The 115,343-nt window shown below is 71.1% G+C and carries 93 protein-coding genes and 1 riboswitch (1 of these 94 running past the window's edge); of the genes, 46 read left to right on the top strand and 47 right to left on the bottom strand.

The annotated features are described in order from the left end of the window. Nucleotides 1-104: 104 nt before the first annotated feature. The 5 genes from CG740_RS25255 to CG740_RS25235 all read right to left on the bottom strand — a co-directional run bounded on the left by CG740_RS25255 (nucleotide 105) and on the right by CG740_RS25235 (nucleotide 5,880). Nucleotides 105-1,883 (bottom strand): ABC transporter substrate-binding protein, encoded by a 1,779-nt coding sequence (locus tag CG740_RS25255; RefSeq protein ID WP_442802854.1) that lies wholly within the window; start codon nucleotides 1,881-1,883, stop codon nucleotides 105-107. 77 nt (nucleotides 1,884-1,960) lie between these two features. Then, nucleotides 1,961-2,965 carry an ABC transporter permease gene (locus tag CG740_RS25250; protein WP_100577551.1) on the bottom strand — a complete coding sequence of 335 codons (1,005 nt, stop codon included), beginning with the start codon at nucleotides 2,963-2,965 and terminating at the stop codon, nucleotides 1,961-1,963. A gap of 410 nt (nucleotides 2,966-3,375) precedes the next feature. Beyond that, a complete protein-coding gene (locus tag CG740_RS25245; RefSeq protein ID WP_100577550.1) occupies nucleotides 3,376-4,173 on the bottom strand; it encodes an enhanced serine sensitivity protein SseB C-terminal domain-containing protein in 798 nt (265 codons plus the stop codon). Between the two features lie 167 nt (nucleotides 4,174-4,340). Next, the gene (locus CG740_RS25240) at nucleotides 4,341-5,114 is read right to left on the bottom strand and encodes an enhanced serine sensitivity protein SseB (protein WP_100577549.1); all 774 of its coding nucleotides are present in this window, start codon (nucleotides 5,112-5,114) and stop codon (nucleotides 4,341-4,343) included. Nucleotides 5,115-5,220: 106 nt separating this feature from the next. After that, the gene (locus CG740_RS25235; RefSeq protein ID WP_100577548.1) at nucleotides 5,221-5,880 is read right to left on the bottom strand and encodes an AAA family ATPase; all 660 of its coding nucleotides are present in this window, start codon (nucleotides 5,878-5,880) and stop codon (nucleotides 5,221-5,223) included. A 129-nt stretch (nucleotides 5,881-6,009) separates the two neighbouring features. Further along, a riboswitch (glycine riboswitch) is annotated at nucleotides 6,010-6,107 on the top strand. Nucleotides 6,108-6,259: 152 nt separating this feature from the next. Between CG740_RS25235 and gcvT the strand changes: the two genes are divergently transcribed. The 4 genes from gcvT (at nucleotide 6,260) to CG740_RS25215 (ending at nucleotide 10,681) form a co-directional block, all read left to right on the top strand. Continuing rightward, nucleotides 6,260-7,375 carry a glycine cleavage system aminomethyltransferase GcvT gene (gene gcvT, locus CG740_RS25230; protein WP_100577547.1) on the top strand — a complete coding sequence of 372 codons (1,116 nt, stop codon included), beginning with the start codon at nucleotides 6,260-6,262 and terminating at the stop codon, nucleotides 7,373-7,375. 100 nt (nucleotides 7,376-7,475) lie between these two features. Continuing rightward, a complete protein-coding gene (gene gcvH, locus CG740_RS25225; protein ID WP_100577546.1) occupies nucleotides 7,476-7,850 on the top strand; it encodes a glycine cleavage system protein GcvH in 375 nt (124 codons plus the stop codon). Between the two features lie 31 nt (nucleotides 7,851-7,881). Beyond that, complete coding sequence (gene glyA / locus CG740_RS25220) at nucleotides 7,882-9,141, top strand: serine hydroxymethyltransferase (RefSeq protein WP_100577545.1); 1,260 nt, start codon at nucleotides 7,882-7,884, stop codon at nucleotides 9,139-9,141. Between the two features lie 157 nt (nucleotides 9,142-9,298). Next, on the top strand, nucleotides 9,299-10,681 hold the full coding sequence (locus CG740_RS25215) for an L-serine ammonia-lyase (RefSeq protein ID WP_100577544.1): 1,383 nt from the start codon (nucleotides 9,299-9,301) through the stop codon (nucleotides 10,679-10,681). Between the two features lie 69 nt (nucleotides 10,682-10,750). On the opposite strand, the gene CG740_RS25210 is transcribed toward CG740_RS25215, so the two are convergent. Both CG740_RS25210 and CG740_RS25205 read right to left on the bottom strand, forming a co-directional pair. Continuing rightward, on the bottom strand, nucleotides 10,751-11,455 hold the full coding sequence (locus tag CG740_RS25210; protein WP_267895423.1) for an NADPH-dependent F420 reductase: 705 nt from the start codon (nucleotides 11,453-11,455) through the stop codon (nucleotides 10,751-10,753). 96 nt (nucleotides 11,456-11,551) lie between these two features. Continuing rightward, nucleotides 11,552-11,764: an EF-hand domain-containing protein gene (locus CG740_RS25205; RefSeq protein ID WP_100577542.1), complete on the bottom strand. Its 213-nt coding sequence runs from the start codon at nucleotides 11,762-11,764 to the stop codon at nucleotides 11,552-11,554. A gap of 146 nt (nucleotides 11,765-11,910) precedes the next feature. Here CG740_RS25205 and CG740_RS25200 point away from each other — a divergent pair, with 146 nt between their 5' ends. From CG740_RS25200 to CG740_RS25190, 3 genes are all read left to right on the top strand, one after another. After that, a complete protein-coding gene (locus CG740_RS25200) occupies nucleotides 11,911-12,555 on the top strand; it encodes a GNAT family N-acetyltransferase (RefSeq protein WP_100577541.1) in 645 nt (214 codons plus the stop codon). A gap of 200 nt (nucleotides 12,556-12,755) precedes the next feature. Next, the gene (locus tag CG740_RS25195; protein WP_100577540.1) at nucleotides 12,756-13,451 is read left to right on the top strand and encodes a tRNA-dependent cyclodipeptide synthase; all 696 of its coding nucleotides are present in this window, start codon (nucleotides 12,756-12,758) and stop codon (nucleotides 13,449-13,451) included. Next, nucleotides 13,448-14,638, top strand: a complete 1,191-nt coding sequence (locus tag CG740_RS25190; RefSeq protein WP_100577539.1) for a cytochrome P450 — start codon at nucleotides 13,448-13,450, stop codon at nucleotides 14,636-14,638. Before CG740_RS25195 ends, CG740_RS25190 begins: the two co-directional genes overlap by 4 nt. Before the next feature lie 107 nt (nucleotides 14,639-14,745). Here the strand turns inward: CG740_RS25190 and CG740_RS25185 are convergent, their stop codons facing one another. The 6 genes from CG740_RS25185 to CG740_RS25160 all read right to left on the bottom strand — a co-directional run bounded on the left by CG740_RS25185 (nucleotide 14,746) and on the right by CG740_RS25160 (nucleotide 21,523). Then, a complete protein-coding gene (locus CG740_RS25185) occupies nucleotides 14,746-15,927 on the bottom strand; it encodes a YncE family protein (protein WP_100577538.1) in 1,182 nt (393 codons plus the stop codon). Beyond that, a complete protein-coding gene (locus tag CG740_RS25180) occupies nucleotides 15,927-16,742 on the bottom strand; it encodes a polysaccharide deacetylase family protein (RefSeq protein ID WP_442802853.1) in 816 nt (271 codons plus the stop codon). Before CG740_RS25180 ends, CG740_RS25185 begins: the two co-directional genes overlap by 1 nt. 438 nt (nucleotides 16,743-17,180) lie before the next feature. Continuing rightward, nucleotides 17,181-17,789: an ATP-binding protein gene (locus CG740_RS25175; protein WP_199846571.1), complete on the bottom strand. Its 609-nt coding sequence runs from the start codon at nucleotides 17,787-17,789 to the stop codon at nucleotides 17,181-17,183. A 181-nt stretch (nucleotides 17,790-17,970) separates the two neighbouring features. Then, nucleotides 17,971-18,738 carry an enoyl-CoA hydratase/isomerase family protein gene (locus CG740_RS25170; protein ID WP_100577536.1) on the bottom strand — a complete coding sequence of 256 codons (768 nt, stop codon included), beginning with the start codon at nucleotides 18,736-18,738 and terminating at the stop codon, nucleotides 17,971-17,973. Nucleotides 18,739-18,818: 80 nt separating this feature from the next. Beyond that, nucleotides 18,819-20,060 carry a L,D-transpeptidase gene (locus CG740_RS25165; protein WP_100577535.1) on the bottom strand — a complete coding sequence of 414 codons (1,242 nt, stop codon included), beginning with the start codon at nucleotides 20,058-20,060 and terminating at the stop codon, nucleotides 18,819-18,821. Nucleotides 20,061-20,293: 233 nt separating this feature from the next. Continuing rightward, nucleotides 20,294-21,523 (bottom strand): L,D-transpeptidase, encoded by a 1,230-nt coding sequence (locus CG740_RS25160; protein ID WP_100577635.1) that lies wholly within the window; start codon nucleotides 21,521-21,523, stop codon nucleotides 20,294-20,296. A 140-nt stretch (nucleotides 21,524-21,663) separates the two neighbouring features. Between CG740_RS25160 and glgX the strand changes: the two genes are divergently transcribed. Both glgX and CG740_RS25150 read left to right on the top strand, forming a co-directional pair. Next, a complete protein-coding gene (glgX, locus tag CG740_RS25155; RefSeq protein WP_199846564.1) occupies nucleotides 21,664-23,931 on the top strand; it encodes a glycogen debranching protein GlgX in 2,268 nt (755 codons plus the stop codon). 131 nt (nucleotides 23,932-24,062) lie between these two features. Further along, nucleotides 24,063-24,641: a methyltransferase family protein gene (locus tag CG740_RS25150; protein ID WP_100577533.1), complete on the top strand. Its 579-nt coding sequence runs from the start codon at nucleotides 24,063-24,065 to the stop codon at nucleotides 24,639-24,641. 18 nt (nucleotides 24,642-24,659) lie between these two features. Here the strand turns inward: CG740_RS25150 and CG740_RS25145 are convergent, their stop codons facing one another. The 4 genes from CG740_RS25145 to CG740_RS25130 are packed head-to-tail and all read right to left on the bottom strand — an operon-like array spanning nucleotide 24,660 to nucleotide 28,312. Beyond that, a complete protein-coding gene (locus CG740_RS25145; protein WP_100577532.1) occupies nucleotides 24,660-25,304 on the bottom strand; it encodes a response regulator in 645 nt (214 codons plus the stop codon). Next, a complete protein-coding gene (locus CG740_RS25140; protein WP_100577531.1) occupies nucleotides 25,294-26,562 on the bottom strand; it encodes a sensor histidine kinase in 1,269 nt (422 codons plus the stop codon). Before CG740_RS25140 ends, CG740_RS25145 begins: the two co-directional genes overlap by 11 nt. A 59-nt stretch (nucleotides 26,563-26,621) precedes the next feature. Further along, complete coding sequence (locus CG740_RS25135) at nucleotides 26,622-27,413, bottom strand: ABC transporter permease (RefSeq protein WP_100577530.1); 792 nt, start codon at nucleotides 27,411-27,413, stop codon at nucleotides 26,622-26,624. Continuing rightward, nucleotides 27,410-28,312: an ABC transporter ATP-binding protein gene (locus CG740_RS25130; RefSeq protein WP_199846563.1), complete on the bottom strand. Its 903-nt coding sequence runs from the start codon at nucleotides 28,310-28,312 to the stop codon at nucleotides 27,410-27,412. Before CG740_RS25130 ends, CG740_RS25135 begins: the two co-directional genes overlap by 4 nt. Before the next feature lie 186 nt (nucleotides 28,313-28,498). Here CG740_RS25130 and CG740_RS25125 point away from each other — a divergent pair, with 186 nt between their 5' ends. The 3 genes from CG740_RS25125 (at nucleotide 28,499) to CG740_RS25115 (ending at nucleotide 33,596) form a co-directional block, all read left to right on the top strand. Further along, complete coding sequence (locus CG740_RS25125) at nucleotides 28,499-30,502, top strand: ABC transporter ATP-binding protein (protein ID WP_100577528.1); 2,004 nt, start codon at nucleotides 28,499-28,501, stop codon at nucleotides 30,500-30,502. Further along, on the top strand, nucleotides 30,499-32,352 hold the full coding sequence (locus CG740_RS25120; RefSeq protein ID WP_100577527.1) for an ABC transporter ATP-binding protein: 1,854 nt from the start codon (nucleotides 30,499-30,501) through the stop codon (nucleotides 32,350-32,352). The genes CG740_RS25125 and CG740_RS25120 overlap by 4 nt, the downstream gene beginning before the upstream one ends. 92 nt (nucleotides 32,353-32,444) lie before the next feature. After that, a complete protein-coding gene (locus tag CG740_RS25115) occupies nucleotides 32,445-33,596 on the top strand; it encodes a DUF1266 domain-containing protein (protein ID WP_234376476.1) in 1,152 nt (383 codons plus the stop codon). 38 nt (nucleotides 33,597-33,634) lie between these two features. Here CG740_RS25115 and CG740_RS25110 read toward each other — a convergent pair whose 3' ends face one another. Beyond that, nucleotides 33,635-34,141: a DinB family protein gene (locus CG740_RS25110; protein WP_100577633.1), complete on the bottom strand. Its 507-nt coding sequence runs from the start codon at nucleotides 34,139-34,141 to the stop codon at nucleotides 33,635-33,637. A 491-nt stretch (nucleotides 34,142-34,632) separates the two neighbouring features. Continuing rightward, entirely contained in the window at nucleotides 34,633-36,156 is a 1,524-nt protein-coding gene (locus CG740_RS25105; protein ID WP_234376475.1) for an MFS transporter, read from the bottom strand. A 113-nt stretch (nucleotides 36,157-36,269) separates the two neighbouring features. On the opposite strand from CG740_RS25105, the gene CG740_RS25100 reads away from it, so the two are divergent. Next, nucleotides 36,270-37,181, top strand: a complete 912-nt coding sequence (locus CG740_RS25100; protein ID WP_100577526.1) for a TetR/AcrR family transcriptional regulator C-terminal domain-containing protein — start codon at nucleotides 36,270-36,272, stop codon at nucleotides 37,179-37,181. 203 nt (nucleotides 37,182-37,384) lie between these two features. Then, nucleotides 37,385-39,418, top strand: a complete 2,034-nt coding sequence (locus CG740_RS25095) for a M4 family metallopeptidase (RefSeq protein WP_100577525.1) — start codon at nucleotides 37,385-37,387, stop codon at nucleotides 39,416-39,418. Between the two features lie 84 nt (nucleotides 39,419-39,502). On the opposite strand, the gene glgP is transcribed toward CG740_RS25095, so the two are convergent. Next, on the bottom strand, nucleotides 39,503-42,133 hold the full coding sequence (gene glgP / locus CG740_RS25090; protein WP_100577524.1) for an alpha-glucan family phosphorylase: 2,631 nt from the start codon (nucleotides 42,131-42,133) through the stop codon (nucleotides 39,503-39,505). Between the two features lie 355 nt (nucleotides 42,134-42,488). Here glgP and CG740_RS25085 point away from each other — a divergent pair, with 355 nt between their 5' ends. The 4 genes from CG740_RS25085 to glgB all read left to right on the top strand — a co-directional run bounded on the left by CG740_RS25085 (nucleotide 42,489) and on the right by glgB (nucleotide 50,185). Next, nucleotides 42,489-44,588, top strand: coding sequence for an alpha-1,4-glucan--maltose-1-phosphate maltosyltransferase (locus CG740_RS25085; protein ID WP_100577523.1), 2,100 nt, complete (start codon nucleotides 42,489-42,491; stop codon nucleotides 44,586-44,588). After that, on the top strand, nucleotides 44,585-46,300 hold the full coding sequence (treS, locus tag CG740_RS25080; RefSeq protein WP_100577522.1) for a maltose alpha-D-glucosyltransferase: 1,716 nt from the start codon (nucleotides 44,585-44,587) through the stop codon (nucleotides 46,298-46,300). Before CG740_RS25085 ends, treS begins: the two co-directional genes overlap by 4 nt. Before the next feature lie 144 nt (nucleotides 46,301-46,444). Next, nucleotides 46,445-47,812 carry a maltokinase N-terminal cap-like domain-containing protein gene (locus CG740_RS25075; protein ID WP_100577521.1) on the top strand — a complete coding sequence of 456 codons (1,368 nt, stop codon included), beginning with the start codon at nucleotides 46,445-46,447 and terminating at the stop codon, nucleotides 47,810-47,812. A gap of 12 nt (nucleotides 47,813-47,824) precedes the next feature. Then, the gene (glgB, locus tag CG740_RS25070) at nucleotides 47,825-50,185 is read left to right on the top strand and encodes a 1,4-alpha-glucan branching enzyme (protein ID WP_199846562.1); all 2,361 of its coding nucleotides are present in this window, start codon (nucleotides 47,825-47,827) and stop codon (nucleotides 50,183-50,185) included. Between the two features lie 63 nt (nucleotides 50,186-50,248). Here the strand turns inward: glgB and CG740_RS25065 are convergent, their stop codons facing one another. The 5 genes from CG740_RS25065 to CG740_RS25045 form a co-directional block, all read right to left on the bottom strand. After that, nucleotides 50,249-53,257, bottom strand: a complete 3,009-nt coding sequence (locus tag CG740_RS25065; protein WP_100577520.1) for an alpha-mannosidase — start codon at nucleotides 53,255-53,257, stop codon at nucleotides 50,249-50,251. Nucleotides 53,258-53,403: 146 nt separating this feature from the next. Then, nucleotides 53,404-54,645 (bottom strand): glycoside hydrolase 5 family protein, encoded by a 1,242-nt coding sequence (locus tag CG740_RS25060; protein WP_100577519.1) that lies wholly within the window; start codon nucleotides 54,643-54,645, stop codon nucleotides 53,404-53,406. 57 nt (nucleotides 54,646-54,702) lie between these two features. Then, the gene (locus tag CG740_RS25055) at nucleotides 54,703-55,569 is read right to left on the bottom strand and encodes a carbohydrate ABC transporter permease (protein ID WP_100577518.1); all 867 of its coding nucleotides are present in this window, start codon (nucleotides 55,567-55,569) and stop codon (nucleotides 54,703-54,705) included. A gap of 25 nt (nucleotides 55,570-55,594) precedes the next feature. Beyond that, nucleotides 55,595-56,554 carry a carbohydrate ABC transporter permease gene (locus tag CG740_RS25050; protein ID WP_100577517.1) on the bottom strand — a complete coding sequence of 320 codons (960 nt, stop codon included), beginning with the start codon at nucleotides 56,552-56,554 and terminating at the stop codon, nucleotides 55,595-55,597. Between the two features lie 15 nt (nucleotides 56,555-56,569). Beyond that, complete coding sequence (locus tag CG740_RS25045) at nucleotides 56,570-57,865, bottom strand: ABC transporter substrate-binding protein (protein WP_100577516.1); 1,296 nt, start codon at nucleotides 57,863-57,865, stop codon at nucleotides 56,570-56,572. Between the two features lie 201 nt (nucleotides 57,866-58,066). On the opposite strand from CG740_RS25045, the gene CG740_RS25040 reads away from it, so the two are divergent. Continuing rightward, complete coding sequence (locus CG740_RS25040; RefSeq protein WP_234376474.1) at nucleotides 58,067-59,146, top strand: LacI family DNA-binding transcriptional regulator; 1,080 nt, start codon at nucleotides 58,067-58,069, stop codon at nucleotides 59,144-59,146. A gap of 710 nt (nucleotides 59,147-59,856) precedes the next feature. Here CG740_RS25040 and CG740_RS25035 read toward each other — a convergent pair. From CG740_RS25035 to CG740_RS25020, 4 genes are all read right to left on the bottom strand, one after another. Then, a complete protein-coding gene (locus CG740_RS25035; RefSeq protein ID WP_100577514.1) occupies nucleotides 59,857-62,091 on the bottom strand; it encodes a HelD family protein in 2,235 nt (744 codons plus the stop codon). A gap of 136 nt (nucleotides 62,092-62,227) precedes the next feature. Beyond that, on the bottom strand, nucleotides 62,228-62,560 hold the full coding sequence (gene trxA, locus CG740_RS25030; protein ID WP_100577513.1) for a thioredoxin: 333 nt from the start codon (nucleotides 62,558-62,560) through the stop codon (nucleotides 62,228-62,230). A gap of 65 nt (nucleotides 62,561-62,625) precedes the next feature. Continuing rightward, entirely contained in the window at nucleotides 62,626-63,036 is a 411-nt protein-coding gene (locus CG740_RS25025) for a MerR family transcriptional regulator (protein WP_100577512.1), read from the bottom strand. A gap of 153 nt (nucleotides 63,037-63,189) precedes the next feature. Beyond that, nucleotides 63,190-64,866, bottom strand: a complete 1,677-nt coding sequence (locus tag CG740_RS25020; protein WP_100577511.1) for an MFS transporter — start codon at nucleotides 64,864-64,866, stop codon at nucleotides 63,190-63,192. 214 nt (nucleotides 64,867-65,080) lie between these two features. Between CG740_RS25020 and CG740_RS25015 the strand changes: the two genes are divergently transcribed. The 4 genes from CG740_RS25015 (at nucleotide 65,081) to CG740_RS25000 (ending at nucleotide 68,269) form a co-directional block, all read left to right on the top strand. Then, nucleotides 65,081-65,644 (top strand): TetR/AcrR family transcriptional regulator, encoded by a 564-nt coding sequence (locus CG740_RS25015; protein WP_234376482.1) that lies wholly within the window; start codon nucleotides 65,081-65,083, stop codon nucleotides 65,642-65,644. Between the two features lie 256 nt (nucleotides 65,645-65,900). Continuing rightward, entirely contained in the window at nucleotides 65,901-66,353 is a 453-nt protein-coding gene (locus CG740_RS25010) for a phospholipase (RefSeq protein WP_100577509.1), read from the top strand. 76 nt (nucleotides 66,354-66,429) lie between these two features. Continuing rightward, a complete protein-coding gene (locus CG740_RS25005) occupies nucleotides 66,430-67,317 on the top strand; it encodes a hypothetical protein (RefSeq protein ID WP_100577508.1) in 888 nt (295 codons plus the stop codon). Between the two features lie 184 nt (nucleotides 67,318-67,501). Continuing rightward, a complete protein-coding gene (locus tag CG740_RS25000; protein ID WP_234376473.1) occupies nucleotides 67,502-68,269 on the top strand; it encodes a DUF1345 domain-containing protein in 768 nt (255 codons plus the stop codon). A gap of 41 nt (nucleotides 68,270-68,310) precedes the next feature. Here CG740_RS25000 and CG740_RS24995 read toward each other — a convergent pair whose 3' ends face one another. Beyond that, entirely contained in the window at nucleotides 68,311-69,726 is a 1,416-nt protein-coding gene (locus CG740_RS24995; protein ID WP_100577507.1) for a cation:dicarboxylate symporter family transporter, read from the bottom strand. A 105-nt stretch (nucleotides 69,727-69,831) separates the two neighbouring features. Between CG740_RS24995 and CG740_RS24990 the strand changes: the two genes are divergently transcribed. From CG740_RS24990 to CG740_RS24965, 6 genes are all read left to right on the top strand, one after another. Then, nucleotides 69,832-71,430 carry a sensor histidine kinase gene (locus tag CG740_RS24990; RefSeq protein ID WP_100577506.1) on the top strand — a complete coding sequence of 533 codons (1,599 nt, stop codon included), beginning with the start codon at nucleotides 69,832-69,834 and terminating at the stop codon, nucleotides 71,428-71,430. Next, entirely contained in the window at nucleotides 71,427-72,113 is a 687-nt protein-coding gene (locus CG740_RS24985) for a response regulator (protein WP_100577505.1), read from the top strand. Before CG740_RS24990 ends, CG740_RS24985 begins: the two co-directional genes overlap by 4 nt. Nucleotides 72,114-72,233: 120 nt before the next feature. Beyond that, nucleotides 72,234-73,625, top strand: coding sequence for an extracellular solute-binding protein (locus CG740_RS24980; protein ID WP_442802852.1), 1,392 nt, complete (start codon nucleotides 72,234-72,236; stop codon nucleotides 73,623-73,625). Continuing rightward, nucleotides 73,622-74,509, top strand: a complete 888-nt coding sequence (locus tag CG740_RS24975; protein WP_100577503.1) for a carbohydrate ABC transporter permease — start codon at nucleotides 73,622-73,624, stop codon at nucleotides 74,507-74,509. Before CG740_RS24980 ends, CG740_RS24975 begins: the two co-directional genes overlap by 4 nt. A gap of 80 nt (nucleotides 74,510-74,589) precedes the next feature. Next, the gene (locus CG740_RS24970; RefSeq protein WP_100577502.1) at nucleotides 74,590-75,414 is read left to right on the top strand and encodes a carbohydrate ABC transporter permease; all 825 of its coding nucleotides are present in this window, start codon (nucleotides 74,590-74,592) and stop codon (nucleotides 75,412-75,414) included. A 130-nt stretch (nucleotides 75,415-75,544) separates the two neighbouring features. Next, nucleotides 75,545-76,213: a helix-turn-helix domain-containing protein gene (locus CG740_RS24965; RefSeq protein ID WP_376496407.1), complete on the top strand. Its 669-nt coding sequence runs from the start codon at nucleotides 75,545-75,547 to the stop codon at nucleotides 76,211-76,213. Nucleotides 76,214-76,276: 63 nt separating this feature from the next. Here CG740_RS24965 and CG740_RS24960 read toward each other — a convergent pair whose 3' ends face one another. Beyond that, nucleotides 76,277-77,302 (bottom strand): ATP-dependent 6-phosphofructokinase, encoded by a 1,026-nt coding sequence (locus CG740_RS24960; RefSeq protein WP_100577500.1) that lies wholly within the window; start codon nucleotides 77,300-77,302, stop codon nucleotides 76,277-76,279. Nucleotides 77,303-77,558: 256 nt separating this feature from the next. Between CG740_RS24960 and pta the strand changes: the two genes are divergently transcribed. The 7 genes from pta (at nucleotide 77,559) to CG740_RS24925 (ending at nucleotide 89,437) form a co-directional block, all read left to right on the top strand. Beyond that, the gene (pta, locus tag CG740_RS24955) at nucleotides 77,559-79,646 is read left to right on the top strand and encodes a phosphate acetyltransferase (protein ID WP_100577499.1); all 2,088 of its coding nucleotides are present in this window, start codon (nucleotides 77,559-77,561) and stop codon (nucleotides 79,644-79,646) included. Beyond that, a complete protein-coding gene (locus CG740_RS24950) occupies nucleotides 79,643-80,872 on the top strand; it encodes an acetate kinase (protein WP_100577498.1) in 1,230 nt (409 codons plus the stop codon). The genes pta and CG740_RS24950 overlap by 4 nt, the downstream gene beginning before the upstream one ends. Nucleotides 80,873-80,978: 106 nt before the next feature. Further along, nucleotides 80,979-82,409 (top strand): pyruvate kinase, encoded by a 1,431-nt coding sequence (gene pyk, locus CG740_RS24945; protein ID WP_100577497.1) that lies wholly within the window; start codon nucleotides 80,979-80,981, stop codon nucleotides 82,407-82,409. 339 nt (nucleotides 82,410-82,748) lie between these two features. Further along, nucleotides 82,749-83,672: an FG-GAP-like repeat-containing protein gene (locus CG740_RS24940; RefSeq protein ID WP_234376470.1), complete on the top strand. Its 924-nt coding sequence runs from the start codon at nucleotides 82,749-82,751 to the stop codon at nucleotides 83,670-83,672. Nucleotides 83,673-83,762: 90 nt separating this feature from the next. Further along, the gene (locus CG740_RS24935) at nucleotides 83,763-87,593 is read left to right on the top strand and encodes a hypothetical protein (RefSeq protein WP_100577495.1); all 3,831 of its coding nucleotides are present in this window, start codon (nucleotides 83,763-83,765) and stop codon (nucleotides 87,591-87,593) included. Between the two features lie 14 nt (nucleotides 87,594-87,607). Continuing rightward, the gene (locus CG740_RS41110) at nucleotides 87,608-87,961 is read left to right on the top strand and encodes a hypothetical protein (protein WP_234376469.1); all 354 of its coding nucleotides are present in this window, start codon (nucleotides 87,608-87,610) and stop codon (nucleotides 87,959-87,961) included. Between the two features lie 231 nt (nucleotides 87,962-88,192). Next, nucleotides 88,193-89,437 carry a D-alanyl-D-alanine carboxypeptidase family protein gene (locus CG740_RS24925; protein ID WP_100577494.1) on the top strand — a complete coding sequence of 415 codons (1,245 nt, stop codon included), beginning with the start codon at nucleotides 88,193-88,195 and terminating at the stop codon, nucleotides 89,435-89,437. Here the strand turns inward: CG740_RS24925 and CG740_RS24920 are convergent. The 5 genes from CG740_RS24920 to CG740_RS24895 form a co-directional block, all read right to left on the bottom strand. Beyond that, nucleotides 89,416-90,930 carry a nitronate monooxygenase gene (locus tag CG740_RS24920; protein ID WP_107488373.1) on the bottom strand — a complete coding sequence of 505 codons (1,515 nt, stop codon included), beginning with the start codon at nucleotides 90,928-90,930 and terminating at the stop codon, nucleotides 89,416-89,418. The two genes, CG740_RS24925 and CG740_RS24920, sit on opposite strands and share 22 nt — an antisense overlap. Nucleotides 90,931-91,213: 283 nt before the next feature. Beyond that, nucleotides 91,214-92,569 (bottom strand): hypothetical protein, encoded by a 1,356-nt coding sequence (locus tag CG740_RS24915; RefSeq protein ID WP_100577493.1) that lies wholly within the window; start codon nucleotides 92,567-92,569, stop codon nucleotides 91,214-91,216. Beyond that, nucleotides 92,559-93,089, bottom strand: coding sequence for a DUF6114 domain-containing protein (locus CG740_RS24910; RefSeq protein WP_100577492.1), 531 nt, complete (start codon nucleotides 93,087-93,089; stop codon nucleotides 92,559-92,561). Before CG740_RS24910 ends, CG740_RS24915 begins: the two co-directional genes overlap by 11 nt. A 98-nt stretch (nucleotides 93,090-93,187) precedes the next feature. Then, nucleotides 93,188-93,886 carry a DUF6230 family protein gene (locus tag CG740_RS24905; protein ID WP_100577491.1) on the bottom strand — a complete coding sequence of 233 codons (699 nt, stop codon included), beginning with the start codon at nucleotides 93,884-93,886 and terminating at the stop codon, nucleotides 93,188-93,190. 645 nt (nucleotides 93,887-94,531) lie between these two features. Further along, nucleotides 94,532-95,503, bottom strand: a complete 972-nt coding sequence (locus CG740_RS24895) for a tetratricopeptide repeat protein (protein WP_100577490.1) — start codon at nucleotides 95,501-95,503, stop codon at nucleotides 94,532-94,534. A 297-nt stretch (nucleotides 95,504-95,800) separates the two neighbouring features. On the opposite strand from CG740_RS24895, the gene CG740_RS24890 reads away from it, so the two are divergent. Further along, on the top strand, nucleotides 95,801-96,436 hold the full coding sequence (locus tag CG740_RS24890) for a TetR/AcrR family transcriptional regulator (protein WP_376212686.1): 636 nt from the start codon (nucleotides 95,801-95,803) through the stop codon (nucleotides 96,434-96,436). A 122-nt stretch (nucleotides 96,437-96,558) separates the two neighbouring features. Beyond that, nucleotides 96,559-96,723 carry a hypothetical protein gene (locus CG740_RS39865; RefSeq protein WP_159030402.1) on the top strand — a complete coding sequence of 55 codons (165 nt, stop codon included), beginning with the start codon at nucleotides 96,559-96,561 and terminating at the stop codon, nucleotides 96,721-96,723. 86 nt (nucleotides 96,724-96,809) lie between these two features. Here CG740_RS39865 and CG740_RS24885 read toward each other — a convergent pair whose 3' ends face one another. Together CG740_RS24885 and CG740_RS24880 are read right to left on the bottom strand one after the other, a co-directional pair. Then, entirely contained in the window at nucleotides 96,810-97,838 is a 1,029-nt protein-coding gene (locus tag CG740_RS24885) for an SDR family NAD(P)-dependent oxidoreductase (RefSeq protein ID WP_199846561.1), read from the bottom strand. Then, nucleotides 97,835-98,980 carry a UDP-N-acetylglucosamine--N-acetylmuramyl-(pentapeptide) pyrophosphoryl-undecaprenol N-acetylglucosamine transferase gene (locus CG740_RS24880; RefSeq protein WP_100577488.1) on the bottom strand — a complete coding sequence of 382 codons (1,146 nt, stop codon included), beginning with the start codon at nucleotides 98,978-98,980 and terminating at the stop codon, nucleotides 97,835-97,837. Before CG740_RS24880 ends, CG740_RS24885 begins: the two co-directional genes overlap by 4 nt. 63 nt (nucleotides 98,981-99,043) lie before the next feature. Between CG740_RS24880 and CG740_RS24875 the strand changes: the two genes are divergently transcribed. From CG740_RS24875 to CG740_RS24865, 3 genes are read left to right on the top strand one after another with little or no spacing between them, the layout of a single operon-like run. After that, nucleotides 99,044-99,739, top strand: a complete 696-nt coding sequence (locus CG740_RS24875; protein WP_100577487.1) for a response regulator transcription factor — start codon at nucleotides 99,044-99,046, stop codon at nucleotides 99,737-99,739. Continuing rightward, a complete protein-coding gene (locus CG740_RS24870) occupies nucleotides 99,736-101,145 on the top strand; it encodes a HAMP domain-containing sensor histidine kinase (protein WP_100577486.1) in 1,410 nt (469 codons plus the stop codon). The genes CG740_RS24875 and CG740_RS24870 overlap by 4 nt, the downstream gene beginning before the upstream one ends. 35 nt (nucleotides 101,146-101,180) lie before the next feature. Beyond that, entirely contained in the window at nucleotides 101,181-102,008 is an 828-nt protein-coding gene (locus tag CG740_RS24865) for a serine hydrolase domain-containing protein (protein ID WP_100577485.1), read from the top strand. A 93-nt stretch (nucleotides 102,009-102,101) separates the two neighbouring features. On the opposite strand, the gene CG740_RS24860 is transcribed toward CG740_RS24865, so the two are convergent. The 3 genes from CG740_RS24860 to CG740_RS24850 all read right to left on the bottom strand — a co-directional run bounded on the left by CG740_RS24860 (nucleotide 102,102) and on the right by CG740_RS24850 (nucleotide 105,184). Beyond that, the gene (locus CG740_RS24860; RefSeq protein ID WP_100577484.1) at nucleotides 102,102-103,802 is read right to left on the bottom strand and encodes an acyl-CoA mutase large subunit family protein; all 1,701 of its coding nucleotides are present in this window, start codon (nucleotides 103,800-103,802) and stop codon (nucleotides 102,102-102,104) included. A gap of 164 nt (nucleotides 103,803-103,966) precedes the next feature. Beyond that, entirely contained in the window at nucleotides 103,967-104,305 is a 339-nt protein-coding gene (locus CG740_RS24855; protein ID WP_100577483.1) for a DUF3817 domain-containing protein, read from the bottom strand. 372 nt (nucleotides 104,306-104,677) lie between these two features. After that, on the bottom strand, nucleotides 104,678-105,184 hold the full coding sequence (locus tag CG740_RS24850) for a MarR family winged helix-turn-helix transcriptional regulator (protein WP_100577482.1): 507 nt from the start codon (nucleotides 105,182-105,184) through the stop codon (nucleotides 104,678-104,680). Nucleotides 105,185-105,408: 224 nt separating this feature from the next. Between CG740_RS24850 and CG740_RS24845 the strand changes: the two genes are divergently transcribed. Further along, a complete protein-coding gene (locus tag CG740_RS24845; RefSeq protein ID WP_100577481.1) occupies nucleotides 105,409-106,422 on the top strand; it encodes a glycoside hydrolase family 6 protein in 1,014 nt (337 codons plus the stop codon). Between the two features lie 49 nt (nucleotides 106,423-106,471). On the opposite strand, the gene CG740_RS24840 is transcribed toward CG740_RS24845, so the two are convergent. The 4 genes from CG740_RS24840 to CG740_RS24825 form a co-directional block, all read right to left on the bottom strand. Continuing rightward, nucleotides 106,472-108,427, bottom strand: a complete 1,956-nt coding sequence (locus CG740_RS24840; RefSeq protein WP_100577480.1) for a kelch motif-containing protein — start codon at nucleotides 108,425-108,427, stop codon at nucleotides 106,472-106,474. Between the two features lie 3 nt (nucleotides 108,428-108,430). After that, on the bottom strand, nucleotides 108,431-110,197 hold the full coding sequence (locus tag CG740_RS24835) for a glycosyltransferase family 2 protein (RefSeq protein ID WP_100577479.1): 1,767 nt from the start codon (nucleotides 110,195-110,197) through the stop codon (nucleotides 108,431-108,433). Nucleotides 110,198-110,405: 208 nt separating this feature from the next. Then, on the bottom strand, nucleotides 110,406-110,702 hold the full coding sequence (locus CG740_RS24830) for an MTH1187 family thiamine-binding protein (RefSeq protein WP_100577478.1): 297 nt from the start codon (nucleotides 110,700-110,702) through the stop codon (nucleotides 110,406-110,408). Next, a complete protein-coding gene (locus tag CG740_RS24825) occupies nucleotides 110,699-111,043 on the bottom strand; it encodes a DUF3817 domain-containing protein (protein ID WP_100577477.1) in 345 nt (114 codons plus the stop codon). Before CG740_RS24825 ends, CG740_RS24830 begins: the two co-directional genes overlap by 4 nt. 162 nt (nucleotides 111,044-111,205) lie before the next feature. Between CG740_RS24825 and CG740_RS24820 the strand changes: the two genes are divergently transcribed. The 4 genes from CG740_RS24820 to CG740_RS24805 all read left to right on the top strand — a co-directional run bounded on the left by CG740_RS24820 (nucleotide 111,206) and on the right by CG740_RS24805 (nucleotide 113,885). Continuing rightward, the gene (locus CG740_RS24820) at nucleotides 111,206-111,838 is read left to right on the top strand and encodes an AIM24 family protein (protein ID WP_100577476.1); all 633 of its coding nucleotides are present in this window, start codon (nucleotides 111,206-111,208) and stop codon (nucleotides 111,836-111,838) included. Then, nucleotides 111,838-112,488 carry an AIM24 family protein gene (locus CG740_RS24815; RefSeq protein ID WP_100577475.1) on the top strand — a complete coding sequence of 217 codons (651 nt, stop codon included), beginning with the start codon at nucleotides 111,838-111,840 and terminating at the stop codon, nucleotides 112,486-112,488. Before CG740_RS24820 ends, CG740_RS24815 begins: the two co-directional genes overlap by 1 nt. Continuing rightward, nucleotides 112,485-113,261 carry an AIM24 family protein gene (locus tag CG740_RS24810; protein WP_100577474.1) on the top strand — a complete coding sequence of 259 codons (777 nt, stop codon included), beginning with the start codon at nucleotides 112,485-112,487 and terminating at the stop codon, nucleotides 113,259-113,261. The genes CG740_RS24815 and CG740_RS24810 overlap by 4 nt, the downstream gene beginning before the upstream one ends. A gap of 147 nt (nucleotides 113,262-113,408) precedes the next feature. After that, nucleotides 113,409-113,885: a MarR family winged helix-turn-helix transcriptional regulator gene (locus CG740_RS24805; RefSeq protein WP_100577473.1), complete on the top strand. Its 477-nt coding sequence runs from the start codon at nucleotides 113,409-113,411 to the stop codon at nucleotides 113,883-113,885. Between the two features lie 96 nt (nucleotides 113,886-113,981). Here CG740_RS24805 and meaB read toward each other — a convergent pair whose 3' ends face one another. Both meaB and CG740_RS24795 read right to left on the bottom strand, forming a co-directional pair. Continuing rightward, a complete protein-coding gene (gene meaB, locus CG740_RS24800; RefSeq protein WP_100577472.1) occupies nucleotides 113,982-114,938 on the bottom strand; it encodes a methylmalonyl Co-A mutase-associated GTPase MeaB in 957 nt (318 codons plus the stop codon). 91 nt (nucleotides 114,939-115,029) lie between these two features. Continuing rightward, nucleotides 115,030-115,343, bottom strand: the end of a protein-coding gene (locus CG740_RS24795) for an acetyl-CoA C-acetyltransferase (RefSeq protein WP_100577471.1). 889 nt of this gene lie beyond the right edge of the window; the window shows 314 of its 1,203 coding nt (coding positions 890-1,203); its start codon lies beyond the right edge, outside the window; it ends in the stop codon at nucleotides 115,030-115,032.

The following is a 115,343-nucleotide window of genomic DNA, read 5'->3' as shown; positions in this document are numbered from 1 at the left end:
GGCCGGGGGCACCGGATTGCGGTACCCCCGACCCGTCACGCGACGGCCTTCACCTGCCCTTCGTGCCTAGCGGCGGGTGCGCCGGCGGAGCGATTGGACGACGGTCACTTCTCGACGCCGAGCGAGGCGTAGTCGTAGAAACCGTTGTTGTTGGTCGTCGTGTAGACGTTCGTGAGCCGGGAGCTGCGCCACTTGACGTTCTTCTCGAAGACGAACGGCAGGTAGACGGCGTGCTCGGAGACCTTCTGGTTGATCTGCTTGTAGAGCCCGGCCGCCTCTTCGGGGGTACCGGCCGCGATGGCCTGGTCGAAGAGCGTGTCGATCGCCGGGTCCTTCAGCATCGAGTAGTTGTTGTTGCCGTTCGGCAGGATGAACTTGGAGTCGACCAGCGGGAGCAGGAAGCCCTGGCCGGACGCGAAGTCCGGGCCCCAGCCCATGATGATGATTCCGTAGTTCTTCTTCTTGACGACCTCGGGGTTGCCGATGATGCCGGTCGTCTGCGAACCGTCGTACTGGTCGATGTCGACCTTGATGTTGACCTTGGCGAGCGCGGCCTGCATCGACTGCGCCGTGGCGACCTCGACCGGCTTGTTGTTGCGCACCGCGATGGTGGTCGAGAAGCCGCCGGGCTTGCCGCAGGCAGCCAGCTCTTCCTTCGCCTTGTCGAGGTTCGGCGCACCGCTGTTCTGGGTCACGCCGTACGGGTCGTACGCCGGGTCCGAACCGCTGATGATCGGGGGCAGCATGTTGGTGGCGATGTCACCGCCGGCCTGCGGGCCGCCGCGGGCGGTCTGGAGCGACTTGTGGTCGGCCGCGTAGATGACGGCCTTGCGGCAGTGCTCGTTGTCGAACGGGGCCACCGTCTGCGGGAAGACCGCGTAGCGGATGTAGCCGGTGTCCGGGTTGTCGACGTTGCCCTTGTGCTGCTGGAGGGCCTTGGTGCGGCCGGCGGCGCCGAGGCCGGTGCCGTTCAGGTCGACGTCGTAGTCACCGTTGATCAGACGGTTGTCCATGTCGTCGGCGCTGCTCAGCAGGGTGAGGCTGATCTTGTCCGGCAGGGCCTTGCGGACGTCGTCCGTCTTCGGGTCCCACTGGTCGTTGCGGACCAGGACCATGGACTTGTTGGGCGAGTAGGACTCCCACTTGTACGGGCCGAGCGAGAACGGCTTCAGGCCGTACTTCGACTGGGTGTCCTTGTCCTGGCGGACCGGAGTGCCCGACGGCATGGCCAGCATCTGCTGGAAGTCCACGTTGGGCTTCGGCAGCTTGAAGACGATGGTCTTGTCGTCCGGCGTCTCGATCGCCTTCAGACCCAGCTTGTCGGCGGAGGTGTCCTTGTAGGGACCCTTGTACTCGCCGGTGGGGTCGAGGACGTCCTTCAGGTAGACGGGGCCGCCGGAGATGACGTCCTGCGCCCAGATGCGCTCGATGCCGTACTTGACGTCCTTGGAGGTGACGGGCTTGCCGTCCTCCCACTTGACGCCGTCCTTCAGGTGGTACGTGTACGTCTTCTTGTCCGCCGAGACGTCCGCGAGGCCGGTCGCGATGTCCGGGACCAGCGTCTCGCTGTCCTTGCCCGGGGCGGGCTTGTAGGTGATCAGCGTGCGGGTGTAGTAGCGCGCGTAGTCCCACATGAAGCCGTAGTAACCACGCTGCGGGTCCCAGGAGTCGGCGTCCTGGGTGCCAACGAACTTGAGCTCGCCGCCCTTCTTCGTCGACGCGTTCGCCAGCTTGCTGTTGGCGGCGTTGAACCCCGGGGCCTTGTCGCCCTTGGAGTCGTTGCTGCCGCCCCCGCCGCAAGCCGCGGTGGACAGCAGAGCCGCAACGACGATGGCGGCGCCGGCGACCGACTTTCGCCTTGATGAACCTAGGGTTGTCACGATCTCGCTTCCTCCGTTGTGGGCGTCTTGGGTGTCGCGGCCCGTGCGGTGCGCCGGGCCGGAGTCTGTGAAGTCCCGCATCAGCGGGAGCCCTTCGGGTCGAAGGCGTCGCGGACGCCGTCGCCGAAGAGGTTGAACGCCATCACGGTGATGAAGATCGCCACACCCGGGATGATCATGAACATCGGATCCGACTGATAGATCGAGGTCGCGGACGAGAGCATCTGCCCCCAGGAGGCCGTGGGCGGCTTGACGCCCGCTCCCAGGAAGCTGAGCGCCGCCTCGGTGAGGATGTTCGTCGGGATCATCAGCGTCATGTAGACGGTGATCGGCGCGATCAGGTTGGGCAGCAGCTCGCGGAACAGGATGTAGCCCCGGCCGGCCCCGAGGCTGCGCGCGGCCTCGACGTACTCGCGCTCCCGCAGCGACAGCGTCTGGCCGCGCACGATGCGTCCGACGTAGGGCCAGCCGAAGAAGCCGATCACCACGATCATCACGAGCAGCCGGACGCCGGTGCCGCTGAGCCCGAAGAGCTGGGAGGGGACCACGGAGATCAGCGCGATGATGAAGAGCAGCTGCGGGAAGGAGAGCAGCATGTCCATCACGCGGCTGATGAGGGCGTCGATCCAGCCGCCGAAGTAGCCGGCGACCACGCCGAGGACGGTGCCGACCACGACCGCGAAGACGGCCGCGAGGAAGCCCACGAGCAGCGAGATCCGGGCGCCGTAGACGATGCGGCTGAACACGTCGCGGCCGTTGACCGGCTCAACTCCCAGCAGGAAGTGCGAGTTGATGCCGCCCCAGCTGCCGATCGGGGTCGAGAGCAGCGGGTCGATCTGGTCCTCGTGGAACTCCTCCGGCGGATGGCCGAACGCGTCGACGATCAGCGGCGCGAAGATCGCGACGAGGACGAGGAACACGACAACGATGCCACCGGTGAGGGCGAGCTTGTCCTTCTTCAGCCGGTTCCAGGCGATACGGCCCAGCGAACGTCCCTCGACCGCTCTGGTCTCGCCGCTCGGCGTGACACTGATGTCCGCGGTCGGGTCCGCGTCGGCGGGTGTGTCGTGCAATGGTGCCGTCATCGTGGCAAGGACCCCTCTCAACCGGCGGTGACCGGCCCGCGCTTGCCGCTGTAGCGGCGCGTTCCCATCAGCAGTGCGAGCGGGGGGCGACACCGGGCAGCGGGTCGAGCTGCTCGCACAAGGGCCCGAACGGCCCTGCATGCCGGGAGTCTTCAATGGCGTCGCGATCACCCGCCAGCCCTGGCGGCGAATGTATGCGTAAACGTGATGCGGAAAGAGGGTTTCCGTTATGCGGACGCAGGTGAACCAGGGGCGGACATACGGAAGTTGGGGCGCAAGCGACGCCCTGGACCATTGCGGCGTTCGCCCCATCAGAACGGACATTCCCCTTACGCGTGAGGGGAGTTGGCGGGGTCTGTCCCGGTTGGGGCGCCGGGCGGAGCGGAGCCCGGTAGGCGGATCAGTACGTGTCAGTACGTGCGCGGGGCGGCCGGCGGATAGCCGTAACCGGGCCCGCCGGGCGCCGGAGCGGCGTGCGCCTCACGGTCGTAGAAGGGCCGGGTGGCGGCTTTCAGCCACATACCGACCGGGTCGTACTCGTCCGACATCGCGACGGTGGAGACCGCGAGGCCGTCCGGTACCGCGGGGATGGACTGCTGCATCATCGCCCGCACCGCGTCCACCGACTGCGGGCTGGTGTCGTAGAGGTCGAGCCCGATCGCCAGGTACGGCGTGCCGAGCGCGGGCTGCACCCAGGCGCGGCGCAACGAGCGCACGGCCGGGGTGCGGTGCGCGTGCTGCGCGAGCAGGGCGTAGAACTGCGGGATCTCCACGGCCGGTTCGGACAGCCGCAGGGGGCCGGCCGGCATCCGGTCGAGGCCGGTGGCGATCCGGCGAAGGTCCGTCCAGGGGATGCCGACGCCGCCGCCGGGGGCATGGGGATTGAGCCAGATCCCGTAGCGGTCGGGGTAAAGCGTGCGGGCTACGTCGAGGACGCCGGTCACTTCGTGCGCCCGGTTCCAGCCGCTGGCGGAGAGCTCCTGCGCGGAGGTCACGCAGGGCGCGTAGGAGACGCCGTCGACCTCCATGTTTCCGTACTGCGCGTCCGGCGAGCCCGGCCGGCCGTGCCACAACAGCATCAGGATCCGGCCGGAGGCGGGCTCCGCGAGGGCGTGGAGCAGTGCCTCGTACACGTCGTAGCGCCCGGGGGTCACCTGGCGCAGCATGTGCTCGACCTGCCCGGCCGCCGCGGTGCCTGACGCGCTCACCCTGGGTCCCGCCCCTCTTCGATCCACCGTGCCGACGTCTGCGCCGCCCCGCAGCCCCGGGCACACGCGTGCGGCTGCGGGGGTGCAAGGGTCATGAAACCAGGTTAAGCCGCCGTACAGACACCGCCATGACCCGGCGGGACCTGCCGCGACGCACCCGATGGTTGCTACTGGGCCCGTGCGTAGAAGGGCCGCACCCGCTCGCGCATCCACGTGGCGACCGGGTCCTGGGTCACGTCCAGCAGGACCAGATTGACCGGCCAGCCGACCGGGACCCGGCCGAGCGCCCGGCCGAGCGCCTCCATGGGGGCGCCCCGGCCCGCCCCGTCCCAGGTCGCGAACTCCACGCCGATGAAGAGCGTGGGCGACTCCCCCTCGATGGAGGCGAGCGCGCGACGGGCGCTGAGCACCACGCCGATCGCCTCGAACTCCTCGGCCGCCGCGGCCAGGAAGTCGACCGGCTCCTCCTGCCAGTCCGGCTCGAAGAGCCGTACCCGCGCGCCCGACGCGGGCCCGTCGAGCGCGGTGAGCCCGGTGCGGCACAGCTCGGCGACGGCGGGCGGGGGCAGCGGCATGCCCACCGCGCCCTCGGGGTTGACCACGATGCCGAGCCGCGGCGGCAGCCCGCGCGCGAACTCGACGGCGGGGGCGACGGCGAACGACATGTGGGAGCCGACGCAGTGCAGGAACTGCTGCTCGGAGCTGTACACCGGGACATAGGGGGCGCCGTCGAGCTCCATGGTGGGGAGGTCGAGGTCCCTGCTGTCCTGGCCGCCGCCGTTGGGCAGCGGCACCCATACGGGATTGCGGCCGAGCACCTCTATGAGGCGGGGGCCCGCGTCGGGCTGCCCGACGGCCGCGGCGAGGACCTCTTCGAGCTCGTTGCCCGGCCAGCCTCCGCCGCCGTGCGGATGCGCGAACGTCTGCTCCGGAAAGTTCATGTGCCGTCCTTCTCCCCCGACTGCTGTCGTGCCCCTCGACCCTAACGTCGAGGGCACGACGCGGGGAAAGGGTGCCGGGAAATGGCCCGGCGCGCGCCACCGGGCGCTACTTCGTGAAGCCGATGCGGTGCAGTACCGCTGCCGACTCGCGGTCGAGCAGCACCGCGCTCGCGCAGCCGGTCGGCAGGCGTCCGGCCTCCACTCGCGCTATGAGGCGGCGGGCCGCGCCGCGGTGCCGGGCGAAGGCGTACCTGGACACCCAGCGGCCCCGGTCGGCCTGGCCCTCCAGGGCGGTGCCGGGCGCCACGTCGAGCACGACCAGGCGCAGCGCGCGTCCCCGGCGCCGGGCGCCCCGGCCCAGCCAGTGCCGCACCCAGGCCTGGGTCCCGCAGTCGTGCACGACCAGGCTGTCGCCGGAGCGCAGCGCCCACCAGGTCCTGGCGAAGTGCGCGGTACGGGTGAGCGGGCGGTAGAGGGCGTACGGGATGCCGGGGAGCCGGCGCTGCCAGGCGAGGCGGGTGTCCTGCGAGTCGATGCGGCGGTCGGTGACGGTCCGGCGCATCAGGGTCGTCTTGCCGCTGCCCGGCAGGCCCGACACCACCACGACGTCCCCCGCGTCGAAGAGCAGCTCCGGCGGCGTGCGCGCGGGCCGGCCGCGCAGATCCCGTACCGCCTCGCTCATCACCGGCCGCGACGGCGGCGCCGGGGCGGGCCCGTCCGCCGCGGGCGCCTCCCGCACCTGGCCCGTCTCGTGTCCAACCGTCATGGCACTCCCCCCTGTTCGGATCCCGGGACCCCTGCCCTGGAAGTGTAAAGAGACGGTAATAGAGCTCAAGCGATTTGCCGCTTCCGGGATGCGTGCAATGATGTGCGCGCCAACTGCATACCGGCCGTTCGAATCCGCGCGGGAGAGTCCTCAGCAGCTGTGAGCTGGGGCGCCGAAGGAGCAAGTTCCTCCCTTGAATCTCTCAGGCCCCGTACCGCGCGGGTGAGGCAGATCTGAAAAGCGGGCCGTCCCCTGCCGGGCGGTCCCACCCAAGGTGCAAGCCGTGCCGCGCGTGCGCGACGGTGAACCTCTCAGGTTCCGATGACAGATGGGGAGGATGTCCTCGACCGTCATGCCCCGGGACCTTGGAGCAACATCCATGAGCAACGCCCCCCGTCTGACCTCCCTCGATGCCCTGCATCGTGCGCTGGGCGCCACGATGACCGACTTCGCGGGCTGGGACATGCCGCTGCGGTACGGGAGCGAGCGCGACGAGCACAACGCCGTGCGCACCCGCGCCGGGCTCTTCGACCTGTCCCACATGGGCGAGATCACCGTCACCGGCCCCGAGGCGATGAAGGCCCTCAACTACGCGCTGGTCGGCAACATCGCGACCATCGGGCTCGGCCGCGCCCGGTACACGATGATCTGCCAGGAGGACGGCGGGATCGTGGACGACCTGATCGTCTACCGCCTGGGCGAGAGCGAGTACATGGTCGTCGCCAACGCCGGCAACGCGCAGATCGTGCTCGACGCGATCACCGAGCGCGCGGCCGGCTTCGACGCCGAGGTCCGCGACGACCGCGACGCCTACGCGCTGATCGCGGTGCAGGGCCCGGAGTCCCCCGGCATCCTGAAGTCCGTGACGGACGCCGACCTCGACGGCCTGAAGTACTACGCGGGCCTGCCCGGCACCGTCGCCGGTGTCCCTGCGCTGATCGCCCGCACCGGCTACACCGGCGAGGACGGCTTCGAGCTGTTCGTGGCGCCCGAGCACGCCGAGGGGCTGTGGCGGGCGCTGACCGAGGCCGGCCAGGACGCAGGCCTCGTGCCCTGCGGTCTGTCCTGCCGCGACACGCTGCGCCTTGAGGCGGGCATGCCGCTGTACGGGCATGAGCTGACCACCGCGCTGACCCCGTTCGACGCGGGGCTCGGCCGGGTCGTGAAGTTCGAGAAGGACGGCGACTTCGTGGGCCGCGAGGCGCTGGCGGCGGCCGCCGAGAAGGCCGAGGCCACCCCGCCGCGCAAGCTGGTCGGCCTGATCGCCGAGGGCCGCCGGGTGCCGCGCGCCGGGTTCTCGGTGGTGGCCGGCGGCGAGGTCGTCGGCGAGGTCACCTCGGGCGCCCCGTCCCCGACGCTCGGCAAGCCGATCGCGATCGCGTACGTGGACGCCGCGCACGCCGCGCCCGGCACCGAAGGGGTCGGCATCGACATCCGCGGGACGCACGAGGCGTACGAGGTCGTCGCGCTCCCCTTCTACAAGCGCCAGAAGTGACGCGCGCCTCCCTCCGGCCGCCCCTTTCCCGTCTCGCCGTCCGAGACACTCGTCCGTACCCCGTCACCAGCACTCCCCCGCGTACAGGAGAATTCACGTCATGAGCAACCCGCAGCAGCTTCGCTACAGCAAGGAGCACGAGTGGCTGTCGAGCGCCGAGGACGGCGTCTCGACGGTCGGCATCACGGAGCACGCGGCCAACGCGCTCGGTGACGTGGTGTACGTACAGCTTCCGGAGGTGGGTGACACGGTGACCGCGGGCGAGACCTGCGGCGAGCTGGAGTCCACCAAGTCGGTCAGCGACCTGTACTCCCCGGTCACCGGCGAGGTCGTCGCGGCCAACCAGGACGTGGTGGACGACCCGTCGCTCGTCAACTCGGCCCCGTTCGAGGACGGTTGGCTGTTCAAGGTGAAGGTCACGGACGAGCCGGGCGACCTGCTCTCCGCCGACGAGTACACCGACTTCGCCAGCTGACCTCAACCACAGGGATACAGGGATTCGTCTGATGTCGCTTCTGAACCAGCCCCTCCACGAGCTGGACCCGGACGTCGCCGCCGCCGTCGACGCCGAGCTCCTCCGTCAGCAGTCCACCCTCGAAATGATCGCCTCGGAGAACTTCGCTCCGGTCGCGGTCATGGAGGCCCAGGGCTCGGTCCTCACCAACAAGTACGCCGAGGGCTACCCGGGCCGCCGCTACTACGGCGGCTGCGAGCACGTCGACGTGGTCGAGCAGATCGCGATCGACCGCATCAAGGCGCTGTTCGGCGCCGAGGCCGCCAACGTGCAGCCCCACTCGGGCGCCCAGGCCAACGCGGCCGCGATGTTCGCGCTGCTCAAGCCGGGCGACACGATCATGGGTCTGAACCTGGCCCACGGCGGTCACCTGACCCACGGCATGAAGATCAACTTCTCCGGCAAGCTCTACAACGTGGTCCCGTACCACGTCGACGAGACCGGCGAGGTCGACATGGCCGAGGTCGAGCGCCTGGCCAAGGAGTCGAAGCCGCAGCTGATCGTGGCCGGCTGGTCCGCGTACCCGCGTCAGCTGGACTTCGCCGCCTTCCGCCGGATCGCGGACGAGGTCGGCGCGTACCTGATGGTCGACATGGCCCACTTCGCGGGCCTGGTCGCCGCGGGTCTGCACCCCAACCCGGTGCCGCACGCCCACGTCGTGACCACCACCACGCACAAGACCCTGGGCGGTCCGCGCGGCGGTGTCATCCTGTCGACGCAGGAGCTGGCCAAGAAGATCAACTCGGCGGTCTTCCCGGGTCAGCAGGGCGGTCCCCTGGAGCACGTCATCGCGGCGAAGGCGGTGTCCTTCAAGGTCGCGGCCTCGCCCGAGTTCAAGGAGCGCCAGCAGCGCACCCTGGACGGCGCCCGGATCCTGGCCGAGCGCCTGGTCCAGGACGACGTGAAGGCCGTCGGCGTCGACGTCCTGACCGGCGGCACCGACGTGCACCTGGTCCTGGTGGACCTGCGCAACTCGGAGCTGGACGGCCAGCAGGCCGAGGACCGCCTCCACGAGGTCGGCATCACGGTCAACCGGAACGCCGTCCCGAACGACCCGCGGCCGCCGATGGTGACCTCGGGCCTGCGGATCGGCACCCCGGCCCTTGCCACCCGCGGCTTCGGCGACGACGACTTCCGCGAGGTCGCCGACATCATCGCCGAGGCCCTGAAGCCGGACTTCGACAAGGACGCCCTGTCCGACCGGGTGTCCGCTCTGGCCGCCAAGCACCCGCTGTACCCCGGCCTGAAGTAGTTTCGTACGCTTTCGTTCTCGGTTCATTCCGTACGAAGCCCCGGGGCACCGCGCACACTGGGTAGTGAGCGCGGTGCCCCATCCCATGCTGTGCCAGCTTTGCTCTGCGATACCCCGGCAGACAACGGCGTCTTCCAACCCCCACAAGGAGTCTCCCGTGGCCATCTCGGTCTTCGACCTGTTCTCGATCGGCATCGGCCCGTCCAGCTCCCACACCGTCGGCCCGATGCGGGCGGCGCGGATGTTCGCCGCGCGGCTCAAGAACGAGGGCCTGATCGCCCACACCGCGCGGATACGGTCCGAGCTGTACGGCTCGCTCGGCGCGACCGGCCACGGCCACGGCACCCCGAAGGCGGTGCTGCTCGGCCTGGAGGGCGCCTCCCCGCGCACGGTCGACGTGGAGAACGCCGACGAGCGGGTTGAGCGGATCAAGGACTCCGGACGCCTGAACGTCCTCGGCATGCACGAGATCGGCTTCGCCTACGACGACGACCTGATCCTGCACCGACGCAAGGCGCTGCCGTACCACGCCAACGGCATGACGATCTTCGCCTACGACGTCGACGGCACGCTCATCCTGGAGAAGACGTACTACTCGGTCGGCGGCGGCTTCGTGGTCGACGAGGACGCTGTCGCGGGCGAGAACCCGATCGTGCCGGACGACACCGTCCTCAAGCACCCCTTCCGCACCGGCGACGAGCTGCTCCGGCTCGCCAAGGACACCGGCCTCTCGATCTCCGCGCTGATGCTGGAGAACGAGAAGGCGTGGCGCACCGAGGACGAGATCCGCTCCGGGCTCCTCGACATCTGGCGGGTCATGCAGGCCTGTGTCTCGCGCGGCATGTCCCGCGAGGGCATCCTGCCCGGCGGCCTCAAGGTCCGCCGCCGCGCCGCCAACACCGCCCGCCTGCTGCGTGCCGAGGGCAACCCCGAGGCGCACGCCATGGAGTGGGCGACGCTGTACGCGATGGCGGTCAACGAGGAGAACGCGGCGGGCGGCCGGGTCGTGACGGCGCCCACCAACGGCGCCGCGGGCATCATTCCGGCGGTCCTGCACTACTACATGAACTTCGTGCCCGGCGGGTCCGCCCAGGAGAAGGAGGACGGCATCGTCCGCTTCCTGCTCGCGGCCGGCGCGATCGGCATGCTGTTCAAGGAGAACGCCTCGATCTCCGGCGCCGAGGTCGGCTGCCAGGGCGAGGTCGGCTCCGCCTGCTCGATGGCGGCGGGCGCGCTCGCCGAGGTGCTCGGCGGCACCCCCGAGCAGGTCGAGAACGCGGCCGAGATCGGCATGGAGCACAACCTGGGTCTGACCTGCGACCCGGTCGGCGGTCTGGTCCAGATCCCGTGCATCGAGCGCAACGGCATGGCCGCGGTGAAGGCCGTCACCGCCGCCAAGATGGCGATGCGCGGTGACGGCAGCCACAAGGTGTCCCTGGACAAGGTCATCAAGACGATGAAGGAGACGGGGGCCGACATGAGCGTCAAGTACAAGGAGACGGCCCGCGGCGGCCTCGCCGTCAACATCATCGAGTGCTAGCAGCTCCGCGGGAGACGGAACGCCTCGACCGCGGACCGGCCTTGGCCGGTAGCGCGGCTCCTCGTACCCCTAGGGAGCGCTGTGCGCCGCCGGCCGCTCCCGCGGTGCGGCGGCCAGCGCCTCGGTGACCTCCGCCTTGTTGCCGCGCAGACCGTAGACGGGGGTCGCGGGCTGCTGGCGCCAGGAGTCGTCGATGCCGCCCGCGTCCACGGTGTCGAAGCCCAGCTCGTCGACGAGTTCGCGGACCAGCTGCTTGGCGGCCGCGTCGTCGCCCGCGATGGGCACGGCCACCCGGTCGGGAGCGCCCTCGGGGCGCGGCCGGTCCAGGAGGTCCTGGGCGTATGTGCCGTTCAGGACCTTGATCACCGGGTGGCCGAGGTGCTGCTCGGTCCAGCGGCTCTCGGTCAGGCCCTCCTCGATCGCGTCGATCCGGCCGTCGCGCTCCTTGGGGTAGTAGTTCCCGGTGTCGATGACGGCGAGGCCGTCGGCGGCCTTGCCGAACAGGCCCTTGGGCAGGTCGGGCACGTTCTTCAGCGGGATGGTGACCACGACGACCTGGGCGCCGTCGGCCGCCTCCTCGACGGTGACCGGCGTCGCGCCGGTCTCCTCCGCGAGGGCGGAAAGGGTGTGCGGGCCACGGGAGTTGGCGATGGAAACCTGGTGGCCGAGCGCGGTGAGGCGACGGGTCAGGTTGCCGCCGATGTTGCCCGCGCCGATGATGCCAATCTTCATGAGCCGGCCTTCCGGAGTCGGTACGTTGTCACGCTCCGGCAACTTGCGGACACTGCGGGTTATTCCGGCTCGGCACCGGCGGCGCTCCGCAGGAGCGGTTTCGCGCCACCGGTACCGATCGGGGTCAGCTGTTCGGGGTCACTTGTTCAGGGACGCCCAGAACTCCTCGAAGGAGAGCTTGCCGTCGCCGTTGGCGTCCTTGGCCTTGATGATGGCCTGCGCCACGGTCTCGGTGACGTGGAAGTCGCCCAGCTGCGCCATGACCGCCTTGTACTCGCTCGCGGTGACGCGTCCGTCGCCGTCGACGTCGAGCTTCGCGAACGCCTTGCGCGCCTCTTCGATGTCCGCCACTGGGTCCACCCCTTTGTTGGTGCTACTGCTTGGTGCTTTTCTGACGCCGGTCAGATTAGCCGCCGATGTGCGCGCACCGTGCGGCGGCCGGGGCTTTGCGGGGCGCCGCGGGTGGAGACTCGGGGCCGGGAACGGGAGAGACGGGGATGACGGTGGATCAGACGCTCGGGGACATTCTGGCGGCCGCGGCCGATGGCCGGTTCCCGCCGGTGGACGGCGGTACGACGCTGGTGGCGCAGCCCGGGCCGCGGGACGCCGGCGTGCTGGCGTTCACGGCCCATTCGGTGATCTTCCTGGACGAGGACCCGGACTGGCTGCGGGCCACCCTCGCCGCGACCGACGCGGACCCCCTCGGCGCCGCCATGAACCCCGCGTTCCTGGCGGCCTTGATGGCCCGTACCGGCCGCTCGATGAACTGCGTCGACCTGCTGACCTGCGCCCCCGCCCTGCCGGGCGAACCGCCTCTGGCGCTGCGGGAGATCGAGGATCCGGCGCATCCGAGGGTGGCCCGAGCGCTGAAGTTCCGGGACGACGTGCGGGTATGGGCGGCGGACGGCGGCGTACTCGTGCTCGGGCGGGGCGTCGCGGGCCGCTGGGAGGCCGCCATCGAGCTCGACGAGTCCGCGCGCGGCCAGGGCCTCGGCGCTCAACTCGCCATCACTGCACGGCACTTGGTACCGGACGGGGTGATCTGGGCCCAGCAGTCGCCGGGCAACGCGCGCAGCGTACGCACCTTCCAGGCCGCCGGTTTCCGGCCGGTCGGCGCGGAGGCGCTGCTCCTGGCGCACTGACCGGGGACCCGCCCATCGAACCCCCACCCTGACTGTTCGCCATACACGGAGGACCGTTTTCCGCCCGACAAAGAGGAGTTCACGCCAACTTCACGGCGCCACTTCCTTACGCTCCGCCACTGATGGATAACTTCGTGCTGTCGCCGCCACACCGGGAGCACAGGGCACCCAGGGACTAGCGGCGCTGGGGCGTTACAGCTGTGGCCATCACAACTGAAGCATTCACCGTGCAGCCCTTCACACGAAGTTGCCACCACATATGGGACGAGGGCGATCACGTCCTCATCGGTGTGAGTCCGGGGAACAGCTACTTCAGCGCCGGGCGCATCACCGAACTCGTCCGCTGGGCTTCGGCACGGTTCTCCCGCATCGACATCGTGTACGCCGACCTCCACGTGGCCGAGCTGTTCGGCGCGCTCGGCTACGAGCCCGGCCACGCGGCCCGCCGGGCCGGCAAGGAGCTGAAGGCGGTGCGCCGCAGGATCCTGCGCGGCGTCGAGGAGGCGGACCCGCAGGGTACGCCGGTCGGCGTGCACGCCCTCTCGGAGTTCGCCGGGAACCCCGTGTACGAGCTGCTGCACCGCCGGGTGCGGCACTTCCTCGCCACCGACCCGCACTTCCGCGCCGGCTGCGAACACATGGCGGCGCACTTCCTCTCCACGAAGGTCGGCGAGCCCGCCGTAAGCGCCCGGCAGCTCTCCGCCTGCCTCGACTACATCGCCGCCGAACTCCCCTTCTTCCTGGACACCCCGGGCATCCTCGGCGTCCCCTCATCGGTGTCGTGCTACCACGCGCCGATCCCGCTGACCGAACTCCTCTACGCCAAGGGCGGCGGGCTGCGCGCCTCCCGCAACCAGGCCTACGCCGTGGTGCGCCCGGAAGGAATCGCCGCATGACCGCCGAGCCCGTACTCGACTTCCCGCTCTCGCGCCGCGGGGACGTACTGCCCGAGGAGTGCACCTGGCTGCGCGAGAAGCAGCCCGTGGCCCGGGTGCGTACGCTCACCGGCGACCAGGCCTGGCTGGTGAGCAGTCACGCCCTGGCCAAACAGGTCCTGGAGGACGAGCGGTTCAGCCTCAAGGACACCGCCGCGCCGGGCGTCCCGCGCCAGTACGCACTGACGATCCCGCCCGAGGTCGTCAACAACATGGGCAACATCAACAGCGCCGGACTGCGCTCCGCCGTGATGAAGTCGCTGAGCCCGCGCGCCGACGGCCTGGCCGGGCGGCTGCGCGAGCGGGCCGGCGAGTTCGTCGACGCGCTGCTCGCCGAGGGCCCGCCCGCCGACCTCCGGGCGGGGTTCGCCGACCCGTTCTCGGCGGCCCTGCACTGCCAGGTGATCGGGGTCCCCTTCACGGACTGGCGCCGGCTCATGTCGGGCCTGGACACCGCGTTCATGACGAGCACCCACACCTTCGAGGGCGCCGGGCTCAACTGGTACAAGGACCTCGGGTACATGGTGGAGCGCCTGAACGCGCCCGATGTGCCGCCGGACAGTCTGCTCGGCCGACTCGGGGCGCTGCGCGAGGACCGCGAGTCCGCGCATCTGACGGACGAGATGCTGGCCACGGTCGCCGTCTCCATGTTCGGCGCGGGCGCGGTATCGACCTCCGCGTTCCTGATCCTGGCGATCCTGGCCCTGCTCCAGCACCCGGAGCTGATCGGCCATCTGCGCGAGCACCCCGAGCGCATGGGCCGGGCCGTGGACGAGCTGCTGCGCTGGAACCTGTCCATCGGCGACGGGCTGCCGAGGCTCGCCCTTGAGGACGTACGGCTGGGCGAAGTCCTGGTCAGAAAGGGCGAGTTGGTGCTCGTACTGGTCGAGGGCGCCAACTTCGACCCGGCGGTCTTCAGCGACCCCGAGCGCCTGGATCTCGACCGGGGGCACAACCCGCACCTCTCGTTCGGGGCCGGCCGGCACTTCTGCCCGGCCACGGGCCTTGGCCGGCTGCACGCGGAGACCGCGCTCGCGGTCCTGGTGGACCGGATGCCGGGTCTGCGCCTCGCGGTCCCGGCCGAGCAGCTGGTGTGGCGCACCGGCTTCATCAAGCGCCTGCCGGAGCGGCTGCCGGTGCTGTGGTGACCCAGGGGTGCCCCGGGGCCGGCGGGCCCCGGGGCACTTGCTGGCCGGACGTTCGCGGACCGCACGTTCGCGGACCGTACGCGCGCGGACCGTACGCGCGGGCCGGTTCAGCGGAAGATGCCGGTGTGGCCGAGCGAGTACCGGCCGGGCTGGGGGTAGACGGCGAGTCCGTGCGGGCCCGAGCCGACGGGGATGCGGGCCAGCTCCTTGCCGGTGGTGGTGTCGATGGCGTACACCTCGGCGTTGTAACGCCCGGACAGCCAGAGCACCTTGCCGTCGGCGGAGACGCCGCCCATGTCGGGGCTGCCGCCGTCGGGCAGCTCCCACTTCTTGGTCAGCTTGTTCTGGGTGAAGTCGAAGATGGAGATGGTGCCCTCGCCGCGGTTGGAGATGTACATCTCCTTGGAGTCGCGGCTGATGTAGAGCCCGTGGCAGCCCTTGCCGGTGGGCAGCAGGACCGGCTTGTCGAACTTGTCGCCGTTCAGGACCCACATGCCGTGGGCCATCATGTCGGCCACGTAGAACGTCTTGCCGTCCGGGGACATCTTCACGTCCTGCGGCATCGCCCCGTCGAACGGCAGCTTCTGCTGGCCGACGATGGCCATTTTCTCGGTGTCGACCTTGAGCAGCTCGCCGGAGAACTCGCAGGAGACGATGAAGTACCGGCCGTCCATGGAGAAGTCCGCGTGGTTGACGCCCGCGCAGGTCACCGGGACGGTCTTGACCCGGTTCATGGTGACGGGGTCGCGGAAGACGAGTTCGCGGTCCATCGAGGCCATGACCACGGCGTACTTGCCGTTGGGCGTGAAGTAGAGGTTGTACGGGTCGGAGACCTGCACGGTGCGGCCGGTCTTGCCGGTCGCCGGGTCGATGGCGGTGAGCGAGTCGCCCAGGTCGTTGTTGACCCAGAGCGTCTTCATGTCCCACGACGGGACCACGTGCTGCGGCTGGTGGCCGACCGGGATCGTCTCGATGACCTTGTAGGTCGCCGGGTCGATCACGGACACCGTGTTGGAGTTGGTGTTGGGCACGTACACGCGCGGCAGGAAGTTCTTCACGGCGGGCTGGAGCGCGTTCGGCCGGTCCGCCGCGTAGGCGTCCTTGGGGTCGAGGACGGGCGGCATCCCGGGCAGCCCCTGCGGCACGGGCTTCTTGACGACGGCGGGCGGGGGCGCCGCCTTGGTGCTGAGCGCCTCGTTCTCGTGGTCGGCACCCGAGCCGCAGCCGGCGAGCGCCGCGAGCAGGGCGGCCGCGAGCAGCGCGGTGGTCGTCTTCGTTACGGTCGGCATCAGATCAGCAGCTCCGTGGTCGTGACCGCGCGCAGTCGGCGGCGTTCCAGTTCGGCGAGTAGAACGGGCAGCGCGGCGACCGTGTCCGCATAGCCGAAGTGCAGGCTCACCACCGATCCGTTGCGGATCTGCTCGGTGACGTTGCGGGTGACGGCCGAGGCGCCGGGCGAGGTGAAGTCGAGCGAGTCGACGTCGTACGACAGGACGTGCGGGTATCCCGCCTGCCGGGCCAGTTTCTGAACGAGCGGCGTCGCGTACTGGGCACGGGAGGGCCGGAACCACGTCCCGATGGAGCCGGTGAGCCGGCGCAGGCGGTCCGCGCAGCCGGTGATCTCGGCGTAGGCCTCCGACTCGTCCATGGCGGAGATGTCGATGTGGTGCTGGGTGTGGTTGCCCAGTTCATGGCCGCCGTCCAGGATGCGGCGGGCCATCGCGGGCTGCTCGTCGAGCCAGCTGCCGACGGCGAGGACGGTGACGCGGGCACCGGCCTTCTCGGCCTCGCTGAGCAGGGTGGTGGCGATCTTCGGATCGCCCTGGCCGTGGAAGGTGAGCGCGACCTGCGGGCGGGCCCGGGGTCCGCTCTCGATCTGGACCGGCTGCCCGGGAAAGGCGCGGGGGGCCGGTGCGGGGCGGGGCTTGCCGGGGCGGGCGGCGGCCGCGGCGGAGGCGGACGGCGGCGGTGTCGAAGATCCGGCCGGCCGTGCGCCGCCCTCGTCGTCCGAGCAGCCCGTCGTGAATGCCCCCACGATGGCCGCGCCCGCCCCGGCCCGCAGGGCGCTGCGGCGGTCTACCGCACGGGGTGATGGATTCAGCACATGGACATTTAAGTGCGCCGAGGCGCGCTTGGTAACGATTGACCCACTTCAGGACCTTTGCGGGTCGCGCCCGGCCGGGGCGCGCCCCGGGCGTCAAGCTCGCTGATTCACTCAGCACCCTCGATACTTATTCACAGTTTGAAAGGTGAGTGCTCTAGCTCACCTACGATTCACAGCTAAACTGTGATGGTTCATGGCGTTATGTCCGAGTAGGGACTTTTGAGGATGGGCCGCCCATCTGTCATAGTCGGAGCCACGACCCCCATTGACCCGGGCCAGGTCGTCCTCAGTCGCCGTGGATCACACCCCCCACAGATCCGCGGCGCTCCACAGAAGCCCCCGCAGGCGCCGCACCCGGCAGCCCAGGGGGCTTCTGTGATTCCCGGCCCCCCGACCCCCCGGCGCTTCGACGCATCGGCGCGACGGCGCGACGGCGCCTCAGCGGTCGGCGACCCGCATCTCGAACCAGGTGGTCTTGCCGCGCGGCAGCAGATCCACGCCCCAGCGGTCCGAGAGCTTGTCGACGAGGAAGAGGCCGCGCCCGCTCACGTCCATCTCGTGCACCGGCATCAGACAGGGCAGCCCGCGCGAGGGGTCCCGGACCTCGATCCGGATCCAGCCCCGGCGCCGCAGCATCCGCAGGCCGAAGACCCGGGCCCCGGTGTGCCGGACCGCGTTGCCGACCAGCTCGGAGACGAGGAGCACCGCGTGTTCGGCCAGGGTCGGCGAGAGCACCCACTGGCGCAGTACCACGGACTGGGTGATCCGCCGAGCCGTCGCCGCGGACTCCGGACGCGACGGCAGCCGCACTTCGCCCTCCGTCGGATTACCGAACAACTCCAGCGCCTTCAGCGCCAGTTCGTCGTCGGCGGACGGCATCCAGCGCGCCGCGGTCGCACTCACACGCTGCGCCGGTTGTTCCACACCCTCCAGCCCCGCCATGCCCCCATCATGGCCGCCCGGAGCGGCCTCCGGGGCGGTTCCGAAGGAATAGCGCCTCCGGAAGCTGACGTTCCGGAGGCGCCTTTTGGCATATGACGGAGGCAGTCGAGGACCTTTCACGCCCCCTCCGACCTGCGATGACCTGCCGCGTTCGCTTGATCACCAAGCGTTCCGGAGAGGTTTTCCTTAAGGTGCCCTTAAGGCTGCGCTAATCCCCCCACAGGGTGTACACATCGTCATCACATGTACAGCCGCCGTTGACGCGACGCCCTCAACTGCCCTGCGCTCAGAGGAACTTGGCCTTGCCCGGGCCCTCCTCCACGAAGCTGCGCATGCCCCGCTCGCGGTCCTCGGTGGCGAACAGGCCCGCGAACCAGTTGCGTTCGACGGCGAGGCCGGTGTCGATGTCCGCCTCCAGACCGGTGTCGATGGACTCCTTGGCGGCGCGCAGCGCGATCGCCGGGCCCTGCGCGAGCCGGGCGGCCCAGGCGTGGGCCCGCTCGTACACCTCGGCGGCCGGGACCACCTGGTCGACCAGGCCCATGGCGAGCGCCTCGTCCGCCTTCACCTGGCGGCCGGTGAAGATGAGGTCCTTCGCCTTGGACGGGCCCACCAGACGCGCCAGGCGCTGGGTGCCGCCCGCGCCGGGGATCAGGCCCAGCAGGATCTCGGGCTGGCCGAGCTTCGCGTTGTCGCCGGCGATGCGGAAGTCGGCGCAGAGCGCCAACTCGCAGCCGCCACCGAGCGCATAGCCGGTGACGGCCGCCACGACGGGCTTGGGGATCCTGGCGACGGCGGTGAAGGACTCCTGCAACGCCCTGCCGCGCACGACCATCGCCGCGTGGTCCATCGCCTGCATTTCCTTGATGTCCGCGCCCGCCGCGAACAGCTTCTCGCCGCCGTACAGGACCACCGCCCGCACGTCGTCGCGCCGGGCCGCCTCCTCGGCCAGCTCGCGCAGCCGGTCCTGCGTCGCGACGTCGAGCGCGTTCATCGGGGGGCGGTTCAGACGGAGGGTGCCGACGCCCTCGGAGACTTCCAGGTTCACAGTCATGAAGGCAGGTTAACGGCCACTAACGACAAGGGACCCGGTGCTGTCGCTCACAGCACCGGGTCCCTCATGGCCGGTCGGGGTTACTTGGTCCACTCCGCCCAGGAGAGGTTCCAGCCGTTGAGGCCGTTGTCGGGCTGGATGACCTTGTCCTTGGAGTTCTTCACGACGACCACGTCGCCGATCAGGGAGCTGTTGTAGAACCAGGCGGCCGGCGTGGACGGGTCGCCCGCGCCGCGTGCGTCGCGCAGACCGACACAGCCGTGGCTGGTGTTGGCCGAGCCGAACACCGAGGGGTCGCCCCAGTAGTTGCCGTGGATGAAGGTGCCCGAGCTGGACAGGCGCATCGCGTGCGGCACGTCCTTGATGTCGTACTCGCCGCCGAAGCCGACGGTGGCGCCGTTCATGCGCGTCACCTCGTACTTCTCGCTGATGACCATCTGCCCGTTGTACGTGGTGTTCTGCGGGGAGCCCGCGCTGATCGGGATGGTCTTCAGGAGCTTGCCGTCGCGCTCCACCTTCATGGTGTGGGCGCTCGCGTCGACGGTGGAGACCTGGGAGCGGCCGATGGTGAAGTGGACGGTGCGGGTCTGCTTGCCGTAGACGCCGGGCCGGCCCTCGACGCCGTCCAGGTTCAGCTTGACGGTGACCTTGGTGCCGGGGGCCCAGTAGTTCTCGGGGCGGAAGTCGAGGCGGTCGTTGCCGAACCAGTGGCCCTCGACCGGGACGGACGGCTCGGCCGTCACGGTGATCGCCTTCTTGACCGCGTCCGGGTTGGTGATGCCCCGGCTGAAGTTGATGGAGACCGGCATCCCGACACCGACGGTGGACCCGTCCTCGGGCACGTACTGGCCGATGAACGTGTTGGTCGGGACGAGCGTGGTGAAGGTGGTGTCCTTGGCGGACTCGCGGCCCTTGGCGTCCTTGGCGACCGCGTGCACCTTGTACTGCGTGGCGGAGGCGAGGTGCTGGTCCGGGGCCCAGCCGAGGCCGTCCGCGGATATCTTTCCGGCGACCGTGTTGCCCTTGCTGTCGGCGACCGCGACGGCGGTCAGCCTGCCCTTGTCGGCGGATATCTTCAGCGCGCCGTTGGTGGCCACGTCCTTGGCGTTGTCCGCAGGGACGATGGTGACCACGGCCTCGGACGCCTTGGTGTCCTCGGTGGCGCCCGCGCTGCCGGCCTTCGACTTGGATCCGCCGTCGCCCCCGCCGCACGCGGTGACGAGCAGCAGCAGCGCTCCGCATATGAGGGCCGGCAGTGTGCCGCCCCGACGGCCGCGGCGTCCGGCCGCGGCCGGAGCCCCCGAAATAGGCTGCCCGTTCAAGACTGATCTCCCCTCGCACGGCGTGGCCCCGCCACCGCCCGCACTCACTCACCCCCGCGCGCGTCCTCGCGCGCGCACGGCGCTAGATAATCACACCGAACAGGCCGCGATCTCCCCTCCCATGTCACTGTTCAGTCCCAAGTTTTCCTGGAACTCTCAGGTGAAACACAGGAACCGTTCCCGGTTGGTTAACCGGGAACGGTCATGGGGCCGTGCGTTCGAGAGCGGGGACCTCAGGAGACCGCGGAGCCCGCCTTCCACTTCGCCCAGTCCAGGTTCCAGCCACTGAGCCCGTTGTCCGGAGCGACCTCGCGGTCATGGGAGTTGACGACCTCGACCACGTCTCCGATGAGGGTGCGGTCGAAGAACCAGCCCGCCGGGGTGTCCGAACTGCCGCCCTTCACGTCCCGCAGACCGACACAGCCGTGGCTGGTGTTGGTGTTGCCGAAGGTGCTGGAGGGGGCCCAGTAGTTGCCGTGCAGGAAGGTGCCGGTGTTGGTGAGCCGGATGGCGTGCGGCACGTCCGGGATGTCGTACTCCCCGCCGAAGCCGACGGTCTGGCTGTTCATCCGCGTCACGTCGTACATCTCGGTGACGACCATCTTCCCGTTGTACGTGGTGTTCTTCGGCGACCCCGCGGAGATGGGCAGCGTCGACACCAGCTCGCCGCCCCGCCGCACCTCCATGGTGTGCGCCTCGGCGTCCACCAGGGACTCCTGGTCGCGCCCCACGGTGAAGCCGATCGTCTTGTCCTGGATGCCGTAGACGTCGGGGGCCGCGAGCACGTCGCGCAGCCGCATGTCGACGGTGACCTTGGTGCCGGGCACCCAGTACTTCTCGGGCCGGAAGTCGAGCCGGTCCTTGCCGAACCAGTGGCCCCGCACCGCCACCGGGGGCTGCGAGGTGATCCTGATGGCGCGCTCGACGGCCGCCTTGTCCTTGATCGCCTGGTTGAAGTTGAACGACACGATCATGCCGACGCCCACCGTGGAGCGGTTCTCCGGCTTGAAGTACCCGATGAAGCGGTGCTCGGGCACGAGCGTGGCGAAGCTGGTGTGCCGGGCCTGGCGGCGGCCGTGGCCGTCGAGCGCCACGGTGTCCACCGTGTAGAGGGCGGCCAGTTGCAGCGCGCCGCCGGTCGGCGTCCAGGTCAGTCCGTCCGCGGAGATCTTGCCCGGCACCTCCTCGGGCTGCGCGTCCTCCGTCTTCATGACCTTGACCCGCTCCAGGCGCCCGCCCGGCACCCGCACCTCCACCTTCTGGTCGGCCTTGACTCCCTTGGCCCCGTCGTCCGGGGTCACCAGGATGGCCTCCTGCGGCGTCAACGGCTTGCCGCCGATGTCGCCGATGTCCAGGGTGCCCCCCGAGCACCCGGTCAGCGCGGTCACCAGGACCGCCGTCAGTCCTGCCCATGCCAGGGCGGCGGCCGTGCCCGCCCCTGCCCGCTTCAGTACGTCTCTCACGACCGGCCCAACGACCGCCCCCCGCCGGGGGAAACGTGAGTACGAGGGCTGTTGCGGGAAGAACAGGTGCAGAGACGCGCAGGGAAGCCGCGGCCGGGACGCCGCTGCCGCCCCCGCGCCGAGCCGCGGGAGGCCGTCAGGTGTCGAGCGCAGCCGAACAGAAGGCAGTGCGGAGTGCCGCGGGCGGCGCGCCCGGTACGGAGGGGCAGCGCCCCCGTCAGACCGCCGTGGACGGCCATCGGGGTGAACCCGGGGCCTTGCGCCCCCCTGTCTGGCCGGGCGCCCCCACCCCGCTCGGCGCCCGCTTCCGGGTCGGCCCGGACGGGGTCGCCGGCACCAACTTCGCGCTGTGGGCGGGAGGCGCCGAATCGGTCGAGCTGTGCCTGTTCGACCCGGCGGGCATCGAGACCCGGCTCGTCCTCACCGAGCTGACCCACGAGATCTGGCACGGCTTCGTCCCCGGGGTGTGCCCCGGGCAGCGGTACGGATTTCGGGTGCACGGGCGCTGGGACCCGTGGACGGGCGCCCGCTGGAACCCGGCGAAACTGCTCCTGGACCCGTACGCGCGGGCCGTGGACGGCGACTTCGCGTTGCCGCCCGAGGTGTACGGGCACGTACGGGACTGGCCGCAGCAGCAGGTCGCCGACACCGTGCGGGACGACCGCGACTCGGCACCGCACGTGCCCAAGGGCGTCGTCGTGCAGGACGACGACGACTGGGCGGACGACCGCCGGCCCAAGACGCCCTGGTCCGACTCCGTCATCTACGAGCTGCACGTACGCGGCTTCACCCGGCTCCACCCGGACATCCCCGAACCGCTGCGCGGCACCTACGCCGGGCTCGCCCATCCGGCCGCGATCGACCACCTGGTGCGGCTCGGGGTCACCGCGGTCGAGCTGCTTCCGGTGCACCAGTTCGCGCACGAGGACCATCTGCTGCGGCGGGGCCTGAAGAACTACTGGGGCTACAACTCGATCGGCTACTTCGCGCCGCACGCCGGCTACTCGGCGAGCGGCACCGCGGGCCAGCAGGTCGGCGAGTTCAAGCGGATGGTGCGGGCGCTGCACGAGGCGGGCATCGAGGTGATCCTCGACGTGGTCTACAACCACACCGCCGAGGCGGGCGAGATGGGCCCGACGCTGTCCCTGCGCGGCATCGACAACCGCGGCTACTACCGCCTCCAGGCGGACGCCCGGCGCTACGCCGACTACACCGGCTGCGGCAACACCCTGCACGTGGTCCAGCCCCATGTGCTGCGTCTGATCACCGACTCGCTGCGCTACTGGGTCACCGAGATGGGGGTGGACGGCTTCCGGTTCGACCTCGCGGCGGCGCTGGCCCGCTCGATGCACGACGTCGACATGCTGTCGCCCTTCCTCGCGGTGATCGCGCAGGACCCGGTGCTGCGCCGCGTGAAGCTGATCGCCGAGCCCTGGGACGTGGGCAACGGCGGCTACCAGGTGGGCGCCTTCCCACCGCTGTGGACCGAGTGGAACGACCGCTACCGGGACGCGGTCCGGGACTTCTGGCGGGGCTCGCTGCCGGACATGCGCGACCTCGGCTACCGCCTTTCGGGCTCCAGCGACCTGTACGCCTGGGGCGGCCGGCGCCCGTACGCGTCCATCAACTTCATCACCGCGCACGACGGCTTCACGCTGCGGGACCTGGTGTCGTACGAGCGCAAGCACAACGAGGCCAACGGCGAGGGCAACCGGGACGGCACCAACGACAACCGGGCCTGGAACTGCGGGGTGGAGGGCGAGACCGACGATGCGGGGATCAACGCGTTGCGGCGGCGCCAGCTGCGGAACCTGCTCACCACCCTCCTCGTGTCGACGGGCGTGCCGATGCTGGTCGCGGGCGACGAGATGGGCCGCACCCAGGGCGGCAACAACAACGCCTACTGCCAGGACGGCGAGGTCAGCTGGCTCGACTGGTCGCTCCTGGACCAGCCGGGAGCGCGCGGTCTGTTCGAACTGGCCGCGCGGCTCATGGAGTTGAGGCACCGCCACCCCGTGCTGCGGCGCCGCGCCTTCTTCTCGGGCCGGGCGCAGGGCGCGGACGGCCTGCGGGACCTGGCCTGGTTCACCGCACGCGGCGAGGAGATGACCGAGCGGGACTGGTACGCGCCCGCCGCGACGCTCGGCCTGTACCTGTCGGGGCGCGACATCCCGGGGGGCGACGCCCGGGGCGCGCCGGTGACCGACGACAGCTTCCTGATCCTGCTGCACTCGGCGGACCGCCCGGCGGACTGCGTCCTGCCGGGCCCGCCGTGGGCCGGCTCCTACGATCTGGTCGTGGACACCTCGCGCGAGGACCAGGCCGAGCCGCCGGGAGTGGCCTACCGGGGCGGCGAGATGGTGACGCTCCCGGCCCGCTCGGTGCTGGTCCTGAAGGTGGCGGGGTAGGGGGCGGGACTCGTCGGCTCGCGGAGATCTCCACCCACCCGTCCACCCACGGGCCGATCCGCTCCACCCGCCCCGCCTGGGATCGTCGTATGTGCCGGAGCCAGCGACGCGCGACGAAGGAGTGGTGCGGCATGAGCGGCGACCTCGGTCTGGCGATCCAGATCACCCTGTATGCCTGGCTGGTCTGCGAACTGGGCCTCCAGATCCGCCAGTTGCGGATCAGCGGGCCCACCGAGCGGACCGAGTGGGGCAGCCTGCTCGTCCTGGTCGCGGCGGCCGTCGCGATCTCCCTCGCGGCCCACCCGGTCGCGCGCGCGACGCCCGCCCTGGACTACTCGACCTCCTCGGCCGCGGCCCGGCTGGCGGTGCTGCTGTTCGCCTGGGCGGGGATAGGCCTGCGGCTGTGGGCCATCGTCACGCTCGGCCGGTTCTTCCGCGGCACGGTCCACATCCAGCGGGACCACGAGGTGGTGCGCTCGGGGCCCTACCGCCGGGTGCGCCACCCCGCGTACAGCGGCATCCTGCTGGCGGGCGTGGCGCTGGGGGTGACCTTCGACAACGCGGCGGCGTTCGCGGTGTTCCTGGCCGGAGCACTGGCCGCGCTGGGCTACCGCATCCACGTGGAGGAGAAGCTCCTGACCAGAGCCCTCGGCACCGCCTACACCCAGTACGCGGCCGCCACTGCCCGGCTGATACCCGGAGTCTGGTGAGCGGGCGCCCCGTTCCCGCTAGCCGAGGATCTTGCGGTCGTACGCCACCGCCACCGCGGCCGCCCGGTCCTTGACGCCCAACTTGCCGTAGAGATGGGTGAGATGGGTCTTCACCGTGGCCTCGCTGATGAACAGGGCACGGGCGATCTCCCGGTTGGAGGTGCCCTTGGCGACCAGTTCGAGGACTTCGCGCTCGCGGCCGGAGAGCGGTTCGCCCGCGGGGACGGCCGGTGTGCGCACCGCCGACACGAGCCGCGAGGCGACCGCCGGGGAGAGCACCGTACGGCCCGCGGCGGCGGCGCGGACCGCGGTGAACAGCTCCTCGCGCGGCGCGTCCTTGAGGAGGTAGCCGGTGGCGCCCGCCTCGATCGCGGGGAGGGTGTCGGAGTCGGTGTCGTAGGTGGTGAGGACGAGGACCTTGGAGCGCAGTCCGCGCCGGGTGAGCTCGGCGATCGCGGCCACTCCCCCGCCGCCGGGCATCCGCAGGTCCATCAGGACGACGTCCGGGTCGAGCCGCTCGGCGAGGTCGACGCCCTCGACGCCGTTGGAGGCCTCGCCGAGGACCGCGAAGCCGTCGGCGGAGGCGAACATACCGCGCAGACCGTCCCGCACTACGGGGTGGTCGTCGCAGATCAGGAGGGTGATGGTGGCGTCAGTGGTCATGGGGCACCAACGGTACGCGGGCCGAGACCGCGGTGCCATGGCCGGGCTCCGACTCGACGGTGAGAGTGCCCGCGATGCGTTCGGCTCGGGCCCGCATCCCGTCCAGGCCGAAGCCCCCGCTGCCCGAGCGGGCCGGCAGGTCCACCGGGTCGAAGCCGCGGCCGTCGTCGCGGACGTCCAGGGAGACCTCGTCGCCCATGAAGGAGAGGGTCACGCCGATGCGCGAGGCCCCGGCGTGGCGGCTCGCGTTGGCGAGGGCCTCCTGGGCGATGCGCAGCAGAGTGGCCTCGATCTCGTCGTGGAGCTGGACGGCGGTGCCGGTCACGGTGAAGTCGGCGCGCACCCCGTGCCGGGTTCCCCATTCGGCGACGGTCTTCTTCAACGCCTCGTGCAGCAGGTCGTGTTCGAGGTCGAGCGGGCTGAGGTTCTGCACCGAGCGGCGGGCCTCGCCGAGGCTGTGGCGGGCCAACGCCTGGGCGCTGGCGAGGTGTTCGCGTACCAGGGCGGGGTCCTTGCTGCTCGTGACCACCTGGAGCTGGGCGATGATGCCGGCCAGGCCCTGGGCGATGGTGTCGTGGATCTCGGCGGCGAGGCGCCGCCGCTCGTCTGCGACGCCGGCTTCCCTTGCCTGGAGCAGGAGTTGGGCGTGCAGGGCGGCGTTCTCGTCGAGGGCCTGCTGGAGCCGGGCGTTGGCGGTCTCCAGGGCGGCGATCGTCTCGACCTGCACCCGGGAGCGCTCGTCCTCCTGGGCGGCGAGATGGCTGAACACCGTCAGCAGGACGCAGTTGATGACGAGCACCGCGCCGAACACCACCCAGCCCATGGTCCCCTTGGGCGGAAGCCCGCCGGACTGCGAACCGGCCATGGTGACGGCGGTGGCGAACAGACCGATCCGCACCAGGCGCCGGGGCAGCACCGCCTGGGCGCCGAAGTAGCCGCAGACGGCGAAGAAGGCGAAGAACGGGTTGAGCCAGGTGAGCGCGAAGGCGATGCCCCAGCGCACGAAGTAGTAGACGGCCCCCGCGGCGCTCGGTCCCGGCCGGGTGCGGCGCCACCGGTCCCAGCCGATCTGGACCAGCAGGGCGCCGCCGACCAGACAGAGCGCGGCCCAGCGGGCGTCCGGGCTCATCAGGAGGTCGGCGGTGGCGGCCGCGGCGAGGCAGCCGATGAACAGCAGGCCGAAGGGGCCCCAGCGGTGGAACACCTCCCAGCGTTCCTCCACCAGGTCCCGCTTCACCTCGTTCACCCCGTCGCTCATGGCACCAGTGTCATCCACGTCGCAGGGCCCGCCGGTACCGCCCCAGCGGGCGATCGCCGTCATTCCCACCGGAACCAGCGGGTCGCGGCGGCCGAGAGCAGCACGGTCCACAGGGCGAGGACGCCGATGTGGTCCCAGCCGGGCCAGCTGCCGGCCGCGGCCTCGGTGAGGGCCTGGGCCGCGGCGCCGAAGGGCAGCAGCTCCACGATGCGGCCGAGCGTGTCGGGCATGGCCTGGACGGGCAGCCACACACCGGCGCTGAACATCATCGGGAAGAACACCGCGGAGCCGATGGCGTTCGCGATCTTGGAGGTGCGCGACACCGCGGAGACCAGGGCGCCGAGGGCGAGCGCGCTCAGCACGGCGAGCAGCAGCGCGAAGGCGTATCCGAACAGCTGGTGCGGCAACGCCACCCGGAAGGCGAGCCGGCCCACCGTGAGGGAGAGGACCGCGGAGATCACCGCGGCCACCCCGTGCAGCCCCATCTGGGCACCGAGCAGGGCCGAGGGGCGGACGGGAGTGACCGACATCCGGCGCAGGATGCCGCGCTCGCGGTATCCGGTGATGACCGGCGGCATCGCCTGGAGCCCGGCCATGATCATGGAGAGGAGCACGGCGACGGGAACGTACGCGTCGACGAAGCGGATGCCGCCGAGCGCCTTGTCGGGGTCGCGGAAGCCCGGGATCGAGCCGAGTACGACCAGCAGGACGGTCGGGAAGACCATGATCCAGAACAGCCCCGCGGGCTCGCGCCGGAAGAGGGTCGCCTCGGTCTTCAGCACGGCCCCGGCGGCCCGGCGGGAGGGACGGGCGGCGCGGGCGGGGCGGGCCGGGGTGAGGGTGGTGGTCATGCCGAGGCCTCCGTCAGGTCCAGGAACGCGTCGTCGAGGGTGGCCTCGGAGACGCGGAGTTGGTGGGCGGTGATGTGGTGCCGGGCGAGCAGGGTGATCACGGCGTTGACGGTCTCGTCGGTGCCGTGGATGGTCACCCGGCCCTGCTTCTCCTCGACGGCGGCGGCCTTCGGCAGCTCGGCGAGCGCGAAGTCGTCGAGCGGGGCCGAGGGGGTGAAGGAGATGACGGTGGAGCCGGCCGCGCGCCGGATGAGGCCCGAGGGGGTGTCCAGGGCGGCGATCCGCCCCTTGTCGATCACGGCGATCCGGTCGCAGAGGCGCTGGGCCTCCTCCATGAAGTGGGTGACCAGAAGGACCGTGACCCCGCCGCGGCGTACGTCCTCGATCAGTTCCCAGGTGTCGCGGCGGGCCCGGGGGTCGAGTCCGGTGGTCAGCTCGTCCAGCACCACCACGCGCGGATTGCCGATGAGGGCCAGCGCGATGAACAGACGCTGTTTCTGGCCACCGGACAGCTTGGCGAAGCGGGTGTCGAGCTTCTCGGCGAGGCCGAGGCGTTCGGCGAGCGGGCGCCAGTCGGCCGGGTCCGGGTAGAAGGAGGCGTACAGCTCAAGGGATTCGCGCACGGTGAGCTTGGGCTGGAGCTCGCTCTCCTGGAGCTGGGCGCCGAGGATGCGGGTCACCTGGTCGTGGTCGGCGACCGGGTCGTACCCGGCCACCCGGATCGTCCCGGCGTCCGGGACGCGCAACCCCTCGATGCACTCGACGGTGGTGGTCTTGCCCGCGCCGTTGGGGCCGAGGATCCCGAAGATCTCCCCTTCCTCGACGGCAAAGCTGACGTCGTCGACAGCGGGCCTGCGGCCGTATGCCTTGCGCACTGCGTTGACTTCGATGATTGCCATGCCCTGAGAATCCCGGCCGGCGGGGGTCCGCCACATCGCCCATCGCGCTCGACCCCGCATCAACCGATCGGTTGATGGGCGGGTACGACCCCCATTGCCTCCGAGCGGTCCTAGGACCAGCGGACCAGCCGGGCCCGGCCGAAACTCGGTGGGCACTGTCGGTGCCCGTCCGTAGGCTCGGCCCTGATGTCCGAAACACATGCAGCTATCAAGGACCAGTCGGCCACGCGCTCACTCCTGAGGCTCTGGCCGTATGTACGCCCCATACGAACTCGCCTGTTCAGCGCGGCATTTGTGGCCATTGTCGCCTCCTGTCTCGGTCTGGTGATCCCGCTCGTCCTGAAGTGGATCGTGGACGGCCCGGTGGCCGACCGCGATCCCGGCGGCGTGTGGCTCGGCGCGCTGTACCTGCTGCTGCTCGGCCTGGCGGAGGCGGCGCTCTTCGGGTACCGGCGATGGCTGGTGGCGCGGCCGCTCGCGAGCGTCGAGGCGGAGATGCGGGCCGATCTGTACCGGCATGTGCAGCGCCTTCCGGTCTCCTTCCACGACCGCTGGGCCTCGGGCCAGCTCCTGTCGCGCGGCACCACGGACCTCATGCTGCTCCGGATGTTCCTGGCGTTCCCGCTGACCTTCCTGGTCGTCAACGCGGTCACCATTCTGGCCGGGTTCGCGATCCTGCTGTCCCAGCAGTGGAGCCTCGGCCTGGTGCTGCTGGTGCCGGTGATTCCGCTGGTCGTCCTCTGCTCGCTCTTCGAGACGCGTTACTCCCTGGTCGCCCGGCAGGCGCAGGACCAGGTGGGCGATCTGACGACGGTTGTCGAGGAGAGCGTGCTCGGCATCCGCATCATCAAGGGGTTCGGGCAGCACCGCAGCCAGGCGCTGGCCTTCCGTGAACTCTCCGAGCGGCTGCGCGGCACCGAGCTGGCGAAGGCCCGGCTGCTCGCGGGGCTGTGGGGCCTGATCACCACGATCCCCGAACTCGCCATCGGCGCGGCCCTGGTGCTCGGCACGGTGCAGGTGGCCGACGGCGACCTCTCGGCCGGGACGCTCGTGGCGTTCCTCTCCACGGCCCTCGCGTTGCGCTGGCCGGTCGAGTCGATCGGGTTCCTGCTCGCGATGAGCCAGGAGTCGGCGACGGCTACGGCCCGCTTCTTCGAGGCGATGGACGCGCAGGAGGAAGCGGAGGCGCCGGGCGCCTCCACGAGTCACCCCCCGGGGAAGTTGCCCCCGGGCACCCATCAAGGGCCTTTTTCCCTGGAACCGCTGGAACCCCTGGAAGCCCCTCGGGGCTCCGCCCCGGGACCCGCCTCCGCCGCTGCTTCGCCTGCGGACCTTGCACCGGGGGCGCTGCCTCCGGACCCCCGCTCCTCAAACGCCGGAGGGGCCGAATTGGGGTCGTCCAGCGCCGAGTTGGAACCCCGCGCCGCCGGTCGGACGGCCGGTATCCGGTTCGAAGGGGTCGCCTTTCGCTACCCCGACGCCGCCGACGGCAGTGCCCCTGTCCTCGCGCGCATCGATCTGCACATACGGCCGGGCGAGACCATGGCCCTGGTCGGCGGGACCGGGTCGGGCAAGACCACGCTCACCGCGCTCGTGCCGCGACTGCACGAGGTCAGCGGCGGGCGGATCACGCTCGACGGCGAGGACATCGCGCACATGACGCGGGACCGGCTGCGCGGTCTCGTCTCCGTGGCGTTCGAGGAACCCACCCTGTTCTCCGCCACCGTCGGCGAGAACGTCGCGATGGGCGGCGGGAGTCCGGACGATCTGGAGCGGGCGCTCGACATCGCGCAGGCCCAGTTCGTCCGGCGGCTGCCGCAGGGCGTGGACACCCAGGTCGGCGAGCAGGGGCTCAGCCTGTCCGGCGGCCAGCGCCAGCGGCTCGCGCTGGCCCGGGCGGTCGTGGGGCGGCCGAGGTTCCTGATCCTCGACGACCCCCTGTCGGCCCTGGACGTCCACACCGAGGCACTGGTCGAGGCGGCGCTGCGCCGGGTGCTCCAGGACACCACCGCGCTGGTCGTCGCGCACCGCCCTTCCACCGTGCTGCTCGCCGACCGGGTGGCACTGCTCTCGGAGGGCCGCATCAGCGCCGTCGGCACCCATCAGGAACTGCTGCGCGGCAGCGCCGAATACGCCTGGCTGATGTCCGGCGCAGATGTCCGGCACGACGAGGGGGAGGACCGGCGATGACCACGACCGTCGGGGAGCAGAAGACCACGGGCGACGAGGAGTTGAGGCCCGCCGGGGACGGCGATCCCTTCGACCGGGACGAGCTGCCCGCGCCGCCCGGAGCGACCAGGGCCCTGCTCGGCTCACTGCTGCGCCCGCTGCGCCGGGGCGTGGTGATCGCGACCCTGATGCTGGTGGTGCAGCAGGCGGCGGCCCAGGCGGGCCCCCTGCTCGTGGCGTACGCCATCGACCGGGGCGTCCCCGCCTTCCGGGCCCACGACCACGGCCCGCTGATCGCCGTCGGCGTCGGATATGTGCTGTGCGCGCTGGCCTCCGGTTTCTTCCAGTACGCGTTCGTACGGGCCTCGGCGGTCGTCAACCAGGGCGTGCTGCTCGATCTGCGCGGCCGGATCTTCCGGCACGCTCAGGCGCTGAGCGTGGACTTCCACGAGCGCTACACCTCGGGCCGGCTGATCTCGCGCTCCACCACCGACGTCGAGTCGTTGCGCGAACTGCTCAGCGAGGGCCTTCAGGAGCTGATCGGGGTGATCCTCTCCTCGGTCTACATCTGCGCGATGCTGCTCTGGCTGGACTGGGGCATCGGCGCACTCGCCGTCGCCTCCTACCTGCCGCTGCATTTCCTGATCCGCCGCTACCAGCGCCGCGCCGGGGTCGTGTACGCGGCCCGGTCCACGGCGACCGCCGCGGTGATCGTCAAGTTCGCCGAAACGCTCAACGGCATCCGGCCGGTGCAGGCGTTCCGTCGTGAGCGGGCCAACGACGCCGAGTTCAAGGTGCTGAACCAGCGCCACGAGCGGACCAACGGCGACGCGCTCCTGGAGATGGCCCGGTATGTGGTGGGTTCCCGGCTCACCGCCAACATCGCGGTCGCCGCGATGGTCCTGTGGGGCGCGACGCGGGTCGCGGACGGGGATCTCGAACTGGGCGTGCTCGCGGCCGCGGTCCTGTACCTGCGCCGCCTGTACGACCCCATCGACCGGCTCGGCATGTTCCTCAACTCCTACCAGTCGGCGGCCGCGTCCCTGGAGAAGGTCGCCGGGCTGCTCGCCCAGACGCCGTCGGTCCCCGAGGCGGCCCGGCCGGTCCCGCTGCCCGGGGCGGCGGGTGAACTCCCGGGCCGCCGGGTCGACTTCGAGGGCGTCGGCTTCGGCTACCGCACCGGCGGCGAGGTGCTGCCCCGCTTCGACCTGACCATTCCGGGCGGCCAGACCGTCGCCGTGGTCGGCTCGACGGGCGCGGGCAAGTCCACCCTCGCCAAGCTCCTGGCCCGCTTCTACGATCCGACGGCCGGCCACGTCCTGCTCGACGGGACGGATCTGCGCGAGCTGTCCGTACGGGACCTGCGGCGCGGGGTCGTCATGGTCACCCAGGAGGCTTTCCTGTTCTCCGGCACGGTCGCCGAGAACATCGCGATCGGCCGCCCGGACGCCACCCGGGCCGAGATCGAGCAGGCGGCGAAGGCGATCGGCGCACACGACTTCATCGCGAGCCTGCCGGACGGCTACGACACCGACGTCCGCAAGCGGGGCGGTCGCATCTCGGCGGGCCAGCGCCAACTGGTCGCGTTCGCACGGGCGTTGCTCGCCGACCCGGCCGTCCTGATCCTCGACGAGGCGACCAGCTCGCTGGACATCCCGGGTGAGCGGGCGGTGCAGCGCGCCATGCACACCGTCCTCAACGGCCGCACGGCGGTGGTGATCGCGCACCGGCTCTCCACGGTCGAGATCGCGGACCGGGTCCTGGTGATGGAACAGGGCCGGATCGTCGAGGACGGCTCCCCCGGGGACCTGATCGCCGGCACCGGCCGCTTCGCATCCCTGCACCGCGCCTGGCGCGACAGCCTGGCCTGAGCGTGCCGAAAGGACCGGGAGCCCACCCCCACCTGCGGGTTTCCGGTACCTGCCGGGCGGCAACCGGGACCGGGTTCCGTAGGATCGGGGGCGTGGCAACGGGGACGAGTACCAACTGGGCGGCGCCGACGGAGACCGAGTGGCTGCTGCACACGGCGGGGCTGCGCGGCGATGTGGCGGCGCAGCTGCGGGTGCTCGCCCGCGAGGAGCTGTACATCGCGGCGCCGAAGGCCGAGGTCGACGCCCGGCCCGACCGGATCCACTGGCCCGCCTACCGGGACGCGTCAGGCCGGCGGATCAAGCCGGTGCTCACCCGGGGGATGCTGCCGCCCTGGCATCCGGACTGGGTGTTCCACGGGGTGTCCCTGCGCTGGATCGCCGACTCCGGCCTCCTGGACGGGCGGGCCCTGCTCGCGGTCAACGCCGGCACTCCGGCCCAGGCCGTCCTGCCCACCGGGCCCGACCACCTCGCCCACTGGCGCCGGCTCCACGTGGAGGTGGACCGCCCGGCCCGCCTGATCGGCCTGCGCCACGGCGCGTTGCGCGGCCCGCTGGCGTACGGGCTGGCCTGCGGCGCGCATCTGGCGCTCAGCAACGACGTCCCGTGGAACGAGGTGGGCTCCGTCTACCGGGAATACACCGAACAACTCCGCATGCTGCGCGATTCGTGGGGCATCACCGAACGGGCGCACTGGCAGCAGCAGTTGGACGCGCTGCTCGACGCGCGCAACAGCCCAGCCGAGCCCGACTTCGTCCTGCGCGTACGCGAGGAGCTGCGGGCTGGCCTGGACGAGGCGCCGCCCGCGGAGCTGTGGCGCGAGACGGCGGCCGGGCACGCCCAGGACATCGGGGTGGGCCATGACGCCGTCCGGGAGATCGAGGAGCTGGTGCGGCGCATCATCCGCTACGAGGCCCGGTTCCGGGCGGACGGCCTGCTGCCGCCGGACGGCCGGGTCACCACCGCCGTCGCCTACGACTACGGGCGGGCCGTGAACCTGGCGCGCTGGGGGCTCGCGGCCCGGTTCTGCACCCCGCACGAGGCGGAGCAGGCGATCGTGCACGCGGGGGCCCTGAGCCGGTCGGCGTACCGCTCCTGGGAGGGCTTCTCGGCGGCGTACGCGCTCGGGCGGGTGCTGCGCTTCGACGGGGAATCGTACGGGAGTTACTACCAGGGGAACCTGACCGCGCACCGGATCCTCACCGAGCACGAGGCCAGCCCCTGGCGCAACATCGCCTGGCGCTGAGGCGCGGGTGGCGGGCCGCGGCCTGCCGGTGCGCGGGCTCAGGCGCCCACGGTGCCGTCGATGCCCTCGCGCAGGAGGTCGGCGTGGCCGTTGTGGCGCCCGTACTCCAGGATCATGTGCAGCATCACCATGCGCAGCGACACGTCCTCGCCCCAGCGCGGCTGGACGGCCACGAGGTCGAGGGACTCGGCCTCCCGCTCGACCTTGCGGGAGTGCTCGACCTCGGCCTCCCAGGCGGCGAACGCCTCGGCGCGGGTGGAGCGGCTCGCGTCATAGGCGGCCTGGAAGTCCACCTTGTCGGACCACACCATGGGTGCGTCCTGATCCTCGAACACCCGGCGGAACCAGGCCCGTTCGACCTCCGCCATGTGCCGGACGAGGCCGAGCAGGGAGAGGGTGGACGGGGGCATCGACTGCCGCCGCAGGGCGTCGTCGTCCAGCCCCGCGCACTTCATGGCCAGGGTGGCCCGGTGGTAGTCGAGGAACGCGCGCAGGGTTTCCCGTTCGTCGCCGCAGTGGGGCGGGCCCGTGCGGGGGTCGTTCATGAAGTGCTCCTCGTACGCTTCGGTTCCGGCCGCCGAACAGTACCCGCGCGCCATCCCCGGGGCGACCCAATTCCCCCGGGCCCCTTGGCCCGCAGACCGCGGGGCCGCCCACCCCTGGAACGCCGTTCCACCCAGCACCCCGGGGGCAGGCCCCCAGCTCCGCCCCTTCACCCGCGGACCGCGTCGGCCGTTCGCGCAGTTCCCCGCGCCCCTGAACACGCCGCCCCGCTCAGCACGGAGAAGCGGAGCCCACCGCCCCAAACCCTTCGACTGCGGACCAGTGGGGGCCGTTCGCGCAGTTCCCCGCGCCCCCGAAGGCATCCTTCCCGGACCAGCACGAGGACATCACGCTCCCAGGGGCGCGAGGAACCGCGCGACCAGCCACGGACAGCCCGCACCAAACCGACCACCCCCACCCCCTGAGGGGCGCGGGGAACTGCGCAAAGCACCACCAACCCCCCGCACCCCAAACCCCCCGAGGCCGGGACGCCTCACCTCCCCGGGGGCGAGGGCACCCCCTCAAGTCGAGGCCCCCGCAGCCGGGCGAGCGCAACCCCCGCCGCCCCGGCCATCAGCACCGCCGCACCCAGTGCCGCGCAGTCGAGGCCGCGGGTGAAGGACGCCAGGGCGGGGGCCAAGTCGGGGCCCCGTAGGGACGACAGCGCCCCGCCCAGCGTTTCGCGTGCCGCGCTCGGCGCGCCGGCCATGCCGTGGCGGTAGACCGCCGCGCCTATCGAGCCGAGCACCGCCATCCCGAGCGCGCCGCCCAGCTCCTGCCCGGACTCCATGACCGCCGCCGCGGCCCCGGCCCGGTCGGGCGGCGCCGCCCCGAGGGCCAGTTCGTTCGCGAGGGCCATCGCGGCCACGAGCCCCGAGGTGTAGACCGCGCACGCCGTGAGCGTGAACCACAGTGCCGAGTCCGTACGCACCCGCGTGAGCGCGAGGAAGCCGCACGCCGAGACGGCGAAGCCGGTCGCCATGACCCACCCCCGGTCGAAGCGCCGCGCGAGCACCGCCCCGGCCGGCGCCCCCACGCACGCCCCGAGGGCCGGCACCAGGCTCCACAGGGCCGCCTGGAACGGGCTCTGGCCCAGCACGGACTGGAGGTACTGGGTGAGGAACACCGCCATCCCCACGGTCGCCGCGATGGCGAAGAGGTTGGCGAGCACCGCCCCGCCGTACGTGCGCCGGCGCAGCAGCTCCAGGTCCACCAGGGGGTGGGCGAGCCTCGACTGGCGGCGGACGAACACGTACAGCAGCGCCAGTCCGGCGACGACGGACAGGAGGGGCGGCAACCCGACTCCGTTCCGGGCCAGTTGCTTGACGCCCTGGATCAGCGGGAGCAGCCCCGCGAGGGAGAGGACCGCGCTCACCCAGTCGAAGCGGCCGGCCGGGGGCTGTTTGACCTCGGGCAGCAGCAGGGGTGCCAGGACCAGCAGCAGGACCATGGCCGGCAGGTTGATCAGGAACACCGACCCCCACCAGAAGCGTTCGAGCAGCGCGCCGCTGACGACCGGCCCGAAGGAGATGCCGAGCGTCATGACGCCGGTCCAGGCGGTGACCGCCCGCGCGCGCTGCCCGGCGTCGTGGAAGAGGTTGCGGATCAGGGCCAGCGTGGAGGGCATCAGGGCGGCCCCGCCCACTCCGAGCAACGCCCGCACCGCGATGAGGAGTTGGGGCGAGTCGGCATAGGCCGCGGCCACCGAGGCCAGGCCGAACACGGCCGCCCCCGCGAGCACGAGCCGCCGGCGGCCGACGCGGTCGCCGAGGGCGCCCATGGTGATGAGGAGGCCGGCGAGCACGAAGCCGTACATGTCGAGAATCCACAGCTGCTGGGTGGAGCTGGGCGCGAGGTCCTCGCTGATGAAGGGGATGGCGAAGTAGAGGACGGAGACGTCCATGGAGACGAGCAGCAGGGGCAGCATGAGGACGGCGAGCGCGGTCCATTCCCTGCGTCCGGCACGCGGCGGCGCCGGGTCGGTGCGGCCCGCGAGGGGGCCGGTCGTGGTGTCCATGCGGGGAGCGAACAGCGCGGCCGCGTACATCGCAACGACAGGGCTGGTGCACCCCTGAAGCACCCGTGTATCAGCTGGCAGGACGCCGTCCGGCGCACTAGTACACTCCGGCCGTGACCGAGCTGCCGCCCTACCTCGCCATCGCCGACGGCATCCGGCGCCGCATCGCCTCGGGCGAGCTGGCGCCGGGTGACCGGGTGCCGTCCACGCGGGCCATCGTGCGCGAGTCGGGGGTGGCGATGGCGACCGCGACCAAGGCGCTGGCCGCTCTCGCCCGGGAGGGCCTGGTGCGGGCGGTGCCCGGAGTGGGCACGGTCGTCGCCGAGGTGACGTCGGCGCGTGCCGCGCACGAGGGCGCGGCGCCCTTGAGCCGCGAGGCGCTGGTGCGCGTCGCCGTGCGCATCGCGGACTCCGAGGGGCTGGCCGGGGTGTCGATGCGCCGGATCGCGAGTGATCTCGGCACGTCGACGATGGCCCTGTACCGGCACGTCGCGAGCAAGGGCGAGCTCGTCCGCCTGATGACGGACGCGGGGTTCGGGGAGATGTCGCTCGGGCACCCGGCCGCCGACTGGCGGGCCCAACTGGAGCGCGCGACAGGGCAGTTGTGGTCTGCCTACCGCAGGCACCCCTGGATGGCCCGGGCGATGGCCTCCTTCAACCGGCCGCACCCGATGCCCCGGGCGATGAAGTACACCGAGTGGGTGCTGCAGGCACTGCGCGGCACCGGACTGCGTGTGCACGAGGTGATGCATGTGCACCTGTCGCTCATCGCCTTCGTCCAGGGACTGGGCGTGGCGCTGGAGTTGGAGGGCGAGGCCGTCCAGGACACCGGAGTCTCCGGTGACCAGTGGATGGACCGCCACGAGGGGCGCTTTGCGGCCATCGTGTCAGGAGGCGGCTTCCCCGTCCTGACCACCATCTTCGAACACGAGCCGTTCGAGCTGGACTTGGACTCGCTCTTCGGGTTCGGGCTGGCCCGACTCCTCGACGGCGTCGAAGCACACATCCGTGAAACGTCCGCTTAACGAACGACGACCTTCGGACAACGGACGGTTTTCGGCCAACTTCTTGACGCGCTCCTGACACCGGTTCTCCACTGCTGGCACTCTTCCCCCGTTCCACGCACGAAGTTTTCACGCACCACATCTCGTTGCCGTACTCGCTCCGCTTTGCTCTGCCCGGCCGGCCCCACCCAGTCGACCGGAACCCCCTCGCAGAAGGAGTTCGCGTGAGATCCACGCATCGTCGTCGTGCCACCGCCACCGGCGCCCTGATCGCCGCAGCCGCCATGCTCAGTGTCGGCGTCCAGGCAGGTAGCGCCAGCGCACGCCCCGACGACTCCGCGGCCGCCGCGGCCGTGAAGGCCCAGGCAGTACGCAACACGGGCGCCCTGCCCGTGAGTCTGACCCCCTCCCAGCGTGCCGAGCTCATACGCCAGGCCACGGCCACCACGGCGGCCACGGCCAAGGACCTCGGTCTCAGCGCGCAGGAGAAGCTCGTCGTCCACGACGTGTCCAAGGACCAGGACGGCACCGTCCACACCCGCTACGAGCGCACCTACCAGGGTCTGCCCGTGCTCGGCGGCGACCTGATGGTCGACACCGCGGCCGGCAAGACCAAGGATGTGCTCAAGGCGAACAGCGCGCAGCTCCAGGGCGTCTCCACTGCCGCCCCCGCGAGCGCCCCGGCCACCGCCCAGGGCCAGGCCCTCAAGGCCGCCAAGGCCGCGGGCTCGAAGGCCGACAAGGCCGACAGCGCCCGCAAGGTCATCTGGATGGTCAAGGGCGCGCCGACCCTCGCGTACGAGACGGTCGTGGGCGGAGTGCAGGACGACGGCACCCCGAACCAGCTGCACGTCATCACGGACGCCAAGACGGGCGCCAAGCTGCACCAGTGGCAGGGCATCGAGACCGGTGTCGGCAACACCCGCTACAGCGGCCAGGTCACCCTCAACACCTCGCAGTCCGGGTCGAACTACACCCTGACCGACACCACGCGCGGCAACCACAAGACGTACAACCTGAACCACGGTACGTCCGGCACCGGTTCGCTGTTCACCCAGACCAACGACACCTGGGGTGACGGCACCAACTCCAACGCCGCGACCGCGGGTGCGGACGCGGCCTACGGCGCGGGCGTGACCTGGGACTTCTACAAGAACGTCTTCGGCCGCAGCGGCATCCGGGGCGACGGCGTCGGCGCCTACTCCCGCGTCCACTACGGCAACGCGTACGTCAACGCGTTCTGGGACGACAGCTGCTTCTGCATGACGTACGGCGACGGCACGGGCAACAACGACCCGCTGACCGCGCTCGACGTGGCCGGCCACGAGATGTCGCACGGCGTCACCGCCGCGACCGCGGGCCTGAACTACGCGGACGAGTCGGGCGGTCTGAACGAGGCCACCTCCGACATCTTCGGCACCTCGGTGGAGTTCTACGCGAACAACGCGTCGGACCCGGGTGACTACCTCATCGGCGAGAAGATCAACATCAACGGTGACGGCACCCCGCTGCGCTACATGGACAAGCCGAGCAAGGACGGCGGCTCCGCGGACAGCTGGTACTCCGGCGTCGGCAACCTGGACGTCCACTACTCCTCGGGCCCGGCGAACCACTGGTTCTACCTGGCCTCCGAGGGCAGCGGCACCAAGGTCATCAACGGCGTCACCTACAACTCGCCGACCTCGGACGGCCTTCCGGTCACCGGCATCGGCCGGGACAAGGCGCAGCTGATCTGGTACAAGGCGCTCACCACCAAGTTCAACTCCAGCACGGACTACGCGGGTGCCCGCGCGGGCACCATCGCCGCGGCGACCGAGCTGTACGGCGCCAACAGCGCCGAGGTCACCAACATCACCAACGCCTGGGCGGCCATCAACGTCGGCGCCCGCGCCGGCGGCGGCAACCCCGGCGGCAAGGTCTTCGAGAACACCGCCAGTGTGGCCATCCCGGACTACCCGGGTGCCGCGGTGACCTCGCCGGTCACCGTCTCGGGGATCACCGGCAACGCGCCGGCCGCCCTCCAGGTCGGCGTGAAGATCACGCACACCTACATCGGTGACCTCCAGATCGACCTGGTGGCCCCGAACGGCACCTCGTACCGTCTCCAGAGCTCTTCCTCGGACTCGACGAAGAACCTCAACAAGACGTACACCGTCAACGCCTCCGCGGTCGCCGCCAACGGCGTGTGGAAGCTGAAGGTCCAGGACAAGGCGCGGCAGGACGTCGGCACCATCACCGACTTCAAGCTCACCTTCTGACCAGGCGGCTGGCCGGAAAGTGAAGGTGCCCGGAGCCCACGAGGCTCCGGGCACCGCCCATGTCCGGGTGCAGCAGGACCGGGCTCAGCGCATGAGCACGCCCGCGCCCTCCCCGGTCGTCCCGGTCGGGCCGGCCACCAGGCCCAGCTCCGCGTGGGTCGCGAGGTGGCGGTGGGCCGGAAGCACCCGGACCGTGTAGCCGAACGGGCCCGTGCGGTCGAGCGCCAGAGGCCCCTCGTACATCCAGCGGCCCTCCAGATCGGGGCCGCCCGTCGGCTTCAGCGGGAAGGTCTCGGCGTCCGCGATGGCGTCGGCCGCGTCCACCCGGCCCGCCACGGCCTGCACCTCCACGTCGTCGGGCCCGAGCTCGCCGAGCGCGACCCGGACCTTGAGCGCGAGGGTGGAGCCGAGTTCCGCGGTGCCGTTCGGGGCCGCGACCGGGGCCAGTGCCTCGACGTGGTCGACCGCGACCCGCGGCCAGGCACCGCGCACCCGCGCCTTCCACTGCGCCAACTCCCCGGCGGTGGAGGGGTCCAGGACCCGATGGGCCGCGGCGGCGGGCGCGTAGAGGCGGGTCACGTACTCCCGCACCATCCGGCCCGCGAGCACCTTCGGGCCGAGCGTGGTGAGGGTCTGGCGGACCATCTCGATCCAGCGGTCCGGCAGGCCGGCCGCGCCCCGGTCGTAGAAGCGCGGGGCGACCCGGTCCTCGATGAGGTCGTACAGCGCGTTGGCCTCCAGTTCGTCGCGCCGGTCCTCGTCGGTGGCCGCGCCGTCGGCGGTCGGGATGGCCCAGCCGAAGTCGGGCTCGAACCATTCGTCCCACCAGCCGTCCAGGACGGACAGGTTGAGGCAGCCGTTCAGGGCCGCCTTCATGCCGCTCGTCCCACAGGCCTCCAAGGGGCGCAGCGGATTGTTGAGCCAGACGTCGCAGCCCGGGTAGAGCTTCTGCGCCATTGCCATGCCGTAGTCGGGCAGGAACACGATCCGGTGGCGCACCCTCGGGTCGTCGGCGAACCGCACCAGTTCCTGGACCAGGCGCTTGCCGCCGTCGTCGGCCGGGTGCGCCTTGCCCGCGACGACGATCTGCACCGGCCGGGTCGGATGCAGGAGCAGCTCCATCAGCCGGTCCCGGTCGCGCAGCATCAGCGTGAGCCGCTTGTACGAGGGGACCCGCCGGGCGAAGCCGATGGTGAGCACGTCGGGGCTCAACACCCCGTCGATCCAGCCCAGTTCGGCCGATCCGGCGCCGCGCTGGCGCCAGGAGGCGCGCAGCCGCTCGCGGGCCTCGACGACGAGCTGCTCGCGCAGCTCCCGGCGCAGCTCCCAGATCTCGGCGTCCGGGATGTCGGCGACCGCGTCCCAGCGCTCCGAGCCGCCCACGCTCAGCGCGTCCTCGGTGCGGCCCGCGCCGATCTGGCGGGCGCCGAGCCGCATGACCTCGGGCGCCACCCAGGTCGGGGCGTGCACCCCGTTGGTGACGGAGGTGATCGGCACCTCCTGCGCGTCGAAGCCCGGCCAGAGCCCCGCGAACATCTCCCGGCTGACGGCGCCGTGCAGGGTCGAGACCCCGTTGGCGCGCTGGGCGAGCCGCAGTCCCATGACCGCCATGTTGAAGAGGTTCGGCTCGCCGCCGGGGTAGGTCTCCATGCCGAGCCGGAGGATCCGCTCCACGTCGACACCCGGCAGCTCGCCGTCGTCGCCGAGGTGGCGGGCGACCAGCTCGCGGTCGAAGCGGTCGATCCCGGCCGGCACCGGGGTGTGCGTGGTGAACACGGTCCCGGCCCGCACCGATTCGAGCGCGGCGTCGAACTCCATCCCCTCGCCCGCGAGTTCACGGATGCGTTCGAGCCCGAGGAACCCGGCATGGCCCTCGTTGGTGTGGAACACCTCGGGCGCCGGGTGGCCGGTGAGACGGCAGTACGTGCGCACCGCGCGCACCCCGCCGATGCCGAGCAGCATCTCCTGGAGCAGCCGGTGCTCGCTGCCGCCGCCGTACAGCCGGTCGGTGACGTCGCGCTCGCCGGGCGCGTTGTCCTCGACGTCCGAGTCGAGCATCAGAAGCGGCACCCGGCCGACCCGGGCCAGCCAGACGTTGGCGTGCAGCGCGCGCCCGCCGGGCAGCGCGAGCGAGACCCTGGCCGGGCTGCCGTCCTCCTCCCGAAGGAGCGAGACGGGCAGCTCATTGGGGTCGAGCAGCGGGTAGTGCTCCTGCTGCCAGCCCTCGCGCGAGAGCGACTGGCGGAAGTAGCCGTGCCGGTAGAGGAGGCCGACCCCGATCAGCGGTACGCCGAGGTCGCTGGCGGATTTGAGGTGGTCCCCGGCGAGGATGCCGAGGCCGCCGGAGTATTGGGGCAGGGCCGCGGTGATGCCGAACTCGGGCGAGAAGTAGCCGATGGCACAAGGGAGTTCGCCGCTCTGTTCCTGGTACCAGCGGCGGCCGTGCAGATAGTCGTCGAGGTCGTCGGCGGCGGCGGTGAGCCGGCGCAGGAAGCGACGGTCCTGGGCGAGCGAGTCGAGCCGGGCGGCACCGACGGAGCCGAGCAGCCGCACCGGGTCCCCGCCGGCCGCCCGCCAGCCGTCGGGGTCCACGGACTGGAAGAGTTCTCTGGTCTCGGTGTGCCAGGACCAGCGCAGATTGCGCGCGAGATCGCTGAGCGGCCTCAGGGCGTCGGGCAGGACAGGGCGCACGGTGAATCGACGGATTGCCTTCACGCTTCCACCTTTGCAGGGGACGTACGTATCGGGGTGGGCACACCGCGATGTGCGCCCCTCCTTCACCCCCGAAGGTAGTGCCGACGCGCCCCGCCAACCACAGCGCCTCGCGGCCGGTCCCCCGGATTCCGCTTTTCGCCCCGCCACTCTGATGGACCGTCACGTATCGGCCGTACAGGCGGAGTTCGGCCACGGGTCACGGATGTCCGGTGCGCTCATCTGTCCGAAATCATTACGGGCAGGTAGTTAACAAGCTGCCGGAATGCCCACCCGTACACCGTGGAAGGCTCATCCGGTAACGCATTCCCGCAGTCTCTCCCGCACGCCATTCGAGTGAACGCGGACAGGAGCGGCCATGCCCGCAGCCGGTCAGCCGTCAACGGAGCAGTTAAAAAGGACAGATTCCCGCAAACGCGGCAAACCCTACCAATCACCCGCAGGTGAGCCCGTGAACCCGAACCCGTCAATCGGCCGCATTCCCGTCCTCGACGTACGCCCCGCCGTCGAGTGCGGCACCAGGCCCGCCAAGGCGGTGACCGGGGAGAGCTTCCAGGTCACCGCCACCGTCTTCCGCGAGGGCCACGACGCCGTCGCCGCCAATGTCGTGCTCAGAGATCCCGGTGGGCGCCCGGGCCCCTTCACGCCCATGCGCGAACTCGCCCCCGGCACCGACCGCTGGGGCGCCGAGATCGTCGCCGGTGCCGAGGGCCGCTGGACGTACACGGTCGAGGCCTGGAGCGATCCGGTCGCGACCTGGCGCCACCACGCCGGCATCAAGATCCCGGCCCGCCAGGACACCGACCTGGTCCTGGCCGAGGGCGCCGCGCTCTACGAGCGGGCCGCCGCCGGGGTACCCAAGACCAAGGGCCGGCGCGAGACGGTGCTCGCCGCGGTGGACGCCCTGCGCGACACCCGCCGCACCCCCGCGGCCCGCCTCGCGGCCGCCCTCGCGCCGGAGGTCGACGCGGCCCTCGCCACGCACCCGCTGCGCGACCTGGTCACCGCCTCGGCCCCGATGCCGCTGCTCGTCGAGCGCGAGCGCGCCCTGTTCGGCTCCTGGTACGAGCTGTTCCCGCGCTCGGAGGGAGCCGTGGTCAAGGCGCGCGGCAAGCCGGTCTCCGGCACCTTCCGCACCGCGGCCGAGCGCCTTCCGGCGGTCGCCGCGATGGGCTTCGACGTGGTCTACCTGCCGCCGATCCACCCCATCGGCACCACCCACCGCAAGGGCGCCAACAATTCCCTGACGGCCAGGAAGTGGGACGTCGGCGTGCCGTGGGCGATCGGCTCGGCGGACGGCGGCCACGACGCGGTCCACCCCGACCTCGGCACCCTGGACGACTTCGACGCCTTCGTGGCCGCCGCCCGCGATCTGCGTCTGGAGGTGGCCCTCGACTTCGCGCTCCAGTGCTCCCCCGACCACCCCTGGGTCCAGAAGCACCCCGAGTGGTTCCACCACCGGGCGGACGGGACGATCGCGTACGCCGAGAACCCGCCGAAGAAGTACCAGGACATCTATCCGATCGCCTTCGACGAGGACATGCCGGGCCTGATCGAGGAGACCGTCCGGCTGCTGGGGTTCTGGATGGGGCACGGCGTGCGGATCTTCCGCGTCGACAACCCGCACACCAAGCCGGTGGTCTTCTGGGACAGGGTCATCGCCGAGATCAACGGCTCCGACCCGGACGTGATCTTCCTGGCCGAGGCCTTCACCCGGCCCGCGATGATGCACACGCTCGGCAAGATCGGGTTCCAGCAGTCGTACACGTACTTCACCTGGCGCAACAGCAAGCACGAGCTCACCGAATACGTCACCGAACTGGCGGGCGAGAGTGCGCCCTACATGCGGCCCAACTTCTTCGTGAACACGCCGGACATCCTGCACGGCTACCTCCAGGACGGCGGCCGCCCGGCCTTCGAGGTGCGGGCCGTGCTCGCCGCGACGCTCTCCCCCACCTGGGGCGTCTACGCCGGGTACGAGCTGTGCGAGAACACCCCGGCCAAGCCGGGCAGCGAGGAGTACCTGGACTCGGAGAAGTACCAACTCCGGCCCCGCGACTGGGAGTCGGCCGAGCGCTCGGGCCGCTCCATCGCGCCCTTGATCACCACCCTCAACCGCATCAGGCGTCGCCATCCGGCGCTGCGGCAGCTGCGCTCGGTCCACTTTCACGAGACGGACAACGAGGCGCTGATCGCCTACAGCAAGCGCTCGGGATCGAACACCGTTGTGGTGGTCGCCAACCTCGACCCCCACCACACCCAGGAGGCCACGGTCTCGTTGGACATGCCGGCGCTCGGCCTCGCATGGGACGAGACCGTCCCGGTGCGCGACGAGCTCACCGGAGAGACCTACCACTGGGGCAGGGCCAACTACGTGCGCCTAGAGCCGGGCCGAGCGCCCGCGCACATCCTGGTCCTGCGACCGTCCCCGCCGATCGGAGGGTCACCCACACCATGATCGTCAACGAGCCCGTCCACGACACCTTCGAGGACACCCCAGCCAAGGACCGCGACCCCGAGTGGTTCAAGCGAGCGGTGTTCTACGAGGTGCTCGTGCGGTCCTTCCAGGACAGCAACGGCGACGGCGTCGGGGATCTCAAGGGCATCACCGCCAAGCTGGACTACCTGCAATGGCTGGGTGTCGACTGTCTCTGGCTGCCGCCGTTCTTCAAATCCCCGCTGCGCGACGGCGGTTACGACGTCTCGGACTACACCGCCGTGCTGCCGGAGTTCGGCGACCTCGCCGACTTCGTCGAGTTCGTCGACGCCGCCCACCAGCGCGGCATGCGCGTGATCATCGACTTCGTGATGAACCACACCAGCGACCAGCACGAGTGGTTCCAGGAGTCCCGCCGGGACCCGGAGGGCCCCTACGGCGACTACTACGTCTGGGCCGACGACGACAAGCAGTTCCAGGACGCGCGGATCATCTTCGTCGACACCGAGACGTCCAACTGGACCTTCGACCCGGTCCGCAAGCAGTACTACTGGCACCGCTTCTTCTCGCACCAGCCCGATCTCAACTACGAGAACCCGGCCGTGCAGGAGGAGATCGTCTCCGCGCTGCGCTTCTGGCTCGACCTCGGCATCGACGGCTTCCGCCTGGACGCCGTGCCGTACCTGTACCAGGAGGAGGGAACCAACTGCGAAAACCTTCCGGCAACGCATGAGTTCCTCAAGCGGGTACGGGCCGAGATCGACGCGAGCTACCCGGACACCGTGCTGCTCGCCGAGGCCAACCAGTGGCCCGAGGACGTCGTCGACTACTTCGGCGACTACGCCAAGGGCGGCGACGAGTGCCACATGGCGTTCCACTTCCCGGTGATGCCGCGCATCTTCATGGCGGTGCGCCGCGAGTCGCGCTATCCGGTCTCGGAAATCCTCGCCAAGACCCCGGCGATCCCGAGGAACGCCCAGTGGGGCATCTTCCTGCGCAACCACGACGAGCTCACGCTTGAGATGGTCACGGACGAAGAGCGCGACTACATGTACGCCGAGTACGCCAAGGACCCGCGGATGCGGGCCAACATCGGCATCCGGCGCCGGCTCGCCCCGCTGCTCGACAACGACCGCAACCAGATCGAGCTGTTCACCGCGCTGCTGCTCTCGCTGCCCGGCTCGCCGATCCTGTACTACGGCGACGAGATCGGGATGGGCGACAACATCTGGCTCGGCGACCGCGACGCGGTGCGCACCCCGATGCAGTGGACGCCCGACCGCAACGCGGGCTTCTCCTCCTGCGACCCGGGCCGGCTCTATCTGCCCACGATCATGGACCCGGTCTACGGCTACCAGGTGACCAACGTCGAGGCGGCCATGGCCTCGCCGTCCTCGCTCCTGCACTGGACCCGGCGGATGATCGAGATCCGCAAGCAGAACCCGGCCTTCGGGCTCGGCTCGTACACCGAGCTGATGTCGTCGAACCCGGCCGTGCTCGCCTTCCTGCGCGAGCGCGGCGACGACCTGGTGCTGTGCGTGCACAACTTCTCGCGCTTCCCGCAGCCCACCGAGCTGGATCTGAGGGCGTTCAACGGGATGCACCCGGTGGAGCTGATCGGCGGAGTGCGCTTCCCCGCCATCGGCGAATGGCCGTATCTGCTCACCCTGGCCGGCCACGGTTTCTACTGGTTCCGGCTGCGGAAGGACCCCGTTCCACCCGCCATCGGCTGACCGTCGCCCGGGGCGGGGCGGGTTTCCACCGCTCCGCCCGGGGCACTCTGAAACCCGAACCCCGCGCGCCGCCGGACAGCTTCTGTTGCAATCCGGGACACTCTGCGCAAATCGATTGTGTGCCCGGGGAAAGGATGCGCCGCCATGCCGAAGGCCGCACCGCCCCGTACCACCGGCCTCCCACCCACCCGGCTGCTGACCTCGCTCGCCCCGCTCCTGCACGAATGGCTGCCCCGGCAGCGCTGGTTCGCGGGCAAGGGGCGGCCCGTGACCGATTTCGTGCTGCTCACCGCGACCGAGCTGCTGCCCGGCTTCCTGCATCTGCTCGTCCGCGCCGAGCACGCACCCCTGGCGCTGCCCGCCGACGCGGCGCCGGTGCCGGCCGACTGCTACCAGCTCCTGATCGGCGTACGCGACCAGCTCCCGCCACGGCTCGCCCCCGCCCTCATCGGCCACGCGAGCCAGGGCCCGCTGGCCGGGCGGACGGTCTACGACGCCCTCCAGGACCCGCAGTCCGCGGCCCTGCTCCTGGAGCGGCTGCGCACCCCGGGCACGGTCGGCCCGCTCAGCTTCGAGCACGACCCCGAGGTGACGATCCCGCCGGGGCTCGCGCCGCGCCTGCTCGGCGTGGAGCAGTCCAACTCCTCACTGGTGTACGGAGATACGTTCATTCTCAAGGTCTTCCGGCGGGTGCAGCCGGGCGTCAATCCGGATCTGGAGCTGCCGTGGGCGCTGGCCCGCCAGGGCTGCGACCGGGTGCCGGCTCCCGTCGCCTGGTTCCGCACCTCCGAGCCGGAGGAGGCGACCCTCGGCGTGCTCCAGCCGTTCCTGCGCGGCGCCGACGACGGCTGGACCCTGGCGCTCGCCTCGCTCGCCCAGGGCCGGCCCTTCGCCCGGCAGGCGTTCGAGCTCGGGCAGGCCACCGCCGAGGTGCACCTGGCTCTGGCCGACGCCTTCCCGCCGATCACCCTCGGCCGTCCGCAGACGGCCGCCATCGCCGCCGCGATGACCGAGCGGCTGGACGCCACCGCCCAGGCGGTGCCCGCGCTCGCGCCCCACGTACCCGGCCTGCGGGCCGCGTTCGAGGCGGTCGCGGCCCTCGATTCGGCGGGCACGGCCCAGCGCGTGCACGGCGATCTGCACCTGGGTCAGGCGCTGCGGCCCGCCGACGGGTCCTGGTCGGTGATCGACTTCGAGGGCGAGCCGGCCCGGCCGCTCGCCGAGCGCCGCCGCCCCCAGCCGCCGGTCCGCGATGTCGCGGGCATGCTCCGCTCCTTCGACTACGCCTCCTGCACCGCGCGGCCCCCCGACCCGCAGTGGGCCAAGGAGTGCCGGGCCGCGTACTGCGACGGATACGCGGCCCGGTCGGGCGCCGACCCACGCGACACCCCCGAGCTGCTGCGCGCGTACGAGACCGACAAGGCGGTGTACGAGGTGCTCTACGAGGCCCGGCACCGACCCGACTGGCTGGCCGTGCCGATGGCGGCGGTCCGCCGTCTGGCCGGATCCTGAACCCGCCCCGGAATGAAGCCACTTGAGGAGGCCGACCCCGTGACCCCCCGCCCCGCCCGCAACTCCTCCGAGCCCGCTCCCGGCACCGCCGAACCCGTGGCGGCGGCGAAGCCCGCCAAGGCCGCGGCGAAGCCGGCCAAGGCGCCGGCCAAGGCCGCCAAGAAGCCGCCCGCGCCCCGCCGGGCCGCGAGCCGCGGCGTACGGCCCGCCCCCGCCCTCGACGCGGCGGAGCGGGGCCGTCTGCTCGCGGGCGGGCACCACGACCCGCACTCCCTGCTCGGCGCGCATCCGACGCGCGGCGGAGTGGTGTTCCGGGCGCTGCGCCCGTTCGCCGAGGCCGTGACCGTGCTCGGCAAGGGGCTGCGCGCGGAGCTCCACAACGACGGCGACGGGCTCTTCTCCGGGGTGCTGCCGCTGAGCGAGATCCCCGAGTACACCCTGCTCGTCAGCTACGCGGACGCCGAGATCGAGGTGCAGGACCCGTACCGCTTCCTGCCCTCGCTCGGCGACCTCGACCTGTATCTGATCGGCGAGGGCCGGCACGAGGAGCTGTGGACGGCGCTCGGCGCCCGCCCGATGACCCACCAGGGCGTGACCGGCACCCGCTTCACCGTCTGGGCGCCCAACGCCCAAGGGGTTCGCGTCACCGGGGACTTCAGCTACTGGAACGGCACCGCGCACCCCATGCGCTCGCTCGGCTCGACCGGGGTGTGGGAGCTGTTCCTGCCGGGGGTGGGCGACGGGGCCCTGTACAAGTTCGAGATCATGCGCCCCGACGGCAGCCACACCCTGCGGGCCGACCCGATGGCCCAGCGCACGGAGGTGCCGCCCGCCAACGCCTCGATCGTCACCGAGTCGCACCACGTCTGGCGCGACCAGGAGTGGATGGCACGGCGGGCCGCACGGCCGGTGCACGAGTCTCCGTTCTCCGTGTACGAGGTCCATCTGGCGTCCTGGCGGCCCCGTCTGACGTACCGCCAGCTCGCCGACCAGCTTCCGGCCTACGTCAAGGACCTGGGATTCACGCATGTGGAATTCCTGCCGGTGGCGGAGCATCCCTACGGCGGATCGTGGGGCTACCAGGTCACCGGCTTCTACGCCCCGACGTCCCGGATGGGCACGCCCGACGACTTCCGCTTCCTGGTGGACGCGCTGCACGAGGCGGGCATCGGGGTGCTCGTGGACTGGGTGCCGGCGCACTTCCCGAAGGACGACTGGGCGCTGGCCGAGTTCGACGGGCGCACGCTGTACGAGCACGAGGACCCGCTGCGTGCCGAGCACCCCGACTGGGGCACCCTGGAGTTCGACTACGGCCGCAAGGAGGTGCGCAACTTCCTTGTCGCGAACGCCACTTACTGGTGCGAGGAGTTCCACGTCGACGGGCTGCGGGTGGACGCGGTGGCCTCCATGCTCTACCTGGACTACTCGCGCGAGCACGGCGAGTGGACCCCGAACGAGCACGGCGGCCGGGAGAACCTGGACGCGGTGGCCTTCCTCCAGGAGATGAACGCGACGGTCTACCGGCGCTGCCCCGGCGTCGTGACCGTCGCCGAGGAGTCCACGGCCTGGGACGGGGTGACCCGGCGCACCGACCACGGCGGCCTGGGCTTCGGCCTGAAGTGGAACATGGGCTGGATGCACGACTCGCTGGGCTACGTCCAGCACGAACCGGTGCACCGCAAGTACCACCACAGCGAGATGACGTTCTCGATGGTGTACGCGTACAGCGAGAACTACGTGCTGCCGATCTCGCACGACGAGGTGGTCCACGGCAAGCGGGCGCTGGTGTCGAAGATGCCCGGCGACTGGTGGCAGCAGCGCGCCACCCACCGCGCCTATCTGGGCTTCATGTGGGCCCACCCCGGCAAGCAACTCCTGTTCATGGGACAGGAGTTCGCGCAGGGGGCCGAGTGGTCGGAGGGCCACGGCCCGGACTGGTGGCTGCTCGACCCCTCCTACAGCGCCGAGTCGGACCACCGGGGCGTGCGCGACCTGGTCCGCGATCTGAACACGGTGTACGCGGCACAGCCCGCCCTGTGGGAGCGCGACACCGACCCGTCGGGCTTCTCGTGGATCGCGGGCGACGCGGCCGAGGACAACGTGTTCGCGTTCCTGCGCCACGACGCGGCGGGCGCCCCGCTCCTGTCGGTGTCCAACTTCTCGCCGGTGGTGCGCGCCGAGTACCGCCTGGGCGTGCCGGAAGGGGCGGCCGCCTGGCAGGAGGTCCTCAACACGGACGAGTCCCGCTACGGCGGAGGCGGCGTCGGCAACCCGGACCCCCTGAAGCCGGAGGCGATCGAGTCCCACGGGCGGCCCGTGTCCCTCAGCCTGACGCTGCCGCCGCTGGGGACGGTCTGGTTCCGGCCGGTGTGAGCGTGCGCCGCGCGCCCGGGCCGACGCGTGGTCGGCCCGGGCGCGGCGGCCTGCCCTGCGTGCCTACGCGCGGGTGAACCGCAGGGTGCGCAGTTCGAAGGGGCGCAGGGACAGCTCCACCGGGCCGGAGGTCGCCTCCGGCTCCCCGAGCGGGCGTTCCAGGAGGTCGGTCGTGGTGACCGACGCCGTCGGGAAGCCCGGGGTCAAGGTGGCTCGCGCCCGGCCCCCGCACGCCTCGTGGAAGCGGACGACCACATCACCGCTGCCGTCGTCCGCCAGCTTCACCGCCGTCACCACCACCGCGTCGTTGTCGACCTCGGCCAGCGGCGCGACCGGCCCCGCGCCGGGCAGCGTGCGCTCGGGCAGGTTCACGACGTACCCCTCGCGCACCGCGTCCCCGATCGTCGCGCCCGGCACCAGGGCGTGCCGGAAGCGGTGCGGACCCTGGTCGGTCTCCGGGTCCGGGAAGCGCGGAGCGCGGAGCAGCGAGACCCGCAGGGTCGTCGTGGTACCCGAGTCCTCCGGCCGTACCGTACGCGTCACGTCGTGGCCGTACGTCGAGTCGGTGACCAGGGCCACGCCCCAGCCGGGCTCCTCCAGGTGGACGAAGCGGTGGTTGCAGGCCTCGAACTTGGCCGCCTCCCAGCTGGTGTTGGTGTGCGTGGCCCGGTAGAAGTGCCCGAACTGGGTCTCCGACGCGTACCGCTCGGCGTGCACGTCCAGCGGGAAGGCGAGCTTGAGGAACTTCTCCGTCTCGTGCCAGTCCACCTCGGTGAGGATGTCCAGCCGGGCCGCCCCCGGGGCCAGTGTCAGGGTCTGGGTCGCCTTCGACGATCCGAACGAGCGCACCACCCGGACCGAAGGGCCGTCGCCCGCCGTCACCTCGTCCGTCTCGACCAGGTCGGTCACCGTGTTGCGGTAGAAGGCGTCCACGTCCCACGCGTCCCACATGTTCGGGAAGTCGGGGTGCATCTGGAGCAGGTTCGCGGGGTGCCCCGGCGCGATCGACTCCCGGCCGGCGATCAGGTCGTACGCCGACACGACCAGGCCGCGCCCGTCGATCTCCACCCGCAGGCGGCCGTTGGCCAGGACGAAGCCGCCGCCCGGACGGTCGGACAGCTCGGCCGGTCCCTCGTCCGTCGCCACCTCGGCTCCGCCGGCCGCGACCCCGTGCCGGGTGTGCGGGGTCGCGTTGAAGACCAGGGTCCGGGTGCCCTCGCCCGCGAGCGCGCGCTGGGCCTGTTCGATGAGGCCGGTCAGCTCGGCCGCGACCGCCGCGTACGTCTTCTCCGCCTCGCGGTGCACCCAGGCGATCGAGGAGCCCGGCAGGATGTCGTGGAACTGGTGGAGCAGGACCGTCTTCCAGATGCGGTCCAACTCGTCGTAGGGGTAGGCGAATTCGGGCACGCGAACCGCCGCCGTCGCGGACCACAGCTCCGCCTCGCGCAGCAGGTGCTCGCTCCTGCGGTTGCCCTGCTTCGTCTTCGCCTGGCTGGTCAGGGTGGCCCGGTGCAGCTCCAGATACAGCTCGCCCACCCACACCGGCGGGTTCTGGTACTCCGCCTCCGCCTTCGCGAAGAACTCGGCCGGGGTCTCCCACACGACCTGCGCACTGCCCTCCAGGTCGCGCAGCCGGGCCGCCTTCGCGATCATCTCGCGGGTGGTGCCGCCGCCTCCGTCGCCCCAGCCGGTGGGGGCGAGCGAGTGCCGGGCGACGCCCTTGTCCTTGAAGTTCTTCGCCGCGTGGGCGATTTCGCTGCCCTTCATGGCGCAGTTGTAGGTGTCGACCGGCGGGAAGTGGGTGAAGATCCGGGTGCCGTCGATGCCCTCCCACTGGAAGGTGTGGTGCGGGAACTTGTTGGTCTGCGACCAGGAGATCTTCTGGGTGAGCAGCCACTTGGAGCCCGCCGCCTTGATGATCTGCGGCAGGCCCGCGGCGAAGCCGAACGTGTCGGGCAGCCACGCCTCGTCGTTCTCCACGTCGAACTCGTCGATGAAGAACCTTTTCCCGTGCACGAACTGACGGGCCATCGCCTCCGAGCCCGGCATGTTGGTGTCGGCCTCGACCCACATGCCGCCGGCCGGCACGAACCGGCCGTCGGACACCGCCTTGACCACCTTCGCCCACACCTCGGGCCGGTGCTCCTTGATCCAGGCCCACTGCTGGGCCTGCGACATCGAGAAGATGAACTCGGGCTCGTCCTCCAGGAGCGCCGTCATGTTGGATGTCGTGCGCGCCACCTTGCGCACCGTCTCGCGCAGCGGCCACAGCCACGCCGAGTCGATGTGGGCATGGCCCACCGCGCTGATGCGGTGCGCGGAGGGTTCCGCGGGCGAGGAGAGGACCTCGGTCAGCTCCGAACGGGCCGCCTGCGCGGTCCCGTTGACGTCCTGGAGGTCGAGGGCGTCCAGGGCCCGGTCCACCGCGCGCAGGATGTCCCAGCGCCGGCCGGAGTCGACGGGCAGCTCCGCCATCAGCTCGCCGAGCACCTCCAGGTCGATGACCAGGCGCCACACGGTCTCGTCGAACACCGCGAGGTCCATGCGGGTCAGCCGGTACAGCGGGTCGCGGTGCGAGGTCTCGATGTCGCCGAGCCGCGTCGGCACGAAGGGGTGGTAGTCGAGCAGCACCGGGTTGGACGCGGCCTCGATGTGCAGGAGGACCTCTTCGCCGCCGTCGACCGGGGCCCCGATACGCACCCACTGGTTGCGCGGGTTGAGGCCCTTCACCGGGGTGCCGTCGGGCCGGTAGACCAGGCCCTCGCACTGGAAGCCCGGCATGTTCTCGTCGAAGCCGAGGTCGAGCAGGGCCTCCACCGACTTCCCGGCCCACTCCTCGGGCACGGTCCCGCTCACCCGGAACCAGCTGGTGCCCCAGGGCGGACCCCACATCTCGCCGACCGCGACCGGCGTCACGGGCGCGGCGAGCCCCTCCTCCACCGGCACGGGCTCACCCGGCGCGTTCCAGACGGCGACCTCCAGCGGTACCGACTCCGGGTACACGGCGGGGCGTACGCGCTCGTCCAGAACGCGCTTGAGGCGGGCTTCGACCAGGCCGCGGTCGTCATGCATGAGGGTGCTCCGTTCGGATGGGTGGATCTACCGGGTGGGGACGGCGGGGGCCGGATGGGGCGCGGTGTGAGGATCCCCCGCCGTCCGTACGCCGAACCGGCCCGGCGGCCGGGCGCGGCTGGTACCGGCCCGGCGCGGGTCAGGCGTCACCGGACCTGGTCGGGGGTGACGACGTCGGTGATGCCGCGTGCGGTGAGGTGGGCGCGGTCGTCGGCGCGGGTCGCGAGGACGGTGGTGGGCCGGGCGCCGTCGGCGGTGAGCCGGAAGAACGCCTCGAAGACGGCGCCGCCGGGTGCGCAGGCGGAGCGGGCGGCCGGGTCCGCGGGCACGGCGAGCGCGGTCGTGCGGGGAGCGGGGGCGTAGGTGCGGGCTCCGTCGCGGAACGCGGCGGCGGTCCGGGCGAGCACCCGGGCGGTGTCCTTGGGCCGGCCGTCGTTGGTCAACAGGCCCAGTCCGTATTCGAGTTCGGGGAAGTCGGCGAGTTCGCGCGAGACGTCGTGGGAGCACCACCAGGTGATGCCCCACAGCTCGGGGCAGTCCAGCGCGTTCTCGACGGTCGCCTCGGTGAACGCGGCGGCGTGCGCGGGCGGCACGAGGGGGGCCGGGGCGCCGACCTCCTGGAGCCAGACCGGGCGGTGCGGGTCCTCGGCCCACGCCTTGGACAGCTCGACGAGGTAGGCGGCGTGGTGTTCGCTCGGCACCGACGTACGGCCGTGGCGTTGCGCGGTGCCGTTGAAGACCCAGGAGTGCACGGCGGTCACGGCGCCGCGCCGGGCGGCCTGGGCCGGGGTGAACGGCATGTCGTCCTGGTACCAGCACGCGTCGTACTCGGCGTGCAGATGCAGCTTGCCCGGGGCGCCCTCCGCGCAGGCCGCCAGCATCCGCTCCAGCCAGCGGTCGACCTCGGCCTCGGTGGCCCGGTCGGGATCGGGGTGGGGTCCGGCGGAGAACTGGTTGACCTCGTTGCCGAGCGTCATGCCGATGAAGTTGGGCCGGTCGGCCAGCGCCGCCGCCAGGGTGCGCAGATAGGCGGCCTGCCCGTCGACGACCTCGGGGTCGGTGAACAGGTTGCGGCGGTGCCAGGTCCTGGTCCAGGCGGGCAGGAAGTCGAAGCTCGACAGATGCCCCTGGAGGCCGTCGACGTTGACGTCGAGGCCGCGCTCGGCGGCGGCGTCCGCGAGGTCGACGAGCTGCTCGACGGCGCGGGGCCGGATCAGGGTGCGGTTGGGCTGGAAGTACGGCCAGAGCGGGAAGACGCGCACGTGGTCGAGGCCGAGGGCCGCGATCGCGTCGAGGTCTGCCCGTACGGCGTCCGGGTCGTAGTCGAGCCAGTGGTGGAACCAGCCTTGGCTGGGCGTGTAGTTGACGCCGAAGCGCGGGGCTGCCATCGGATGGACTCCAAGGTAGTTCTGTGGAAGGGGAGTTGAGGGCCCGCTGGTGCCGGGTCAGCCCTTGACCGCGCCCTCGCCGACGCCGCGGAAGAAGAACCGCTGGAGGCAGGCGAACATCACGATCAGGGGGGCGACGGCGATGATGGTGCCCGCCGCGACGACGCGCTGGTTGTTGGAGAACGTCCCGTGCAGGAAGTTCAGGCCGACGGTCAGCGTGAAGTGGTCCGAGTCCGAGAGGACGATCAGGGGCCACAGGAAGTCGTCCCAGGCGCCCATGAAGGAGAAGATCGCGACGACCGCGAGGGTGCCCTTCACGGCGGGCAGCGCGATCCGGGTGAAGCGCTGCCAGACGTTGGCGCCGTCGACGATGGCGGCCTCTTCGATCTCGTACGGGATGTTGTCGAAGGCGTTGCGCATCAGGAGCACGTTCATCGCTCCGATGCAGCCCGGCAGCACCACGGCGACCAGGGTGTTGTTGAGTTCCAGGGACCGCATGGTGGCGAACTGGGCCAGCATGGTCGCCTCCATCGGCACCAGCAGCGCGAGCACGAAGACGATTCCGGCGACGCCCCGGCCCTTGAAGCGGAGCCGGGAGAGCGCGTAGCCGGCCATCGCCGCGCCGATCACATTCGTCAGGACGTTGCTGACGGCCACCTTCACGGAGTTCAGGATGAAGTCCCAGACGGGGATGATGTCCGCGACGCCCCGGTAGTTGGCGAAGGTGGGGTGCTCGGGCAGCAGCCGGGGCGGCGAGGTGTAGATGTCCTCGGTGGTTCCCTTGAGCGAGGTGGACAGCTGCCACAGGAACGGCCCGATCATGATGAGCAGCACGACGACGAGGGCCGCGTAGCGCAGGGCCTTGAGCCGGCGGGGGGCGCGGGTGCGGCGGGGCCCGGCCGGGTGGTGGGTGACGGCGGCCATCAGTGGGTGTCCTTCCGGTCGGCCATCAGTCCTTGTCCTTCCGGTCGGCGCGCAGCACGAGGAGCATCAGCACGAGGGTCAGCAGGAACAGCACGATCGACATGGCCGAGGCGTAGCCGGTGCGGCCCTGGAGACCGGTGCCGGTCCGCTGGATGAGCATGACGAGGGTGGTGTCGTCGCCGCCGGGTCCCCCGGTCGGGCCGGCGATCATGAAGACCTCGGTGAAGACCTTGAAGGCGGAGACCGAGGAGAGCGCGCCGACCAGCACCATGGTGGAGCGCACGGACGGCATGGTGATGGAGACGAAGCGCCGGATCGGCCCGGCTCCGTCCACCTCGGCGGCCTCGTGCAGTTCCCTGGGTACGTTCGCGAGCGCGGCCAGATAAATGATCATGTAGTAGCCGAGCCCCTTCCACACCGTCAGGGCCATCGAACTGAGCAGCAGCAGCCACTGGTTGGACAGGAACGGCACCGGGTCGACGCCCACCATGTGCAGGACGCCGTTGATGAAGCCGCGGTCGTCCAGCATCCACACCCACATCAGGGCCACGACGACCACGGACGCCACGACGGGCGTGTAGTAGGCGGACCTGAAGAAGGCGATGCCGGGGATGTGGCGCTGCACCAGGAGGGCGAGCAGCAGCGGCAGCAGGACCAGGCACGGCACGACCAGGACCACGTACAGGGCGCTGTTGCGCAGGGCGACCCAGAACTGGTCGTCGTGCACGAGGGCCGTGAAGTTGTCGAAGCCGACGAATTCGCCGGTGGTCAGGGTGCGGGCGTCGGTGAACGACTTCCACACCGTGGCGAGGAACGGGTAGAGGTTGAAGGCGAGGGTGATCAGGAGTCCGGGGGCCAGGAACAGCCAGGGGCTGAACGCCTTGTGCGTACGGCCGGCGGGGCGGCCCGCGCGCCGGCCGGGGGCGGCGGCGCGCGGGCGGCCCGCGACCCCCTTCGCGGCGACGGTCGTGGTCGACGTGCTCATCGCTCGGTCACCGGGTCACTTCTGCTGGATCAGCTTGGTCATCTGGTTCGCCGCGCTGTCCAGGGCCTGCTTCGGGGACTCCTTGCCCTGGAGACACTTGGCTATCTCGTTGCGCAGGATCGTCTTCATCTCGTCGCTGAACAGCACCGGCGTGTAGTTGACGGCGGTCGGCAGCATCTTGGCCGAGGCGACCCGGATCTTGCCCTCCTCGGTACCGTCGGACTTCGTCCAGTACTCCTTGTCGAGCGAGCCCTTGGTGCTGGGGAAGACGGCGACCTTGTGGCCGAAGTCCTCCTGGTTCTTCTGGTCGGTGACGAAGTGCGCGAAGGCGAGGGCGGTCGCGGCGTTCTTGCTCTGCGAGTTGACCGACAGGCCCTGCAAGTACATGTTCTGCTTGCCGGTGTTGGTCGGTACGTCGGTGATGCCGAGGCTGTTGTAGAGCGACGGGGCGTTCTTCTTGAAGGTGTCCAGATCGTGGGCGCTGCCCGGGTTCATGGCCACCTCCTGCTGGAGGAACTTCTGCCCGGCCGTCTCGGCGGTGAGCGTGAGTGCCTGCTTGTGCAGACCGCCCTCCTTGAACATCGCCTGATACTTCGTCAGGAAATCGACACCCTTGGCGTCGTTGAAGGTGAACTTCGTCCCGTCCTCGCTCATGATCTGCACCCCGTAGCGCCCGAAGTCCTCGACGGTCGGCGGCTGCGCGAGGGTGGCCTTGCCCTTCTGCGCCAACTGGGCCGCGTCCGCGAAGAGTTCGTCGAAGGTCTTGGGCGCCTTGTCGGGGTCGAGCCCGGCGTCCTTGAACATGGACTTGTTGTAGAAGAGCGGTCCGGTGTTCAGGTACCAGGGGAAGGCGTACGAGCCGTCGAGCCCCGGCATGTCGAAGCCCTGCCAGGCGCCGTCCAGGTACTCGGGCTTGAACTTGGCGGCGACCTTGTCCTTGTCCAGGTTGAGCAGCGTCCCGGCCTTGGCGAGCGGATAGGCGAGGTCCGGCGAGAGGTTCACGACATCGGGGAGGGTGCCGGCGGTGGCGTCCGCGCTCAGCTTGTCGGCGTAGTTGTCGGCGGGCTGGTCGACCCACTTCACCGTGGTGCCGGGGTTGGCCTTCTCGAAGTCCTTGATGACGCCTTCGAAGTAGTCCTTGAAATTGGCGCGGAGGTTCCAGGTCTGGAACTTGATCTCGCCCTCGACCTTCCCGTCGGTGGCCGACCCCTTGCCGCTCCCGCCGCCACCGCACGCGGTGAGCAGGGTGAGCGAGAGGGCGGTGCCGAGACCTACGGCCGTCCGGATCGCGACACTGCGATGAATGGACATGAGTGGCTGACTCCTTCGCCTCGTCCCGATGACGTTGCCGCACACCATGCAGCGCGAATTAATTGGCCGTCAATAGCGAATAAGTAGACAGATTCACTAAACATGCAGGTCAGCGCGGCTAAAAAGGACTAAAGTCCTGAATCTTGCGAGACTACTAAGGCGGTTTAGTGCGATTCAACTAAACCGCGTTACCATCAGCGGATGAGCGAGATCGAAAGCGATGCGCCGCCGCCCCGCCGTCCGACGATGAAGGACGTGGCCAGAGAGGCCGGGGTCTCCACCAGCGCGGTGTCCTTCGCGCTCAACAACCGCCCCGGGGTGTCGGATTCGACCCGGCGCCGGGTCATCCGGGTCGCGGACCGGCTCGGCTGGCGCCCCAGCTCGGCGGCGCGTGCGCTCTCCGGCGAGAGCGCGGGCGCCGTGGGCATGGTCCTGGCCCGCCCGGCGGACAGCCTGGGCGGGGAGTCGTTCTTCCTCCAGCTCGTCTCGGGCATCCAGGCGAGCCTCGCGCCGCGGGACCAGGCGCTGGTGTTCCAGATGGTCGACGACGTCCAGGCGGAGTGCGAGCTGTACCGGCGGTGGTGGGCGGAGGGGCGGGTCGACGGAGTGATCGTGGTCGACCCCCGGGTCTCGGACCCGCGCCCCGAGACCCTCGCGGTCCTCGGCCTGCCGGCCGTGATCATCGGCGGGATGGAGGCGCCGGGCAGTCCTGACGCGCCCCAACTCCCGCGCCGGGCGCGGCTCTCCAACATCTGGGCCGACGACTCCGGGGCGATGGACCTGATCGTCCGTCATCTGTACGGGCTCGGCCACCGGCGCATCGGCCACATCGCGGGGACGCCGGGCTTCGCCCACACGGCTCGCCGGATCGCGTCGCTGCGGGCGGCCGCGCGGCGGCTCGGCCTGGAGCACGCGGTGTCCGTGACGACGGACTTCACGGACCGTCAGGGAGCCAAGGCGGCCCGGCGGTTGTTCTCGGCGCCGGTGCCGCCCACGGCCCTCATCTGCGACAACGAGGTGATGGCGGTGGCGGCGGTCAGTGTCGCGGCGGAGCGGGGGCTGTTGATCCCGCGGGACGTGTCGGTGGTGTCCTGGGAGGACTCCGTCATCTGCCATACGCTGCATCCCCAGCTCACGGCGCTGGTGCGGAAGGCCGACGAGTTCGGGGGCCGGGCGGCGGCCCAGCTCCTTGCCCTCCTGGACGGCGGCGCGCCGCGCCAACTCCAGGATCCGCTGCCGCGGTTGGAGTCGCGCGAAAGCACGGGGGCGCCTCCGGCTTAGGGTTCGGGTCCGGGGGGTTTGCCCACCCTCCCGCCCGTTGCCCCGGGTTGGTAGGTTCCGGGTCCCCCTGGGGCTCCGCCCCAGACCCCGTTCGCGCCTGAACGGCGCTCGTCCTCAAACGCCGGACGGGCTGAGGGTGCCTGCGCCGGCCAGCACCGAGGCATTCGGGTCCCCCTACAAGGGCGCGGGACGGTGACCTTCGCGCGGCTCCACCGCGGCGGCCGCGACCGGGGAGACGCCGGCCACCTACAGGGGCGCGAGACTGTGACATGCGCGCGGCTCCGCCGCAGTGAGCGCGACCAGGGAGACGCCGGCCACCTACAGGGGCGCGAGGAACTGCGCGACCAGCCACACACGGCCCGCAGCCAAACCGAACGCGACCCGAGGGCGCAGCCCCGGAAAGCCATCCCCCACCCCCGCACCGCCACGCCCAGGGGCGCGAGGAACTGCGCGACCAGCCACGCACAGCCCGCAGCCGAAGCGAGCGGGGCCCGGAGGCGCAGCCCCGGAAAACCGCCCCCCACCCCCGCACCGGCACGCCCAGGGGCGCGAGGAACTGCGCGACCAGCCACGCACGGTCCGCAGCCGAAACGAGCGGGGCCCCGGGGGGGCAGCCCCCGGAAGCCCACCCATCCCCGCACCACCCCCGGAGGGTTTAGGGAAGGGGCGGGGAGGGGCAAAGGCAAGGCCCCAGGGGGCGCGGCGGCCGGCTAGGCGGTCGGCAAGTCGCCCAGGGGCGGGGGCAGCGGCCCCGAGGCCAGCACCCCCAGCCTCTGCGTGGCCCGCGTCAGCGCGACGTACAGGTCGCTCACCCCGTACTCCCCCGGCTCCACCACCAGCACCGCATCGAACTCCAGCCCCTTCGCCTGACGCGGGTCGAGGAGGACCACCTCGCTCGTCAGGTCGGGGACGGGGCCCGACGACGCGTCGGGCAGGGCCGCCAGGAGCGCGGCATGCAGCGCGGCCGGAGCGATGACCGCGAGGCGCCCCGCGCCCTGGTCGGCCGCGACGGCGTCCGCCACCGCCGACGCGAGCGCGCCGGGTGCGACCCGCCGGGCCCAGGGCCGCACCCCGGTGGAGCGGACGGAGCTCGGCGGCACGAAGGAGGGATCGGCGTCCCGCAGGACCCCGGCCGCCACCTCCATGATCTCGGCCGGCGTGCGGTAGTTGACGCCGAGCCGGACGTGCTCCCAGTGCCCGGCGGCTGCGTACGGGGAGAGGATCCCCTCCCAGGAGCCCACCCCCGCCGCGTCCGCGGTCTGCGCGGGGTCGCCGACGAGCGTCATCGAGCGGGTCGGGCAGCGCCGCATCAGCAGCCGCCACGCCATCGCCGAGAGCTCCTGCGCCTCGTCGACGATGATGTGCCCGAACGCCCAGGTCCGATCGGCGGCGGCGCGCTCGGCCGCACTGCGGTGGTCGGCCTCCTCGTGCCGCTCCGCCATCCGCTCGGCGTCGATGATGTTGTGCGCCGCGAGCACCTCGGACTCCTCGTCCTCGAACTCGTACGACTCCGAGCCCGCGGAGAGGTCGAGCACACCCTGCGCGTAGGCGATGCGGTCCTGGCGCTCGGCCTCGGCGGCGGCCCGCGCCGCGCTGTCGTCCGCACCGAGGATTTCGGCCGCCTCGTCGAGCAGGGGCACATCGCCGGGCGTCCAGTCGCCGCCGGTCCGCCGGATCAACTTGGCCTCGGCGTCCGGGAGATGGGAGGGCTCGGCCAGGAAGTCCGCCACGAACTCCTGCGGTGTCAGCATCGGCCACAGCTCGTCGATCGCCGCGTGCACCTCACGGCTCGTCGCGATCTCCTTGCCCATCTGGGCGGCGTCGTCCGGGCCGAGCAGGTTGGGTCCGCCGAAGGGGTCGGCGCCGATGCGCTCCACCAGCTGTGCGGTGAGCGCGTCGATGATGTGGAAGGCGAAGTGCGGCCGGGCCAGGTTGTGCGGCAGGCCGCTCTCGCGCGCCCGCCACCGCGCGTCCTCGGCCATCGCCCGGTCCAGCTGGAGCGTCCCGTATCCGTCGTGCGGGATCTCCGTGGCCCACTCGGGCACGGTCTGGCGGTCGCGCACGGCCGCGGCCAGCACCTCGGCCATGACGGCCCGGCCCTTGACCTCGGCGGCCTCGGGGGTGTCGGAACCGGTGGCGTGCACGCCGGGGAACAGCTCGGACATCGTCGACAGAAGCACGCCCGTCTCGCCGAGCGAGGGCAGCACATCGCCGATGTAGCCGAGGAACGCCGGGTTGGGGCCGACCACGAGTACGGCCCTGCGGGCCAGCAACTCCCGGTATTCGTAGAGGAGATACGCCGCGCGGTGCAGCGCGACGACCGTCTTTCCGGTGCCGGGCCCGCCCTCCACGACGAGCACACCGCGGTGCGGGGCGCGGATGATGCGGTCCTGCTCGGCCTGGATGGTCTGCACGATGTCGTGCATCCGGCCGGTGCGGGCGGCATCCAGCGCGGCGAGGAGCACCTCGTCGGCGTTGGCGCCCTCGTGCCCGGTGCGCTCCGGATCCGTCAGGTCGAGCAGCTCGTCGTGCAGCGCGGTGACGGTGCGGCCCTGGGTGGTGATGTGGCGCCTGCGCCGCAGTCCCATCGGGGAATACCCGGTGGCGAGATAGAACGGGCGTGCCTTTTCGGCCCGCCAGTCGATCACGAGGGGAGTGCGTTCCCGGTCATTTCTGCGGATTCCGATGCGCCCCACATGGTGCGTTGCGCCGTCCTGGAAATCGAGCCGCCCGAAGCACAGCCCGTTCTCACCCGCGTCGAGCGCGCCGAGCAGCCCGGACTGTTCGGCGACCGTCACATCCCGTTCGAGCCGGGCCTGGAGACCCGTGCCGACCTGGGACAACGCCGACCGCACCGCGCTCTCGGCCTGCTCCCGCAGCTGGTCGAGCCGGATGTAGAGGTCGGTGATGAATTGTTGTTCCTTCCGAAATTCCTCGGTTGACAATTCCACTCCTGACGCGATACAGTGCTTCCATAAAGCTTATTCGTGACTTCTTATCGGAAGGCGCGAAACACTTAATATACGCAGGAGAACGCCCCGGATGTCAATTCATCCGGGGCATTTTTGTGGGCTCGCCCGCTCAGATCACATCGGCCAGTTCCTGTTGCAGCCGCCGCTTGGGGCGCGAGCCCACCATCGACTTCACCGGTTCGCCGTCGACGAAGACCACGAGGGTGGGCGCCGACAGGATGCCGTACTTGGCGGTCGTCTCCGGGTTCCGGTCCACGTCCAACACGACGATCTTCAGCCGGCCCGCCTCCTCCTTCGCCAGCGCGCCCAGGACGGGCGCGAGTTGGCGGCACGGCCCGCACCAGTCGGCCGTGAACTCCACCAGGACCGGAAGGCTCGACCCCGTCACCTCCTCGGCGAACGTCTCGTCCGTGACCTCGTCCACGCCTGCTGCCTCGATCAACGCGTCATCCCCTCGGATCCAAGTGCCCGTTGTCGTCCGGTCACCGCGCGCATGCGGTGCGCCGGTCATGTCTTCGGGCTCAACTCGCAGCGCGGCTCGGGCCCGCCCGGCACCTCCGCCGTCGCCAGCACCTCGGCCCGCGCCAGCTCCGCCCGCACCCGGGTGCGCACGGCACCGAGCTCGTCGATCAACGCGTCGAGCTCGGCCAGCTTGCGGCGGTACACCGCGAGCGACGCGGGACAGCTGTCACCGGCCGGGTGGCCCGCCCGCAGGCACTCCACGAACGGCCGGGTCTCCTCCAGATCGAACCCGAAGTCCTGGAGGGTCCGGATCTGCTGGAGCAGCCGCAGGTCGTCCTCGTCGTACGTGCGGTAGCCGTTGTCGGTGCGCCGCGCGGCGAGCAGGCCGCGCGACTCGTAGTACCTGAGCGCGCGAGTGGTGGTGCCCGCCCGCGCCGCGAGTTCGCCGATGCGCATGACAAGGACGGTAAGCGTTCACGTCGACGTCAAGGCAAGGCCGCCGTCGCAGGAGCCGGGCGATCGACGCGCACGCCGACCGCCCGACCAACCGACCAACCCGACCAACCGACCAAACCGACCGCCCGGCCGCCCGCGCGGTCTCCGGGCCGCTCAGACCGACAGGGGCTCGCGCTCCGAGTCGTCCGACGGCTGCTCCGGCTGCGCGGCGCTCTTGTCGCGGCGCGGCAGGAGGACGGCGACCAGGACGGTGCCCACACCCAGGATGACCGCCCCGATGAGGCTGGTGCGGGCGACCGCGTCGGAGAACGCGGAGCCGACCGCGTGGCTCATCTGCTGCGCGCCCGCCGCGAGTTGCTCGGCCTGCGCCTTGAGCTGGGCCGCCTGCTGCGGGGAGCCGGCGTGCAGCGCCTGGGCACCGAGCTGCTTGGCCTGGTCCCCGATGCCCTGGGCGACGGCGTAACCGGCGCCGACGGAGTCCTGCGCGGTGGCGAGGGCGGATGCGGGCAGCTTCGTGCCGGCGGTGGCGTCCGCGAGGTGCGAGGAGTACGACTTGGCGAGCACCGAGCCGAGGATGGCGATGCCGAGGGAGCCGCCGAGTTCGAGCGAGGTGTCGTTGACCGCGCCGCCGACGCCGAGTTCGGCCTCCGGGAACGCGCCCATGATCGCGTCCGTGCAGGGCGAGAGGGCGAGCCCGATGGCGACGCCCAGGATGATCAGCGGGGCGAGGAAGTCGCCGTACCCGGAGCCGGAGTCGACCCGGGTGAGCAGGGCGAGCGCGACGGTACCGGCGACCATGCCGGCCGTGACGGTGACCTTCATGCCGAGCCGCGGGGTCAGGAACCCGGTGAGCGCGGAGCCCACGAAGACCGCGCCGGCCAGCGGCAGCATGCGGATGCCGGTCTCCAGCGGGGTGTAGCCGAGCACGAACTGGAGGTGCTGGGTGAGGTAGTAGAACGCGCCGAAGACCGCGAGGAAGAACAGCGCGACGGCGAGCAGCGAGCCGGAGAACATGCGGTGCGCGAAGCGGCGTACGTCCAGGACGGGGCGCGGGTGGCGCAGCTCCCACAGGACGAAGACGAGGAAGCCGAGCCCGGCGACGACGGCGGCGCCGATCGCCTTGATGTCCCAGCCGAAGTGCGGGCCCTGGATGATCATGTAGACGAGCGCGCCGACGGAGACGACCGACAGCAGACCGCCGACGTAGTCGATGCGGTCGTGGTGGGCGGCCTTCGACGGCGGTACGAGGACGAACGCGCCGACGACCGCGAGCAGTGCGATCGGCACGTTGATCAGGAACGTCGAGGCCCAGCCGTGGTTCTCCAGGAGCGCGCCCGCGACCAACGGCCCGGCGGCGATGGCGATTCCGGCGGTCGCGGTCCACAGCAGGATCGCCTTGGCGCGCTCGGCGCGCGGGAAGGTGGAGGCGAGCAGCGACAGGGTCGCGGGCATGATCAGCGCGGCGCCGACGCCCATGACGGCGCGGGACGCGATGACACCGGTCGAGCTGTCGACGAGCGAGCCGGCCACGGAGGCGCCCGCGAAGACGAGCAGACCGAGCACGAGTGCGCCGCGCCGGCTGTACTTGTCGCCGATCGCGCCGAGCAGCAGCATCAGGGCGGCGTACGGGACGGTGTAGCCGTCGATGACCCATTGCAGGTCGGAGCTGCTGAGCCCCAGGTCCTTGGTCATGTCGGGGGCGGCCACCGTCAGGGCGGTGTTGGCCATCACGATGATCAGCAGGCTGAGGCAGAGCACGAGCAGCGCCCACCAGCGTCGCCGGTAGGGCGCCCCCATCTTCTCGACGGGCTGGTTGATGACGAGACCCACGGTGTCTCACCCTTCCTCGGTCTTGCTTCCCCGAGGCCTGTCGCCCCCGGGGCCCCCAGCGGGGAAGATCCACATCGACTACTTGCACAACACTGTGCAATTACACAGCGCTGTGCAATTTACGCCCCTGCACGGCGCTGTGCAAAATGGGGGCGTGACAGCAACCCCTGCCGCCCCCTCGGGGGGCCGCGCCGACGCGAACCGCCGCCGCATCATGGAGGTGGCCTTCGCCGAGCTGCTCCGCGACCCGGACGCGTCGATGGACCAGATCGCCCGCGCGGCGGGGGTCGTGCGGCGCACGGTGTACGGGCACTTCCCGAGCCGGGACGCGCTGATCGCGGCGCTGGTGGACGAGGCGGCGGAGACCGTCGCGGACGCGCACCGCGAGGGTCGCGCGGGCATCACCGACCCGGCCGAGGCACTGGCCCGGGCCACCCTCGCGGTCTGGGAGATCGCCGACCGCTACCGTCTCCTGGTCGCCCTGGCCCAGCGCAGCGTCACCATGGCCGGCATCAAGCTGCGTCTCGCCCCGGTCCGCAAGGAGTGCGTGGACCTGCTCCAACTCGGCCTGCGGGCAGGGGTGTTCACCTCTCCCCTGCCGCCCGCCGCCCTCGCCTATGTGCACGAGCAGTCCCTGTTCGGCCTGATGGAGGCGGTCAACGAGGGCGCCCTGCCCGCATCCGAGGCGGGCCGCTCGGCCGCGACGACCCTCCTCCTCTCGGCCGGCGTCCCGGCGGACCGCACGGCCGAGATCGTGGCGGCGGCGCTGAGCCGGTAGCCGGTGGGCGACCCGTGGGGGGCGGAAGCCGGTGGGCGACCGGGGGGGGAAGCCGGTGCCAGGCAGTCGGCCACAAGCAGCCGGCCAGAGGCAGTCGAACCGATGGACAACCGGACGGTCGGCGCTCGACCGGTGACCGGCAGTCGACAACCCCGGAAATCTTTCGGGGCTTCTTCAGCAAGCCCGTAGCCCGCACACGGCCCGTGGGGCGAGAGTGACGGCACGTCACCTACCGCTCCCCCCACGGAGGTTCAGGATGCGCCGTCGTACCACCCTGAGCATGACCGCGACCGCGGCACTCGCCCTCGCCGCGTTCGCCACCGCCCCGGCCCAGGCCACCCCGGCCGACAAGGCGCAGGTGCTCGCCTCCTTCACGCAGACCAGCGCGAGCAGCTCCAGCGCGTGGCAGGCCGCCCACAACGACCAGGGCCGCTGGGCCGCGTACGGCTTCGACTGGTCGACGGACTACTGCTCTAAGTCCCCCGACAACCCCTTCGGCTTCCCCTTCAAACTGTCCTGCGCCCGCCACGACTTCGGCTACCGCAACTACAAGGCGGCGGGCCAGTTCCCCGCGAACAAGGCCCGCGTGGACAGCGCCCTGTACGAGGACCTCAAGCGCGTCTGCACCGCGTACGGCACCGCGAAGAAGGCCTCGTGCGACGCGACGGCGTGGACGTACTACCAGGCGGTGAAGGCCCTGGGCAGCTGAGCCCCGGCCCCGTTCTCCGGCCTCGGTCCACCCCGCGGGGAGCCGAGGCCGGTGCGTCCGCTTAGGATCCCTGGCCATGGGGGAATCGAACACGGCGCCCGCGCTCGGAGTCGTCCTGGCGCGCGGCCGTACCCGCGCCTGGGTGGAGCAGGGCGCGTTGCACTGGACTCGGGGGCGCAGGACCGTCGTGGTGCCCGGGACGCGGATCCGCCGGGTCGAGGCCGCCGGGAAGTCGCTGACCGTGCACCTCGTCGAGGACGCGCGGGACCCTCAGGACGCCCGAGCCGCTCCGGCCTCGCGGGACGCACGGGGCAGCTCGGCCGTCAGGGTCCGGCACCGCAACGCGGACATCGTCACCGCGCTCGCCTCGGAGATCGAAGCGATCATCGGTGACGCCGGTCCCTCGGGCAACCGGCAGCCCGTACAGCGGCATTCGCGCCGCATATGGCCCCTGCGCCTGGCGGCAGGCCTTCGCGATCGGGTGCTGCACGGCAACCACTGGTGGCGTCGGGGACTCTCGTACGCGGTCGTGGGGTTGCCCCTGGCCGTCGCGCTGCCCGTCGATCCGGTCGGGGGCTTCTTCGCCTGGCTGCTGCTCCCGGCCGGATTCGCCCTGCTGTGGCTATGGGTGTGGATGACCCAGTTGAACACGCGGTGGGTGATGTGGCGCCGGGGCGTCACCGTACGTGCGAGGTTCGAAACGGTCTTGAGGGCCGAAAACGACGATCCGCTCGCCCACTTCCGCACGCTCGACGGCCGGGAGGTGGCCGCGCATTGCGCCCGGGAGGAACGCGACGAGATCACGTACGACCCCCGGGACCCCTCACGCGTGCTCGCGCCGGCCCGCGTGAACTCCTGGCTGGGCTACACCCTGGGCGCCTTCTTTCTGACCGGCTGCTGGGGCGTCCTTCTCTGCGTCCCGGCTGTCATCTGGCTGACCCGGCTGCTGACCTTGCCGTTCTAGGCGGCGTCTTCGAATGATCGTGGGTGGTGGGTCATGGTCGGTGACAGGTCGCCTTGAACGGCCTTGAACCGAACGGGAGTCGTCCGACCTTTGCTGCTGCCACCCGAAGGTACGAGTACGCGCCCGAGCCGGACGGCTGACCCCCGGTTCGCTCCCGCCCGGCCGGGGCGGCAGCATGGGCCCCGTGACACACGTACCGCACGACGAGCCCGAGCACGACCCGGCGCACGGCTCCGCGCACGACCCGGCGCACGGACCCGAGCAGGGCACCCCGCACCACCCCGCGCACCCGCCGGTGCCCGCATGGCAGCGGGCCACCCGGGGGGAGTCGCGGTGGGCATCCGCCGTGGCCGTGCTGGTCGCCGTCGCCCTGCAATGGACGCTGCCCGAGCGGCTGACCATTCACCCGGGGTGGCTGCTGCCCGCGCTGGAGGTCGCGCTCGTCGCGGCGCTCATCGCGGCCAACCCCCTGCGCATCGAACGGGCCTCGCGGCTGTACCGGGTTGCGGGGCTCGTGCTCATCGCCTGCATCAGCGCGGCCAACGGCTGGTCGGCGGTACGGCTCGTGGTCGGGCTCGTGCGGGGGCAGGAGGGCCATGACGCCACCGCCCTGCTGGTGACGGGCGGCGGCATCTGGCTGACCAACGTGATCGTGTTCGCGCTCTGGTACTGGGAGTGGGACCGGGGCGGACCGGTCGCCCGGATGCAGGCGACCCGGATCTATCCCGACTTCCTCTTCCCGCAGATGCAGAGCCCCGAACTGGCCCCGCCGCACTGGGAACCGGCCTTCCCGGACTATCTCTATCTGTCGTTCACCAACGCCACCGCGTTCAGTCCGACCGATGTGATGCCGCTGAACCGGTGGGCGAAGATGCTGATGATGGTGCAGTCCGCCGTTTCCCTGCTGACCGTCGTGCTCGTGGTCGCCCGCGCGGTCAACATCCTCAATTAGGCATCCTTGAGCGGGAATGGGGCATTCCCGATCGGACTTCCTCAGTTGGGCACCGGGGAACTGGCCGCGGGGGAAGCCGGCTTCGGGTCCTCGCGCTGTTCCGGCACCTCGGGTTCGCCCGCCGTCAGCATCCGCTCGTCGAACGGCAGGCGGCCCGCCAGGACCTCCGCGACCCTGGCCTTGTCGATCTCCTTGGTCCAGGTGCCGACCAGGACACAGGCCACCGCGTTGCCCGCGAAGTTGGTCAGCGCCCGCGCCTCGCTCATGAAGCGGTCGATGCCGACGATCAGGCCGACGCCGTCGACCAGTTCGGGGCGGTGGGACTGGAGACCGCCGGCCAGGGTGGCCAGGCCCGCGCCCGTGACGCCGGCCGCGCCCTTCGAGGCGATGATCATGAAGAGCAGCAGCGAGATCTGCTCGCTCGCGCCCAGCGGCTTGCCCATCGCGTTGGCGATGAACAGCGAGGACATCGTCAGATAGATCGCGGTGCCGTCGAGGTTGAACGAGTAGCCGGTCGGCACCGTGATGCCGGCCACCGAGCGGCTCACGCCCAGGTGCTCCATCTTCGCGATGAGCCGCGGCAGCGCGGACTCCGACGAGGACGTGGACAGGATCAGCAGGAACTCCCTGGCCAGGTACTTCAGGAGGCCGAAGATGTTCACACCGGTCATCAGCTTCAGGATCGCGCCGAGCACCACGAACACGAAGAGGGCGCAGGTGACGTAGAAGCCGATCATGATGACGGCCAGCGCCTTCAGGGCGTCCACACCGGTCTCCCCGACCACCCCCGCGATCGCGCCGAACGCGCCGATGGGCGCCGCCCACATCACCATCGCCAGGATGCGGAAGACCAGCCGCTGGATGTGCTCGATGCCGCGCAGCACCGGCTGCCCCGCCGAGCCGAGCGCCTGGAGCGCGAAGCCGGCGAGCAGGGCGATCAGGAGGGTCTGGAGGACCTGGCCCTCGGTGAAGGCGGACACCATCGTCCTGGGGATGATCGAGAGCAGGAAGTCCGCGGTCGACTCGCTGGCCCCGGCGGCCTGCTTGGCGCCGGCGTGCCGGGCCGCCTCCGTCAGATGGAGGCCGGAGCCGGGCTCCAGGATGTTGCCGACCACCAGGCCGATGGCGAGGGCCACGGTCGACATGACGAGGAAGTAGCCGAGCGCGAGGCCGCCCACGGCACCGACCTTGGCGGCCTTGCGCACCGAGCCGACGCCGAGCACGATCGTGCAGAAGATGATGGGCGAGATCATCATCTTGATCAGGTTCACGAACCCGGTGCCGATCGGCTTCAGCTGGACGGCGACCCCCGGCGCCGCGAAGCCCACGACGATGCCGAGGATCACCGCGCCGATCACGGCGAGGTAGAGATAGCGGGTGCGTTCCCGGCGGGCGGTGGCGGCTGGCTCTGCCACTGGGGTTCTCCTTCGTTGCGGCTCTGCTGCGGCTGCGGCCATGTCCCGATGGCCCTTGAGCGATCCCCGCGACTATCCAGCAGACTGTGACGCCGGTCACCGTTACGTGCATTTCGTTCATGCGGATCCAGCCAGCACACTGACCGGATGCGTCTTCCCCGACCCCGTTCGCTCGCCGGCCAGCTCTTCGCCATGCAGGTGGTCCTGGTCGCCGCGATCGTGGCGGGGTGCGCGCTCTTCTCCTACCTGGCCGACCGCCGCCAGGCCGAGGAGACCGCGCGGCGCCAGGCGATCGCGACCGCGACCTCGGTCGCCGCCTCGCCCTCGGTGATCGAGGCGGCCCGCACCAAGGACCCCACGGCTGCCCTCCAGCCGTACGCAGGGACCCTGGTCGCCACGACGGGCGTCGACTTCGTCGTGGTCATGGCGCCGGACGGCACCCGCTGGACGCACCCCGTGCCGGGCGAGATCGGCCGGACCTACCTCGGCGACACCGCCCCGGCGCTCCGCGGCGAGACGTTCACCGAGACGCACATGGGCGTGCTCGGCCCGTCCGTACGGGTCGTGACGCCGGTGCGCGACCCCGATGATCATGGCCGGATCACCGCGCTCGTCAGCGCGGGCATCACCATCGACCGGATCAGCGAGCAGGTGCGCAAGCAGCTGGCGGCACTTGCCGGCATGGCGGGTGGCGCGCTGGTGCTCGGCGGCCTCGGCACCTACGTGATCAACGCGCGCCTGCGGCGGCACACGCACGGCATGAACGCGGCCGAGCTGAGCCGTATGCACGACTACCACCAGGCCACCCTGCACGCCGTGCGCGAGGGACTCCTGATGCTGGACGGGCGGCGGCGGATCGCCCTGATCAACGACGGCGGGCGCGAGCTGCTCGGGCTCGGCGAGGACGCGGTGGGCCGCCCGGTCGCCGAACTGGGCCTGCCCGCCGCCCTCGCCGGGGCGCTGCTCGCCTCCGAACCGAGGGTGGACGAGGTGCACATGACGGCCGACCGGATCGTGGTCCTGAACACCCGGCCGGTCTCCTCCGGCGGGCAGCGCGGCACCGTGGTGACCCTGCGCGACCACACCGAACTCCAGGCACTCTCCGGCGAGTTGGACTCCGAGCGCGGATTCACCCAGGCGCTGCGGGCCCAGGCGCACGAGGCCGCGAACCGGCTGCACACCGTGGTCTCGCTGATCGAGCTGGACCGCGTCGAGGACGCCGTCGAGTTCGCGACCGCCGAGCTGGAGCTGGCCCAGGCACTCACCGACCAGGTGGTCACCGCGGTCGGCGAACCGGTGCTCGCCGCGCTGCTCCTCGGCAAGGCGGCGCAGGCCAACGAGCACGGGGTGGAGCTGGTCCTCACCGAGGGCAGCGCGATCGGGGACGGCCTCCTGCCGGACTCGCTGCCCGCCCGCGACCTGGTGACCGTCCTCGGCAACCTCGTGGACAACGCGGTGGACGCGGCACAGGGCAGCGCCGCCGCCGAGGTCGCCGTCACGCTCACCACCGAGGACGGCTCCCTCGTGGTGCGGGTCGCGGACAGCGGGCCCGGCGTCGACCCGGCCGCCGCCGAGGCCGTGTTCGAGCGGGGATGGTCGACGAAGAGCCCGGGGCGCGGCCTCGGTCTCGCCCTGGTCCGGCTCACCGCGGCCCGGCACGGCGGCACCATCGCACTCGACCGAAGTCCTTACGGCGGGGCCGAGTTCACCGTGCGGCTGCCCATACAGCAGGGAGTGCGCGCATGATCAGGGTCCTGGTCGTCGAGGACGATCCCGTCGCGGCCGAGGCGCATCGGCTCTATGTCGGCCGGGTGCCCGGCTTCACCCCGGTCGCGGTCGCGCACTCGCGGGCGGAGGCGCTGCGCGCCCTGGAGCGGACCGAGGTGGACCTGCTGCTGCTCGACCTGTATCTGCCGGACGGCCACGGCCTCCAGCTCGTACGGTCGCTGCGGGCGGCCGGGCACAGCGCCGATGTGGTGGCGGTGACCTCGGCACGGGACCTGACGATGGTGCGCGAGGGCGTCTCGCTCGGCGTCGTGCAGTACGTACTGAAGCCGTTCACGTTCCCCACCCTGCGCGACCGGCTCGTGCGGTACGCCGAGTTCCGGGCGGCGGCCGGGGAGGCGAGCGGGCAGGAGGAGGTGGACCGGGCGCTGGCCGCGCTGCGCGCCCCGCAGCCGTCCGCGCTCCCCAAGGGGCTGAGCGCGCCCACGTTGCAGGCGGTCACCCGCACCCTGCGCGAGGCACCGCAGGGCGTGACGGCGGCGGAGGCCGGCCTGGCGGTCGGCATCTCGCGGATCACCGCCCGCCGCTATCTGGAACATCTGGTCACCACCGGCCGCGCCGAGCGCACGCCCCAGTACGGCCAGATCGGCCGCCCCGAGTTGCAGTACCGCTGGCTCAACTCCGCGCGGCGGCACGGCGGTTGACAAGGTTGTCAGCCGGGCCGGGGGCGGGGTTGACCTTGTCCGCGGGCACCCTTACGTTCACCGGGCAGCCAAGTGCGGCCGTGGCCATGGCCGCACGCCTGGCCCGAGGAGGTCGTGCCCGTGCGCCCCACCGCCCCCGCCGCAGCCCCCGTGTCCCGCCCGCGCCGAGCGGCCAGGGGACACCGGCTCTCCCTGGCCCTCGCCGCCGCCCTCGCCGCCGGAGCGCTCGCCGGCTGCGGCGGCTCCGGCAGCGACGCCAACACCGTGAAGATCGCGTACAACCGCTCCACCGACAACAAGATCCGCTTCAAGGACGCGTTCCTGGCGGACGTCAAGGAGCAGTTCGAGCAGGCCCATCCCGGCAAGAAGGCCGAGCTCGTGCCGATCCAGGCCGCCGACAACGACTACGCGGCCAAGGTCCAGCAGATGATGCGCTCCCCGAAGACCGCCCCCGACCTGGTGTACGAGGACACGTTCCGCATCAACGCCGACATCGGGGCGGGCTATCTGCGCCCGCTGGACGACTACCTGTCCTCCTGGGACCAGTGGGGCCGCTTCGTCGACACCGCGAAGGCGGCGGCGAAGGCCGAGGACGGCAAGACGTACGGGGTCCCGGACGGCACGGACACCCGGGGCCTGTGGTTCAACAAGCAGATCTTCGCGAAGGCGGGCCTGCCGGCGAACTGGCAGCCGAAGAACTGGGCGGAACTCCTGGACGCCGCCCGCACGGTCAAGGAGAAGGTCCCCGGCGTCATCCCGCTCAACGTCTACACCGGCAAGGCGGGCGGCGAGGCCTCCGCCATGCAGGGCCTGGAGATGCTCCTGTACGGGACCGGCACGAACCCGCTGTACGACCCGGCGGCCAAGAAGTGGGTCTCGGGCACCCAGGGCTTCAAGGACGCCCTCGCCTTCGTACGGACGGTGTACGCGGAGAAGCTCGGGCCCGACCCCTCCGACGCCCTCGACCCCAATGTGGGCACGCATCTGGCCACCGACTGGATGCCGAACGGCAAGCTGGCCATCGCCCTCGACGGTTCCTGGCTCGGCCAGAACTGGATCAACAAGGGTCCCAAGGAGTGGCCCGCCTGGTCCACCACGCTGGGCCAGGCGGCGATGCCGACCCAGTACGGCCAGGCGCCGGGCAAGGTCTCGATGTCGGGCGGCTGGACGTGGGCGATCCCCGCGAAGGCGGCCAACCCCGCCCTCGCCTTCGACTTCGTCAAGACCCTGCAGACGACACAGAACGCGGTGAAGTGGGACGTGGCGGACGCCCAGATCGCGGTCCGCACGGACGTGGCCGCCGACCCGACGTATCTGCACTCCATGCCGGGCATCACCTTCTTCACCGGCCTCGTCCCCGTCACCCACTACCGGCCCGCGCTCGCGGTGTATCCGCAGGTGTCGACGGCGATCGGCGAGGCGATGGAGTCGGTCACCACCGGCGGCTCGGCGGCCGCTGCCGCCAAGAACTACGACGAACAGCTCAAGTCCCTCGCGCAGGAAGCGAGTTGAGCATCTTCGTACCGGCGCGGGGCGGGGCGCGTTCCCGTGCGGTGCGCTGGCTGCCGATCGCGCCCGCGACGCTGCTCCTGCTGCTCTTCCTCGCCGGTCCGATCGGCTACTGCGTCTACATCGCCTTCACCGACATGCAGTTGACCGGATCGTCGACGGTCGACTTCGTCGGCCTCGCCAACTTCCGGCGGGCTTTCGCCGACCCGGCATTCCGCAACGCGGTCCGGCTCACCCTCGTCTTCACCGTCCTGTCGTCGCTGATCGGCCAGAACACGCTCGGCCTGGCGCTCGCGGCCCTGATGCGGCGGGCCTCGCGCCCGGTGCGGACGGTGACGGGGGCGCTGGTGATCACGGCCTGGGTGCTGCCGGAGATCGTGGCGGCCTTCCTGCTCTACGCCTTCTTCCGGCGCGAGGGAACGCTCAACGCGATCCTCGGCTGGCTCCATCTCCCCACCCAGAACTGGCTGTTCACGCTGCCGATCCTCGCGGTGTCGTTCGCCAACGTGTGGCGCGGCACCGCGTTCTCGATGCTGATCTACTCGGCCGCGCTCGCCGAGATCCCGCGCGACATCGAGGAGGCGGCGGAGGTCGACGGGGCGGGCGGGGCGCGCCGGTTCTGGCACATCACCCTGCCGATGATCCGGCGCTCCATCGGCACCAACCTGATGCTCAACACCCTCCAGACGCTCTCCGTCTTCGGCCTCATCTGGGCGATGACCCGGGGCGGGCCGGGCGACCGCAGCCAGACGCTGCCGGTGTTCATGTACGACCAGGCGTTCCTGAAGAGCCTGATCGGCTACGGCACGGCGGTCGCACTCCTGCTGCTCCTGGTCGGCTCGCTGTTCTCGGTGGTCTATCTGCGGCTGATGAAGGTGGACGTGTGACGGCCCGCGGGGGACGCGGGCCGACGCCCCGCGGAAGCGGGCCGGCCACCCCTGGCCGCGGGCCGGCCCGCACGGGCCGGGTGCGCCGCCGCACCCGGCAGCGGCTCGCCGCCGACCTGGCCCTGCTCGCGGTCGCGGCGGCCTTCGCGGTGCCGCTGCTCTGGCTGCTGCTGGCCTCCGTGGACACCCAGGCCGATCTGCGGGTGCGGCTCCCCGGCTCGGTGACCCCGGACAACTTCTCGGCCGTCCTGACCCCCGACATCACCTTCACGCCGATGCTCAACAGCCTCGTCCTGTGCGGGAGTTCCACGCTGCTGACGGTGGTGTGCGCGGCGCTCGCGGCCTACCCGCTCTCCCGCTACCGCTCCCGCCTGACCCGCCCGTACCTGCTCACGGTCCTGTTCACGACGTGCCTGCCGATCACGGCGGTGATGGTTCCGGTGTACGGGCTCTTCGTACAGGTGAACCTCGTGGACACGACGTACGGCACGGCACTGTTCCTCGCCACCTCCCAACTCCCGTTCGCCATCTGGCTGATGAAGAATTTCATGGACGGGGTGCCGCTCGCCCTGGAGGAGGCCGCCTGGACGGACGGGGCGTCCATGCCGCAGACCCTGGTGCGGGTGGTGCTGCCGCTGATGGGCCCGGGAGTGACCGTGGTGACGGTCTACACCTTCATCATGCTGTGGGGGAACTTCTTCGTCCCCTTCATGCTGCTGCTCTCCCCCGACCGGCTGCCCGCCTCGGTCTCGATCTTCACGTTCTTCGGGAACTACGGCTCGGTGGTCTACGGCCAGCTCGCCGCCTTCTCGATCCTGTACTCCACGCCGGTGCTGCTGCTGTACGTCCTGATCGCCCGGCGGCTCGGCGGAGGTTTCGCACTGGCCGGCGGAGTGAAGGGTTAGCGTGGGCGAGCACACGCTTATCGAACCCTTAGGTAACCCGGACGCCACCAAAACCGTACTTTCCTCCAATTCACGTTCTTTGGTGGAACACACCGTAGGCAGATGTCACTTACCGTCCTACGGTGTGCGCGTGCACCCCACCCCACCCTTCAATGCCCTCGCGGCCCGCCGACTGCGAGAGGCCCTGGGCATGGCCCCCGGCCACGTCGCCTACGGCATGCGCGCCCAGTACGGCCTGCTGGTGTCACCGGACACCGTGATGGCGTGGGAGCGGGGGCTCGCGGCGCCCGAGGCACGGGAGCTGACCGCACTGGCCGGAGTCCTGTGGTGCTCCCCCGGCGATCTGATGGCGGCCGCCTCCACCCTGCGCGAGCACCGGCTCGCGCGCGGCCTGACCCTGGAGGACATGGCCCGCCGGGTCGGGCTCGACGTCGGGGCGTACCGGCGGATGGAGGACGCGGGGCGCTGGCGCGGCAACGAACGCCAGTCGGCGGCCCTGGCCGATCTGCTCCAGCTGTCGCTGCGCGACTATGTGACGGCCACCGGCCAGAACGAGGACCTGGCCGAGCTGTTGCGCGGCGCGGTGACCACGCGCTGGCAGGCGTACGTCAAGCCGACGGCGAAGCTGCTCCCGCTCTCCAGGCAGCATGTGGAGGGAGTGCTCGACCAGCTCCACGGCGAGTACCAGTCGCACATGGTCGCCACGCTCAACTGGGGCTCGGACAACGACACGGGGGACGCGGGGCGGGACTTCCTCGACCGCATCGTCGACCGGTTCTGGGAGCTGGCCCATGGGTAGCGCGCCCGCCGACAGGTGACCTCCGGCCCCCGGAATTAGGGACTCAGGTCCCGTGTCGCCCGGCTAGAACACCGACTCCGCCTCGTACATCCGGTTGTCCGGGACCGTCTTCAGGGTGGTCACCGCGTGGGCCAGCGGGGCCATCACGATGTCCGTGCCGCGCAGCGCGGTCATGTTGCCGAACTCGCCGCGGTGCACGGCCTCCACCGCGTGCCAGCCGAACCGGGTCGCGAGGACGCGGTCGTAGGCGGTCGGGACGCCGCCGCGCTGGACGTGGCCGAGGATGACCGGGCGGGCCTCCTTGCCCAGGCGCCGCTCCAGTTCGACCGCGAGCCGGTTGCCGATGCCGGCGAAGCGCTCGTGGCCGTACTGGTCGATGGCGCCCTTCTCGTACGGCATCGAGCCGTCGGCGGGGTGCGCCCCCTCGGCGACGCAGACGACAGCGAACTTCTTGCCGCGCGCGAAGCGCTCTTCCACCATCTTGACCAGGTCGTCGACCTGGAAGGGCCGCTCGGGCAGGCAGATGCCGTGGGCGCCGCCGGCCATGCCGGACTCCAGGGCGATCCAGCCCGCGTGCCGGCCCATGACCTCGACGACCATCACGCGCTGGTGCGACTCCGCGGTCGTCTTGAGGCGGTCGATGGCCTCGGTGGCGACGCCCACCGCGGTGTCGAAGCCGAAGGTGCGGTCGGTGGCGGAGATGTCGTTGTCGATGGTCTTGGGCACGCCGACCACGGGCATGCCCGCGTCGGACAGCATGCGGGCCGCGGTGAGCGTGCCCTCGCCGCCGATCGGGATGAGCGCGTCGATGCCGTAGCGCCTGGTCAACTCGGCGCAGTTCTCGGACGCTTCGCGCAGCCGGTCGCGTTCCAGGCGGGCCGAGCCGAGGATGGTGCCGCCGCGGGCCAGGATGCCGCTCACCGCGTTCAGGTCGAGCGGGCGGTAGTGGCCGTCGAGCAGGCCCTTGAACCCGTCCTCGAATCCGATGACTTCATCGCCGTGACCGACCACGGCTCGGTGCACGACCGACCGGATCACTGCGTTCAGGCCGGGGCAGTCGCCGCCTGCGGTGAGAACTCCGATGCGCATCGTGGTCAATCTCCTGCTTCGCTGGTCCTGGGAGGTCACGCCCTAATCCCCCGTAACGTGAGCAATTCAGATTGTCCCACGCACCCCGGGCCACCCGCCCGTCCTGCTACTCCGACCATCATGGGGGGCGGGTCTTCCGACCCTGCCGCCGGGCCTTTCGTCCGGCGGGCGTCCTATCCATTGGCAGAGGTATTGTCAAGGGGGCAAGACCGCCCTATATGGACAATTTCCTGCGATGCAGAACGGGAGAGCACGCGTGACGCGCAGCGTGTACGTGACCGGGATCGACCGGGGAGACGGCCGCCAGGTCATCGAGCTGGGAGTCATGGAGCTCCTGACCCGCCAGGTGGACCGGGTGGGCGTCTTCCGCCCGCTGGTGCACGACGGACCTGACCGCCTGTTCGATCTGCTCCGCGCCCGTTACCGGCTGGCCCAGGACGCCGCCACGGTGTACGGGATGGACTACCACGAGGCGTCCGCGCTCCAGGCGGAGCAGGGTACCGACGAACTGGTCTCACGGCTCGTCGACCGCTTCCACCGGGTGGCCCGCGACTACGAGGTCGTCCTGGTCCTCGGCACCGACTTCGCCGACACCCAGCTCCCCGACGAGCTGGCGCTCAACGCCCGGCTCGCCAACGAGTTCGGCGCCTCGGTGATACCGGTGGTCGGCGGCAAGGGCCAGACCGCCGAGTCCGTACGGGCCGAGGCCCGCAACGCCTACCGGGCCTACGACGGGCTCGGCTGCGATGTGCTGGCCATGGTGGTCAACCGGGTCGCCCCCGTCGACCGGCACGAGATCGAGGAGCGCCTGGCAGCGCGCCTGCCCGTGCCCTGCTACGTCCTGCCGGACGAGCCCGCGCTCTCGGCGCCCACGGTCGCCCAGATCACCGCGGCCCTGGGCGGCACGGTGCTGCTCGGCGACGACGCCGGGCTCGCGCGCGACGCCCTCGACTTCGTCTTCGGCGGCGCGATGCTGCCGAACTTCCTGAACGCGCTGACCCCGGGCTGCCTGGTCGTGACCCCGGGCGACCGCGCCGACCTGGTGGTCGGCTCGCTCGCCGCGCACAGCGCCGGCACCCCGCCGATCGCGGGCGTGCTGCTCACCCTCGACGAGCGGCCCGGCGAGGCGATCCTGACCCTGGCCGACCGGCTCGCGCCGGGCACCCCGGTGGTCGCGGTCAGCCACGGCTCCTTCCCCACCGCGCAGGAACTCTTCGCCCTGGAAGGGAAGTTGAACGCGGCGACCCCCCGCAAGGCGGAGACCGCGCTCGGCCTCTTCGAGCGGCACGTGGACACCGCCGACCTGCTGCGCCGGGTCTCGGTGGCCCGCAGCGGCCGGGTCACCCCGATGATGTTCGAGCACGTGCTCCTGGAGCAGGCCCGCGCCCACCGGCGCCGGGTCGTGCTGCCCGAGGGCAACGAGGACCGGGTGCTGCGCGCCGCCGATGTCCTGCTGCGCCGGAACGTGTGCGAGCTGACCCTGCTCGGTGATGTGGAGGCGATCCGCAAGAAGGCCGCGGACCTCGGCATCGACGTCACCAAGTGCCAGATCATCGACCCGGCGACCTCCGAGCTGCGCCAGCAGTTCGCCGAGCGCTACGCGCAGCTGCGCGCCCACAAGGGCGTCACCGTGGAGCTGGCGTACGACGTGGTCGCCGACGTGAACTACTTCGGCACGCTGATGGTCCAGGAGGGCCTGGCCGACGGCATGGTGTCGGGTTCGGTGCACTCCACCGCCGCCACCATCCGGCCCGCCTTCGAGATCATCAAGACGAAGCCGGACGCCTCGATCGTCTCCTCGGTCTTCTTCATGTGCCTCGCCGACAAGGTGCTCGTGTACGGCGACTGCGCGGTCAACCCCGACCCCAACGCCGAGCAGCTCGCGGACATCGCGGTCCAGGCGGCCGCCACCGCCCAGCAGTTCGGCGTGGACCCGCGGATCGCGATGCTGTCGTACTCGACGGGCACCTCCGGTTCGGGCGCGGACGTCGACAAGGTGCGCGAGGCCACCAAGCTGGTGCGCGAGGCCAGGCCCGACCTGAGGATCGAGGGCCCGATCCAGTACGACGCGGCCGTGGAGCCCTCGGTGGCCGCGACCAAGCTGCCGGACTCGGAGGTCGCCGGGCAGGCGACCGTGCTGATCTTCCCGGACCTCAACACCGGCAACAACACCTACAAGGCCGTGCAGCGCTCGGCCGGCGCCGTGGCCGTGGGCCCGGTGCTCCAGGGTCTGCGCAAGCCGGTCAACGACCTGTCGCGCGGCGCCCTCGTCCAGGACATCGTCAACACCGTCGCCATCACGGCCATCCAGGCCCAGGCGCAGGGGCAGGAGGCCTCCGCATGACCACCGCCAACCAGGGCACCCGCGTCCTCGTGCTCAACTCCGGGTCCTCGTCGGTGAAGTACCAGCTCCTCGACATGCGCGACGCCTCCCGGCTGGCCGTGGGCCTGGTCGAGCGGATCGGCGAGGAGACCTCCCGGCTCAAGCACACCCCGCTGGCGACCGGCAGCGGTTCCCGTGAGCAGAACGGCCCGATCGCCGACCACGCGGCCGCCCTCAAGGCGGTCGCCGCGGAGCTCGCGCTGGACGGACTCGGCCTGGATTCCCCGGAGTTGGCGGCCATCGGCCACCGGGTGGTGCACGGCGGGCTCAAGTTCAGCGCGCCGACCGTGATCACCGACGAGGTGCTCGCGGAGATCGAGCGCCTGGTGCCGGTCGCCCCGCTGCACAACCCGGCGAACATCACGGGCATCCTCACCGCCCGGGCGCTGCGCCCCGATCTGCCGCAGGTCGCGGTGTTCGACACCGCGTTCCACACGACGATGCCGGAGTCCGCGGCCCGGTACGCGATCGACGTGGCGACGGCCGACGAGTACCGCATCCGGCGCTACGGCTTCCACGGCACCTCGCACGCGTACGTGTCGCGCGAGACGGCGCGGCTGCTCGGCAAGGCGCCCGAGGACGTCAACGTGATCGTGCTGCACCTGGGCAACGGCGCCTCCGCCTCGGCGGTCCGCGGCGGCCGGTGCGTCGACACCTCGATGGGGCTCACGCCGCTGGAGGGCCTGGTCATGGGCACCCGTTCCGGTGACATCGACCCGGCGGTCACCTTCCACCTCAAGCGGGTCGCGGGAATGTCGGCGGACGACATCGACGCGCTGCTCAACAAGAAGAGCGGTCTGGTGGGTCTGTGCGGCGACAATGACATGCGGGAGATCCGCCGCCGCTGCGACGAGGGCGACGAGAAGGCACAACTCGCCTTCGACATCTACATTCACCGTCTGAAGAAGTACATCGGCGCCTATTACGCCGTGCTCGGCAAGGTCGACGCGATCGCGTTCACGGCGGGCGTCGGCGAGAACGCCGCCCCCGTCCGCGAGGCCGCGATCGCGGGTCTTGAGGAGCTGGGTCTCGCGGTGGACGGCGAGCTCAACGCCGTACGGGCCGACACGGCGCGGCTGATCTCCCCGGAGTACGCCAGGGTCGCGGTGGCCGTGGTACCGACGGACGAGGAGCTGGAAATCGCGTCGCAGGCGTATGAGCTGGTGACACCGGGGGCGAATTCCTGACCGAATTTCCGGTTTGCCTGGACGACACCTGAGCGTCATCCCGCCCATTTGTACATTCCACCAGACGGAATATTCCGTAGCGAAACAAACCGATAGGATCCGCCTTATGCGCCGTTCCAAAATCGTCTGCACCCTGGGCCCCGCCGTCGACTCTCATGAGCAGCTCGTAGCTCTGATCGAGGCCGGCATGAGCGTGGCCCGCTTCAACTTCAGCCACGGCTCCCAGGCCGAGCACCAGGCCCGGTACGACCGGGTCCGCAAGGCCGCCGAGGAGACGGGCCGCGCGGTGGGCGTGCTCGCCGACCTCCAGGGCCCCAAGATCCGCCTCGCCAAGTTCGCCGAGGGCCCGGTCGAGCTGGTCCGGGGTGACGAGTTCACCATCACCGCCGAGGACGTCCCCGGTGACAAGTCGATCTGCGGCACGACCTACAAGGGTCTGCCGGGCGACGTCACCAAGGGCGACCCGATCCTGATCAACGACGGCAACGTCGAGCTCAAGGTCGTCTCGGTGGACGGCCCCCGGGTGAAGACCATCGTCATCGAGGGCGGTGTCATCTCCGACCACAAGGGCATCAACCTGCCCGGCGCGGCGGTGAACGTCCCGGCGCTGTCCGAGAAGGACATCGAGGACCTGCGGTTCGCCCTGAACATGGGCTGCGACCTGGTCGCGCTCTCCTTCGTCCGGGACGCCGACGACGTCAAGGACGTCCACAAGGTCATGGACGAGGTCGGCCGCCGCGTGCCGGTCATCGCCAAGGTGGAGAAGCCGCAGGCGGTCGCCAACATGGAGGGCGTCGTCGCCGCCTTCGACGGTGTCATGGTGGCCCGTGGCGACCTCGCGGTCGAGTACCCCCTGGAGAAGGTCCCGATGGTGCAGAAGCGCCTCGTGGAGCTGTGCCGCCGCAACGCCAAGCCGGTGATCGTCGCGACCCAGATGATGGAGTCGATGATCACCAACTCGCGGCCGACGCGCGCCGAGGCGTCCGACGTCGCCAACGCGATCCTGGACGGTGCGGACGCGGTCATGCTCTCCGCCGAGTCCTCGGTGGGCGCGTACCCGATCGAGACGGTCAAGACGATGTCGAAGATCGTCGAGGCGGCCGAGGAGGAGCTCCTGTCCAAGGGCCTCCAGCCGCTGGTCCCGGGCAAGAAGCCGCGTACGCAGGGTGGTTCGGTGGCCCGTGCCGCCTGCGAGATCGCGGACTTCCTCAACGGCAAGGCGCTGGTCGCCTTCACCCAGTCCGGCGACACGGCCCGCCGCCTCTCGCGCTACCGCACGTGCCAGCCGATCCTCGCGTTCACCACGGACCCGAGCACCCGCAACCAGCTCGCGCTGAGCTGGGGCGTCGAGACGTACGTCGTCCCGCACGTGGACTCCACGGACGCGATGGTCGACCTGGTCGACGCCGAGCTGCTCAAGCTCAACCGCTACAACGAGGGCGACACCATGGTCATCACGGCCGGTTCGCCTCCCGGCATCCCCGGCACCACCAACATGGTCCGGGTGCACCAGCTCGGCGGCTCCGAGCAGAAGTAGTCCCGGCCCCACCGCACCGGAGGGCGGCACCCGTCCAAGACGTGGTGCCGCCCTCCGGTGCGTCCGGGCCCACCCGCGCCCGGCCAAGATTTTTCCGGGCGAAAAGCGGAACTTTGCCCGCCATTTTCCTTGTCAACTCCCAAACCGTTACTTCCAGTTGTGGGGGTGAGGTGTAAGGATCGTGTCAGCCCTGGGGGGGGCGACAGGGCTTTCAGACATCGCGTTCGGGCGCAGTTGCCCGACGGCGCTTCCGCCGTCTCGTACGGAACAACCCGTCAGCCGGCACCGCACCATCCGCTTCCTCCTGGGCCGAACCATCACCCAGAGGCAGGAAGACACGTGCGAAGAGGATTCCTTTCCGCGGCCGGATTCGCCCGGCGGCCCTTGCGCAGGGCGCTGGTCGCGGCCGTGGCGCTGGCCGCCGTCGGCGCGGTGGGCGCGGCCGCCGCCACCCAGACCGGGCAGGCACCGGCCCAGAACGCGGCCGCCGGTCAGCAGACGGCACTGGCCGCGCCCGGCGCCGCCAGGACGTTCCCGCTGCTCGCGCGCAAGAGCACCGGGCACCTCTACGACTACGAGGCCAAGGGCACCGGCGGCTTCCAGGCCCAGGCGGACCTGGGCGGCGGGTTCGGCGACGCGAGCGCCCTGGTCCAGGCGAACGTCTCGGCCGGCGGCACCGGCAACGACCTGTACTACCGGGTGGGCGGCACGCTCTACTACACCGCCGAGGAAGGCACCGACACCAAGGTCATCGGCGGCGGCTGGGACGCGTACAACCTGCTCGTGTCGGCCGGGAACATGGGCGGCAGCGCCGACCCCGACCTCGTCGCGCGGGACGCGGCCGGCGCCCTGTGGCTCTACCAGGGCAAGCCGGACGGCAGCTTCCAGACGAAGATCCGGATCGGCAGCGCCGGCTGGAACGGCATGAACCAGATCGTGGGGCGCGGGGACTTCACCGGCGACGGCAAGAGCGATCTGATCGCCCGGGGCACCGACGGAACGCTCTACGTCTATCCCGGCACCGGCACCGCGACGGCGGACGCCGCGCTCGGCACCCGGATCACGGTGGGCAAGGGCTGGGAGGCGTACAAGCAGCTGGTGTCGACCGGCGACAACAACGGCGACGGCAAGGCCGATCTGATCGGCAGCGACGCGGCCGGAGCGCTCTGGCTGTTCAAGGGAACCGGTGACCCGAAGGCGCCGTTCGCGGCCCGGGTGCAGATCGGCACCAGCGGCTGGGCCGGCTTCGACACCCTCTTCTGATCCTCCCGCCGAGCCCGCACGGCGGATCTCCGCCGATCCGCGCCCGGCCTCCCACTCCCCCAACTGCCCCATCAGAACGGCTACTTCGTGATGCGTACACACGCGCCCGGGGCCAGACGCCGCCGACACCTCGGCAACTGGTCGAAGCTCCTGGCCTCCACGGCCCTCGCCACCGCGCTGGCCACCACCGTCTCCGGCAGCGGTCTGCAGCCGCCGCTCGCCATCCAGAACGCCGCGGCGGTCACCGGCCCCCCGGCCGGCTTCGACCTCGACGCCGCCGCCAAGGTCCGCCAGGACCAGTGCCGGCTCGACTTCGTCCTGCGCAAGGGCGGGGCCGAGATGAAGTCGGTCGCCCGCACCGGCCTGAGCGGCACCGACGCCGAGCTGGCCACCGCCGCCAACCCGCAGTACTGGGAGGGCACTCCGCTCTCCGCCGCGTTCAAGAAGGACCACGACGCGGGCCTGGCCAAGATGGACGAGCTGTACGGGCGCAACAACGTCTGGTCGCAGTCCCTCAACCAGGAGCCGCCACCCGGCTACGCCTCGGTCGCCGCCTTCCAGGACCCGCCCGGCATGCCCGGCGACTCCACGCCCTCGATCTTCGAGCAGACCGGGTTCTCGGGCTGGATAGCCGACCAGTTCTGGACGGGCGAGAGCGACTTCTACAACGACCTCACGCCGCTGGCCAACAAGGCGTCCGCGGACGCGGTCACCGCGCTCGCCAAGTCCCGGTACTACCCGGAGACCAACGACAACTACTACGACCGCCGCGCGTTCGAGGACATGACGTTCATGCACGGGATGTACGCGGACGACGCGCGCATCTTCCTGCAGAACGGCGGCTTCCCCACCAGCACGCCCGACCCGGACTCCATGGAGTTCCGGATCGACGTGGAGAACCTCAAGGCGCGCTTCGCGTCGTGTGCCAGCCAGAACCCGCCGGACCCGCACCACGTGCTCGGCCAGGAGCTGGCCACCGCCGCCCTGGAGTGGCAGGCCGAACTCGCCGGGCAGAAGGACCAGCGCAGCGCCGTCCTGACCGCCGAGGCGCAGGCCAACAAGGACCTCCAGATCGCGACGCAGGCGATGGGCGAATCCCTCGGCCAGTCCCTGATCGCGAGCCGGCTCGCCGACTGGGAGGCCTACTGGCTGAAGGCCGACCCGGCCAAGGCGGGGCTCTCGTACCCGTCGAAGGCCGACTTCGCGAAGGTCAAGGTCGACATCGCCAACGCCAAGGCGCGGGCCACCGGGCGGCTCTACGTCGCCTCGCGGGCCGCCCTCGACGCCAAGGCGCAGGCCGACGCCGTGGACAGGGCCCAGCAGGCGGCGTACGCGATCGCGGACGCGGCGGGCGTGCCGCGCGGGCGCGGTCTGCTGTACGGGCAGCAGGCCGCCCAGATCACCAAGGCGTCGGCCGCGGCCGCCCTCGCCGCGGCCAAGGCCACCGAGACGGCGTCGAACGCGACGCGTGCCTCGGCCGCCGACAGCAAGACGCTCAACGCCCTGGCGATGACACAGGCGCACGCCTCGAAGGCGGAGTTCCGCCGCAAGGCCGCCGAGGAGGCCGCGGCGCAGGCCAAGGCCGCCGCCGACGGCGCGGCCCTGCAGGCCAAGGCCGCCGCCGACAACGCCACCAAGGCGAAGGCCGCCCAGACCAAGGCCGAGGCCGCCGAGTCGACCGCCAAGACCGCGGCCGCAGACGCCCACGCCAAGCGGGCCACCGCAGAGGCCGAGCGGGACAGGGCGGCGGCCGAGCGCGCCACCGCCGACAGCGAGCGGGCCAAGGCAGCCGACGCGGAGGCCCGGGCGCAGACCCAGCAGGCCGCGGCGAGCGCCGCGCGGCAGAACGCGGAGACGGCGGGCGCGACCGCCGCCAGCAAGCGGGCGGATGCCGAGACCGCCGAGCTGAAGGCGTTCAACGCCCGCAACGACGCGGCGGACGCCGACCGCAACAAGGACGCCACCACCGCCCGGGCCAAGGCTCTGGAGGCGGCTGCCGCGGCGGCCGAGGGGACGGCGGCCGCGGGCGAGACCCGGCAGGCCGCCACGGACGCGCGCAACGCCGCCAACGCGGCCACCGGCGCGGCCACTTCGGCCCGTTCGGCGGCCAATGACGCGGGCGCCGCGTCGCAGGCCGCGGACGCGGCCGCCACCCGCGCGGAGGGCGCGGCCGCACGCTCGCAGGCGGCCGCGGACGGAGCGGCGGCCGACGCCGCGACCACGCACGCCGCGGTGCTCAAGGCGCATGCGGCGGCGGCCGACGCGATCGAGGCCTCGGAGGCCGCGGCGCAGAACGTGAAGAACGCCCAGGCGCTCGCGGCGGAGTCCGCCAAGCAGGCCGTCGTGGCGCGGCAGAACGCGACGGCGGCCCGGACCGAGGCAACCGCCGCCGCGGCGACGGCCGTTCAGACCGCGGGCTTCGCCTTCGCCACCGCGCAGGCGGCCACCGCCGCCCGTGACTCGGCGCTCCAGGTCGTCAAGCCGGCCAACGACGCCATCGAGCTCGGCTCCCCGTACAAGGAAACCGACTCCTCGGCGGGCCTGGCCGTACTGACCGGGCAGGCCGCCAAGTCGGCCGCCGACCAGCAGGCGGCCGTCGCCCAGGCCAAGGCCGACCAGGCGGCGAAGGCCGCCGCCGAGGCCAAGGCGCTCGCCGCCAAGGCCGACGCCGACGCCAAGGCCGCGGCCACCGCCGCGTCGCAGGCCGCCGACTCCGCTGCGGCCGCCACCGTGTCGGTGCGGCAGGCCCGGGCCTCCGCGTCCGAGGCCGCAGCGGCGGCCAAGGCGGCGAAGACGGCCGAGGCCCACACGGTCGAGTACGACCGGCAGGCCAACGAGGACGCGATGTTCGCGCAGCAGGCGGCCACCACCGCCGGCACCTCCGCTACCGCGGCGCGCGCCTCGGCGACCGACGCGGAGCAGAGCGCGAGCGGCGCCCGCTCGGCGGCCTCGGCCGCCGAGGGCGACGCGTCGAGCGCCCGTGCCACGGCGACCACCGCCGAGTCGGACGCCACCGCCGCCGAGGAGGCCGCCTCCAACGCGGACGGCTACGCCAAGGACGCGGACGCCTCGGCCGATCACGCCGAGGAGGAGCTCCGCGAGTTCCAGGCCGAGCAGCGCGCGGCGGCACTCGCCGCGAGCAAGGGCGACGGCGGCAGTGGGAACGCGGGTCCCGATCTGACGTCCGACGAAGAGGCGGCGCTGCGCCAGGAGTGCGGGCAGGCCTGTGTGGACGAGTTCCGCAAGGCGCTCGCCGACTCCAACAAGAGCGTCATCGACTGGGTGATCGAGAACGGCGGCCAGGTGCTCCTGGACGTCGTCGGCGTCACCGACGCGAAGCGCTGCTTCTCGTCGGGCGATGTCGAGAGCTGCCTGTGGACGCTGGTGAACGTGGCCAGCCTGGTGGCGGTCATCGGGAAGATCCCGGCGGTCAGCAAGGCGATCGTCGCCATCTCCTCCGGCCTCTCCGACTTCTTCCGCTCGCTGCGGATCGCCGAGCGGACGGTGGAGCGGCTGCGGTCGCTGGTGCGGGCGAAGGTCGTGGCCAGCGCGCACATGGAGATCGGCGAGTTCAAGGAGATCTCCAAGGCGGGCGAGGCCCTCGTCAACATGCGGCGGGCGGTCCAGGCCGGCGGCTACACCTGGCGGTTCAAGACCGGCCACTCCTTCTACCGCGCCCACCCCGGTCCGGGCACCCTGAAGGACTTCCGGCTCACGGACCTCACGCCGGACCAGGTAGAGAAGGCGATCATCAACGACGTCGTGACCTATCTCGGCCAGGGCGGCAAGCTGCCGAAGGCGGGCCCCGGTGTCCAGGCCCTGACCAGGACCTTCAAGATCGGCAAGGTGGAGGTCGGGTACCGCATCATGCAGATCACCGATGACATCATCGACAGCAGCACCTACTGGCCCGGCCCCTGAGAGGAGCTGACCCCGTGACCGACCTGATCTCCCTGGCGCGTGCCGTCATGGCCGGCGGCCGCCCGGCGGACGCCGAGCCCGGATTCGCGCTGCCCGAGCACGAGTTCATCGAGGCGGTGAGCTACGCCGACGCGGACGCCATCCGCGAGATGCTGCGGGTGGTCATCGCGGAGGACTGGTCCGGGCTGCCCGTGTGGGCCCGCAACCTGTCCTACCGGATCGCCTGCCTGCAACGTCCCGACGATGCCGGCCTGCTCCGGGAGGCCGCGGCGGACCTGTACAACTTCGGCCCCGACTGGGACGACATCGCGGCGGACCTCCAGGCGAGGGCCGACCGCATCGACGCAGGCCCGAAGCCGGGGGCGTAGCGCGCGGCCGGGGGTCTAGCGCGCGGCCGGGGGTCTAGCGCGCGGCCCGCGCGAACACCGGCCCGTACGGTGTGGCCCGTACTCCCTCCGGGGGTGCGGGCCACACCCGTGTCCAGGGCCCGCAGGCTGGTGGACGGGCTGCGGCGCTTGGCCGTTCCATGAACAAGACGTGGCAAATTCCACGGTCGGACGGATCAGAACCGTGACACCTCCTGAGGTACGTTCGCGTGCATGCGTCCTCCCATATCGCCACAGGTCCGACGCGCACTCGTGGCGCTCACCGCCACCGCGATCACCGCCGCCACCGCCGTCGCCCCGGCCGTCGCGAGCGGTCATCCCGCGAAGCCGGTCAAGGCGGTGAAGTCGGCGACGCCCGGGGCGCCCGGCGGCGAGCCGAAGAAGGAGCCGCCGGCGAACATGTCGCAGCTGGGCGGCGCCCAGTTGGGCCGGGCGGGCGATCAAGTCGGCGCGGGCGCACCGGCGTTGCCGCCGGGACTGTCCGCGCTGTCCTGGGTGGTGGCGGACGCCGACACCGGCCAGGTGCTCGGCGCGCGGAACGCACACTGGCCGCTCCCCCCGGCCAGCACCCTGAAGATGCTCTTCGCGGACACCGTGCTGCCCGGGGTGGCGCACGACGCGAGCCGCAAGGTCAGCGACGAGGACCTCAAGGGCATGGGCGACGGCAGCAGCGCGGTGGGCATCGTGCCCGGCCAGACGTACCAGGCGCCCGATCTGTGGCGCGGCGTCTTCCTGCGCTCGGGCAACGACGCCGTGCACGTACTCGCGGCGATGAACGGCGGCGTCCCCAAGACGGTCGCCGACATGCAGAAGAAGGCGCAGGCGCTCGGCGCCAGGGACACCCACGTCCTGAGCCCGGACGGCTATGACGCGCCGGGCCAGGTGTCGTCCGCGTACGACCTGGCGCTGTTCCTGCGCTCCGGTCTGAAGAACCAGGACTTCAAGACGTACTGCGGTACGGCGTCGGCCGACTTCCCCGGCGGCCCCAACACCAAGGGCAAGCCCTTCGGGATCTCCAACACCAACCGCATGCTGTCCGGCATCGACGGGGTGGCCAAGTACCCCGGCCTGATCGGCGGCAAGAACGGCTACACCACGAACGCCGGCAACACCCTGGCCGAGGCGGCCCGGCGCGACGGGCACACCCTCGTGGTGACGGTGATGAACCCGCAGGAGAACAAGCACGACAAGGTGTACACCGAGATGCGCCAGCTCCTGGACTGGGGCTTCGCGGCGGCCGGCAAGGCCAAGCCGGTCGGCACCCTCGACCCGCCGAAGCAGGCCACCGGGTACCAGGCCGCCACCTCCGGCACGGCGGCCGGCTCGGCGGACTCCTCCGGGATCGGCGCGCTCGGCTGGACCGGGATCGGCGCCGCCGTGGTCGTGGCGGCCGGCGCGGGCGTACTGGTCCTGACCCGGGGCAAGCGGAACAGGCCTCAGACCGACACGGTGGGCTGAGCGGGAACCGGGACCCCGGCCGCCGGGACGGCGGCCACCTGCTCCGCGGTCGTCCGGACCCCGGTCATCCAGTCGATGACCTCGGCGGCCGTGTAGGGGCGGCCGTCCGGGCTGATGTCGTCGAGGAAGCCGAGGTCCTGCCCGATGGTCACGACGGGCGGCTCGACCGCGCCGCCGGGCCTGCGCTGGCCGAGCCCCACCGTCGCGAGCAGCCCGTTGCACAGACACACCCGCCCGGCGGTGTCCACGGCCTCGCCGCCCTTGCGCACGTACGCGGTGATCGGCTCGGCGGCGCAGCGATAGACGAGGGCGCCACTCGCGGAGCGGGCGGGGGTGCGCAGGTAGCCGAGGTCGCACACGGGCCGGCGGGCCGCGCGTACGGCCTCCTCGGAGAGGGTGCCGGGGAGTTCGGCGACCTTGAACGGGAAGGCGGTCGGCGAGGCCCGGGGGTCGTTGCGCACCCGCAGGGTCCCGGCGCGGGCCCGGGTCCTCAGCTCCGCGCGCAGATCGTCCCGCAGCCCTGACTCCTCGCAGAGCGCGAACACGCTGCCGAGCTGCACCCCGACGGCCCCCAACGCCCTTGCGGCGGCGAGCCGTTCGGGGTGGGCGGCGCCGCCCGCCAGCCAGAACGGGATGCCGAGGGCGGCGACCTTGGCGAGGTCCGGGTGGTCCCGGGGCCCGTACACGGGCTCCCCCGCCCCGTCCAGGACGAGCTTCCCGCGCGGCGGCGCGCTGTGCCCGCCGGCCCGGTGCGTCTCGATGACGAATCCGTCGGGCCGGGTGGCGGGATCGCGCACGAGGTACGAGGCGAGCACCGGCAGCGAGACGATGGCGAGCACGTCCGGACGCCGCAAAGGCGTTGTCCGATGCGGGAGTTGACCCATGAGAGCCCGTCCCGGATCGAACGTATACGGAATCGGCGCGTCGTCCCCCTCCACGTCGACCAGGGTGGTGACGGGCTCGGCGCGGGCGAGCCGGGAGGCGAGGGCGGGAATCTGCCCGGGTATCCCGGCGCCGACCAGTACATGATCGACACCCGCGAGGATCGCGCCGAACAGGGCTGGTGCGGTGGCGAGTTGAATCTTGGCGAGGTAGTTGACCCCGACGGGCCCGTCGTGGCCCTCCTTCGCGAGCCACACCTCGACGAAGTTACCGAGCACGGTGAGGAGTTCGGCGCTCTCGCCCCGATCCATCCGCAGCCGCGCCATGGCCCGCATCCGCTCCCCGGGCGCGACCCCGCCCTCGACGAAGTACCGGTCGAGCACGTACGCGGCGGCCTCCGGCACGGGGAAGGCGGCGAGCGCCCGCCGCATGTGCCCGCCGGGGTCACCGAGCTGAAGCCGCCGCGCGAGCACCGCGTCGAGCGCGGTCCCCGACACCACCCCGAGCTGCCCCCGCCCCGCCACGGCCCGGGCCAGCCGCCACCCGGACACGGCGACACCCATGCCGCCCTGAATGATCTGCGGCCGGGCTGCTGGACGGGCTGTCGCCATGGGGTGTGGTCCGTTCGTCGGGGCGGTGCGGCGGGAGCCCGAGAGCTCCCGGCGGGAGCCCGAGAGCTCGAACCTACGGAACCGTAGGTTGCTACTCCCGAGTCTCGACCACCCCGCCCCGCCGGACGCCCGCCGAAGGTCCCCATTCGGGGTGCCGTCGGCCCCCGGACGCGCGGGGAATTGGACCCGGAACCGGCCAGGACCACGACATGGCCGTGGACCGCACCCCCTGGAGGGGGATGCGGTCCACGGATCAACTGCGGCTCCCGGATGGGTACTTGGGTTACGTCGTCGGATTGCCCTCGGTGACGTAGTTGTGCAGGCCGGGGACTGTCAGCGTGCCGCCGAACTGACCGGCCTGACGGACCGTCACATTGGTGAAGATGGCGAGCGGGACGTTCAGCGGTGGCGGGGTCGCCGGGCTGAAGGTGACCGGGATGAGGCCGAAGAGGTTGCCTTTCAGCTCCTCCGTGTACATCGTCACGGTGCCGTTGGTGATGGTCGAGGTCGAGCCGGAGCGCGCCACGACGTGGGCGGTCGTGGGCTTGCCGTTCACCTCGGGTCCGTACACCTGCTGGTCCAGGTTGTCGATCTTCACGGACGAGGCCGTGAACTTGAGGACCTTCTTCGTCGTGTCGCCCGCCTTCACCTCGACGATGCCCTCGTAGTTCAGGCCCACCAGGGTGAGCTTCGAGCTCTTGAGGATCCATGGCTGGGTCGGCAGCGTCGGCACGCCGCCGTCCAGCTTGGCCGCCGCGAGCGCCTTCGGGTCGGCGGTCGGGCACGGGAAGGGGGGCTTGGCGCCATCGGGGATGGCCGCGTCCTTCTTCGGGTCCAACCCCTTTGCCGCGTCCGGGAGTTCGGAGACCTTCTGGCCCGTCTCCTCGGCCGCCTTCTTGATCTCCTCCGCCGTCTTGTCCAGCGCGCTGCCGCCCGGCTTCGCCGCGGGAGTGCTCGGCTTGGCCGACTTCGTCGACGGCTTGGCCGAGGACTTGGGCGTGGCCGTGCTCGCCGACGGCTTCGGCGCGGGCGGTGTCGAGTCGCTCGGCGTGGGCGTCGGAGACGGCGTGTCGTGAATGCCGAACAGATCCTTGAGCGCGTCCCCCAGACCCAGCGGGTCCAGCGGGTTCTTCGTCTTGGCAGCCGGCGGCGTCGCAGGCGCGGACTTGCTCGCCGGCGGCTGGGCCGTCGACGGCTTGCCCGAGGGCTGGGTCGCGGGCTTCAGGAGCTTGTCCACGGCGTCCCCGGCCGAACCGGAGGCGGTGGGCGTGGGCGTCTTGGAGTCGGCGGCCTTGTCGTCCGCCTTCTTGTCCGCCGACGCCGACGCCGACGGGCTCGGCGACGCCTTGCCGGACGCGCTGCTCGACGGGCTCGGCGAGGCCGAGGGACTGTCCGAGCGGGTCACACACGGGCCGGGAGCGAACGGAATGTCCGTCTTCTCGTCGGCCATCGCGAGCTTGGGCGTGAGGCTCATTCCGACCAGCACGGCCGTGGGCATGGCGGCGAGTGCCATCGCCTTGCCTGCGGGCATGTGCCACTTGGTCAGCAGCGACTTCCTCGGGGCCGCGTGCCGCGGCCCCTTTCTTCCCCGCGGGTCGCCGCCTCCGGTCGAGTCCAGCTGCGTCTCGTCACCCCGCACTGTTCCTCCCGCCGTTGGCGTCAACTGTCGTTTCGTTAGCGGCGGTTGCCGACGGCTCCGACTCGCCCTCCGGCGCGGGACCGGCGGGCGTTACGTCCGTCGACTCCGTCTGCTTGTCCCCTCGACGCGGCTTGGCCGGCACCCAGGCACAGGCGAGCGCACCGCCGAAGAGGGCGAGCAGGAAGCCGATGACGAAGCCGCCGATGTTGGCGATGGGGATGGAGATCAGCGCCAGCAGGATCGCCGCGATGCCCGCGAACGTCCGCACCACGCTGTGGAACCACATGGTGAGACCGAGCGTGACCAACAGGACGCCGATGATGAGAGAGCCCGCACCGGCCGTCGTCGACATCGCCAGCGTGACGTTGCCGAGGTGCATGTTGGCGTACGGGAAGTACATGATGGGCACGCCGCCGGCCATGGTGAAAAGCCCGGCCCAGAAAGGCCGCTGGCCCCTCCACGCCCGGAACCGAAGCCGCCAGTATCGGAAGTCGCGGGAACCCGTGGTCTCGGCGCTCATGGAAACAGCTCCCTGGTACCGCAATTGCTGTGAGAAAGATGGAGAGGTTCCAGTGGCCGCTGAACTCCGAAGCGGTCAGCGGCCACTGGACGGAGTGCTTACTGGTTGCGCCACTCCGTGGCCCAGGGCTGGCACTCGTTCTTCTTCGGATCCTTGTCCACGGCCAGACTGAGCTTGAGACCGGGAAGCTTGAAGGACCCGGCCGTGGTGGCCCACGCCCGCTGCTCCACGTCGCTCAGCACCGCCTTGTCGGCGCGCTGGGCGAAGCCGTACTGCGAACCCTTCGGGATGTTCCCGTCCTTGTCCCGCTGCATCTGCGTGACGAGGTTGCCGTCCTTGTCCCTCTTGCCCTCGCCGGCCGCGACACCGATGTCGATGTGGGTGAACTGGGCGTTGGTCGAGAGCTCGGAAACATCCAAGTAGATGTTGTCCGCCTGGATCTGCTGCGACCCACCCGCCTTCAGCTTCATCGTCACGTAGCCGAGCAACGGCACCGGCTGAACGACCGACTGACACATCTTGTCGATGCCGGCGTGGCTGAAGCCCGAGACCACCACCGGGTGGTTCTCGTCTCCACCCGCGAGGTTCTTGCCGGTGGCAACGCTTCCGTACTGCAACAGATTGTCGCCGTCCAGCTTCTCGGCCGTCACCTTGAAGTCGACACCCGACACACTGAACGACGCCGCAAGCGCGCCCTGTGCCAGGCCGACGCCGATCGCGGCCGTCGCGGCCACGCTCGGCACCATGACCAGCGCGAACCGCTTCCATCTGGTCCCGCCACGTACTTGGGACTCCATGACTTTCCTCCTTCTCGGACGTACATCTCCGGGACGGACCCTCAAGGGCTGTCACGGGATGGGAGAAGTGCTACGTCCTCGGGAAGGGGAGCGCACGGGAGGTCGACCGCGTACGACTCGCGCACCTCGTCCGACACCGGCGATCACCCCCGAGCGACAACCACTGGCCACGCATTCGCGCAACCTCTGGACAGGCCCTGCCGGAGAGCAGAGACCCCCCTGTCCACGGCCGGTGCCACTGGTCACCGGCCGGCCCGGTGGGGACCCAAGTGGGCGGCAGCGCCGAGTGGCTGTCGGGCTGGTGCGTTATTGGACCGAGCGTGGCCGATCGTGGTCCATTCGGAGCCGTGGCACAAGGGGGTTCGTTACTAGCCAGTAACGGCCTGATAACCGAGGCGCGACCGGCGGGTATCGACCGGGCACGCAGGGTGCCGTCGAGGTGCCGGACAGAAGGTGAAATCGCCGCAGAAAAGCGGACGTAAGATGCGGCTCAACTTACTGGAAGTAACAGCGGCCGCGTTTACCAAGTTTTGGTAAAACGCGGCCGCCTCTTGTCTCTCTGTCGCCAAATCGTCCGCCGCATACCGCGTTTCGGGACTCACTCGGTGACAGGTTCATGAACGTCCGAGGACGTTCAGAGGTGGGTCAGAAGAGCACCCTCGCCAGCGCGGTTCGGGCCGCCGAGACGCGCGGGTCGTCCCCGCCGATCACGTCGAAGAGCTCCAGGAGCCGGACCCGGGCGGCATCGCGGTCGTCACCGAACGTGCGCCGCACGGTCTCGACGAGCCGGCCGAAGGCGTCCTCGACATGACCGCCGACCAGATCGAGGTCGGCCGCGGCGATCTGGGCCGCCACATCGGCCGGCTTGTCGGCGGCGTCCTTGCGGACCTGGACGGGGTCGAGCGACTGGACGCGCTGGAGCAGTTCGGCCTGCGCCAGGCCCAGCTTGGCCTCGGGGTTGCCGGGGTCGTCGCTCAGCACGTTCCTGTACGCCTGGACCGCACCGGCCAGATCGCCCGAGTCGAGGGCGACGACGGCCGCTTCGAGCAGGGCGTCGTAGGGACCCACCGGGGCCGGCGCCTCGGCCGCGGGCACGGCGGCCGCGTTCGGGTCGACCGCGATGCCGGTCAGGCCGAAGCGCTCCTCGGCGACCTGCACCAGCTGGTCCAGGGTCTCGCGGATCTGCGCCTCCGGGGCCGCGCCCTGGAAGAGGGGCAGCGCCTGGCCGGCGACGACCGCGAAGACGGCCGGGATCCCCTGGATCCCGAACTGCTGCATCAACATCTGGTTCGCGTCGACGTCGATCTTGGCAAGGAGGAAACGGCCGTTGTACTCGACGGCGAGGCGTTCGAGCAGCGGGCCGAGCTGCTTGCAGGGCTCGCACCACTCGGCCCAGAAGTCGATGACTACGGGCACCTCGGCGGAGCGGGTCAGTACGTCGCGCTCGAAGGACGCCTCGTCGACATCGATGACGAGGGCGGACGGCGCGACCGCCGGGACCCCGCCCTGCCGGGCGGCCTCGGCTCGCGCCTGCTCCGCCTTGCTCTTGGCCTCACCGGCCGCCTTCACCGCGGCGAGGTCGACGACGCCGCTCATGGACATGTTCCTAGGCTGCATGCGTACATCCTCCCCCTTCCGCGACGGTGCGTGGTGATCCGGTGGCAGGATCCGGGTCCGCCCGATGCCTCCCGCCGAATTGCGAGACATCGAAGCGCCCGGATCGAGCCAGGCGTACTTTTCTTGTGGCACCCGGGTCCCCACCCGGTGCCCTCACATGTGGTTGTCGCGGAAGGCCGCTCAAAGTCTTTCGCTACGAGCCGTAGCGTAACTGGTGCGAGCACTCGCGCGCAGGGTGATCTCGCGCACACCGCACGCCCCCTGGCGCGATTGCTACCGGCCGGTATGGTCGCCGTCATGCCTTCCTCATCCCGCGCCGCGAGCCCGTCCTGTACGGGTCGTACGGGCCGCCCCCGCAGCCCCGAGGCCGATGCCGCGATCCTGCTGGCGACCCGGGAGGCGCTGGTGGACCTGGGCTGGTCGAAGCTGACGATGGGGGACGTGGCGACCCGGGCCGGCGTCGCCAAGACGACCCTCTACCGACGCTGGGCGGGCAAGAACGAGCTCGTCGTGGACGCGGTCGCGGTCCTCTTCGACGAGCTCGAACTCCCGGACCTGGGCAGCCTGATGGCCGATGTGGAGGGCGTCGTCCTCCAGTTCGCGGCGCTGCTCGAACGCCCCGAGACGAAGACCGCGCTGATGGCGGTGGTGGCCGAATCCACCCGGGACGACGCACTGCGCGGACGGATCCGCTCGGCCATCGTCGACCGCCAGAAGCGACTGGTGCTGGTCGGCCGCGAGCGCGCCCAGGCCCGGGGCGAACTCCCCTACGAGCCCGACCCGACGGCCTCCGCCCGCCACACCGACCTCATCTTCGACGTGGTGGCCGGAGCGGTCGTGCACCGGGCGCTGGTCAGCGCGGAGCCGGTGGACGAGGCATGGGCCCGCGACTTCACCCTGCTGATCTGCACGGGGCTCGCCGCGACGGCCTGACGCCAGATCGGAAGGTGGCCCCGGTATCGGACGGGGGCCTGTACCAGAGCGTGGCCCAGGTGTGGCCGGACCGTGATCCTCCCCGGTGCCGCGCCGCGACCCCGGCCTGCCACGCTCGCGGAATGGGACGAACACCGGGGTGGCCCGACGAACCCGACGGCGTCTACCAGGAGGGCGAGCCGGGCAACGAGGTCAACTGCTGCCTGGCCTCCTGCTGCCTGTTCTTCATCGGCGCCTGGATCCTCCTGCTGTGGACGGTCGCCCACGCGCGCCACATGTTCGTCTGACGGCTGAGACCTGATGGCGGATCAGGCCTGACGGCTGAGACCTGATGGTGAGTCAGGCCTGATGGTGAGTCAGGCCCGACAGCAGCTCAGACCTGATAGCGGCCCGGCGCGAACAGGGCGAGGTTCTCCTCCACCCACGCCGAGGTCTGCTTCAGGCCTTCCTCCAAGGTGACTTCCGGGCTCCAGCCCGCCCACTCGCGGGCCCGGGTGTTGTCCGAGAGCAGGCGTTCCACCTCGCTGCCCGAGGGACGCAGGCGGGTCGGGTCGACCACGACGGAGGCTTCGCGGCCGGACGCGGCGATCAGGGCCTCGGCGAGGTCGCCGATCGCTGTCTCGCGGCCCGTGCCGAGGTTCACCGCATGGCCGAGCGCGCGGTCGCACTCGGCGACCGCGAGGAAGCCCCGCGCGGTGTCGGTGACATACGTGAAGTCGCGCGTCGGGGTCACCGAGCCCAGCTTGATCTCCCTTGCGCCCGAGTGCAGTTGGGCCAGGATCGTGGGGATCACGGCGCGGGCCGACTGGCGCGGGCCGTAGGTGTTGAAGGGGCGCACCACGGTGACCGGGAGCTCGAAGGCGTGCCAGTGCGAGAGCGCCATCATGTCGGCGCCGATCTTGGAGGCGGAGTACGGCGACTGCGGCTGGAGCGGGTGCTCCTCGCCGATCGGCGCGGTCAGGGCGGTCCCGTACACCTCGCTGGTGGAGGTGTGCACGAGGCGGCGGACGGAGTGGCGCCGGCAGGCCTCGGCCACGTTCTCGGTGCCGACCACGTTCGTCTGGACGTAGGCGCCCGGGGAGTCGTAGCTGTACGGGATGCCGATGAGGGCGGCGAGGTGGAAGACGGTGTCGCAGCCGGCCACCGCGTCCGAGACCCGGCCGGCGTCCCGGACGTCCCCGGCGATCATCTCCACCGCGGGGTGGTTCAGCAGATGGGCCAGGAAGCCCTTCTCGGCGTACGGCTTGTAGTGCACGAACGCCCGGACGTTCGCGCCGAGTTCGACCAGCAGGTCGACGAGGGTCGAGCCGATGAAGCCCTCGGCTCCGGTGACGAGGACGGTGCGGTTGTGCCATGCGGTGGCGGTGTTCACGCTGGCGGTGTTCATGCCGACGGTGCTCATGCTGCGTACTCCCTGGTGTGCGAGGTGGGGTAGGAGGCGAGTTCGAGGACCCGGGCGGCCAGCAGATCGGCGGCGCGGGCGTGGTTGCCGGGGTCGGCGGCGCCGCTCATCGCGGCGAGCCGGGCCGGGTCGGCCAGGAGCGGCTCGACGAGTCCGGCCAGGCGGAACGCGGTGGTCTCGGCGTCCGGCACGAGCAGGCCCGCGCCCGCGTCGGACAGGACCCGCGCGTTGTGGGTCTGGTGGTCGCCGGGCGCGTGCGGATAGGGCACGAGGACGGCGGGCACACCGGTCGCGGCGAGTTCGGCGACGGTCGCGGAGCCGGCTCGGCACACGACGAGGTCGGCGGCGGCGTACGCGAGGTCCATCCGGTCGAGGTAGGGAACCGCACGTGCGCCGGGCAGGCCCGACAACTGCCGCTCGGTGTCGGCAAGTTGGGCCGGTCCGGTCTTGATGAGGAGGTGGACGTCGGGCCGGTCGCGCCACCGCTCGGCCAGGCCGACGGCCGCCGCGGTGAGCCGGGCCGCGCCCAGGCTGCCGCCGTTGACCAGCACGAGCCGCGCCCCCGGCGGCACGCCGAGCGCCCGCCGGGCCTCGGTGCGCAGCGCCGGGCGGTCCAGCGCGGCGAGCGAGGCGGCGATGGGCATGCCGGTGGTGAGGGCGTCCTGGCCGCCCGCGAGGTGGGCGCGGCTGCGGTCGAAGGCGACCGCGATGTGGGGGGTGAGCCGGGCCGCGAACTGGTTGGCGCGGCCCGGCACCGCGTTGGACTCGTGGATGAGGCTGGGCAGCCCGGCCATCCTGGCGCCGACGATCACGGGAGCGCTCGGATAGCCGCCCATACCGACGGCGACCTGGGCGCCCTGCGCCTTGAGGATGGCCCGGCACTGCGCGCCCGACCTCAGCAGTGCGGCGGGCAGCAGATACCGCTTGGCGCCGAGCGAAGGGTCGAAGGGGATCATGTCGACGGTGTGCAGCCGGTACCCGGCGCGGGGTATCAGCTCGCCCTCCAGGCCCCGGGTCGTGCCGACGAAGGAGATCACCGCGTCGGGGACGGCCCGCCGCAGTGCCTCGGCGAGCGCGAGCCCGGGGTAGATGTGCCCGCCGGTACCGCCCGCCCCGATCACTACTGACAATGGTGTGCGCATGGCACCGAGGTTCACGGGGCGGTTTAAGAGGGTTCTAAGAGCGGCGTTTGGCAGGCTTTGCCCATGAGCACCACGCGCGCGGTCAGAATTCTCGTCGTCGACGACGAGCCGGAGGTACGGGCGGCCGTCGAGGACGGCCTGGCGGTGGAGGGGTACGAGGTCCACGGCGCCCCGGACGGACTCGCGGCGCTCTCCGAGGTGGCCGCCTGGCGCCCTGACGCGATCGTCCTGGACGTGATGATGCCGGTCCTCGACGGCCTCGGCGTCTGCCGCCAGCTGCGGGCCGTGGGCGACCGCACACCGGTCCTGGTCCTGACCGCCCTGGACTCGGTGAGCGAGCGCGTGGACGGCCTGGAGGCGGGCGCCGACGACTATCTGGTCAAGCCCTTCGCCCTGGACGAACTCATCGCCCGGGTGCGGGCGTTGCTGCGTCGGGCGGCCCCCGATCCGGCCGAGCCACGGGAACTGCGGTACGCGGACCTCGTCCTCGACCCGGTCGCGCACACGGCCCGGCGGGGCGAGCGGCCGATCGACTTCACCCGGACCGAGTTCGCGCTCCTCGAACTGCTCCTGCGCAACCCGGGACAGGTGCTGCCGAGGGAGCTGATCCACGAGCTGGTGTGGGGACGCGACTTCGGGCCCGACTCCAATTCCCTTGCCGTGTACGTGGGTTACCTGCGGCGCAAGCTGGAGGCGGCGGGCGAGTCGCGTCTGGTGCACACCGTGCACGGGGTGGGCTACCGGCTGGACGCCTCATGAGCGCCCGGCGCCGCCTCGGCGCCCGCTGGCGCCGGCACCGTCCGCTGCGCACCCGGCTCGCGCTGGCCGCGTCCGCCGCGGTGGCCCTGGTCGCGGTCGGCGTGTGCACGGCCGCGTTCTTCGTGATCCGCTTCGAGCTCTACCACCAGCTGGACCTGAACCTGACGCAGTCCGCGACGCTGGCCACCCAGCAGAACCGCGGCGCGGCGCCGGGGGTGCTGGCGGGCGAGTGCCGCTTCCTGTCCGCGCCGGCGTGTTCGCAGGTGGTCCCCGCCGACCCGGCCAGGGATCCCGCGCAGCCGTATCTGCTGCCGGTGAGCCCGCCGGTGCGCCAGGTCGCATCGGGTGCGCGCAACGCGTACTACACCAACATCGCGCTGCCCGGCGGACAGCCCGCCCGGATGCTCACGCAGCGCTTCGGCGAGGGCAAGTCCCTTCAGGTGGCGCTGCGTTCGGACGGCGTACGCAAGGGAGTGGGCCAGGCGGCCGGGCTGCTCAGCGGGGTCGGGGCGGCGGGGGTGCTGCTCGCCGCCGCGCTCGGCTACTGGGTCTCGCGCACCGGTCTCGCGCCCGTGGCCCGGCTCACCGCGACGGCCGAGCGCATCGCAGCCACCCGCGACCCGAGCCACCGCATCGAGCTGCCGCCGGGCCCGCCGGACAAGGAGGACGAGGTGACGCGGCTCGCGGCCTCGTTCAACACGATGCTGGGTGAGCTGGAGCAGTCGGTGACGGCCCAGCGGCGGCTGGTCGCGGACGCGTCCCACGAGTTGCGCACGCCGCTGACGGCGCTGCGCACGAACGCCGAACTCCTGGCACGGGCCGACCGATTGACCGACGCCCAGCGCGATCGGGCCTCGGCGGCGCTCGGCCGCCAGATCCGGGAGGTGTCGGTGCTGGTCAACGATCTCATCGACCTGGCGAGGGACGAGGAGCCGACGCCCCTCCTGGAGGAGGTCCGGCTCGCTCCGCTGCTCGCCCACACCGTGGACACGGCGCGGGCCCACTGGCCGGCCACACCGTTCCAGCTGGACCTCGCCGACGCCTCGGTGACCCTGCCCGGCGTACCGGCCCGGCTCGCCCGGCTGGTCGCCAACCTCCTGGACAACGCGGCGAAGTTCAGCCCGCCCGGGGCGCCCGTCGAAGTCGCCCTGTCGTCGGCCGAGTTGACGGTACGGGATCACGGCCCCGGCATCGCGGAGGCCGACCTCCCCCATGTTTTCGACCGCTTCTACCGTGCGGAGCAGGCGCGGGCACTGCCCGGTTCTGGGCTGGGCCTGGCCATGGCCCGCCAGATCGCCCGCGCACATGGTGCCGAGCTGACGGCCCATCAAGCGCCGGGCGGAGGAGCGTTGTTCCGCCTCGCGCTGCCCGGCGGACCCCTGGTCAGGTCCAGCAGAATGTCCTGACAAGATCCGTCGGCCGACCGAGCAGGAAGAACGCGATGCCCTCCACACCCACCTGCATACTCACCGGCTCCCGGGAGCCCGTGGCCCGCGACGGTCACGCCCTCGACGCGTATGTCCAGATCGGCTCGCTCACCAAGCCGCTCACCGGCACCGCGATGATGCGCCTCGCCGCCGAGGACACGCTCCAACTGGACACCGCCGTGGAGGAGTTACTGCCCGGCGTGCCACCGGGCACCGGCATCACCCTGCGCCACCTGGCCGAGCACACCTCGGGGCTGCCGCGGCTGCCCCCGGGCCTGGGTGGGCGCGACCCGTACGCCCGCTTCGACGCGGCCGCGCTGGCTGCCGTCCTGCGCGGTCTCGACGGGCTCGCCGTCCGGGCGCCGGGGGCGGCGCAGGAGTACTCGAACTTCGGCTACGCGGTACTGGGGGCGGCGCTCTCGTCGGCGGCGGGACTGCCGTACGAGGAACTTCTGCGCCGGTACGTTCTCGCGCCGCTCGGCGTCGACGAGGTCACCGCGCGCCCGCCCGCGGACCGGCGGCTGGTCGCCCGGGGCCCGTTCGGCCGCCCGCGCCGGCCCTGGACCATGGACGGGGCGATCCTGCCGGCCGGCGGGCTGTGGGCCACCCCGCGGGCGGCCGCGCGGCTGGTGGAACGGCGGCTGGGCGAGCCCGCGCCGTCGTGGCAGCGGGCGGGATCCATGTACTGGCACAACGGGGCGACCCGGGACGCGTCGGTCTTCGCGGGGGCGCTGCCGGACGGGCGCTGGGTGCTGGTCCATCGGCTCGACGGGCGCGCGGAGTTGACGGACGAGCTGGGCGTGGGGGTGCTTCGGGGGCCGTCCGGGGGTGCGGGTGGGTGAGGGCGCAGGGCGTGCCCGGGCCGTGCGCGCGATCGCCGCACCCCTCTGCCCCTGCGGCGTCGGAGACGCCGGAGGGGCAGAGGGAGCAGTCGGTCAGAAGCCGGGCGGCTCCGTGTAGGTGCCCCACTCCTCGCGGAGCACCCCGCAGATCTCGCCCAGCGTCGCCTCCGCCCGCACCGCGTCCAGCATGGGTGAGATCATGTTCGAGCCGTCCCGCGCCGCGGCCAGCATCGCGTCCAGCGCGGCTTCGACCGCCGCGTCGTCGCGGTGGGACTTGCGGTCGGCCAGGGCGCGCACCTGCTCCCGCTCCACTTCGTGGCTGACCCGCAGGATCTCCAGGTCGCCCGTCACCGAGCCGTGGTGGCAGTTGACGCCCACCACCCGCTTGTCGCCCTTCTCCAGGGACTGCTGGTAGCGGAACGCCGACTCGGCGATCTCCCCGGTGAACCAGCCGTCCTCGATGCCGCGCAGGATGCCCGAGGTGATCGGGCCGATCGGGTGCTGCCCGTCGGGGTGGGCCCGGGTGCCGCGCTCCCGGATCTGGTCGAAGATCTTCTCCGCGTCCGCCTCGATGCGGTCGGTGAGCTGCTCGATGTACCAGGAACCGCCGAGCGGGTCGGCGACGTTGGCGACGCCGGTCTCCTCCATCAGCACCTGCTGGGTGCGCAGCGCGATCTCCGCCGCCTGCTCGCTCGGCAGCGCGAGGGTCTCGTCCAGCGCGTTGGTGTGCAGCGAGTTGGTGCCGCCGAGGACGGCGGCGAGCGCCTCGACCGCGGTGCGCACGACGTTGTTGTACGGCTGCTGCGCGGTCAGCGACACCCCGGCGGTCTGGGTGTGGAAGCGCAGCCACTGCGCCTTGTCCGACCGCGCCCCGTACTCCTCCTTCATCCAGCGGGCCCAGATCCGGCGCGCGGCACGGAACTTGGCGATCTCCTCGAAGAAGTCGACGTGTGCGTCGAAGAAGAAGGACAGGCCGGGCGCGAAGACGTCCACGTCCAGGCCCCGGCTGAGGCCCAGCTCCACATAGCCGAATCCGTCGGCGAGGGTGTACGCCAGCTCCTGCGCGGCCGTCGCCCCGGCCTCGCGGATGTGGTAGCCGGAGACGGAGAGCGGCTTGTACGCGGGGATGCCCTGCGCGCAGTGCTCCATCAGGTCGCCGATGAGACGCAGATGGGGCTCGGGCTGGAAGAGCCACTCCTTCTGCGCGATGTACTCCTTGAAGATGTCGGTCTGGAGCGTGCCGTTGAGCACGCCCGGGTCGACGCCCTGGCGCTCCGCGGCGACGAGGTACATGCAGAACACCGGCACGGCCGGCCCGCTGATGGTCATGGACGTGGTGACGTCACCGAGCGGGATGTCCTGGAACAGGACCTCCATGTCGGCGGCCGAGTCGATGGCGACTCCGCAGTGGCCGACCTCGCCGAGGGAGCGGGGATCGTCGGAGTCGCGGCCCATGAGCGTCGGCATGTCGAAGGCGACGCTCAGGCCGCCGCCGCCGGCGGCCAGGATCATCTTGTACCGCTCGTTGGTCTGCTCGGCGTTCCCGAACCCGGCGAACTGCCGGATCGTCCAGGTGCGGCCGCGGTAGCCGGTCGGGTACAGGCCGCGCGTGAAGGGGTACTCGCCGGGCCAGCCGATGCGCTCGAAGCCGTCGTAGGTGTCGCCGGGCCGGGGCCCGTACGCCGGGTCGACGGGATCTCCGGAGAGCGTGGTGAAGTCCGCGTCGCGCTTGCGGGCCTTGTCGTAACGGGCCTGCCAGCGGCGGCGGCCCTCTTCGATCGCGTCAGCGTCCATGGCACAAATTTACTTGGACGTCCTAGTAAATGTCGATGGGGGACCGCCGCGGATTGCTCGCGCGGCGGTGGGGGGTGCGGCTCGGGCTTGCCCGGGTGGGCGTTTGGGCCTGCCCGGGGCGGGGCTTGCCCGGGGCGGGGCTTGCCCGGGGGCCGCCGGGCTGGTCAGGCGCGGGCGGGTGCGGGGACGCCGGCGGCGACCTTGGACTCCAGCTCCTTGGAGACCTTGCGCTCGACGAAGAAGGCGGCGGTGGGGATCGTGCCGGCGATCAGCACCCACAGCTGCTTGCCGACCGGCCACTTCGCCTTCGAGCCCAGGTCGAAGGCGAAGACGAGGTAGATCACGTACAGCCAGCCGTGGGCGATGCCGACGATCTTCGTGAAGTCCGCGGCGCCGTTCATGTCCAGGATGTACTTGGCGATCACGCCCAGGGTCAGCAGGACCAGCAGTACGCCGGTGACGTACGCCATTACCCGGTAGCGGGTCAGTACGCTCTTTTTCATGCGGTCGAGCGTAACGGGACATGCGGGGCGATCTTCCCCCGGGTACCCCGCCCGGCCCCTGGGGCTGCGCCCCAGACCCCCTTCGCGCCTGAACGGCGCTCGTCCTCAATCGCCGGACGGGCTGAAATGCCCGAACCGGGCCAGCACCGAGACCTTCAGGGGCGCGAGGAACTGCGCGACCAGCCACGCACGGTGGACGGACGAGAGGGGGTTGGGGGCGCGGGGAACTGCGCGAACGGCCACGCACGGCCCGCAGGTGAAAGCGGGTTTCAAGGGGCGCGGGGAACTGCGCGAACGGCCGCCCCGGCTCGCAGGCGGGAACGTGCTCGGTGGGGAGTCCGGCCGTGGGCCGGGCCGTGGCGCCCTGCGGGGTTACTCCTCGAAGTCCTCGGCCGCGACCCGCAACGGGCGGAGGATCGCGAAGATCTCCCCGCACTCCTCCGCGTCGTACGCACCGAGACCGAACTCCATCGCCATCAGGTCGCGCGTGGCCTGCTCCACCACCTCGCGGCCCTTGTCCGTGATGGACGCCAGCGTGCCGCGGCCGTCGTTCGGGTTGGGGCGCTTGTCCACGAGGCCCGACTTCACGAGGCGGTCCACCGTGTTGGTGACCGACGTCGGGTGGACCATCAGGCGTTCGCCGATCTTGGACATCGGCAGCTCACCCGCCTTGGAGAAGGTGAGCAGCACCAGCGCCTCGTACCGCGCGAACGTCAGGCCGTACGGCTTGACCACCGCGTCGACCTCCGCCAGCAGGATCTGGTGCGCCCGCATGATCGAGGTGATCGCCCCCATCGCGGGCACGGGGCCCCAGCGCTGCTGCCAGAGTTCGTCGGCTCGGGCGATGGGATCGAAGGGAAGGCTGAGCGGCTTGGGCACCCGTTGACCTTACCCACTGGTCACATGCCGGTCAGCCCTGTCTCGGAGTTCGATATCCCCACCAGGAGTCCCGCCCGGCATGGCCGCCGGTGTCCCTCCCGGCCCGCACCGCCTCGCCGGCGCCCGCGGCCGTGCCGTCCGGCATGGCGCTCCCCCACACAGAGTGACCGTCATGTCACGATTGCCCGGTCCCGTGCATGCCCTCTCGACCCCCAGGGGGCCGGATGTCCCGGTACCGCATCGTCCTCGCCGCCGTGCTGCTCGCCGCCACCACCGGCTGCTCCTCCGGTTCCGGCCCCGGCGAGGCCTCCGCGACCCAGGGCCGGGCCCGGGCCGAGGCCGCCCCCGCTCCCGCGTCCGGCTCCCCCTTCTGGGTCGACCCGGAGAGCGACGCCGCCCGGCAGATCAGGCTCTGGCAGGGGCAGGGGCGTACCGCCGACGCCCAGGTGCTGCGGCGGATCGCCGATCGGCCGGTGGCGGTGTGGCCGTCCGGGGACAACCCGCGGCCCCGCATCCGCAAGGCCGTCGAGGGCGCGGCCAAGGAGCACCGGACCGCGCTGTTCGTGGCGTACAACATCCCCCACCGCGACTGCGGCAAGTACTCGGCGGGCGGCGCGAACGGCGTCGACGGCTACCGCGACTGGTACGGCCGGTTCGCGGACGCGATCGGGGACGCCCCGGCGGTCGTGGTCCTCGAACCCGACGCGGTCGCCCACATGGTCGACGGGTGCACGACGCCCGACCACCATGCCGAGCGCTACCAGCTGCTGAACGAGGCGGTCGAGCACCTCAAGACGCTGCCCCGCACCAAGGTGTATCTGGATGCGGGGAACCCGTCGTGGATTCCCGACCCCGGCAGTCTCGTCGAGCCGCTGCGGCGGGCCGGGGTGGACCGGGCGGACGGGTTCGCCCTGAACGTGTCCAACTTCCAGACCGACGACGCGGTCCGGGCGTACGGGGCGAAGGTGTCCCAGGGCCTGGGCGGCAAGCACTTCGTGATGGACACCAGCCGCAACGGCGACGGCCCGCTGCGCGACGACCGCGACCAGGCCTGGTGCAATCCCCCGGGCCGCTCCCTCGGGGCGCCGCCCTCGGTCAGCACGGGGGATCCGCTCGTCGACGCACTCTTGTGGATCAAGCGGCCCGGGTACTCGGACGGGCCCTGCCGCGGGGGCCCGTCCGCCGGCACCTGGTGGCCGGAGTACGCGCTGGGGCTGGCCAAGCGCGCACGGTACTGAGGTCTCTCGGACCGCCCGGAACCGGTCGCCCCGGACCGGACGACCCGGATCAGTCCACCCGGAGCCACTTCGCCTCGGACGGGGTGCCCTCCTGGTCGCTCACGAAGACCATGTACCAGCCGGGCGGGACGAGCGCGTGGTCCTTCGGGACGGTGATCGTGACCGAGTTCTTGTCCTTGGTCAGCCCCAGATCGATCGAGCGCTGCTCCACGTCCGTGGTGTGGGTGACCGCGCTCGGCCGCATCAGCCGGGCCTTGACGACGCGCTCGGGGTGGTCCGTCCTGAAGGTCGCCTTCCCGTCGGCGGCCGCGGCCTCGGGGCCGTCGCCGAGTGCGGGACGCTTGTCCTTGTCGCGGTAGAGGTAGGGCGGGGTGTAGACCTCCATGCGCTGCTCGAACTTGCCGAGCTTGGTGTTGTTCTTGTCGCCGAACAGCGAGTCGGAGCCGAAGGTGGCGACCCGGCCGTCGGGCAGCAGCAGCGCCTCGGAGTGGTAGTTGCGCCCGATCGTGGGGTCGGCCGCCTCGCGGAAGGCGTTGGTCTTGGGGTCGTAGAACTGGGCCTTGAGGATGTTGGAGCCGCCCCGGCCCCGGTAGTCGGACGAGCCGCCGCTGGTGAAGACGGAGTCGTCCGGCATCAGCACGCTGTTCAAGTACCGCGTGCCCTGCGGGAGTTCGGGTCCGGACTGGAAGACCGGGCTGTTCTGCTTCAGGTCCACCACGGCGGTGCGCGGGGTGGCCTTCTCGGACTCGCCGACCCCGCCGCCGCCGAGCAGCATGAAGCGCTGGTCCTGGGCGGGCGGCAGCAGGAGTGAACTGGCCGTCTCCAGCTGGTCGGTGGCCTTCAGGCCGTCGATCTTGGTGAAGGTGTTCTTCTCGACGTCCCACACGCCCGGCTCGCGGCCCTTGTTGGCGGGTCCGTAACCGGAGTTGGCACCGGAGTAGAAGAGCTTGCCGCCCTTGGTCAGGAACAGGGAGGGGTAGGTCGGGAAGTAGCGGGTCGGGCCCTTGGACCACTTCTTGGTCTTCGGGTCGTAGATCTCGTTGTCGCCCTGGATGATCGCGCCCACGTCGTCGAGCCCGGAGACGGCGAGCACCTTGCCGTCCTGGAGCGTGGTGAGCGTCGGGTACCAGCGGGCCTCCTTCATGGGGGCCACCGGGACGTACTTCTCCGCCTTGGGGTCGAACTCGTACGCCGCCCTGATCCCCTGGTAGTCCTGCTTGTCCATGGTTATCTTCTCGGCGAGCCCGTACACGTTGTCGGCGTCCTTGCCGGTCATGCCCTCGACCTCGTACTGGGCCTGGTCGGTGGCGACCGACTGGGCGCCCGGCGCCACGGCCTCGACGAAGACACGCGCCTCGGCGGCGGTGGTCTTGGTCTTCCAGGGCTTCATCTGACCGGTCGCGTAGTACGAGATCTCGAACTCGCGCTTGGCGCGCGGCACCGTGACGTCGAACCTGGAGACGTACTCCACGCCCGACGGGGAGCGGAACTTGGTGCCCTTCTTCAGGGTGACGGGCTTGTTCGGGTCCTCGTTCTTGACCCGCATGCCGCCGCCGGCCCGCTTCACCTCGCCGTCCAGGACCTCGTAGCGGGCCGTGCCGCCGGCCACCAGGAGGTTGCCGTCGGGGAGTTGGGCGTGGCCGCCGCAGAAGAAGTCCTCGGGGGTGGGGATCTTCTTGAAGGTGTTGTCCTTCGGGTTCCACAGGACGGTGTCGAAGGTGCCCGCGTCGAAGTGGTCCTGCTTGTTGCCGGAACCCGCGATGATCAGGACCTTGCCGGTGTGCAGCAGGGCCGTGTGGATGGCGTTGGTGCGGTACTCCTTGGGGATGTCGACGTCCTGCCAGGCGCCGAACTTCGCCATGTACTCGGGCTGTGCGATCTGGTACTCGTGGTACTGCTCGGTCGCGAAGGAGACCGCGGCGGGTGCGTTGAGTCCCGCGAGGACCACTACGGCGCCGCCGCCGAACAGGGTCTTCTTCGTCCGTTTCGAGGGCCGGTAGGCCATGGCTCAGTTCCCTCCTGTCGTCGTGGCGATGGCGGGTTCCGCCTCGCCCGTGGTCTTGGGCTTGTGGTCGGCGGGCTTGGCCGCGCCGCGGGCCGTGGCGCGTTCGCGCAGCGTGGTCCAGGCCCAGATCGCGGCCGGGGCCAGCGCGATGCACAGGGCGAGCACGGCCCAGGTGCGCATCGCGACATGGGTGTGCCGGTAGTACACGGAGGCGACCAGCGAGCTGGTGAGCACGGCTGCCCAGAACAGGTGGATCCGGAAGGTCCACAGCCGGTCGGGGCTGGTCTGGCCGCCCTTGGGGGTGACGACGAACCGGCCGCGGGTGCGCAGCACGGCCGAGCCGAGCGACTTGAGGTAGATGGGCGCCGAAAGGGCCGACATGCCCATCCCGGCGAGCCCGCCCGAGCCCTCGGGTTCGTGCGGCGAGACGTTGTGCCGCCGGTTCCAGAGGTAGAGCCCGATCTGGAGGGCGGCGGCGTCGCTGTAGAGCATCAGCCAGACCGACGCGCTGACCTCGGTACCGGAGGCCCCGAACCACAGGAACAGTACGCAACTGACAATGCCCAGAAGCCAGTTGACGGCCGTCATGGGGTAGTAGACGAGCATCAGGGTGTACGAGAGCAGCCGGCCGGGGGGCATGGTGAACGGCGCCTTCCAGTACTGCTTGAACAGCGTCTCGTAGGTGCCGCGCGACCAGCGCATCTGCTGGGTGAAGAAGTCGGTCCAGGAGGCCGGGCCCTCGCCGACGGCCAGCACGTCCGGGGTGTACACGGAGCGCCAGTGGCGGCCGGTCTTCGGGTTCTTGTGCCGGTGCAGTTCGAAGCCGGTGGCCATGTCCTCGGTGATCGAGTCGTACAGGCCGCCGATCTGCCGCAGCGCCGCGATCCGCACGACGTTGTTGGTGCCGACGAACATGGGCGCCCGGTAGCGGTTGCCGGCCCGCTGGATCAGCGCGTGGAAGAGGAACTGCTGGGACTCGGCGGCCTTGGTGACGGGCGAGTCGTAGTTGCCGTAGACCTGCGGTCCGACGACGAAGGCGACGTCCGGGTCGCGGAAGTAACCCATCATCCGCTCAAGGAAGTTGGGGAGCGGGGCGTGGTCGGTGTCGACGGAGGCGAAGAAGTCGTAACCGCCGCCGTGCATCGCGATCCAGGCGTTGTAGTTGCCGTGCTTGGTGCGCGCCTTGTGGACGCCCTTCTTGCGGTTCCACTCGGGGACGCCCTTGCGGGTGAAGTGGCGTACGCCCAGCTCGGCGCAGAGCGCCCGGGCCTGTTCGTCGTCGCCCTCGTCCAGGAGCCAGATGTCCAGCTTCCCGGGGTGGGTGAGCCGGACGGCCGCCTCCAGGGTGTTCCGCACCATGGATATGGGTTCCTTGCCCGGCACGTACGTGGTGAGGAAGGCGACCCGGGTGCCCTCTTCGGGGGTGACCGGAACGGGGTCGCGGGCGACCAGCGTGGCGTGGGCGACGGAGGCGACGTTGGCGACCATGAACAGCTCGATGAGCCCGATCGAGACCAGCATCGCGATGTCGAGGCCCACGAGCCAGCGTTCGCCGTCCTCGCGCTCGACCCAGTGGGTGGGCCAGACGAGATAGACGAGCAGCAGGCCGGTGAGTATCGGCGCCAGGGTCATCAGGAGGATGGCGCGTATGCGGTGCGGCTCCTGGGAGAGGAGGCTCCGGTACTGCACCCGGTAGGGCGAGGGGCCCGGATCGGTGAGCGGTCCGGCTAGCCGGCTGTGGGTGTCGTAGTCGTAGCCCTCCGGGCGCACGGTGCCCTCCAGCGGATCGTCGAGCAGGGTTCGAACGGGGTTGATATCCCCACAAAAGTGGAGAAAGCCCGGCGTGTCGACTGGAGTACTCCGAGTGAGCGGTTCTACGGTGGATCCATTTTTCGGCTGCGGGCCGCCCCTCGGCGCGCGAAGAGCCCCCGGCCTGGACGGCCGGGGGCTCTTTCGGTACTGGCTCTCGGGGCGGGTGCTACTCGGCGGCCAGGTGCCGCTCCACCGTCTCCACCTTGGACGTCAGGCCGTCCGTGACGCCGGGGCGGATGTCCGCCTTGAGCACGAGGGAGACCCGGTTCGAGCGGGCCTCGACGGCGGCGACGGCACGCTTGACGACGTCCATCACCTCGTCCCACTCTCCTTCGATGGAGGTGAACATGGCGTCCGTGCGGTTGGGCAGGCCGGACTCGCGCACCACGCGGACCGCTTCCGCGACGTACTCCCCCACGTCCTCGCCGACGCCGAGCGGGCTGACCGAGAAGGCGACGATCATGCGTTGACCACGCCTTCCTTGCGGGCCCGGGTCGCGATCACCGCGTCGTCCAGCTCGCGCCGGATCTTGCGCTCGGCGAAGAAGCCGCCGAAGGGCAGCACCGCGAGCACGAAGTAGAGCGCGCCGGTCTTCACGGACCACTTGGTGCGGTTCCAGGCGTCCAGCCAGAAGAGCACGTACAGCGTGAACAGGATGCCGTGGACCATGCCCATCACCATGACCCCGTCGAACGACGTGGTGCGCTTGAGCACGGAGCAGACCAGCAGGATCGGGAACGAGATGGCCTCGGGGAGCGAGACCAGTCGGAGTCGATGCAGGGCGGAGGCTGTCTTGATGTCCACGGGCGGGGGCACCTTCGCTGGGAGGGGCGGGCGGCGGCGATCGTCTGGCGGCGATCCGTCGGCAGCGATCTTGTGAACGCATGCACAAACGTTCCCCATTCTGACATCGCGCCCTTGCCCCTGTCGGGGCGGGTCCCCGCCCGCTAACGTCGGGCCGTGGCAATGTTCCGACTCCAGGGCAGCAAGGTGCTCGCCGTCGACATGACCGGCGACGCCGTCAAGGCGAAGAACGGCTCGATGGTCGCCTACGACGGCCAGATGGCGTTCAAGAAGATGACCGGCGGCGGTGAGGGCCTGCGCGGCATGGTCACCCGCCGCCTCACCGGGGAGCAGATGACCGTGATGGAGGTGAAGGGGCACGGCACGTGCTACTTCGCCGACCGCGCGAGCGAGATCAATCTGGTGAACCTCGACGGGGACAAGCTCTACGTCGAGTCCAGCAATCTGCTCGCCACCGACGCCGGGCTGCGCACCGGCACCACCTTCACCGGCCTGCGCGGCGCGAGCCAGGGCAACGGCCTGTTCACCACGACCATCGAGGGCCGGGGCCAGGCGGCGATCATGTCGGACGGGCCCGCCGTGGTGCTGCGGGTCAGCGGCCAGTACCCGCTGTCGGTCGACCCCGGGGCGTACATCGCCCACCAGGGGAACCTCCGGCAGAGCTTCCAGTCCGGGGTGACCTTCCGGACCTTCCTCGGCGAGGGCTCGGGCGAGGCCTTCCAGATCCGGTTCGAGGGCGAGGGCCTGGTGTACGTGCAGCCGAGCGAGCGCAACACGATCGGCGGGGACGTCTGATGCCCTTCCGCGAGATCAACTCCAAGATGGTCGAGGCGACGGTCAACCCCGGCCAGAAGATGTTCAGCCAGCGCGGCGCGATGCTCGCGTACAAGGGCGAGGTGTCCTTCACGCCCAACATCCAGGGCGGCCAGGGCGGCCTGATGTCGATGATCGGCCGCCGGGTCGCCAACGAGGCGACCCCGCTGATGACGGTGGAGGGCAGCGGCACCGTGATGTTCGGCCACGGCGGCCACCACATCCAGGTCATCAACCTCCAGGGCGACACCCTGTACGTGGAGGCCGACCGGCTGCTCGCCTTCGACGGCACCCTCCAGCAGGGCACGATGTTCATGGGCTCGCAGGGCGGGGTCATGGGGATGGTGCGCGGCCAGGTGACCGGGCAGGGCCTGTTCACCACCACGCTCAAGGGCCATGGGGCCGTCGCCGTGATGGCGCACGGCGGGGTGATCGAGCTGCCGATCACCCCGCAGCGCCCGGTCCACGTCGACCCCCAGGCCTATGTCGCCCACCACGGCGACGTACGCAACAAGCTCTCGACCGCGCTCGGCTGGCGCGACATGGTGGGCCGGGGCTCCGGCGAGGCCTTCCAGCTCGAACTGTCCGGCCAGGGCGCGGTGTACGTGCAGGCCTCGGAGGAGAAGCTGTGACCGCCCCGGTGATCTTCGATCCCCACTCGCTGCCGTCCGACGACAACGTCAACAAGTACACCTTCTGCGTGGAGCTCAAGTCGAGCCAGTGGTTCCTGCAGAAGGGCAAGATGATCGCCTACTACGGGCGGATCGAGTTCAACGGCATCGGGCACGGCCGGCTCGACCGGCTGCTGCGCACGAGCTTCCACTCCCCGCTGCACGCCGGCGACTGGGTGGTGGCCGACGGCAGCGGCAAGATGCTGCTCGCGGACCGCGCCTTCGACGTGAACAGCTACGACCTGGACGACGGCAACCTGACGATCCGCTCCGGCAACCTGCTCGCCTACCAGCCCTCGCTCGCCCTGAAGCAGTCGATCGTGCCGGGCTTCCTGACGCTGATCGGCACCGGCAAGTTCGTGGCGGCGTCCAACGGCCCGGTGGTCTTCATGGAGCCGCCGATCCGGGTGGACCCACAGGCCCTCGTCGGCTGGGCGGACTGCCCCTCCCCCTGCCACCACTACGACCACGGTTACATGACGGGCGTCCTGGGCGGAATCCGGTCACTCACCGGCCTCGGCGGAACGTCCGGCGAGGAGCACCAGTTCGAGTTCGTGGGAGCGGGTACGGTCCTGCTCCAGTCCACCGAAGTCCTGATGGCGGAGCAGGCGACCGGGCAGGTCGCCAGCGAGCCCGGGGTGCCGGGCGGCGGTCAGGGCGCCCCCGGTCAGGCCGGGGCGGCACCGCGTCTTCCCGGCCAGCTGGGGGACCTCCAGCGTCGCTTCGGCCTGTGAGCGGTAGTCTGCGGAGTGTGACGTCGAACGCCTGAGCCCCTCGGGGCTCGGCGCGGGCGCGTGCGGGGGGCTGGGGGACGGCTCACGTGCCGGGCGTCACACACACTCACTTGGTTCAGAATTCAACTTCTTAGGTAGAATCCACATATGGAGACCGAGACGGCCACGAACTGGCTGAGCGACGACGAGCAGTGCGCCTGGCGCACCTATCTGGACGTCAACAGGATGCTGACGTACCAGATGGAGAAGGATCTACAGCCGTTCGGCCTGACCAACAACGACTACGAGATCCTGGTGAACCTCTCGGAGTCGGCGGACAAGCGGATGCGGATGAGCGACCTCGCGGCCGCCACCCTCCAGTCCAAGAGCCGCCTCTCGCACCAGATCACCCGGATGGAGACCGCGGGCCTGGTCCGGCGCGAGAACTGCGAGTCGGACCGGCGCGGGCTCTTCGCCGTGCTGACCGAGCAGGGCACGGAGACCATGGAGAAGGTCGCCCCGCACCACGTCGCCTCCGTACGGCGCCACTTCATCGACCTGCTGTCGAGCGGGGCGCTCGCCGATCTGCGGGAGTCCCTGACGCCGGTCGCGGAGCATCTGCGCGGGCACCGCGGCAAGATCTGAGGCCCGGGGGCCCGCCGTCCGGCGCCACCCGGCCGGGATCCGGCTCCGGCGCAGCCGTCTCGACCGTTCGGGCCGCTCCGGCCGCTAGGGTCGGCCTCAGGCTCCGGTGATCCCCGCCACCAGCTCGTCCGCCGCCGCGTAGGGGTCGAGCTCGCCGTCGACGATCCGCTGGGCGAGCGCGTCCAGGCGGCGGTCGCCGTGCAGCGAGCCGATGCGCTCGCGCAGCGCGGTGACCGCGATGGTCTCGACCTCGCGGGCCGCACGGGCCCGGCGGCGCTCCGCGAGGACGCCGTGCTCGGCCATCCACGCGTGGTGCTTCTCCAGCGCTTCGAGGACCTCGTCGATGCCCTCGCCGCGGGCCGCCACCGTCTTGACGATGGGCGGGCGCCAGTCCCCCGGGCCGCGCGATTCGCCCAGGCCCAGCATGTGGTTGAGCTCGCGGGCCGTGGCGTCCGCGCCGTCCCGGTCCGCCTTGTTGACGACGTACAGGTCGCCGATTTCGAGGATGCCCGCCTTGGCCGCCTGGATGCCGTCGCCCATGCCGGGCGCGAGCAGCACCACCGAGGTGTCGGCCTGCGAGGCGATCTCCACCTCGGACTGCCCCACGCCCACCGTCTCGACCAGGATCACCTCGCAGCCCGCCGCGTCCAGCACCCGGATCGCCTGCGGCGCCGCCCAGGCCAGACCCCCGAGGTGGCCCCGGGTGGCCATCGAGCGGATGTAGACCCCGGGGTCGGAGGCGTGCTCGGACATCCGCACCCGGTCGCCGAGCAGTGCCCCGCCCGAGAACGGCGAGGACGGGTCGACGGCGAGGACGCCGACCCGCTTCCCGGCCCGCCGGTAGGCGCTGACAAGGGCGGAGGTGGAAGTCGACTTGCCGACACCGGGCGAGCCCGTCAGACCGACCACGTACGCGTTGCCCGCGAGCGGGGCCAGCGCCGCCATGACCTCCCGCAGCTGCGGGGACGCCCCCTCGACCAGCGAGATCAGCCGGGCGACGGCCCTGGGCCGGCCTTCCCGGGCCTGGGCCACCAGTTCGGGGACGTCCACCATTGCCGCTCCGTTCAGTCACGTACGCACCGCAGGGATCAGGGAGTTGCCGTCCGGGTCACGCGCTGCTCGCAGCCGCCGCCCGGACCACTTGCTACTTGCCCGGGACGCGCACGATCAGTGCGTCGCCCTGGCCGCCGCCGCCGCACAGGGCCGCCGCGCCGACCCCGCCGCCGCGGCGCTTCAGTTCGAGGGCGAGGTGCAGCACCACGCGGGCGCCGGACATGCCGATGGGATGGCCGAGGGCGATGGCGCCGCCGTTGACATTCACCTTTTCCGGGGACACCCCGAGGTCCTTCATTGACTGGACGGCGACCGCCGCGAAGGCCTCGTTGATCTCGATCAGATCGAGGTCCTCGACCGCGATGCCCTCCTTGCCGACCGCGTGCCGGATCGCGTTCGAAGGCT

The sequence above is a fragment of the Streptomyces sp. CB01201 genome (assembly GCF_002803085.1).
In the GTDB taxonomy this organism is placed as follows: Bacteria; Actinomycetota; Actinomycetes; order Streptomycetales; family Streptomycetaceae; genus Streptomyces; species Streptomyces hundungensis.
Note: the sequence above shows the minus strand (reverse complement) of the source record. Positions and strands in the feature narration are given on the sequence as shown.

Coding starts and splice junctions, on each gene's coding strand:
- CG740_RS25060 (WP_100577519.1), bottom strand. CDS start 54,645: ATGGCAGCCCCGCGCTTCGGCGTCAACTACACGCCCAGCCAAGGCTGG.
- CG740_RS24880 (WP_100577488.1), bottom strand. CDS start 98,980: ATGCGCACACCATTGTCAGTAGTGATCGGGGCGGGCGGTACCGGCGGG.
- CG740_RS39865 (WP_159030402.1), top strand. CDS start 96,559: ATGGGACGAACACCGGGGTGGCCCGACGAACCCGACGGCGTCTACCAG.
- CG740_RS24860 (WP_100577484.1), bottom strand. CDS start 103,802: ATGGACGCTGACGCGATCGAAGAGGGCCGCCGCCGCTGGCAGGCCCGT.
- CG740_RS25130 (WP_199846563.1), bottom strand. CDS start 28,312: ATGGCAATCATCGAAGTCAACGCAGTGCGCAAGGCATACGGCCGCAGG.
- CG740_RS25170 (WP_100577536.1), bottom strand. CDS start 18,738: ATGACTGTGAACCTGGAAGTCTCCGAGGGCGTCGGCACCCTCCGTCTG.
- CG740_RS25005 (WP_100577508.1), top strand. CDS start 66,430: ATGGGGGAATCGAACACGGCGCCCGCGCTCGGAGTCGTCCTGGCGCGC.
- CG740_RS25105 (WP_234376475.1), bottom strand. CDS start 36,156: ATGGACACCACGACCGGCCCCCTCGCGGGCCGCACCGACCCGGCGCCG.
- CG740_RS25235 (WP_100577548.1), bottom strand. CDS start 5,880: ATGACGGTTGGACACGAGACGGGCCAGGTGCGGGAGGCGCCCGCGGCG.
- gcvH (WP_100577546.1), top strand. CDS start 7,476: ATGAGCAACCCGCAGCAGCTTCGCTACAGCAAGGAGCACGAGTGGCTG.
- CG740_RS25065 (WP_100577520.1), bottom strand. CDS start 53,257: ATGCATGACGACCGCGGCCTGGTCGAAGCCCGCCTCAAGCGCGTTCTG.
- CG740_RS25150 (WP_100577533.1), top strand. CDS start 24,063: ATGAGCGGCGACCTCGGTCTGGCGATCCAGATCACCCTGTATGCCTGG.
- gcvT (WP_100577547.1), top strand. CDS start 6,260: ATGAGCAACGCCCCCCGTCTGACCTCCCTCGATGCCCTGCATCGTGCG.
- CG740_RS24925 (WP_100577494.1), top strand. CDS start 88,193: ATGCGTCCTCCCATATCGCCACAGGTCCGACGCGCACTCGTGGCGCTC.
- CG740_RS25120 (WP_100577527.1), top strand. CDS start 30,499: ATGACCACGACCGTCGGGGAGCAGAAGACCACGGGCGACGAGGAGTTG.
- pyk (WP_100577497.1), top strand. CDS start 80,979: ATGCGCCGTTCCAAAATCGTCTGCACCCTGGGCCCCGCCGTCGACTCT.
- CG740_RS24990 (WP_100577506.1), top strand. CDS start 69,832: ATGCGTCTTCCCCGACCCCGTTCGCTCGCCGGCCAGCTCTTCGCCATG.
- CG740_RS24830 (WP_100577478.1), bottom strand. CDS start 110,702: ATGATCGTCGCCTTCTCGGTCAGCCCGCTCGGCGTCGGCGAGGACGTG.
- CG740_RS25240 (WP_100577549.1), bottom strand. CDS start 5,114: ATGAACTTTCCGGAGCAGACGTTCGCGCATCCGCACGGCGGCGGAGGC.
- CG740_RS24865 (WP_100577485.1), top strand. CDS start 101,181: ATGCCCTCCACACCCACCTGCATACTCACCGGCTCCCGGGAGCCCGTG.
- CG740_RS25050 (WP_100577517.1), bottom strand. CDS start 56,554: ATGAGCACGTCGACCACGACCGTCGCCGCGAAGGGGGTCGCGGGCCGC.
- CG740_RS24885 (WP_199846561.1), bottom strand. CDS start 97,838: ATGAGCACCGTCGGCATGAACACCGCCAGCGTGAACACCGCCACCGCA.
- CG740_RS24950 (WP_100577498.1), top strand. CDS start 79,643: ATGACCACCGCCAACCAGGGCACCCGCGTCCTCGTGCTCAACTCCGGG.
- CG740_RS24890 (WP_376212686.1), top strand. CDS start 95,801: ATGCCTTCCTCATCCCGCGCCGCGAGCCCGTCCTGTACGGGTCGTACG.
- CG740_RS24875 (WP_100577487.1), top strand. CDS start 99,044: ATGAGCACCACGCGCGCGGTCAGAATTCTCGTCGTCGACGACGAGCCG.
- CG740_RS25200 (WP_100577541.1), top strand. CDS start 11,911: ATGACGGTGGATCAGACGCTCGGGGACATTCTGGCGGCCGCGGCCGAT.
- CG740_RS24935 (WP_100577495.1), top strand. CDS start 83,763: ATGCGTACACACGCGCCCGGGGCCAGACGCCGCCGACACCTCGGCAAC.
- CG740_RS25250 (WP_100577551.1), bottom strand. CDS start 2,965: ATGACGGCACCATTGCACGACACACCCGCCGACGCGGACCCGACCGCG.
- CG740_RS24920 (WP_107488373.1), bottom strand. CDS start 90,930: ATGGCGACAGCCCGTCCAGCAGCCCGGCCGCAGATCATTCAGGGCGGC.
- CG740_RS24840 (WP_100577480.1), bottom strand. CDS start 108,427: ATGGCCTACCGGCCCTCGAAACGGACGAAGAAGACCCTGTTCGGCGGC.
- CG740_RS25190 (WP_100577539.1), top strand. CDS start 13,448: ATGACCGCCGAGCCCGTACTCGACTTCCCGCTCTCGCGCCGCGGGGAC.
- CG740_RS24815 (WP_100577475.1), top strand. CDS start 111,838: ATGCCCTTCCGCGAGATCAACTCCAAGATGGTCGAGGCGACGGTCAAC.
- CG740_RS25110 (WP_100577633.1), bottom strand. CDS start 34,141: ATGAACGACCCCCGCACGGGCCCGCCCCACTGCGGCGACGAACGGGAA.
- CG740_RS25010 (WP_100577509.1), top strand. CDS start 65,901: ATGCGCCGTCGTACCACCCTGAGCATGACCGCGACCGCGGCACTCGCC.
- CG740_RS24845 (WP_100577481.1), top strand. CDS start 105,409: ATGTCCCGGTACCGCATCGTCCTCGCCGCCGTGCTGCTCGCCGCCACC.
- glyA (WP_100577545.1), top strand. CDS start 7,882: ATGTCGCTTCTGAACCAGCCCCTCCACGAGCTGGACCCGGACGTCGCC.
- CG740_RS25055 (WP_100577518.1), bottom strand. CDS start 55,569: ATGGCCGCCGTCACCCACCACCCGGCCGGGCCCCGCCGCACCCGCGCC.
- CG740_RS24985 (WP_100577505.1), top strand. CDS start 71,427: ATGATCAGGGTCCTGGTCGTCGAGGACGATCCCGTCGCGGCCGAGGCG.
- CG740_RS25025 (WP_100577512.1), bottom strand. CDS start 63,036: ATGCGCATCGGCGAACTCGCGGCGCGGGCGGGCACCACCACTCGCGCG.
- CG740_RS24870 (WP_100577486.1), top strand. CDS start 99,736: ATGAGCGCCCGGCGCCGCCTCGGCGCCCGCTGGCGCCGGCACCGTCCG.
- CG740_RS25185 (WP_100577538.1), bottom strand. CDS start 15,927: ATGCCGACCGTAACGAAGACGACCACCGCGCTGCTCGCGGCCGCCCTG.
- CG740_RS25075 (WP_100577521.1), top strand. CDS start 46,445: ATGCCGAAGGCCGCACCGCCCCGTACCACCGGCCTCCCACCCACCCGG.
- CG740_RS24805 (WP_100577473.1), top strand. CDS start 113,409: ATGGAGACCGAGACGGCCACGAACTGGCTGAGCGACGACGAGCAGTGC.
- glgB (WP_199846562.1), top strand. CDS start 47,825: ATGAAGCCACTTGAGGAGGCCGACCCCGTGACCCCCCGCCCCGCCCGC.
- CG740_RS24820 (WP_100577476.1), top strand. CDS start 111,206: ATGTTCCGACTCCAGGGCAGCAAGGTGCTCGCCGTCGACATGACCGGC.
- CG740_RS25135 (WP_100577530.1), bottom strand. CDS start 27,413: ATGACCACCACCCTCACCCCGGCCCGCCCCGCCCGCGCCGCCCGTCCC.
- CG740_RS25145 (WP_100577532.1), bottom strand. CDS start 25,304: ATGACCACTGACGCCACCATCACCCTCCTGATCTGCGACGACCACCCC.
- CG740_RS25045 (WP_100577516.1), bottom strand. CDS start 57,865: ATGTCCATTCATCGCAGTGTCGCGATCCGGACGGCCGTAGGTCTCGGC.
- CG740_RS24895 (WP_100577490.1), bottom strand. CDS start 95,503: ATGCAGCCTAGGAACATGTCCATGAGCGGCGTCGTCGACCTCGCCGCG.
- CG740_RS25040 (WP_234376474.1), top strand. CDS start 58,067: ATGAGCGAGATCGAAAGCGATGCGCCGCCGCCCCGCCGTCCGACGATG.
- CG740_RS25015 (WP_234376482.1), top strand. CDS start 65,081: ATGGAGGTGGCCTTCGCCGAGCTGCTCCGCGACCCGGACGCGTCGATG.
- CG740_RS25125 (WP_100577528.1), top strand. CDS start 28,499: ATGTCCGAAACACATGCAGCTATCAAGGACCAGTCGGCCACGCGCTCA.
- meaB (WP_100577472.1), bottom strand. CDS start 114,938: ATGGTGGACGTCCCCGAACTGGTGGCCCAGGCCCGGGAAGGCCGGCCC.
- CG740_RS25140 (WP_100577531.1), bottom strand. CDS start 26,562: ATGAGCGACGGGGTGAACGAGGTGAAGCGGGACCTGGTGGAGGAACGC.
- CG740_RS25085 (WP_100577523.1), top strand. CDS start 42,489: ATGCCCGCAGCCGGTCAGCCGTCAACGGAGCAGTTAAAAAGGACAGAT.
- CG740_RS24995 (WP_100577507.1), bottom strand. CDS start 69,726: ATGGCCGCAGCCGCAGCAGAGCCGCAACGAAGGAGAACCCCAGTGGCA.
- CG740_RS24905 (WP_100577491.1), bottom strand. CDS start 93,886: ATGGAGTCCCAAGTACGTGGCGGGACCAGATGGAAGCGGTTCGCGCTG.
- CG740_RS24910 (WP_100577492.1), bottom strand. CDS start 93,089: ATGAGCGCCGAGACCACGGGTTCCCGCGACTTCCGATACTGGCGGCTT.
- CG740_RS24855 (WP_100577483.1), bottom strand. CDS start 104,305: ATGAAAAAGAGCGTACTGACCCGCTACCGGGTAATGGCGTACGTCACC.
- treS (WP_100577522.1), top strand. CDS start 44,585: ATGATCGTCAACGAGCCCGTCCACGACACCTTCGAGGACACCCCAGCC.
- CG740_RS24960 (WP_100577500.1), bottom strand. CDS start 77,302: ATGCGCATCGGAGTTCTCACCGCAGGCGGCGACTGCCCCGGCCTGAAC.